This window comes from Paenibacillus sp. AK121 (assembly GCF_019042715.1).
In the GTDB taxonomy this organism is placed as follows: Bacteria; Bacillota; Bacilli; order Paenibacillales; family Paenibacillaceae; genus Paenibacillus; species Paenibacillus polymyxa_C.
In genome coordinates, this window is record NZ_JAHPJM010000006.1 from 57,672 (window position 1) to 173,014 (window position 115,343).

Annotated in this window: 107 protein-coding genes, 1 tRNA gene and 3 riboswitches (2 of these 111 cut by a window edge); of the genes, 47 read left to right on the forward strand and 61 right to left on the reverse strand. The window is 45.4% G+C overall.

Translation table 11 applies throughout. From position 1 onward, the window contains the following. The 4 genes from KSP24_RS12705 to KSP24_RS12720 all read left to right on the forward strand — a co-directional run. Positions 1–417: the end of a PTS transporter subunit EIIC gene (locus KSP24_RS12705; RefSeq protein ID WP_216975264.1), read on the forward strand. The gene continues 1,065 nt to the left of window position 1, outside the view; 417 of the gene's 1,482 nt are visible here — the last part of the coding sequence; the start codon falls outside the window, past its left edge; it ends in the stop codon at positions 415–417. Positions 418–615: 198 nt separating this feature from the next. Further along, complete coding sequence (locus KSP24_RS12710) at positions 616–1,899, forward strand: ABC transporter substrate-binding protein (RefSeq protein ID WP_216975265.1); 1,284 nt, start codon at positions 616–618, stop codon at positions 1,897–1,899. 32 nt (positions 1,900–1,931) lie between these two features. Next, complete coding sequence (locus KSP24_RS12715) at positions 1,932–2,807, forward strand: carbohydrate ABC transporter permease (RefSeq protein WP_216975266.1); 876 nt, start codon at positions 1,932–1,934, stop codon at positions 2,805–2,807. Between the two features lie 21 nt (positions 2,808–2,828). Further along, positions 2,829–3,656 carry a carbohydrate ABC transporter permease gene (locus KSP24_RS12720; protein WP_025678485.1) on the forward strand — a complete coding sequence of 276 codons (828 nt, stop codon included), beginning with the start codon at positions 2,829–2,831 and terminating at the stop codon, positions 3,654–3,656. A gap of 237 nt (positions 3,657–3,893) precedes the next feature. Here the strand turns inward: KSP24_RS12720 and KSP24_RS12725 are convergent, their stop codons facing one another. The 5 genes from KSP24_RS12725 to KSP24_RS12745 all read right to left on the reverse strand — a co-directional run bounded on the left by KSP24_RS12725 (position 3,894) and on the right by KSP24_RS12745 (position 9,510). Then, a complete protein-coding gene (locus KSP24_RS12725) occupies positions 3,894–4,088 on the reverse strand; it encodes a hypothetical protein (RefSeq protein WP_148266409.1) in 195 nt (64 codons plus the stop codon). 35 nt (positions 4,089–4,123) lie between these two features. Then, on the reverse strand, positions 4,124–5,656 hold the full coding sequence (locus KSP24_RS12730) for a radical SAM protein (protein ID WP_102163564.1): 1,533 nt from the start codon (positions 5,654–5,656) through the stop codon (positions 4,124–4,126). Further along, positions 5,622–7,295: an ATP-binding cassette domain-containing protein gene (locus KSP24_RS12735; protein ID WP_025678486.1), complete on the reverse strand. Its 1,674-nt coding sequence runs from the start codon at positions 7,293–7,295 to the stop codon at positions 5,622–5,624. Before KSP24_RS12735 ends, KSP24_RS12730 begins: the two co-directional genes overlap by 35 nt. 245 nt (positions 7,296–7,540) lie before the next feature. Next, positions 7,541–8,188 (reverse strand): hypothetical protein, encoded by a 648-nt coding sequence (locus KSP24_RS12740; protein WP_025678488.1) that lies wholly within the window; start codon positions 8,186–8,188, stop codon positions 7,541–7,543. Beyond that, positions 8,182–9,510, reverse strand: a complete 1,329-nt coding sequence (locus KSP24_RS12745; RefSeq protein ID WP_216975267.1) for a radical SAM/SPASM domain-containing protein — start codon at positions 9,508–9,510, stop codon at positions 8,182–8,184. The genes KSP24_RS12740 and KSP24_RS12745 overlap by 7 nt, the downstream gene beginning before the upstream one ends. A gap of 669 nt (positions 9,511–10,179) precedes the next feature. On the opposite strand from KSP24_RS12745, the gene KSP24_RS12750 reads away from it, so the two are divergent. Together KSP24_RS12750 and KSP24_RS12755 are read left to right on the forward strand one after the other, a co-directional pair. Continuing rightward, on the forward strand, positions 10,180–10,926 hold the full coding sequence (locus KSP24_RS12750) for a LytR/AlgR family response regulator transcription factor (RefSeq protein ID WP_254207786.1): 747 nt from the start codon (positions 10,180–10,182) through the stop codon (positions 10,924–10,926). 317 nt (positions 10,927–11,243) lie between these two features. Next, on the forward strand, positions 11,244–11,945 hold the full coding sequence (locus KSP24_RS12755) for a sensor histidine kinase (protein WP_254207787.1): 702 nt from the start codon (positions 11,244–11,246) through the stop codon (positions 11,943–11,945). Between the two features lie 125 nt (positions 11,946–12,070). On the opposite strand, the gene KSP24_RS12760 is transcribed toward KSP24_RS12755, so the two are convergent. Both KSP24_RS12760 and KSP24_RS12765 read right to left on the reverse strand, forming a co-directional pair. Then, complete coding sequence (locus tag KSP24_RS12760; protein WP_016324662.1) at positions 12,071–13,489, reverse strand: alanine/glycine:cation symporter family protein; 1,419 nt, start codon at positions 13,487–13,489, stop codon at positions 12,071–12,073. Between the two features lie 146 nt (positions 13,490–13,635). After that, positions 13,636–13,731: riboswitch (glycine riboswitch) on the reverse strand. An 11-nt stretch (positions 13,732–13,742) separates the two neighbouring features. Beyond that, positions 13,743–13,827: riboswitch (glycine riboswitch) on the reverse strand. 167 nt (positions 13,828–13,994) lie between these two features. Then, positions 13,995–15,452 (reverse strand): glycoside hydrolase family 1 protein, encoded by a 1,458-nt coding sequence (locus KSP24_RS12765; protein WP_216975268.1) that lies wholly within the window; start codon positions 15,450–15,452, stop codon positions 13,995–13,997. A gap of 209 nt (positions 15,453–15,661) precedes the next feature. Between KSP24_RS12765 and KSP24_RS12770 the strand changes: the two genes are divergently transcribed. The 4 genes from KSP24_RS12770 to KSP24_RS12785 all read left to right on the forward strand — a co-directional run bounded on the left by KSP24_RS12770 (position 15,662) and on the right by KSP24_RS12785 (position 20,450). Beyond that, positions 15,662–16,633: a LacI family DNA-binding transcriptional regulator gene (locus KSP24_RS12770; protein ID WP_216975269.1), complete on the forward strand. Its 972-nt coding sequence runs from the start codon at positions 15,662–15,664 to the stop codon at positions 16,631–16,633. Between the two features lie 235 nt (positions 16,634–16,868). After that, positions 16,869–17,717, forward strand: coding sequence for a BglG family transcription antiterminator LicT (gene licT / locus KSP24_RS12775; protein ID WP_016818607.1), 849 nt, complete (start codon positions 16,869–16,871; stop codon positions 17,715–17,717). 225 nt (positions 17,718–17,942) lie between these two features. Then, positions 17,943–19,799, forward strand: coding sequence for a beta-glucoside-specific PTS transporter subunit IIABC (locus tag KSP24_RS12780; RefSeq protein ID WP_216975270.1), 1,857 nt, complete (start codon positions 17,943–17,945; stop codon positions 19,797–19,799). Positions 19,800–19,934: 135 nt separating this feature from the next. Further along, positions 19,935–20,450 (forward strand): thioredoxin family protein, encoded by a 516-nt coding sequence (locus KSP24_RS12785; protein WP_216975271.1) that lies wholly within the window; start codon positions 19,935–19,937, stop codon positions 20,448–20,450. Positions 20,451–20,646: 196 nt separating this feature from the next. On the opposite strand, the gene KSP24_RS12790 is transcribed toward KSP24_RS12785, so the two are convergent. After that, complete coding sequence (locus tag KSP24_RS12790) at positions 20,647–22,002, reverse strand: sugar phosphate nucleotidyltransferase (protein WP_216975468.1); 1,356 nt, start codon at positions 22,000–22,002, stop codon at positions 20,647–20,649. Between the two features lie 161 nt (positions 22,003–22,163). Between KSP24_RS12790 and KSP24_RS12795 the strand changes: the two genes are divergently transcribed. Then, positions 22,164–22,859 (forward strand): response regulator transcription factor, encoded by a 696-nt coding sequence (locus KSP24_RS12795; protein WP_013372723.1) that lies wholly within the window; start codon positions 22,164–22,166, stop codon positions 22,857–22,859. 41 nt (positions 22,860–22,900) lie between these two features. Here the strand turns inward: KSP24_RS12795 and KSP24_RS12800 are convergent, their stop codons facing one another. The 3 genes from KSP24_RS12800 to KSP24_RS12810 are packed head-to-tail and all read right to left on the reverse strand — an operon-like array spanning position 22,901 to position 29,555. After that, the gene (locus KSP24_RS12800; protein ID WP_216975272.1) at positions 22,901–27,328 is read right to left on the reverse strand and encodes a hypothetical protein; all 4,428 of its coding nucleotides are present in this window, start codon (positions 27,326–27,328) and stop codon (positions 22,901–22,903) included. 50 nt (positions 27,329–27,378) lie between these two features. Next, entirely contained in the window at positions 27,379–29,112 is a 1,734-nt protein-coding gene (locus KSP24_RS12805) for an ATP-binding protein (RefSeq protein WP_216975273.1), read from the reverse strand. After that, positions 29,109–29,555, reverse strand: coding sequence for a hypothetical protein (locus KSP24_RS12810; RefSeq protein ID WP_013372726.1), 447 nt, complete (start codon positions 29,553–29,555; stop codon positions 29,109–29,111). The genes KSP24_RS12805 and KSP24_RS12810 overlap by 4 nt, the downstream gene beginning before the upstream one ends. Positions 29,556–29,600: 45 nt before the next feature. Here KSP24_RS12810 and KSP24_RS12815 point away from each other — a divergent pair, with 45 nt between their 5' ends. Next, entirely contained in the window at positions 29,601–30,305 is a 705-nt protein-coding gene (locus tag KSP24_RS12815; protein WP_216975274.1) for a response regulator, read from the forward strand. On the opposite strand, the gene KSP24_RS12820 is transcribed toward KSP24_RS12815, so the two are convergent. The 4 genes from KSP24_RS12820 to KSP24_RS12835 are packed head-to-tail and all read right to left on the reverse strand — an operon-like array spanning position 30,273 to position 34,745. Then, on the reverse strand, positions 30,273–31,184 hold the full coding sequence (locus KSP24_RS12820; protein ID WP_216975275.1) for a glycosyltransferase family A protein: 912 nt from the start codon (positions 31,182–31,184) through the stop codon (positions 30,273–30,275). The genes KSP24_RS12815 and KSP24_RS12820 overlap by 33 nt on opposite strands. Further along, a complete protein-coding gene (locus tag KSP24_RS12825) occupies positions 31,144–32,370 on the reverse strand; it encodes a glycosyltransferase family 4 protein (RefSeq protein ID WP_013372729.1) in 1,227 nt (408 codons plus the stop codon). The genes KSP24_RS12820 and KSP24_RS12825 overlap by 41 nt, the downstream gene beginning before the upstream one ends. Continuing rightward, the gene (locus KSP24_RS12830) at positions 32,354–33,619 is read right to left on the reverse strand and encodes a polysaccharide biosynthesis protein (protein WP_216975276.1); all 1,266 of its coding nucleotides are present in this window, start codon (positions 33,617–33,619) and stop codon (positions 32,354–32,356) included. The genes KSP24_RS12825 and KSP24_RS12830 overlap by 17 nt, the downstream gene beginning before the upstream one ends. 4 nt (positions 33,620–33,623) lie before the next feature. Further along, positions 33,624–34,745, reverse strand: a complete 1,122-nt coding sequence (locus tag KSP24_RS12835) for a glycosyltransferase (RefSeq protein WP_013372731.1) — start codon at positions 34,743–34,745, stop codon at positions 33,624–33,626. Between the two features lie 399 nt (positions 34,746–35,144). Between KSP24_RS12835 and KSP24_RS12840 the strand changes: the two genes are divergently transcribed. The 5 genes from KSP24_RS12840 (at position 35,145) to thiE (ending at position 40,245) form a co-directional block, all read left to right on the forward strand. Further along, positions 35,145–36,866 (forward strand): NAD-dependent malic enzyme, encoded by a 1,722-nt coding sequence (locus KSP24_RS12840; protein WP_216975277.1) that lies wholly within the window; start codon positions 35,145–35,147, stop codon positions 36,864–36,866. Between the two features lie 70 nt (positions 36,867–36,936). Continuing rightward, positions 36,937–37,039, forward strand: a riboswitch (TPP riboswitch). Positions 37,040–37,171: 132 nt separating this feature from the next. Then, on the forward strand, positions 37,172–37,861 hold the full coding sequence (tenA, locus tag KSP24_RS12845; protein WP_216975278.1) for a thiaminase II: 690 nt from the start codon (positions 37,172–37,174) through the stop codon (positions 37,859–37,861). Between the two features lie 25 nt (positions 37,862–37,886). Beyond that, on the forward strand, positions 37,887–38,732 hold the full coding sequence (gene thiM, locus KSP24_RS12850; protein ID WP_013372734.1) for a hydroxyethylthiazole kinase: 846 nt from the start codon (positions 37,887–37,889) through the stop codon (positions 38,730–38,732). Continuing rightward, positions 38,729–39,559: a bifunctional hydroxymethylpyrimidine kinase/phosphomethylpyrimidine kinase gene (gene thiD / locus KSP24_RS12855; RefSeq protein WP_058830493.1), complete on the forward strand. Its 831-nt coding sequence runs from the start codon at positions 38,729–38,731 to the stop codon at positions 39,557–39,559. Before thiM ends, thiD begins: the two co-directional genes overlap by 4 nt. Beyond that, positions 39,556–40,245 carry a thiamine phosphate synthase gene (thiE, locus tag KSP24_RS12860; protein WP_216975279.1) on the forward strand — a complete coding sequence of 230 codons (690 nt, stop codon included), beginning with the start codon at positions 39,556–39,558 and terminating at the stop codon, positions 40,243–40,245. The genes thiD and thiE overlap by 4 nt, the downstream gene beginning before the upstream one ends. 385 nt (positions 40,246–40,630) lie before the next feature. Here the strand turns inward: thiE and KSP24_RS12865 are convergent, their stop codons facing one another. After that, a complete protein-coding gene (locus KSP24_RS12865) occupies positions 40,631–40,972 on the reverse strand; it encodes a winged helix-turn-helix transcriptional regulator (protein ID WP_193191184.1) in 342 nt (113 codons plus the stop codon). A 104-nt stretch (positions 40,973–41,076) separates the two neighbouring features. Here KSP24_RS12865 and KSP24_RS12870 point away from each other — a divergent pair, with 104 nt between their 5' ends. After that, the gene (locus tag KSP24_RS12870; protein ID WP_216975280.1) at positions 41,077–41,988 is read left to right on the forward strand and encodes an arginase family protein; all 912 of its coding nucleotides are present in this window, start codon (positions 41,077–41,079) and stop codon (positions 41,986–41,988) included. A 186-nt stretch (positions 41,989–42,174) separates the two neighbouring features. Here the strand turns inward: KSP24_RS12870 and KSP24_RS12875 are convergent, their stop codons facing one another. Continuing rightward, positions 42,175–43,143, reverse strand: a complete 969-nt coding sequence (locus KSP24_RS12875; protein WP_216975281.1) for a LacI family DNA-binding transcriptional regulator — start codon at positions 43,141–43,143, stop codon at positions 42,175–42,177. A gap of 187 nt (positions 43,144–43,330) precedes the next feature. Between KSP24_RS12875 and KSP24_RS12880 the strand changes: the two genes are divergently transcribed. Then, entirely contained in the window at positions 43,331–44,674 is a 1,344-nt protein-coding gene (locus tag KSP24_RS12880) for a 6-phospho-beta-glucosidase (protein ID WP_058710324.1), read from the forward strand. 207 nt (positions 44,675–44,881) lie between these two features. Here KSP24_RS12880 and KSP24_RS12885 read toward each other — a convergent pair. Then, a tRNA-Arg gene (locus KSP24_RS12885) sits at positions 44,882–44,955 on the reverse strand. Between the two features lie 174 nt (positions 44,956–45,129). Between KSP24_RS12885 and KSP24_RS12890 the strand changes: the two genes are divergently transcribed. Continuing rightward, positions 45,130–45,423, forward strand: a complete 294-nt coding sequence (locus tag KSP24_RS12890; RefSeq protein ID WP_016324668.1) for a magnetosome magnetite crystal formation protein family — start codon at positions 45,130–45,132, stop codon at positions 45,421–45,423. A 309-nt stretch (positions 45,424–45,732) separates the two neighbouring features. Here KSP24_RS12890 and KSP24_RS12895 read toward each other — a convergent pair whose 3' ends face one another. Continuing rightward, the gene (locus KSP24_RS12895; protein ID WP_013372744.1) at positions 45,733–46,092 is read right to left on the reverse strand and encodes a hypothetical protein; all 360 of its coding nucleotides are present in this window, start codon (positions 46,090–46,092) and stop codon (positions 45,733–45,735) included. A 163-nt stretch (positions 46,093–46,255) separates the two neighbouring features. Between KSP24_RS12895 and asnB the strand changes: the two genes are divergently transcribed. Beyond that, the gene (asnB, locus tag KSP24_RS12900) at positions 46,256–48,100 is read left to right on the forward strand and encodes an asparagine synthase (glutamine-hydrolyzing) (protein WP_025678748.1); all 1,845 of its coding nucleotides are present in this window, start codon (positions 46,256–46,258) and stop codon (positions 48,098–48,100) included. 168 nt (positions 48,101–48,268) lie between these two features. Here asnB and KSP24_RS12905 read toward each other — a convergent pair whose 3' ends face one another. The 3 genes from KSP24_RS12905 to KSP24_RS12915 all read right to left on the reverse strand — a co-directional run bounded on the left by KSP24_RS12905 (position 48,269) and on the right by KSP24_RS12915 (position 50,814). Continuing rightward, positions 48,269–48,901 (reverse strand): XTP/dITP diphosphatase, encoded by a 633-nt coding sequence (locus KSP24_RS12905; RefSeq protein ID WP_216975282.1) that lies wholly within the window; start codon positions 48,899–48,901, stop codon positions 48,269–48,271. Continuing rightward, positions 48,901–49,662, reverse strand: coding sequence for a ribonuclease PH (gene rph / locus KSP24_RS12910; RefSeq protein WP_013372747.1), 762 nt, complete (start codon positions 49,660–49,662; stop codon positions 48,901–48,903). The genes KSP24_RS12905 and rph overlap by 1 nt, the downstream gene beginning before the upstream one ends. 93 nt (positions 49,663–49,755) lie before the next feature. After that, on the reverse strand, positions 49,756–50,814 hold the full coding sequence (locus tag KSP24_RS12915; protein WP_216975283.1) for a GerMN domain-containing protein: 1,059 nt from the start codon (positions 50,812–50,814) through the stop codon (positions 49,756–49,758). Between the two features lie 153 nt (positions 50,815–50,967). On the opposite strand from KSP24_RS12915, the gene KSP24_RS12920 reads away from it, so the two are divergent. Both KSP24_RS12920 and KSP24_RS12925 read left to right on the forward strand, forming a co-directional pair. After that, positions 50,968–51,525, forward strand: a complete 558-nt coding sequence (locus KSP24_RS12920; protein ID WP_025678754.1) for a phosphatidylglycerophosphatase A family protein — start codon at positions 50,968–50,970, stop codon at positions 51,523–51,525. 75 nt (positions 51,526–51,600) lie between these two features. After that, positions 51,601–52,038, forward strand: a complete 438-nt coding sequence (locus KSP24_RS12925) for a GNAT family N-acetyltransferase (RefSeq protein ID WP_019688451.1) — start codon at positions 51,601–51,603, stop codon at positions 52,036–52,038. Between the two features lie 156 nt (positions 52,039–52,194). Here KSP24_RS12925 and KSP24_RS12930 read toward each other — a convergent pair whose 3' ends face one another. The 5 genes from KSP24_RS12930 to KSP24_RS12950 form a co-directional block, all read right to left on the reverse strand. Next, positions 52,195–52,980, reverse strand: a complete 786-nt coding sequence (locus KSP24_RS12930) for an SDR family NAD(P)-dependent oxidoreductase (RefSeq protein WP_216975284.1) — start codon at positions 52,978–52,980, stop codon at positions 52,195–52,197. A gap of 103 nt (positions 52,981–53,083) precedes the next feature. Continuing rightward, positions 53,084–53,722 carry a TetR/AcrR family transcriptional regulator gene (locus KSP24_RS12935; RefSeq protein ID WP_043886140.1) on the reverse strand — a complete coding sequence of 213 codons (639 nt, stop codon included), beginning with the start codon at positions 53,720–53,722 and terminating at the stop codon, positions 53,084–53,086. Between the two features lie 167 nt (positions 53,723–53,889). Beyond that, entirely contained in the window at positions 53,890–54,525 is a 636-nt protein-coding gene (locus tag KSP24_RS12940) for an NAD(P)-dependent oxidoreductase (protein ID WP_216975285.1), read from the reverse strand. Positions 54,526–54,615: 90 nt separating this feature from the next. Beyond that, positions 54,616–55,626 (reverse strand): MBL fold metallo-hydrolase, encoded by a 1,011-nt coding sequence (locus KSP24_RS12945; protein WP_216975286.1) that lies wholly within the window; start codon positions 55,624–55,626, stop codon positions 54,616–54,618. A gap of 23 nt (positions 55,627–55,649) precedes the next feature. Beyond that, positions 55,650–56,435, reverse strand: a complete 786-nt coding sequence (locus KSP24_RS12950) for a class I SAM-dependent methyltransferase (RefSeq protein ID WP_058710318.1) — start codon at positions 56,433–56,435, stop codon at positions 55,650–55,652. Between the two features lie 264 nt (positions 56,436–56,699). On the opposite strand from KSP24_RS12950, the gene KSP24_RS12955 reads away from it, so the two are divergent. Further along, the gene (locus KSP24_RS12955; protein WP_216975287.1) at positions 56,700–57,578 is read left to right on the forward strand and encodes a DUF72 domain-containing protein; all 879 of its coding nucleotides are present in this window, start codon (positions 56,700–56,702) and stop codon (positions 57,576–57,578) included. On the opposite strand, the gene KSP24_RS12960 is transcribed toward KSP24_RS12955, so the two are convergent. Genes KSP24_RS12960 through KSP24_RS12980 form a run of 5 tightly spaced genes read right to left on the reverse strand, consistent with a single transcriptional unit; the run spans position 57,570 to position 62,609 of the window. Beyond that, a complete protein-coding gene (locus KSP24_RS12960) occupies positions 57,570–58,685 on the reverse strand; it encodes a glycosyltransferase family 2 protein (protein WP_216975288.1) in 1,116 nt (371 codons plus the stop codon). The two genes, KSP24_RS12955 and KSP24_RS12960, sit on opposite strands and share 9 nt — an antisense overlap. After that, on the reverse strand, positions 58,682–59,557 hold the full coding sequence (locus tag KSP24_RS12965) for a class I SAM-dependent methyltransferase (RefSeq protein ID WP_064963389.1): 876 nt from the start codon (positions 59,555–59,557) through the stop codon (positions 58,682–58,684). The genes KSP24_RS12960 and KSP24_RS12965 overlap by 4 nt, the downstream gene beginning before the upstream one ends. Next, positions 59,550–60,899, reverse strand: a complete 1,350-nt coding sequence (locus KSP24_RS12970; RefSeq protein WP_013372759.1) for a nucleotide sugar dehydrogenase — start codon at positions 60,897–60,899, stop codon at positions 59,550–59,552. The genes KSP24_RS12965 and KSP24_RS12970 overlap by 8 nt, the downstream gene beginning before the upstream one ends. A gap of 2 nt (positions 60,900–60,901) precedes the next feature. Further along, a complete protein-coding gene (locus tag KSP24_RS12975) occupies positions 60,902–61,882 on the reverse strand; it encodes a polysaccharide biosynthesis protein (RefSeq protein WP_064963390.1) in 981 nt (326 codons plus the stop codon). Positions 61,883–61,901: 19 nt separating this feature from the next. Then, the gene (locus KSP24_RS12980; RefSeq protein WP_216975289.1) at positions 61,902–62,609 is read right to left on the reverse strand and encodes a glycosyltransferase; all 708 of its coding nucleotides are present in this window, start codon (positions 62,607–62,609) and stop codon (positions 61,902–61,904) included. A 215-nt stretch (positions 62,610–62,824) separates the two neighbouring features. Here KSP24_RS12980 and KSP24_RS12985 point away from each other — a divergent pair, with 215 nt between their 5' ends. After that, positions 62,825–63,538, forward strand: a complete 714-nt coding sequence (locus KSP24_RS12985) for a GT-D fold domain-containing glycosyltransferase (RefSeq protein WP_025678775.1) — start codon at positions 62,825–62,827, stop codon at positions 63,536–63,538. Between the two features lie 253 nt (positions 63,539–63,791). Then, positions 63,792–64,919, forward strand: coding sequence for an SGNH/GDSL hydrolase family protein (locus tag KSP24_RS12990; RefSeq protein WP_216975290.1), 1,128 nt, complete (start codon positions 63,792–63,794; stop codon positions 64,917–64,919). 222 nt (positions 64,920–65,141) lie between these two features. Here the strand turns inward: KSP24_RS12990 and KSP24_RS12995 are convergent, their stop codons facing one another. After that, positions 65,142–65,558 (reverse strand): hypothetical protein, encoded by a 417-nt coding sequence (locus KSP24_RS12995; protein ID WP_025678777.1) that lies wholly within the window; start codon positions 65,556–65,558, stop codon positions 65,142–65,144. Between the two features lie 164 nt (positions 65,559–65,722). Here KSP24_RS12995 and KSP24_RS13000 point away from each other — a divergent pair, with 164 nt between their 5' ends. The 4 genes from KSP24_RS13000 to KSP24_RS13015 all read left to right on the forward strand — a co-directional run bounded on the left by KSP24_RS13000 (position 65,723) and on the right by KSP24_RS13015 (position 70,588). Further along, positions 65,723–67,702, forward strand: a complete 1,980-nt coding sequence (locus KSP24_RS13000; protein WP_216975291.1) for a methyl-accepting chemotaxis protein — start codon at positions 65,723–65,725, stop codon at positions 67,700–67,702. A gap of 57 nt (positions 67,703–67,759) precedes the next feature. Then, on the forward strand, positions 67,760–67,936 hold the full coding sequence (locus KSP24_RS13005) for a YjfB family protein (RefSeq protein WP_090738398.1): 177 nt from the start codon (positions 67,760–67,762) through the stop codon (positions 67,934–67,936). 188 nt (positions 67,937–68,124) lie between these two features. After that, entirely contained in the window at positions 68,125–69,480 is a 1,356-nt protein-coding gene (locus KSP24_RS13010) for a dipeptidase (protein WP_216975292.1), read from the forward strand. 220 nt (positions 69,481–69,700) lie between these two features. Continuing rightward, complete coding sequence (locus tag KSP24_RS13015; protein ID WP_040103000.1) at positions 69,701–70,588, forward strand: putative RNA methyltransferase; 888 nt, start codon at positions 69,701–69,703, stop codon at positions 70,586–70,588. Between the two features lie 70 nt (positions 70,589–70,658). Here the strand turns inward: KSP24_RS13015 and KSP24_RS13020 are convergent, their stop codons facing one another. The 4 genes from KSP24_RS13020 to KSP24_RS13035 form a co-directional block, all read right to left on the reverse strand. Further along, complete coding sequence (locus tag KSP24_RS13020) at positions 70,659–71,093, reverse strand: hypothetical protein (protein WP_216975293.1); 435 nt, start codon at positions 71,091–71,093, stop codon at positions 70,659–70,661. An 80-nt stretch (positions 71,094–71,173) separates the two neighbouring features. Then, positions 71,174–71,665 (reverse strand): hypothetical protein, encoded by a 492-nt coding sequence (locus KSP24_RS13025; RefSeq protein ID WP_013372771.1) that lies wholly within the window; start codon positions 71,663–71,665, stop codon positions 71,174–71,176. A 165-nt stretch (positions 71,666–71,830) separates the two neighbouring features. After that, positions 71,831–72,313 carry a hypothetical protein gene (locus KSP24_RS13030; protein WP_025678785.1) on the reverse strand — a complete coding sequence of 161 codons (483 nt, stop codon included), beginning with the start codon at positions 72,311–72,313 and terminating at the stop codon, positions 71,831–71,833. A gap of 419 nt (positions 72,314–72,732) precedes the next feature. Beyond that, entirely contained in the window at positions 72,733–72,960 is a 228-nt protein-coding gene (locus KSP24_RS13035) for a helix-turn-helix domain-containing protein (protein ID WP_013372773.1), read from the reverse strand. 307 nt (positions 72,961–73,267) lie between these two features. Between KSP24_RS13035 and efeO the strand changes: the two genes are divergently transcribed. Genes efeO through KSP24_RS13050 form a run of 3 tightly spaced genes read left to right on the forward strand, consistent with a single transcriptional unit; the run spans position 73,268 to position 77,369 of the window. Beyond that, positions 73,268–74,146 carry an iron uptake system protein EfeO gene (gene efeO / locus KSP24_RS13040; protein WP_025678786.1) on the forward strand — a complete coding sequence of 293 codons (879 nt, stop codon included), beginning with the start codon at positions 73,268–73,270 and terminating at the stop codon, positions 74,144–74,146. A 4-nt stretch (positions 74,147–74,150) separates the two neighbouring features. Further along, complete coding sequence (efeB, locus tag KSP24_RS13045) at positions 74,151–75,515, forward strand: iron uptake transporter deferrochelatase/peroxidase subunit (RefSeq protein ID WP_216975294.1); 1,365 nt, start codon at positions 74,151–74,153, stop codon at positions 75,513–75,515. A gap of 24 nt (positions 75,516–75,539) precedes the next feature. After that, positions 75,540–77,369: an FTR1 family iron permease gene (locus tag KSP24_RS13050; protein WP_216975310.1), complete on the forward strand. Its 1,830-nt coding sequence runs from the start codon at positions 75,540–75,542 to the stop codon at positions 77,367–77,369. A gap of 87 nt (positions 77,370–77,456) precedes the next feature. On the opposite strand, the gene KSP24_RS13055 is transcribed toward KSP24_RS13050, so the two are convergent. The 12 genes from KSP24_RS13055 to KSP24_RS13110 form a co-directional block, all read right to left on the reverse strand. After that, a complete protein-coding gene (locus KSP24_RS13055; protein ID WP_216975312.1) occupies positions 77,457–78,734 on the reverse strand; it encodes a type III PLP-dependent enzyme in 1,278 nt (425 codons plus the stop codon). A gap of 83 nt (positions 78,735–78,817) precedes the next feature. Next, the gene (locus KSP24_RS13060) at positions 78,818–79,906 is read right to left on the reverse strand and encodes a Gfo/Idh/MocA family protein (protein ID WP_216975314.1); all 1,089 of its coding nucleotides are present in this window, start codon (positions 79,904–79,906) and stop codon (positions 78,818–78,820) included. After that, positions 79,903–81,054 carry a UDP-glucuronosyltransferase gene (locus tag KSP24_RS13065; protein WP_216975316.1) on the reverse strand — a complete coding sequence of 384 codons (1,152 nt, stop codon included), beginning with the start codon at positions 81,052–81,054 and terminating at the stop codon, positions 79,903–79,905. The genes KSP24_RS13060 and KSP24_RS13065 overlap by 4 nt, the downstream gene beginning before the upstream one ends. A 17-nt stretch (positions 81,055–81,071) precedes the next feature. Further along, positions 81,072–82,604, reverse strand: a complete 1,533-nt coding sequence (locus tag KSP24_RS13070; RefSeq protein ID WP_058830474.1) for an ATP-grasp domain-containing protein — start codon at positions 82,602–82,604, stop codon at positions 81,072–81,074. A 52-nt stretch (positions 82,605–82,656) separates the two neighbouring features. Further along, positions 82,657–83,469 carry an ABC transporter permease gene (locus tag KSP24_RS13075; RefSeq protein ID WP_058830473.1) on the reverse strand — a complete coding sequence of 271 codons (813 nt, stop codon included), beginning with the start codon at positions 83,467–83,469 and terminating at the stop codon, positions 82,657–82,659. A 1-nt stretch (position 83,470) separates the two neighbouring features. Beyond that, entirely contained in the window at positions 83,471–84,277 is an 807-nt protein-coding gene (locus KSP24_RS13080) for an ABC transporter permease (RefSeq protein WP_216975318.1), read from the reverse strand. Next, positions 84,267–85,259 carry an ABC transporter ATP-binding protein gene (locus KSP24_RS13085; protein ID WP_064963402.1) on the reverse strand — a complete coding sequence of 331 codons (993 nt, stop codon included), beginning with the start codon at positions 85,257–85,259 and terminating at the stop codon, positions 84,267–84,269. Before KSP24_RS13085 ends, KSP24_RS13080 begins: the two co-directional genes overlap by 11 nt. A gap of 70 nt (positions 85,260–85,329) precedes the next feature. After that, entirely contained in the window at positions 85,330–86,406 is a 1,077-nt protein-coding gene (locus tag KSP24_RS13090; protein WP_216975319.1) for a BtrH N-terminal domain-containing protein, read from the reverse strand. Then, on the reverse strand, positions 86,399–86,644 hold the full coding sequence (locus tag KSP24_RS13095; RefSeq protein WP_016818498.1) for an acyl carrier protein: 246 nt from the start codon (positions 86,642–86,644) through the stop codon (positions 86,399–86,401). The genes KSP24_RS13090 and KSP24_RS13095 overlap by 8 nt, the downstream gene beginning before the upstream one ends. Before the next feature lie 17 nt (positions 86,645–86,661). After that, the gene (locus KSP24_RS13100) at positions 86,662–88,038 is read right to left on the reverse strand and encodes a preATP grasp domain-containing protein (RefSeq protein ID WP_040102988.1); all 1,377 of its coding nucleotides are present in this window, start codon (positions 88,036–88,038) and stop codon (positions 86,662–86,664) included. Between the two features lie 67 nt (positions 88,039–88,105). Further along, positions 88,106–89,299 (reverse strand): radical SAM/SPASM domain-containing protein, encoded by a 1,194-nt coding sequence (locus KSP24_RS13105; protein WP_013372787.1) that lies wholly within the window; start codon positions 89,297–89,299, stop codon positions 88,106–88,108. A 46-nt stretch (positions 89,300–89,345) separates the two neighbouring features. Then, positions 89,346–89,624: an acyl carrier protein gene (locus KSP24_RS13110; protein ID WP_216975321.1), complete on the reverse strand. Its 279-nt coding sequence runs from the start codon at positions 89,622–89,624 to the stop codon at positions 89,346–89,348. A 363-nt stretch (positions 89,625–89,987) separates the two neighbouring features. On the opposite strand from KSP24_RS13110, the gene KSP24_RS13115 reads away from it, so the two are divergent. Genes KSP24_RS13115 through nagA form a run of 3 tightly spaced genes read left to right on the forward strand, consistent with a single transcriptional unit; the run spans position 89,988 to position 92,808 of the window. After that, complete coding sequence (locus tag KSP24_RS13115; RefSeq protein ID WP_216975323.1) at positions 89,988–90,854, forward strand: MurR/RpiR family transcriptional regulator; 867 nt, start codon at positions 89,988–89,990, stop codon at positions 90,852–90,854. 2 nt (positions 90,855–90,856) lie between these two features. After that, a complete protein-coding gene (nagB, locus tag KSP24_RS13120) occupies positions 90,857–91,585 on the forward strand; it encodes a glucosamine-6-phosphate deaminase (RefSeq protein WP_058830470.1) in 729 nt (242 codons plus the stop codon). Then, complete coding sequence (nagA, locus tag KSP24_RS13125) at positions 91,582–92,808, forward strand: N-acetylglucosamine-6-phosphate deacetylase (RefSeq protein WP_216975325.1); 1,227 nt, start codon at positions 91,582–91,584, stop codon at positions 92,806–92,808. The genes nagB and nagA overlap by 4 nt, the downstream gene beginning before the upstream one ends. Positions 92,809–92,903: 95 nt before the next feature. Here the strand turns inward: nagA and KSP24_RS13130 are convergent, their stop codons facing one another. Continuing rightward, positions 92,904–93,887, reverse strand: coding sequence for a YhcN/YlaJ family sporulation lipoprotein (locus KSP24_RS13130; protein WP_013372792.1), 984 nt, complete (start codon positions 93,885–93,887; stop codon positions 92,904–92,906). Positions 93,888–94,081: 194 nt separating this feature from the next. Between KSP24_RS13130 and KSP24_RS13135 the strand changes: the two genes are divergently transcribed. Beyond that, on the forward strand, positions 94,082–95,662 hold the full coding sequence (locus tag KSP24_RS13135; protein WP_216975327.1) for an esterase/lipase family protein: 1,581 nt from the start codon (positions 94,082–94,084) through the stop codon (positions 95,660–95,662). A gap of 117 nt (positions 95,663–95,779) precedes the next feature. Here the strand turns inward: KSP24_RS13135 and KSP24_RS13140 are convergent, their stop codons facing one another. The 3 genes from KSP24_RS13140 to KSP24_RS13150 form a co-directional block, all read right to left on the reverse strand. Then, positions 95,780–96,463 carry a hypothetical protein gene (locus tag KSP24_RS13140; protein ID WP_216975330.1) on the reverse strand — a complete coding sequence of 228 codons (684 nt, stop codon included), beginning with the start codon at positions 96,461–96,463 and terminating at the stop codon, positions 95,780–95,782. A 71-nt stretch (positions 96,464–96,534) separates the two neighbouring features. After that, on the reverse strand, positions 96,535–96,675 hold the full coding sequence (locus KSP24_RS25250) for a hypothetical protein (protein ID WP_230493740.1): 141 nt from the start codon (positions 96,673–96,675) through the stop codon (positions 96,535–96,537). A 23-nt stretch (positions 96,676–96,698) separates the two neighbouring features. Beyond that, positions 96,699–97,061 carry a hypothetical protein gene (locus KSP24_RS13150; RefSeq protein WP_040102982.1) on the reverse strand — a complete coding sequence of 121 codons (363 nt, stop codon included), beginning with the start codon at positions 97,059–97,061 and terminating at the stop codon, positions 96,699–96,701. A 187-nt stretch (positions 97,062–97,248) separates the two neighbouring features. Between KSP24_RS13150 and KSP24_RS13155 the strand changes: the two genes are divergently transcribed. Continuing rightward, the gene (locus KSP24_RS13155; RefSeq protein ID WP_013372797.1) at positions 97,249–97,452 is read left to right on the forward strand and encodes a hypothetical protein; all 204 of its coding nucleotides are present in this window, start codon (positions 97,249–97,251) and stop codon (positions 97,450–97,452) included. Positions 97,453–97,526: 74 nt separating this feature from the next. Here the strand turns inward: KSP24_RS13155 and KSP24_RS13160 are convergent, their stop codons facing one another. The 4 genes from KSP24_RS13160 to KSP24_RS13175 are packed head-to-tail and all read right to left on the reverse strand — an operon-like array spanning position 97,527 to position 101,690. Further along, a complete protein-coding gene (locus KSP24_RS13160; protein ID WP_216975332.1) occupies positions 97,527–98,465 on the reverse strand; it encodes a DUF4340 domain-containing protein in 939 nt (312 codons plus the stop codon). Continuing rightward, positions 98,462–99,853 (reverse strand): GldG family protein, encoded by a 1,392-nt coding sequence (locus KSP24_RS13165; RefSeq protein ID WP_216975334.1) that lies wholly within the window; start codon positions 99,851–99,853, stop codon positions 98,462–98,464. Before KSP24_RS13165 ends, KSP24_RS13160 begins: the two co-directional genes overlap by 4 nt. Before the next feature lie 5 nt (positions 99,854–99,858). Then, positions 99,859–100,581 (reverse strand): ABC transporter permease, encoded by a 723-nt coding sequence (locus tag KSP24_RS13170; RefSeq protein ID WP_013372800.1) that lies wholly within the window; start codon positions 100,579–100,581, stop codon positions 99,859–99,861. Next, on the reverse strand, positions 100,578–101,690 hold the full coding sequence (locus KSP24_RS13175; protein WP_216975336.1) for an ABC transporter ATP-binding protein: 1,113 nt from the start codon (positions 101,688–101,690) through the stop codon (positions 100,578–100,580). The genes KSP24_RS13170 and KSP24_RS13175 overlap by 4 nt, the downstream gene beginning before the upstream one ends. 614 nt (positions 101,691–102,304) lie before the next feature. On the opposite strand from KSP24_RS13175, the gene KSP24_RS13180 reads away from it, so the two are divergent. Further along, positions 102,305–102,538: a hypothetical protein gene (locus tag KSP24_RS13180; protein WP_216975338.1), complete on the forward strand. Its 234-nt coding sequence runs from the start codon at positions 102,305–102,307 to the stop codon at positions 102,536–102,538. A 51-nt stretch (positions 102,539–102,589) separates the two neighbouring features. Continuing rightward, positions 102,590–103,684, forward strand: a complete 1,095-nt coding sequence (locus KSP24_RS13185; RefSeq protein WP_216975340.1) for a glycosyltransferase family 4 protein — start codon at positions 102,590–102,592, stop codon at positions 103,682–103,684. 122 nt (positions 103,685–103,806) lie between these two features. Here KSP24_RS13185 and KSP24_RS13190 read toward each other — a convergent pair whose 3' ends face one another. Both KSP24_RS13190 and KSP24_RS13195 read right to left on the reverse strand, forming a co-directional pair. Further along, on the reverse strand, positions 103,807–105,660 hold the full coding sequence (locus tag KSP24_RS13190; RefSeq protein ID WP_216975342.1) for a beta-glucoside-specific PTS transporter subunit IIABC: 1,854 nt from the start codon (positions 105,658–105,660) through the stop codon (positions 103,807–103,809). Between the two features lie 75 nt (positions 105,661–105,735). Next, positions 105,736–107,016 (reverse strand): glycoside hydrolase family 140 protein, encoded by a 1,281-nt coding sequence (locus tag KSP24_RS13195; RefSeq protein WP_216975344.1) that lies wholly within the window; start codon positions 107,014–107,016, stop codon positions 105,736–105,738. A gap of 215 nt (positions 107,017–107,231) precedes the next feature. Between KSP24_RS13195 and KSP24_RS13200 the strand changes: the two genes are divergently transcribed. Further along, positions 107,232–108,263 (forward strand): LacI family DNA-binding transcriptional regulator, encoded by a 1,032-nt coding sequence (locus KSP24_RS13200; RefSeq protein WP_064963514.1) that lies wholly within the window; start codon positions 107,232–107,234, stop codon positions 108,261–108,263. A gap of 74 nt (positions 108,264–108,337) precedes the next feature. On the opposite strand, the gene KSP24_RS13205 is transcribed toward KSP24_RS13200, so the two are convergent. Further along, positions 108,338–109,246, reverse strand: coding sequence for an NAD(P)/FAD-dependent oxidoreductase (locus KSP24_RS13205; protein ID WP_216975346.1), 909 nt, complete (start codon positions 109,244–109,246; stop codon positions 108,338–108,340). Positions 109,247–109,356: 110 nt separating this feature from the next. Next, on the reverse strand, positions 109,357–109,755 hold the full coding sequence (locus tag KSP24_RS13210; protein ID WP_013372810.1) for an Rrf2 family transcriptional regulator: 399 nt from the start codon (positions 109,753–109,755) through the stop codon (positions 109,357–109,359). A gap of 158 nt (positions 109,756–109,913) precedes the next feature. Here KSP24_RS13210 and KSP24_RS25255 point away from each other — a divergent pair, with 158 nt between their 5' ends. From KSP24_RS25255 to KSP24_RS13235, 6 genes are all read left to right on the forward strand, one after another. Beyond that, the gene (locus KSP24_RS25255) at positions 109,914–110,933 is read left to right on the forward strand and encodes a BglG family transcription antiterminator (RefSeq protein WP_254207790.1); all 1,020 of its coding nucleotides are present in this window, start codon (positions 109,914–109,916) and stop codon (positions 110,931–110,933) included. Beyond that, on the forward strand, positions 110,869–111,837 hold the full coding sequence (locus KSP24_RS25260; RefSeq protein WP_254207791.1) for a BglG family transcription antiterminator: 969 nt from the start codon (positions 110,869–110,871) through the stop codon (positions 111,835–111,837). Before KSP24_RS25255 ends, KSP24_RS25260 begins: the two co-directional genes overlap by 65 nt. 200 nt (positions 111,838–112,037) lie before the next feature. After that, a complete protein-coding gene (locus KSP24_RS13220; protein WP_013372812.1) occupies positions 112,038–112,406 on the forward strand; it encodes a PTS lactose/cellobiose transporter subunit IIA in 369 nt (122 codons plus the stop codon). 16 nt (positions 112,407–112,422) lie between these two features. Beyond that, entirely contained in the window at positions 112,423–113,718 is a 1,296-nt protein-coding gene (locus KSP24_RS13225) for a PTS sugar transporter subunit IIC (protein ID WP_216975347.1), read from the forward strand. 72 nt (positions 113,719–113,790) lie between these two features. Further along, positions 113,791–115,227: a glycoside hydrolase family 1 protein gene (locus tag KSP24_RS13230; RefSeq protein ID WP_137079167.1), complete on the forward strand. Its 1,437-nt coding sequence runs from the start codon at positions 113,791–113,793 to the stop codon at positions 115,225–115,227. A gap of 30 nt (positions 115,228–115,257) precedes the next feature. After that, positions 115,258–115,343 carry the 5' end (the start) of a PTS sugar transporter subunit IIB gene (locus KSP24_RS13235; protein ID WP_216975349.1) on the forward strand. Its footprint extends 241 nt past the window's final position, so only the first 86 of its 327 coding nucleotides appear in the window; the start codon lies at positions 115,258–115,260; its stop codon lies off the right edge, out of view.

Sequence of the window (115,343 nt, forward strand, 5' to 3'; positions counted from 1 at the left end):
TTGCGAATGATCCCGATCGGGCTTGTCTTCGCCTTCGTGTATTATTTTCTATTCCGCTTCATCATTCTCAAATTCAACCTAAAGACTCCCGGGCGTGAAGACGATGTAGATGACAATCCCCTATCTGAGGCTAACGAATCCATACCCCACGGAAAGGCAAGCACTCTATCCGACACTCAGTCCAGTCATGCAGACAAGGTCCTAACCTATCTCGGCGGTTCAGACAACATCCAAAGCATTGATGCCTGTATCACACGGCTACGCCTTGTCGTCAAAGACGACAAAGTGGTTAACGATCAAGCTCTTAAGCAGCTCGGAGCGTCAGGAATTATCAGGCTTGGGAACGGTACCCTGCAGGTTATTTTCGGTACTCGGTCCGAAACTCTGAAAGATGAGATACAACGATTGATGTCATGAAGCTAATCCCCTGACTTAAACACGTGCGATCTTCCTATAACAGACGCACGTGCTTTTTTTTATGGATAAACGTTTCAAATTTTTTGTTTTTGGTTAAGGCAATGCACATAAATGGGTAACAGCTTCATATGATGGAGCTAAACCATTTTACAACTTGTTCAGTAGGCAGATTATTCAGACAGCAAGGAGGGAAATGACGTGAAGACAGTACAATGGCTGATATTATGTCTTGCTTTTCTCACTATGATTAGTGGTTGTAGTGGGTCCCTGTCCTCTGAAGGCCAATCATCTGAAACTAATTTGTCAAACGGAAAAAAGATAACGCTTACATTATGGTATTGGAATCGTTCTATTGATGATGAATTGCTCGCCCAGGCGGAAAAACAGTTCCCCGACATTGAATTAAAAACTCAAAAAATAGGCGGTGACTTTAAAGCCAAACTGAAGACAACGCTCGCAGCTCGTTCCGATGAACCAGACATCGTAGCTCTGAACGACTGGATGGTGGAGCTGTTCCCCAGTGCAGATCATTTTTATGATTTAAGGGAACTCGGAGCAGATCGCCTGAAGGATCAATATTTGGAATGGAAATGGAATCAGGGGATCACTCCTGATGGTAAAATGATTGCATTTCCTATGGATACTGGACCCACCGCCCTCTTCTATCGTAGCGACCTGTTTGAACAGGCGGGCTTACCTAGTGATCCTGAACAGGTCAGTTCCTCTATCCGTACATGGGATGATTACATGGCAGCCGGAGAACAACTTCGTCAGAAATTCGGAAGTCGTTCGTTTTTGGCTGATAATATTGTAAACGTTTACAATCAAGTGCTTGCTCAGCATACGAACCTATACTTCAAGCCGGACGGAAGTTATGTCGGCAATCAATCTCCTGACATCCGCCTAGGCTGGAAAACCGCTGTGGATTTCCATAGGAAGCATCTGCTCGCCAATGCGGATGGCTGGACTCCCGAATGGAACGCTTCGGTCAATAACGGTAAAATCGCCTCGTTCGTAGGGGCAATCTGGATGAAGCAAGTTCTCACAGAGGCTGCACCGGATACAACAGGCAAATGGAGAGTCGCTCGGGCTCCTGGAGGAGACGGCAATCTGGGAGGTTCTTTCATCTCTATCCTCAAATCCAGCCAACACCCCAAAGAAGCCTTTGAAGTCCTGACCTGGCTGCAAAACCCGGAACACCAACTGGAAGCCTACCACAAAATCGGGCTGTTCCCATCCACTCCCGGCGTCTATGACGATCCAGTCATGGAGACACCCGAGCCTTTCTTTGGTGGTCAGGCCACTGGTCTCATTTTTGCCGCCTCCGCACGTCATGTGAAAAGCAGCTATTTCGGCGAGCGCTATCCTGTCATCCATGGCATAGTGACCCGCCGTCTTTCCAATGTGGCCAAACAAGATGCCGATCCCGACGCATTATGGTCGGAAACGATGCAACGAATTGAACGGGAATTACAGCGGTAAAAAACAAAATCCAAAAAAGGCGTGTGGACAATATGCTGAGAGAAATCTGGAAGCACCGGGCCGTATATGCTGCGATCTCGCCATTTTATCTGCTGTTTGCCATCTTTGGCTTGTTTCCGATTGGCTTTTCATTGTACCTGGCGTTTCACAAATGGGACGGGATCGGAGACATGACCTATAACGGTTGGGGTAACTTTCGTTACCTTGTGACAGACACCGAATTTTGGCAGGCTGTAGGCAATACGTTTGTGATCTGGGTGTATGCCACGATTCCAATGCTACTTCTAGCCCTTATTGTTGCCTTTCTGCTTTATGCCCCTTTTGTGAAATTGCGCACCTTATGGCGAGTTGGATTCTTCCTGCCCAATGTGACGTCTATTGTTGCTGTTGCCATCATCTTCGGCGCCTTATTTGCCAACAATTTTGGATTTCTCAACTATCTTCTGCAGCTTTTGGGGCTACCTATGATCCAATGGCTCAATGTGCCGTGGGGTATCCAAATCGCCATTTCTTCCATGGTCGTCTGGAGATGGATGGGCTACAACGCCATCATCTATCTGGCTGGACTCCAGAGTATTCCGCATGTGCTGTATGAGGCCGCCAAAATAGACGGCGCAACCGGAGCACAGGTTTTTTTCCGCATCACCATTCCCATGCTGCGCCCAGTTATTTTATTTACGGTCATTACGTCCACCATCGGCGGTATGCAGCTCTTCACTGAGCCACAGGTTCTGGTCGGTAATGACGGCGGTCCCGGGGCAAGTGGCATGACCATCGTTTTATACCTGTACCGCGAGTCGTTCATCAACAACTATTTTGGATATGGTGCTGCCGTCGGATGGGGCATGTTTCTCATCATAGCTGTATTCTCCATCATCAATTGGAAACTCGTTCAAGGTAAAAAATAACGATGGAAGGAGCGTCACAACATGATGCAGACACGTGCAAAATCCATTGTTCTATATGCCGGGCTGTTGGTGGGGATCATCCTGTCGATGTTTCCGTTTTACTGGCTGATCGTCATGGCGACCCGTACAACCTCAGACATCTATCGTTTTCCGCCACAATTGTGGTTCGGTAGCCACTTCCTGGATAACATAACGAGAGTATTGCAGCAGATTGATTTTGCTGGAGCTTTTTTTAATACCCTTTTTGTAGCCAGTTCTGTTACCCTATTGGTGCTGTTTTTTGATTCACTGGCTGGTTTTGCATTCGCCAAGTTTGATTTTCCGGGCAAAAAGGGGCTATTCGTCATACTGCTTGCAACAATGATGGTCCCTTCACAACTTTCGCTCGTCCCCTCCTTTGTCATGATGGCTTCCTTTGGATGGGTAGGTACGTTCAAAGCGCTCATCATCCCAGGTATGATAAATGCTTTCGGCATTTTCTGGATCCGCCAGTATGCAGAAGAATCCATTCCCAAAGAGTTGCTGGATGCGGGGCGTATGGACGGGTGCAGCTTTTTTCGGCTGTACTGGAATGTAGCACTGCCGATTTTAAGACCTGCGTTCGCTTTTCTCGGCGCATTTACCTTTATAGGAGCTTGGAATGATTACTTATGGCCGTTAATCGTTTTAACGGATGAGCGCAAATTTACGCTCCAGATTGCATTGTCCCAGTTGAACGGAATTTACAATACGGACTATGCGATGGTCATTGCTGGCACCCTGCTGGCTGTACTCCCTCTTATTATTTTGTTTCTTTTTATCAGCCGCCAGTTTATTTCCGATCTTGCCGCTGGAGCGATCAAAGATTAGCTTCACTTGATTCCCATCTGGAAATACTGCCCTAAATGGAACACTGCAAATGAGTTACTTCGAAGACTGAGCTTCGCATACGATTGAATATGCACCGTCTGCCTGTGATCCATATTCCCCTGCAAACTTGTTTCCATATTTTTGTAATGATTAATAAAAAATCGCTTCCACTCATCTAACTGAGTAGAAGCGATTTTTTCAAAATTGATATTCTACAAACGTTGATCCTTTAATAGATCAACTCAAAGCCATATCATAGTTTGCACTACTATTCATTTGTCTATCAGGGCGACATTTACATGCACAATTCGAGCCATGTCCAAAATCATGAAGTATGTTATTACTACCGGAAGAACATATGCAAGATAAAGGAACAATTCCAAGACTATTTGCCATTAAAGGCTTCTTTCCAAATGGATTTACAATTCTCATTTATAATCCTCCTTCAACTCTACTTTGTTTATAGATTACACCAAAGTAATATGATTTAATGCTTCTAATAAATGTGGTTTGTTTTCCAAGATAGTATGATAGCTTATCAATGCATGTTCTAGCATATCTAAAGAACGCCTACAAGCCATTCTCTTTTTTTCAATATTAAATTTGTCACTATCGTAACATTCGACGTAACATACCGAACATAGACGTATAGCCCAACATTCAGAACATTGTGGTAAGCTTTCCTTACAATAGTCCTCTATATAAAGATCAATTAACACAGTTTCATCTAAACCACTGTAAACATTCCCAACTGAAGGTGATTTTCCTATGCGTTCGCATAAATGAAAATCTCCATTTGCCGTTACATAGATTCTTCTTGTCGCAGGTGAACAGCAGCCATTTAAATTATAATTCGGGTAAGGAGTTTCAGTTAAAATCCTATCATGTATTATTGAGAATTGTTTGTGTAAAAAATCGATTGTGAATGGGTTACTTTGTGATGTATAAGTATTATTTAACATCAGATCAGTTGTCCAGTTCCCTACAGGGTTATCATAACAATGTATAGGGTTTTCTTTAGTAATCGTTTTCTCTATGTCAGACGAGTGTCTCACATAAGAAATATTTTTAGTAATATCCTTAGGTACCCACGAAAGAGAATTAAAGAAATTTTGAATTTTTTTCATTACCGCATCATTAGTTGGTCTGGGTGTTACCATGCTTAGCGATATAAGGGAATTACTTTTTTCTCCATAAGCATTAATTAGATATTTAAGACCATGAATTGCCTTGTCGTAAGTGCCCGCGCCATTTTTAAATACCCTTCTACAATCATGTATTTCCTTTGGACCATCAATACTACATACAACTCCAAAGTTAGGGATTGTAGATAGATATTCTGCGATTTCAGCAGTCATTAAGGTTAAATTTGTTGTCATTGAAAAAGTTAGATCTTTACCAGCGCCATTTTCCAGAGCATAGGCTACACAATGCTTTAATAATTTAAATTCTATTAATGGCTCCCCACCATAAAAAGTTACCGCGACTTTTTTACCTGAGTTTTTTAAAGTATAATCAATTGCTAACTCTGCTACTTGCCAGGACATGTGTCTACGTCCAAACTCTCTGAAGTCTATGTTTCCTGAATGATATATGCAATAGTGACATGCCATATTACATTGTTCGGTCAACTCCAGTGTAACCTGTTCTAGATGGCTTTTTGCATTTTTTAAAACCTCATCTTCTGATAGTGCAAAGGATAAAAGAGGAGGAGCTTGGAATAAATGCTGCTCATGCGCAACATGTATTAAGTCAATTAGAATAGTCAATGTATCATCATTAACTTTAATAGGATTTATTACCTTCGCTATATCTCCGTACAATTGTAAGTTATTTAGAAATGTATACTCTATTTCATTACATTCCATTACTTTGCCTGTGCCCACATCATATAAATAGGATTTATTCTTTGTCTGAAATAACTTAAATAGTCGAGAATAATTCCCATACTGTTTTTCGATGTTTCTAAAGAACTCCATAACTGTGGAATCCAATATCATCACGTTCCTTTTGGATTTCGATATTCAGGATATGGTCACATGCTGCTAATAGTCTCTGGTCATGTGATACCACGATTGTTATCTTTCTTGACTTTTGCTTAGTCAATATTTCTACAAGTCCACTTACACTCTTTGAATCTAGGGCTGATGTTGGCTCATCAAGAATCGTTAAGAATGAATCTTTACTTAATGCACGAATCAAAGATAATTTTTGCTTTTCACCACCAGAAAAGTTGCTCCCATTTTCATTTATTAATATATTTTCAAGGTTAGATTTTGTTATCATCCCTTCAAGACCAAAGGCATTTATAAGCTCATTTTGGTTACTAGCAGTCTCTTTCGAAAAATTAATTCCAAATTTTAAATATTCCTCTATTGGTAGATTTAAAAACTCCGGATTCTGTTCTACATAAGAAATTTTAAAACGCCTCATATTAAGCATATCCAAATCTTTTATGGAGCAATTATTAAAAGCTATCTCTCCTGTGTAAAGATCACTATATAGACCTATCATAGTATTAAGTAATGTTGTTTTGCCTGAACCATTATGGCCACATATCCCGTAAATTTCACCCTTAGAAAAATCATATGAAAAGTCTCTAAATACGCTTTCACCAGAATATTTAACACCTAATTTTTTAATACTTATTTTCTCTAATTCTACAAGTGTTGCACTACCATAAATATCATTTTCAGATTTCATAATGTCATTTAACCGTTCTATCGATACTTTCGTCTCTTGGTATGAGCTTGCTAAACTTAATAAATATGAGGTTGACGAGATGATCATTGAAAGGTAGGTGTTAATTATAGTGAACTGCCCTACACTCATTTGGCCAATTACAACTTTATGACCTCCAATTCCAATTACAAATATATAGCAGATGATCAATATAAATTGATTTAGATTTGAGAAAATATAATTAGTTTTCACTTGTGAAGTCGCAACTCTAAATAATGAATTAAATGCTTTATTTAACCGCTCATTCATTTCATTAAAGAGTACATTCTTCTTTATAAAAACCAATTTGTTAATTTGTTCGACTTTTTTAGAGTAGTATTCATTTGCTTCTTTTTTGTATTTCAAATTTGCTTTATACAATTTTTTTCTAAAAACCACATATGTAAATATATAAAATGGAATAAGCGAGAAAATTATAACGCATAGTAGTACATCAGCTTTTAAAACAATAATACCGCTGACAATTATTGTTATTACTTGCAATACTAAGTTAGAAATATTATTTGAAAAAAAGTCAACTACTGTGGATGAATCATTATTAATTTGGTCAACTAAGTATGCATTATCCTTATCTTTGAAGACCGACAGTTTGGTTTTAAATATCTTTTGATAGATATCATTGCAGATTTCGTATAATAATAAATTATTCAATTTGGTAGAGAAAAGAGCAGTTAAATATTGTATGAGAATGTTTGCTATATTTATAATCCCCAGTAACAGTACAAAATATAAAATGATACTTATATTACTTTTTGATACTAAATAATCAATATATATGCCTGTGATGTAAGGCACAATAATTCCTATAATCCACAATACTGAAGTAACTGCAATGTAAAAAAATACATACTTGCGCGTTTTTGAAAGGTATTTTTTCAAGTATTCTAGGACTATCATATTCATCACCTATATTTCATATTAGGTAAATCTTAGCGAGATGCTGAAACAGCATCTCGCTAAGTAATGTTACTTCTCTTAAGCTACATCTTGTAGGAACAAGAAAGAGTACAGCCACTTGAACCGTGGAAAGGACAATGTGCACTTACTTGTACAGCACTTTTTACCAATACGTCCATGGTTTTTCCCTCCTTAAATTTTAATTTATATAAATAACATACAGTTGAAAAACTATATGCTACTTATCACTTTTGAGCTGCAATAGAAAATGCACTGTTTTCAAGCGTGATATTTATTTTTGCTTTACCTGCCCCATTTATATAGTTATATGTTAAGTTTGGTCTAAACAATGGCCATCCCGCAGGAACACTTAATGCACTTGCAGTCGTCTTAACTGTAACCGTGTAATCGGAAGCTCCTTTACTAAAAGTTAAGGAACCTGAACCTTTTGTATTGTCATAATTAATGGCTTTTGAGTATCCTACAGGCACACGAACTGACATTGAGGAACCATCTACACCTGTGATATCAAGATTAGTATTTAGCTCTGGAAGTGAAACTCCAGCCTTTGTACTTTCCACCGTTATTTTTTCATAACTTTTTTCAGGAATTAAAATATTAACTCTGTCGGAAATGCCGTTAACTGAGCCTTTCCCCTTTACTGTGATGTAAATTGTAGATCCACTTAATGTAGAAGTGACAGTATACAAGGATTTGTTATACTCATAACTAAAATCACTTGCTGAAGTTTTTGTAACGGTGACATTACAATTTATAGCCGTTAGATTGATATTCTTAACATCATTTGAAGCTGCATTACTTGAAGAACCTAATGGCATCCCCATAAGTAAGAAACCACATAAAACAATACACATTTTTTTTAGCATTAACATGATTCAGAAACCTCCTTCTTATTTTCCGTTAATTGTCCAGCCAGTAATACTTTCGTGCACTCGGTAATATACTCCTGCAAATTATAACGATATTGCTCACATATGTTAAAGTCCGCCATTCTATTGTGAGGACATCCTCCTAAACACACAGGTAAGTACTTACAGTCTGAACATTTTTCATCTTCAGTAGGATCATATAATAAATAACAACCAAGAAGCTCAGTATTCCATTTCACTGATGTATCTTCATTTATAATTCCAACACACTGCTCAATAATTCCAATATCGCTCCAACATTTATATAAATGACCAAGAGGATCAATAACGAAACTATTATACTTGTCCGCAGAACAATAATTACCTTTAGGTGCAGGATAAATATAACTAATTGGGATATCATTTTCCGACATAAATTTTAAATTAAATTTTGAATACATCTCGTCTGTCAAGCACTTAGTTCCCTCATACTTTCCATTCGTCGGCGTAACTAATCCTAGATAAGGTATTACATTTTCCAATAAAGAATTTTCCTTTAAGAATCCTACGATTTCATGTAAATTCAACCAGTTGTCTTGGTCAGTATTTATTCTCATAAATATCTTAATCATCCCTTTAATTTGCTTGAGGTTATTCATTATGACATCAAATGTCCCTCTTCCACTTACTAAAGGGCGTCTAAGATCATGTACTTCTTTAGGACCGTCAACAGTGACTTGAATATCATTTACTCCACATGAGATTAACGTTTGAACTGTTTCTTTATTTAAAAGATAGCCGTTTGTAATGACACTGGCCGTATATTGTATATTGTTTTCTTTACATATTTCCAAAAAATCTTCCGATATCCTAACTATCTGCTTCATTGCAATCAAGGGCTCACCGCCATACCATGTAACATTAAGAGTGTCAAGTTTACTAGCATTTGTTTTAACAAAATTGACTATACTTTGAGCTGTTTCTTCACTCATAGTTTTGTTATGATATTGGTCTTTCTCAAAACAGTATACACATCGAAAATTGCAGGCCATTGTAGGGGCAATTGTTAGCATTAAATTAGAAGATTCAAACCGATTTTTTAAGAGGTTTACCTTTACATATGCTTTTTCATTCATATTATCTTCTACGATATAGCCACATTCGATAAGATTTTTAAGATAAGTATCATTATTTATTGCCAATCCATTGTTTGTAAGTTCGCAAAACTGTTTATAGTACTCCGGTTCAAGAACTGCCAATGCACCTGTTCGAGAATTATAAAGTACCGTTTTATCGGTATTTTCAATAATGTCATTAAAAATAAAGTTATATTGCGAAGCTTTCATTTTAGCCCTCCTTAGAATGGATACGGTCCCTATGTAATTATGAATCGATTATTAATTAGTGACAAAATTCACATAAGTTTTAAAAATAAAATGTACGCTCATTTTGAGTTGCAAATTTCATTCTTGCAGTGCATCCTAGATAGCTTTTACTTCTCGGCTTTTAATGTAGCATAAGGCAAAAAGAAAAAATAAGCTTGTATCCTGAAATGCAAAAAAATCCATCTCAACGACCAAACATGTCAGCTTCATGTGATATTAATATTTTTGTTGCCTATATTTCTTTAATGGCAAAGTACGTTACTTGTTAATTCTTTGTTTATATGTCCAAAGAAAATAAAGGATTAGACTGCTTGAGACAGCAGCAAAGATTAAAAGCACTAGGAGCGTGCAGCTGCTTGTTCCTGCCGTTGTCGTAACGCGAACTTAACCAGTAGAGCTTTAGCTGAATACTTTTATATAGGCTGAAAATAAGGTTTCTAAGCAATAAAAAAGAACGTATCCATTCCCTCGCCTGGGCTACGTCCTCTCCACAGTATAAGTATGCATTTAAACTTTTACCAACAAAAATTCCATAACCTGATGGTAATTGTTTTCATATGTAAAACATCACTTCGAATAGACTTTTTTTACAATATACTGGATTTATATAACATATTTGAGGTGGTCTATTTGTTTCAAGTTGCTGTTTGTGACGATGATCCCGCAATGCATAAAATTTTACAACACTTTTTCATGTGTATGTCAGTAAGTGAATCCTTAGATTTTAATCTACAATTCTTTTTATCGGGGGAAGATCTAATCAAATCTTATAGTTCACAAGAGCGATACTCCTTTCATATTATCTTGTTAGATATTGAAATGAGGGAATTATCGGGAATTGAAACTGCAAAACTTATTCGCCTTTTTCCTGACCGAGAAGTTCAAATCATATTTCTAACTAACTATCCAGAATACATGCTAGAAAGTTTTGAAGTACAAGCATTTCAATATTTACTTAAACCCCTTACTTATAAACTCTTTGTAGAAAAGATAAATAAACTATGTCATTATATGCGTTCTTCAGTATCCCACTTTCTATCTGTGAAAAATAAAACTGAGCATCTTGTATTGAGACACTCTGAAATCATAGCCATCTCAAAAGGTGAAAACAATTACATCCATAATGAACTTTGTATTGCAACGGATTCACACAACTATTTTATTTCCGGAACGTTGAAAGCGGTTTATGAACAATTAAAATATCCGTTTGTGTTTATACATAGGTCAATAATCGTGAATTTAGTTCATATACGTAAGTTTTCAACTACTTCTGTTATTATGTCAAACCAACAAGAATTTCCTGTAGGTCGTTCTCACGCTAAATCGCTTCGTGAGGCGTATGCTCGTTTTATAATTTCTCGTTTTCAGGAAGGGTGAGTTTTTTGAATCATTGCGTTTACATTAATGTCACCTCGTTTTCTAATTACTCTTTATTTTTGTTTAGCACAACAAAGCAAAGTGATTTTTCCAATCCAATAGTTAACCTTTTTTTACTTTTCGCCTCTTTATACTTCATACTTATTATAGTACTATTCGTTCATTATTTAAAAAAAGGAAGAAAATACAAGATAGGGATTATGTATTATTTTGTAATATTAATAGGAACATCGTTTAACTTATTCATACATTATAGTTTATTTTCTTTAATGAAATATAATTCATTCCTTATAATGTCAATAATATGTATTATTGGAATGAACGTAATTATTGTCTTTCTAATGGACAAGCTGATAGAAAAGTCAAACCTCTCACGCTTTTTTCAAAAGCAAATGCTGATGCAAGAAAAACATTATAAAGAAACAACTCGATCTCTTAGTGATATCAAACGAAGTATTCATGATTTCAAAAAACAGTTAATATTTGTCCGTGCTTGTCTACAAGAACAGAGGACGGAAGAGGGTGTTAATCACATTAACCAAACTCTAGAAAATATAGAATCACCACGACTTCATATAACAACAGGACATCTTGTTATTGATGCCTTGGTAAATCACACTTTCAGCATCGCTGATAAAAGTGGGATAGCTTTCTTTCATCAAATCCATATTAACCCTGCAAACATTAGTATTGGAAGTCATGATCTATGTATTGTCTTAGGTAATGTTTTCGATAATGCTATTGAAGCTGTAAGGCAGCTTCCTAGAAAGAAAGAGCATTCAATTCATTTGGAAATTTTAACCGATAATTCTGCCCTATGGATTTATGTTCGCAATTCAAAAAGTAATTGTCTCAATACAGCATTCTCAACCAAAACATACAATTCCCCTTCAAAAAAACATGGGTATGGATTACTTAACATCCATCAAGTAATAAAGAAGTACGGTGGTTATTTAAATACAACAATTACGGATTCAAATTTTCAAATTACGATTATGATTCCATGTAATAACCCTTAGATTTGTAAACATTATGAATTAATGGCTATTCAGAATAAATAAAATGTCGGTAAATACCAGTCTTATAACAATTAAAAGGGAGTGTCCTCAAGCCTGTGATGGCTGAGAGCACTCCCTTTTATTATTTATGAATTGATCGTTTGTCCTTTTTCTTCTACTTGGATAGCCGCCCCTACATTGGCACCTGCAAGAATGCCCTTTTTCTTATTAGGATACAAAGAGTTCATATAGGTGCGAGTTTCGGCAACGACAATTCCCGACAAGCCGAGCAATGCAATCAGGTTCGGAAAAGCCATCATTGCGTTAAAAATATCTGCCAGCAGCCAGATGGCATCGAGCTTGATGAACGCGCCTCCGGCAACCAGTATGATGAACAGATAACGGTATGGTTTAATCCACTTGACCCCAAGCAAATATTCAACACAGCGTTCCCCGTAGTAGTTCCAGCCAAGTATCGTTGTGAACGCAAATAAAATAAGGCTAATCGTCACGAGCTCTGCTCCAGCCGGAAAGGCACTGGAAAACGCATGCTGAGTCATCAGACCTCCATCATCATTTCCACTCCATATTCCCGTAACCAGCAATGTAAATCCTGTCAAATTACAAATAATCATCGTATCGATAAAAACGCCCGTCATGGATATTAGCCCTTGTTCTGCGGGCCATTTCGTCTTAGCTGCTGCTGCTGCGATTGGCGCACTTCCCAAACCAGCTTCATTTGCAAAGATCCCTCTGGCAACTCCGCTTCGCATTGCCAGCATAATCGTGGCTCCGGCAAATCCACCCGTCGCAGATGTTGTCGAGAAAGCCCCTTGTAATACTAGTGCGATCGCATGAGGAAGCTCTCCTGCAAACTTAATGAGTACGATTAAACAAACCACGATATAGAGCCCCGACATGAATGGAACAATCTTTGTGGATACCTTGGCGATACTTTTGAGTCCTCCAATCGTAACAACAGCCGTCAATACGGAAATAATGATTGCTGTAACTACTGTTGGCACGCCAAAGCTACTTTCCGTAGAAGAAACGATAGCCTTTACTTGCGGAAAAGTACCGATTCCAAATAGTGCTACAAGAATACCAGAAAAGGCAAACAACATCGCCAGCGGCTTGAAACGGCGGCCAAGCCCGTTTTCAATATAATACATCGGTCCACCCGAAAATTGTCCGTTCCGGTCTTTAACACGGTATTTAACGGATAATAACCCTTCCGCATATTTGGTTGCCATCCCGAAAAAAGCTGCAACCAGCATCCAGAATAATGAACCGGGCCCACCCAGTTTGATCGCTGTTGCGACACCGACGATACTTCCCGTACCTACAGTAGCTGCGAGTGCCGTACTCAATGCTCCAAAGCTACTGACATCCCCGCTGCCTTCGTCCGGCGCTTTACCAATTAGCTTGAGCGCTAAGGGCAATCGAATAATCTGAAGCATCTTCAGACGGATCGTTAGCCACAACCCAGTGCCCATGACGAGAATTAGAAGCGGCGCTCCCCACATCCAACTGTCAATTGTTTCTAATAAATGTACCAAATTCATTTCAACCCGCTCCTCCAGCATATTAAAAAACAAAAAAGAGTCAAATCCGTTGATTCGACTCCTGGAGAGGTTAAAGGCACGAAAAATAAACCAATTTGTACAGGATTTTATCTCTAAAAAGCCTAGAGTATTCCCTGTCACAGGTTATTCGCGTCTCTGTCCTTTTGCCTGAGAGTTTAAGCAGATGATAATCTGCGGTGCACCTTCGGCGCCCAATTAAGGGTCTCTCCAGAGTTCTGTCCGTTTACGGTCCCTGCTTGTTGCTGTAAATCAGCTTAAGCACCTGAGAGTTTTGCCCCTTCGGTCGGAACTTTCGTTCCATCTCCCGCAAACATCAACCAGACATATGAAATTTTTATTTATTATACAGAAAACTTTCAGCGTATTACAAGTGAAAAATTTGTGAAGCCCTCTGACAAATCAATAGGGTGTCTATACAAAAAGCGGGTACAGCAGATTGCATCCTAAGGATTTTCTCTGCTGTACCCGCCAAAACGATATAGAATTACAATTCTTCACCATTGGTTGCTATCACATTTTTATACCAGTTAAATGAGTCCTTTTTGGAGCGTTGGAGCGTTCCGTTACCGTCATCATCCAGATCAACGTAAATAAATCCGTAGCGCTTGGACATTTCGGAAGTAGACATGCTCACAAGGTCGATAGGACCCCAGCTGGTGTAACCAATCAGATCAATACCGTCAGCAATGGCTTCCTTCATTTGGGCAATATGCTGACGCAAGTAATCAATGCGATACGTGTCATGCACAGAGCCGTCCTCTTCTACCTTATCGTACGCACCCAGGCCATTTTCCACGATGAACAGCGGCTTTTGGTAACGGTCATAAAACGTATTTAGTGTAACACGCAGGCCGATCGGATCAATCTGCCATCCCCAATCGGAGGACTGCAAATACGGATTTTTCACACCGCCAATCAGGTTCCCTGCTGCCTTTTCTCCTTCTGGACCTGCCGATACGGCCAAGGTCATGTAGTAGCTAAATGAGATAAAATCAACCGTATTATTTTTCAAAATTTCAGCATCGCCGGGTTCTGTCTGGATCACAATATTATTTTCTTCAAAATAGCGGTTCATATAGTTGGGATACTCCCCACGAGCATGCACATCCGTAAAGAACAGATTCATTTGATTTTCATGCTGTGCTTTCAGAATATCCTCTGGGTTACACGTATGTGGGTAGCTTTCAATGCGAGCCAGCATACAGCCGATCTGAGCATCCGGAATGATCTCATGTCCCCGTTTGGTCGCCAGTGCACTTGCTACAAATTGATGGTGCAATGCTTGATATATCGCTTGTTGCTTGTTTTCTACACGGTCAATAACCACACCGCCGCCAGTAAACGGACTCATAGTCATGACATTGATTTCGTTAAAGGTCAGCCAGTATTTTACTTTATCCTTATAGCGTGTAAATACCGTTTCGGCATATTTTACGTAATGATCTACGACTTCGCGTCCCAACCAGCCATTATACTTCTGTGTCAGACCTAGCGGTGTTTCATAATGTGACAATGTTACCAACGGCTCAATACCATACTTGCGCAGCTCATCGAATACATTGTCGTAAAATTGCAATCCTGCTTCATTCGGCTCGGCATCATATCCATTCGGGAAAATCCGCGACCAGTGGATGGACATCCGGAATACTTTAAAGCCCATTTCTGCAAACAAAGCAATATCTTCTTTGTAGCGGTGGTAGAAGTCCACTCCTTCACGCTTTGGAAAACGGGCGTTTACCTTCCCTGCCAAGATGTCCTCCAGTCGTTCAGACGAAATTTCTATAGCATGATCGTTTTTACGTTCTGCCTTAGGTACATAGGCTATCATGTCTGCGCTGGACAGGCCTTTTCCATCTACGTCAAAAGCACCTTCCAATTGGTTGGCTGCAGTTGCCCCGCCCCATAGGAAGTTTTGCGGGAATCCTTTTAGCGTCTTCGTCATGGTATGAAAACCTCTTTTCTTATCTAATGTTTTCACTCTAGTCAATAACCCATCAGGTGCTGCAATGCGAATCAATAACTAACGGTGACCGTTATCCTTTGAAATGCACCGATAGATGCTTTAAAATAGACGTAATGCCCTCATAAGCATCCTAATTGTTGTAACGCGTTTCATGTCAAGTATTTTTTTCTTAGGTGAGGAGAAGCATCATGTCGAATCTTGATCAAATTGCAAAACTGGCGGGCTTTTCCAAAGCTACGGTATCCAGAGTGTTAAATCAGTCCCCCCATGTAAGCCACGAAACCAGAACTAAAATTTTAAAAATCATGCAGGAATTAGATTATGTTCCTAATCGGAATGCGATTTCTTTATCCAAGGGCCAAACGCTTCAGATTGGTATCATCACATCAACTATTAATGAAATTGTTCTGGCATTTCTGGACAGCTTTGTAGAAATCGCAGGACAATATGAATTTCAAACCATTATTTATACTTCGGGAGAAGACAAAAAGAAAGAGCTTCAAGCTTTCGAGGATTTAAAAAGAAAAAGAGTCGATGCGCTGGTCATCATTTCCTGCGTGAATGACACTGATTTTTTGAGTACTTATTGCAAATATGGACCGATCGTGGCATGGCAACGAATGGAGCATACCGATATTCGCTCCGTCGCAATGGATCAGTATGAAGGATATATGTTAGCGCTCAAACATTTGATACAAAAAGGTTATACACGTATAGCCAATGCTTTTGGTCGTCCGAGCAGCATCAATACTCACAGCAGACAACGTGCTTATGAGCAGATCATGAGTGAACACAATCTGCCAGTGTTGCAGCACTGGAACTATTCTTCTATTTATAACATTCGTGACGGCGAACAGGTTGTGCGCAATTTATTACAGCATCGTGAGGAATTTCCGGAGGCTATTTTGTGTGCTAACGATTATGTAGCAGTGGGCATTCTCTGCGAAGCGCGCAGACAATTGCTAAAGGTACCAGAAGATCTGGCGATTGTTGGGTTTGATAACACGGAGCTGGCGCACACGATGGGAATTACAACGGTTCAAAATCCCATAATGGCTCAGGCACAAAATGCTTTTTTCATGCTTTCTCCTCAGCTGATTGGACGCCAAGTGGAGCTTCATTCGCTGGAGTACAGCCTCATTGAGCGTACGACCACTTAAAGTTACTGTTGACTCGCAAACTAGGCAAATGGGCCTTAATATAAAATATTTTTTTGTCGAAAGAGAATAAAATATATTGAAATCGCTTTTTTTTGTGCTACAATAGCACTATATCGAAGGATTGTGACCGGTGATGCGGGCAATGCCTGAGTTCAATTGAGTGCTATTGTTAACAATAGTATTGAATTGTGCTTGGGCATTTTTTATTGGTAAAGGATGGGAGGGGGGAACTTCAATGATTATTGAGAAGGTGCTCAATAACAACGTCCTGTTGACTAAAAACGATAAAGGCAAAGAGGTTATCGTCATGGGAAGAGGTATTTCCTTCAAAAAGGTGGCTGGCGACCAAGTCGATGATCATAAAATAGATAAGATTTTCATGTTAAATGAAAACGAGTTCACGGCCAGACTAACTGAGCTGCTGAACGATATTCCCGTGTCTCATCTGGAGGTCGTGAATGAAATCGTGACCCATGCAGCAGAAGTGCTGGATACGGAGTTAAGTGATAACATTTATTTAACATTGACCGACCATATTCATTTTGCCATACAGCGGGAAGAAAAAGGATTAGCACTCAAAAACGCGATGCTGTATGAAATTAAACGCTTTTACAAAAAAGAATTTGCAGTTGGACTGGATGCTCTGCAAAAAATAGAAAATACGCTCGGTGTAAAATTGGGCGAAGACGAAGCGGGATTTATTGCATTGCATATGGTGAATGCACGGATAGACGGTAACGAGATGAAGGCTACACTGAAAATGACCGAGATTGTCCAACACATATTGAACATTATTACGTATCATTATGGGATTGTGCTGGATGAGTCTTCTTTTAGCTATTCGAGATTTTTGACCCATTTGCAATATTTTGCAATGCGAGTGATTCGCAAAGAGGTTATTCACAGTGGTGAAGAATTTTTGTACAACCAGGTAAAGCAAACATATACCGAAGCTTTCGCTTGTGCCCAAAAAATTAATGAATATCTAGAAAAAACATATGATCAATATTTAAGCAAAGATGAATATGTATATCTAACGATTCACATTCATCGGGTAACTGAGCGTAATAACATATCAGGCTAAAAATTTCATATCCTCATCGTTCATGGATTGTGACTGGTAAGGCAGGCAAAACCTAAACTGATGGTGAAATCAACGTTCCCTCATAGAAGGAGTGCGTCGTTTTCACCACGAGTTTAGGTTTTTCTTGTTTACAAGGTTATAAAGATGCACGCCGGCGCATCTTAGCAACAGCTGTAAACGGTAAATCCTATCAGTAGCAAGAATAACACTTAAGGAGTTCTGAACATGAGTGATAAAGAGCTATCCAAAAAAATAGTGACTCTCGTTGGCGGCGAAGAGAATGTCAATTCGGTATTTCATTGCGCTACACGCTTGAGATTTAAATTAAAGGATCGCACAAAAGCGGACAAAGCTGCACTGGAAGCTACGCCTGGTGTCATTACAGTGGTGGAAAGCAGCGGACAGTTCCAAGTGGTCATCGGTAACAATGTAGGCCAAGTCTTTGAGCATATGATGGCAGAAACAAATCTGCAGGATGCGGATAATCCAAATGCGAAAAAAGAAGAATCTTCCGAAAAAACGAATTTTCTCGGCAAAGCGGTCGATATCATTTCCAGCATTTTCTCTCCTCTCTTGGGTGCTCTTGCCGGAGCAGGTTTGCTCAAAGGGATTATGGCCTTAATTGCGTCGCTTCATTGGATTGATACTGCAAGCGGTACGTATCTCATTCTGAACGCCGCTTCGGACAGCGTATTTTATTTCTTGCCTATATTTCTAGCTATTACATCGTCCCGTAAATTTAAGACCAATGCCTTTGTATCAGTCGCAGTTGCTGGAGCACTCGTGTACCCGGATGTTATTGCAGCGGTGGACAATCCGGCAAAACTGGCTTTTCTCGGGATTCCAATCATTCTGATAAAATACAGTTCCAGTGTAATCCCAATTATTCTCGCGGTATGGGTACAATCCTATGTGGAACGCTGGTTTAATTCCTTTGTTCATCAATCAGTTAAAAACATTATCGTACCTATGCTATCACTGCTGGTCGTTGTTCCATTGACGTTTTTGGCCTTTGGTCCAGTCGGTAACCTGATTAGTCAAGGCTTGGCGAACGGTTTTACATGGGTATACAATTTAAGCCCATTGATCGCCGGGGCTGTTGCTGGGGCATTCTGGCAAGTATTTGTTATTTTCGGCGTACACTGGGGCTTCGTTCCTATTATGCTGTCCAATATTCAAACATTGGGTTATGACACGATGCTTCCAATGCTTACAGCAGCCGTACTTTCTCAAGCTGGTGCAACACTGGGGGTATTCCTGAAATCACAAAATACTCAAATGAAGGCTTTGGCTGGTTCCTCTACACTGGCAGCTGTATTCGGGATTACTGAACCTACGATTTATGGTGTAACTTTGAAATTGAAAAAGCCGTTCATTTATGCTTGTATTTCTGGTGGTATTGGGGGCGCGATTATCGCTTCCGGTGGAGCGACTGCAAAATCCTTCTCCCTGCCTAGTTTACTGGCGCTTCCAACATATTTTGGAGCTGGATTCTTGTGGGTTGTCCTCGGCTTACTTGTTGCCTTTGTACTCGCAGTTGTATTGGTTATGATTTTGGGCTTTGATGATCCAAAAGAAGAAGCTGCAAAAACAGAAACAGCACCCGTAAAAAAAGAAGTAACAATCGAAAAGGAAATCCTCGTAAGTCCGTTGCAAGGTAAAGTGCTGCCATTGGAACAATCTTCTGATGTTGCTTTTGCTTCAGGCGCTATGGGGAAAGGAATCTTGATCGATCCTACAGAGGGTGTGCTGACATCTCCGGTTAACGGAACGATTACGACCGTATTCCCGACCGGACATGCCATCGGTATTACTTCCAATGATGGAGCAGAAATTCTGATTCACGTTGGTGTTAATACGGTGAAGCTGAAAGGACAATTCTTTGACAAGCGCGTCAAAGAGGGTGATGTGGTGAAGCAAGGGCAATTGTTGCTTGAATTTGATATCGAACAAATTAAGGCGGCAGGCTATACAACGACTACGCCGATCATCGTAACCAATTCCGCTCAATACCTGGATGTACTGAACACAATAGAAACGGAAGTGAAGCGTGAGGATTACTTATTGACTGTTGTAGTCTAACATTTAACTTTCAGACAAAAAAGAAGCTCTCCTAATGGAAAGCTTCTTTTTTATACATCATGAGACAAGTGTTACAGCGAAAAATGGAAATATCATATATTGTAAGTTTGAGATTGTAAAAAAAGGAGGATTTCTGTGAAGAAAGGATATATCGCCGGGTTAAGTGTCATTGTGTTGCTTATCATTGGTATCGCTATTTCAGCTGTAGTTAAATTTCAAGACCTAGAGCAGGTAGTTCAGCAGAAAGATAAAGAGATCCAAGCGAGCAAAAGCAATTACCCCGAAATATATGACCACTTGAATGCGGTTACAATTGATGGTTTTAAACAATTAATTCAGCAGGATCAAAGTGTATTTGTTTATGTTGGCAGACCCAGTTGTGGCGACTGCAACCGATTTGAGCCTAACTTTAACAAGATGATCGAACAGTATGATCTGGGCTCCAAAATTACGTTTTTGAACGTTCACAAAATTCATAAGGACAAAGCCCAATGGAATAAATTCAAAGCAGATTACAACATAAAATACACCCCCACGATTGCAGAATTCAGAAACGGCAAGCTGGTGGATAAAATAGAATGGACGCCGAAAAGAGACCTCAGTACAGATGCCGTAAAAGAGTGGCTAACCTCCAAAAAACTCATTTTATAAGCCTCTTTCCTATCCAATTCATTAAGAACAATACGAGTTGTTCATGCAAAAAAGGTATTCAAGCGAACAACGCATGAATACCTTTTTATTGAGCATTTCCAGCCATCAAGCTTGATTAAAAAATAGTTCCTAGCGCTCTTCACTGGCTTCAGATGAACCTCGTTCTTACCCGTTCGTTCCTATATTACAGGCACCTTTATACAGTACGAGCATCAATCCAATCGGGAAATTCATATCGGATAATATCCGTTTCGGATACGATATGTCCGATTTGTGACTCAATGAATTCCAAATCTCCCTCTACGGCTCCTATAAAATGCTTGGTACCAGGTTCTACAACGATGACCATACCGGGGCTGACGGTCTGTGTCATCCCATTGATACAGACGCTTCCGGTTCCTGAAACGATGGTCCAAACCTCTTTTCGAAACTGATGCTCATGATAGCTGATAAATCTCCCCTTCGAAATGACAACCCGTTTGGTGACCGTTTGTAACCCGCTTGCTGCTTGTTGATGGGATAAGACCGTTTGCTTACCCCAAAAGCGCTCCTCAAAACGCGGTCCAATTTCAATTTCTGCCACCATATCCTTAATCCCCGTTGATGATTGTCGATCCGTAACCAACACGCCATCCGGTCCAGCAACGACAATAATGTCTGGGACATTCCAGATGCTGACCGGAATCTCCAGTTCATTGATGATATGCGAGTCATGTGATGCTTCTGAAATATATCCGGGACCGCTCAGCTTTGAACTCACTTCCCGCACCAACGAATCCCATGTTCCTAAATCTCTCCATTCTCCATGATATGGGAGCACGGAGAGCTTACGAGTGTGTTCTACTACCGCAATATCAAAGCTGGTTTTAGGCAAGTCTGCGTAATTTGTCGAAAGTGTTTCATAATCGGCTGGTAAACCCATTTGCGTCAGCACATCCAATAAAAAGCCGATTCTAAAAGCAAACACTCCGCAATTCCATAACGCTCCTTCACGGATCAATACTTCGGAGCGAATCAGATCAGGCTTTTCTACAAATGAACTCACTCTATAGTATTCCTGGTCAGACAAAGGAGATGAAGGCACAATATATCCATATTTGTCCGAGGGCTCAGTTGGAACAGCCCCCATCAATGCGATATGGCTTCCTGATTGCTCTAATATCGAAGGAAGCCTGCGCAGATGCTCGAAAAATTCATCCCCCGCATAGCCATCCACCGGCATGACCCCTACGATTTCGTTGCGTGATGCGCCTGCAACATCATGCAAGTAAGCCGTAGCCAGGGAAATAGCCGGAAAGGTATCCCGCTGAGTCGGCTCCTCAATCACCACAGCGTCTCCGCCAATTTGCCCCTGAATCAGTTCGATCTGAGTTCCACTCGTAGAAAAATAAGCTTGATCTGCCAAATCAGCTTCATCTAACTGTCTCCATATCCGTTGCAGCATACTTTCCGGTCGCTCGTCATGACGTAGGATGGAAAGAAACTGCTTGGGGCGGTTCACATTGGATAAGGGCCATAGTCGTTTACCCGAACCTCCGGATAATAAAATCATTCGCAAAGATGCAACCTTCTTCCTTTAAATTCATATTTTCCTTACATTATAGGACTGTTTGCTTTTCGTGCTTTTGCCGAATACATAAGTATGTAACATCGTAGAACATACATAGTTATGCAATGTTAATTGTATCTTTGTCCGTACAGGAGATGTCTGTCATGCCTACAAAAATACTCATCATTGAAGGTCAAAAAAGTTTGGCTGATATGATTGCTCTTCATCTTCAAGAGGAAGGCTATCATACCGAACTAATCTATGATTGTAAACTCGCAATTCCTACATTAATGCACTTTAAGCCGGACATTATTGTGACCGCGCTAATGTTTTCCGGTAAAGTCGAATGTGAGCTGATCAGCCACATCCGCCAATTTACTACGGTTCCTGTGCTCGTCATCTCTAATAACACCCTGCTGAACACAAGAATAAAGGCTCTAGACGACGGAGCGGATGACTTTTTATGCAAGCCCTTCAGTCTGAGAGAGTTAAACGCCCGCATCAAAGCCTTGCTGCGCCGCAGTGGCAGCAACATGCTCACTGAGACACCAACGATAACCCAAAAGCTTAAAAAGGTAAGAGTCTGGGTGAATGATTACCGTCATAGCCTGTTGGTCGATGACCAGGAAATCGAAGTTACTCACATCGAATTTTCTATTATAAAAGAGATGTCCTGCAATCCAGGGAAAGTTTTTACCCGTAGCGAATTGATGGATCGGGTCAAAGGCGGCGATGGCGCTTATCTGGATCGTACCATCGACGTACATATCTCCAGCCTCCGCAAAAAAATTGAACGTGACCCTAAAAATCCTCAGCATATCCGTACCGTTTGGGGCAGAGGCTACAAATACGAGATGTAGCCGTATAGTAACGGTCTGGTTCCCTCTGGGCAGCTTGCTTCTTATGGAAGCTTCCGCTTTGTCCATCGCCGATAAGGAAGAAAACAAGCTGCTCCACCCAATATCCCTATGACAAACAATACCCAGCCAAAACGGTAGGCTGAAGCCAGAATAATGACAACCTTACCGTTTCCGCTGCCATTCGTTATGAATCCGGTCGTTACTCCATTCACAGACAGACGTGCTCGCTGATTTTCGCTACCCAGCCTGAACTCCCATAATGGATTGGGTGATTCTGTCTCCCGGATCAGCACCTGCTGATGTATTGGATTATATAGTGTAAAGCTGCGTTCCATGGAATTTTCACGAGTAGCCTGAATGCTTTCCGAAGCGTGTGGTGCCATAAAAAAGGTTTCCATATCCGTTCCCTCAAACAGCGTAAATTGATCCACTGTAATCATCGCTTGATAAGGGATGATGGAATATTGCCTCATTTGAAATAAGCCTGATTGCTTCTTGTGCGCATGCGCCAATATCTGAAACTGCATCAAGGCGGTTCCTGCTGGAGCCTTCACTATTTGATCATAATGATTCCATTGCTCCTTATCTCTCTCCTCTACCTCATCAATATAGGAGGTTTGAAGAATCTGGGACGCTTTATTTAAGAAAATGACCTTCATGTGCCGACTTCCAATTTGTTCTGATCGCGCATCCAACTGCACCACGTACTCTTGCAGCGGCTCTGCCTTCATTTTTTTGGACGCATAAATATTCCAGTCACAGGAATAGCTGGGTGCGTAACGGATAGACAGTTCTTTATCCTGGATGGACAGATTCGTCTGTCCAGGCCGAATATCTGCTACACATCCAACATCCGTGCTCAATGATTCCTTCGTGTCCTGCCCAGGCATTACCGTCACTTCCTGCCCGTCCATTCGATGAATATCTGTAAAATGGCTCAATGACGGCACCTGACTGTCCAGGGCAAGGGTTAAGCGATATTTTCCCTTGGTTAAGAATAAATTTTTGAACTCTACTCGGCCATAGTCGTTCAGCAGACCGGGAATTTGTATAATTTTCTTGGCAAAACCATCCTGATTGGGCACCGTTTCAATAACCTGCTTTTCGGATAATGAGGTAGCGGGTAACCGCTTATATGACTCACCCGTACGAATTGTTCTGGTCAGCACCTCTCCAGTCTCTTCATTCTTCCATTTCATTGTTAATGATCCTTCGTATCCGGCAGGTAGATTAGCCGAAATTGCTGTGGCATAGGTTCCCGTTTTGGCGACTTCCACCTCTCTGCTTAACGTCCCTTTTTGGTAACTGATTCCCCGTCCCATACTAAGTCTTGGTAACGCACGTTCCGTCTGCACATTCCCTTGGGCATTAAAATCGCTCTCTGCCTCCAAGGTGAAAAAGAGCTTGCCCCGCTTTAATGCCTGCTCCACCGGAAAGGATAACCGATCTAGTTGATCCACAGGAACAATCGCAAATTGATTGACCGCATTAAAGCCTTGCAGGTTATTAACCGTGACTGGGTTATCTCCTTTTGCAAAAACATGTTCTCCCAGATCGACCCATTGGAATTGGTTTAATCCCTCATCATGGGTCTTGATGTTAGTCACTCCATCCGGCAGTGTGACTTGCAATTTCCCGCCTGCCTTATTCATGAACACTCTAGCATATACATGCGAGGTTTGAGGCTGGTCCATCTTTTTATGCATCGTAAACGTGTTAGGCTTACTGTATTGCCCCAAATCACGCAGCTGAATATCGTGAATCCACCAGTAATTTTTTTGCTGCGGACGCTGGAGGGTTAACAAATCCATTCGCATCCAATAGCTACCAGGTGGTGAAACGTATTCCCCGTAAAATTTTACACTGTCAAAATTATAGCCCTCTGAAGGTGCCACAACATAGCTGACCCCCAGCTCACGCATTTGCTTATCATAAAACCTCATTTTTACATGCATTTTGTTCGTCCCACGGCCAGAAACGGTGATGTGGAACTGATATGGATTATTTTCCTTGGCTTCTAGCAATCCAGATCTGGCGACCTGCCATATATTACTCGGATCTCCCTTCATAATCTCGCCATGCAGAGTCGGCACATCGTTTGATTCCTCTCGGGGGTTAGCCTGCACACTGAACAACTGCGGATTATCAGGCTTGAAAAAGGTTTCCGTTCTCAGCATAGAGTCAAAATCCAGCACCGTATTCCCTTCAATGCTGCTCATCTGATACGGTGCTACATCCAGCTTCTTACTGGCAAAGGTGACTGCAATCCCTGCATCCATCTCCATATCAAACGGGAAGTTCCGTATATTTTGGGAGGATAAATACCACAACCAATCGTTGGTTGATGCAAAAGTTTTGGACCATTTCAAAAAAGCATTGCCATCCTCAATCGCATCAAAAGGCCGCAAGTAATTCTCTGCCGGGAGCTGTGACAACAGCAAGTCATTGAAGGAGACTGCCTCCACATAATCCCCTTTGTTGACCGTCTGAATGGTGTTTAGCTCAGGCTTCAACGCGCTGAACAGCACTCCAAAACGGCTGAAATCAAAACCAGGCAAATGACTATAGCTCTCCAGCCGGCTAAATCCGTAAGGTGTCACAATTTTACTTGCAAGGATATTCATATAGGGCGGTGCCTGATCAAGATTGAATATGGAAAATAAGTCGTTCTTATACGTACGTTTCAACCCGGTCTGACCTTCCAGCTGAGACAGGTGGAAATCCTGCCGCTTCTCCTGTCCCTCATATTCGTCATGGTAGACCAACTGGTTGACCCCAAAAGTAGAGAATAGCCAGCCTAATCGCGAGCTTAATCCGTTGTCCATAACATACTGCAGAAAATTCATATAGTATGTAATACCGGGATCATTGCCTTCATGATGAAAGATCGTATTTTTAGGAGAAGAGTATACCTGAAAATCTCCAGTCGCCTTCTCGGTTGCCGTCTTTCCTTTATTCCATTTGGGCGTCGCTACTCCGTTATAGCTTTGAATCATATTATCAGCAATTGGAAAATACAGTGCCTTGCTGTCAAAACGATCTGAGTCAGTCAGCTTTTCAGCCATTTGACTATAATCCTCCGGCACTTGTACCGGCTTGTAATACCCCTCAATGAACTGCGTACGCAAGGGAGCCAAATACACGCCCAGGCACAAAACGACGATAACAACCGCCAGCTTTTTATACCCACGCTGTAGCGGTGATGATCCAAACCATTCCATACATTGAATGACGCCAAAGGTCAGCAACACTCCGAAATTAAGGGAGAGCAGTCCAATAAATTTGTTAGGATCACGGAAAACCGAACCAATCACAGGGGTTTTCGTAACCAGAATGACAAACCACTTGGCAATGGACGGAAATGTCGTTCCAGTCGCTGCAACCATAAATAACAGCGTAAGGAGCGAGAAGATCAGAATGATCGGATTTTTATGTGAACGTGTCACCATCGCGTACCCGATCAATAGCAACAAGAATCCCCCACCTACATAAAACATCGCAGGCAGCGAGGAAAACGAGAACATGGGCCACCAATAGCTCAGTAAATAACCCACATTATATAAACTGCTGTTACGGCTGAATAGAGACAACGTATCCACGACGTTGATATTATGCTGAGACGCTTGAGCGTCCATCAACATGCTGCCTACATACAGGGACAACCAATAAAAACTGAGCAGACCGAAAAACACGCCAAAAATCATACCTTTACGCAAAAAATTACCGTATAAGGGCTGTAAATAGGCGCGCCCTGCCTTACGATGGGTCCAGGTCAGTTTGAGCAGGAGCAACATGGTGAACAATCCCAAATAAATCATCCCAAAGAAAAAATAATGAATGGCCGCAGCACTCACGGTGAATACTGCAGCCAGCAGGAACAGGTCAATCCAGTTCCGCTGATACAATTTATGGGGATGATAGTTTTTAATTTGTTGAATTTGAAACTTGGGGTCCACCGCACTGAAAAAAAATCGCAGCATTAACGGAAACAAACTATAGCCACAAAGCAAATAAATATGCTGGATGCGAAAAATAACCCACGGATTCAGTGCATAAAACAACGAACCCACCACAATGGCAAAAATACGGGTTTTCGTAAAGCTTGGTGAATAATACACGCTGACCAGTCGCTTGGCAAAGGCATACATCGAAAAAGCCGAAACAAATAACAAGCCTGTGATAAACGACTTGAGCAAGACCGGACCGCTTTCGTCAAATAATAATGAAAGTCCATAGAAAGGCAAGATGTACAGAATGCGTGGAGCGTTAAACAGGGTCGAGGTAGACCATCGTTCGTTCCATACCCCGGTTATTTCCTCCAGATACCGATGAGAGGTGGCTCCAAAGGCAATGTCACTGAACACGATTTGTCCAGGTCCATAGATGGGGGCAAGATACGCAACGATCGAAACCAGCATCCATATGATTGCCGCCATATCGTAGCGATAGCGAAATATCCACTTTTTCATGCTTGTCCCCCTCTCTTGAACTTCTTGTGTATCTGTTGGTTATCTAGGACCTATCTTCTCAAATGAACGATGGCCTGCAATCCCTGATCGGTATTACGCAGCTTTAAGCGACCACCTATAGTCTTCAGATATGCATCCATATGATACAGACTGAACGTATGCTCCTGCGCATTTTGGGAATAATCCGGCTGGAAATAGCTCCAACGCATCTTATCATCAATCCCGCCGCCTGTGTCTTCAATGATAATCATAATTTCAGCTTCCTCCAAGCGTGAGCTAACCTTAAGCATAAGAGATTGCCGCTTGGACCGCAGACCCGTTCGGCCCCGTTCCTGACCCTCTAGCTGCTCTCCATCTCGGTTCATGGCCTCTACTGCATTTTCCAGCAACCCCTGAATCGTTTTGTACAGCATAGGTGCTTGTGCTGCAATGGATGGAACTGGCTCTTGCCGCGTGATCACTTGAATGTGCTTCATATTCAGCGAACGGTTCGCCCATTTCAGTGATTCGGACAATACCTCGTTCATATCCGTGAAGCTAATTCCACTATTATCATGCATTTTCTCTTCCAGCTCATCACGTAAGCTACGGACACCTGTCAGTAACTCTCCAAGTGAGGATTCCTGTCTGAGACGGCCCTGGATGAAATTTTCATTCAGCTCGCGGAAATACTCCAGTTCCTCATGAGATGCTCCTTTTCCCTGACTGGAAGCCACTTCAAAGCGGTTGGCTAGATCTTGGTAAAATCCCAACAGCTTTAAATCATCGCCGCCCGTGAGACGGCTAGTCTGTTCTTGCAGCTCTTGCAGCTGCTGCTCAATCGTCTGCATTAACGGCAAATAATACGTGTCCTGCTGCTGTCGCATATCTTCATCCCGCCGCTGGTCACGCACTTGATTGTTCACGATGGCATCTTTCACAATCCGTTTGCGGAACTGGATGAGCATGGCCCACAGAATCATGAGTATTAGAGCCATCACCATCCACAACTGTTTGCGAAAGGAGCTAATTCGCTGGGCAGTGTCCTGACTAATATCCTTAACTGATATGTAAAGGGCCTCTTCCCCAATGCGGCTGAATCCTATTCCGTATTTCTCTCCACGATCTTCAACGATACCCGTATTGCCCTCCAGCAGCTTACGGGTTACACCCGTGATGTCCGTCCGGTTGATATCCGGAGTATTTCGGGAAGCTACGATCTTGAATTGACCGTTATAAAATAAAGTATCATGCTGATTCACCGGCTTACTTTTAATAATTCCACTAAGCATCTCAGCGTCAACCGTACGCACCATAAAACCGCCCGTCTGCGCCCCTTGAATCCTGCACGCTATGTACTGGGCAGGCTGATGATCCTCAGTCACAAAAGAGCTTATCGCACAACCATTTTGCAGCCACTTAATCTGCTGGACTGCACTCTTCATCTCACGATTGTCACGTCCGGCCATCACATGATACTGTTCATCCAGCACATAAAAAGACCCGCTTTCACGCTTAAACCCCTCAGCATACTGGCGTGTTCCCTGATTCAGTATCTCTCTGCCCAGACTGGACGACAGCTCTTTCAGTTCAGCCTGCCATGCGGCATAACGCTCCGTTATGCTGCCAGACAGTTCCTGTACCTCGTACTGGAGCTGCTCATTCTGAATCTCCGCCAACTGACCGCTGAATTGCCGCATGACAAACCATTGTAGCACAGCGGCCAAGAACACGGTCACACACAGGACGATCAGGTACAGGATCAGCTTTTGCCAGCTTGGTCTCAACAAAGCCCATTGCTTCATGCCCTGTCCCCTCCATTTTGTTCAAGACGGCTCAAAATTGCTTGCATCAGGCATTCCAGCTCGTAGCTGACCAGCGGTAGACGCGCGCATAGCAACCGGGGAGTGCGACGCTGGAGTGCGGCAAACCTCGCAGCGGTTTCCGTTGCCCCGTCCGTCAGCAGAATCAACTCGCATGTTTTTGCGATATACAGGCGATCCAAATCTTCCTCGCTGTATGCTCGCAAATCAACAACGTAAATATCATGACGGTCGTCCATATGCTGAAGTGCGCTGGAGACAGCCAAGGTCACCCCTGTATGTCGCGCAGCATGATATTCGTGAAGAAGACGCATCCCTTTTTCCCAGAGCGCATGTTCAGCCGAATCAAATCGTTCACAAAAAAGACGCAACGCCCGTTCTGTACTGACATCTTTCAAAAATGCCAAAACGCTGATATTATACATGTAGTTCCTCATTTCTTACTTCCTGATTGGAGTTGCGCAGTCCTTATGACATCCCAAAACATTCTATTTGTTGACGACAGTCCAATGGTTCTGTCCCTGCTTGAACGGACATTGATGCAAGAAACATTCACCTTACATACCGCTCACACGCCTAAAGAAGCCCTGCAAGTGCTAGAAAAGTATCCGATTGATGTAGTCGTTTCTGATCTGCTTATGCCTGGTTTGGACGGAATTACGTTCCTTCGTATGATTAAGAAGGATTATCCGCATATCGTACGCATCATTTTATCTGGTCACCTGCATACGCAGTCTATTTTATCGGCAATTAATCAAGTCGGCGTGTTCCGTTTTCTAACGAAACCGCTCGAGCTGGATGATGATACGCTAAAAAAGATACTGTATGAGGCGCTTGATCAGGCTAGGCTCAATCGAAATAACCTGTATGCAAACCAGAACGTCGCATCTGACCTATCGGTATTTATAAACAGCATTTTGAATGCTCCGTACCGACCGTATGTACTGCTGAATGATCAAGATATCGTAACTGCCGTACACATTGCACTTGCTGAGCTGTATCCTGTCGGCTGCTCACTGCGTCATCCTGACGGTGAAGGTATTCAGTTAACTCCGCATTCATTATATATACCGTATGAGGAGCCGGAATCTTCCGATCCCGACTTGTACTCGCTGGATACGCTGACCCTCGGTCATTCATCGTTACGCCTTATCCGCCTTAGCGAGATCGCCTGAGTGACGGGTGCCGCCCTTTAACATGGCGGCTACCCCAATCACAGTCAGGCAGGTATACATCCACAACATCCCCGCCGTCAGCAGCGGATGGCGGATGTAGTTTTTCACATTCCCCCATGTATACAACACCGGACGGAAGAAGTACCAACGTTCCAGCGTCTTTCGCAATCCGCCCTCTTCAGATGACATTGTACGATCCATTACCGAGAAGTAGTAGGCTTTTTTACGTAATACATCCTGCAGATATACCTGTTTTTCGTCATGATATACCCGTGTAAAAACCGCCCGGCGAATGACTCCGCCAGACTCTATATAGCGCAAGGTCGGCTGTATTTCTTCAAAAGCAATCTGCTCCGCATTGAATCCGCCTGTCGATTCGTAAGCGCTCATTCGCCAGAAGCGTGCTGCTTCAATGGAGCGTTTTCCCAAGGTCTCTCCCGCGTTGTTAATGACATTCCGCTCGAAAACTTTCACTTTGGAAAAAAAATTATTTGCTTCCGAATATGCCTCCTCTGGAACAACCAAGGCGCCAATATCTTGATGATTGTCAAAAAAGTCGATGCTCTGCTGAATCAGATGTTCGGCTAAAATCATATCGGAATCCAATACAAATATGTATTCAGCCCCCAAGTGTTTCGCTTCTTCAACCGCCCTGACCCTCGCAACTCCCCGCTCTCCATGAGGAAGCTCTAGTATCGTTACGGGTACCGAACTTCCTGCTGACAGCATACGAATCGTCTCAACCGTCCGGTCATTGGAGCCATCATCAGCAACTACAATATGCAGATCCTTGTAATTTTGCCCTAAACAGCTTCGCAAACAAGGCTCTATCGTACGTTCATTGTTGTACGTGGAGAAGAGAATGACCACTTTGTCCACTCTGTTCCGCCTCCTCTGCCCAATTCTCCATCAACTGCTCAAACGCGGCAGCTGTATGATCAAAATGGAATCTTAGCGCATATTGATACGCTCGCTCACGGATGGCCATGTAATCTTCGCCACCCTTTGCTGCTCTTTCCATTTGTTCAGATAATCCCCGAATATCGCCGTGAAAGCATAAATATCCGCTTTTTCCGAAATCCGTCGCATCCACCAGACCGGGTGAATTGCTGACAATACTGGGTGTTCCAACGGCTGCCGCTTCCGTAATCGTTAACCCCCAGCCTTCACGCAGGGAGGGAAACACAAGCGCATGGGCACGACTCATCAGCTCCAGCTTATGCTCTGCTGAAACAAATCCGTAAAAGGTAATATCGGCTTGGGATTGTCCTTGTTCATCCGGTTCTCCGTATGTCAATTCATACCGCTCTATAATCGGTAATAATTGTTCTGTCACATAGGTTTTATCGGTTTTTCCAGCAATCCATAACATAGCCTGGGGGAACTTTTCCTTGAGCTGCCCAAAGGCTTCAACGACCAGATCAATGCCTTTATATTTAACGAAGCGTCCGGCATACATAAAGGTCGGGTTAGACTCCTTCATTAAAAATTGTTCACGCGGCCAATGATCAAACTCAATGCCTTCCGGTAAAAGGTGAACACGATCCGGGTGAAAGCCCAGCTTTAGCAGATCATACCGGGTAGACGGGGATACGGTGAGCGTCCGATCCTTCCGAGCCAGCTTAAGCATCAGGGGCTCCATATGAAATCCAATCATATTTAGCGGAAATCGAGCATTTTCATACCATATTTCCCTTGTTAGCTGGTGTATGAAAAAGATCCGCTTGGATGCCTCCACCCAAAATCGGGTAAAGAACTGATGCGTATTCGCCTGATTAATTACATAGTCAATCTGCTGCCGATGAAGACGGTAATAGCGCATCGCATAATAAATAACACTGTATATGTTTCCTTTTCGAATATACGTAATACCGTCAATGACTTCATGCTCAGGCATCCCCTCAAATTGGGGTGAGAAATGAATGAACTGAAAACGGCCTTGCTGTGTGCGTTTTAGCATTTCATGGGTGAAAATTTCTGCTCCCCCGCTTTTCGGAGAACGAATGTCACGCCAGGAAAGCAATAGAACGACGGTTTTACCGTTCTGTTCAAGTATGGTATTCATGGGGTGAATCCCCCCTTATCTTTATTTTGAATAAATATATATAGGCATCTATCACAAAATAGAGAGACATTGCCCCATAAACAATGAACTCTGACAGCAAAAAATCTACTGGGTCTGTGTGAGACATATGAAAGGCTGCTACTAAAACAGCTGCTCCTGCTACCAGACTAAATATAAATTTGCGTCTGCCCACTAATACGTGCACATGCACAAAAAACATCACGATGGAAAATAGCCAGTACACCCACCCCCCCCATGGAATATAGACCTCAGCTGACTGGTAAGAAGCTCCGAATAATATGGGAATAGACGTTGGGAACACAAAGGTCGTGCCCACATATACACACAGCGCAGCAACAGCCATTAACCCAGCATAGATGGCAATTAACTTGCCCAAAGCCTGGTGGTCATGCCCCTGCGCACCGATCTTGGGAATAAAGGCCGCGATCAGGCTGTAGGAAACGTAATAGACCAATTGGCTGTACTTCAGCGCAATGGCATAGCTGCTGGCTTGCTCGGGAAAGTAATGCTGTACATACAACATGTCGATGGAGATACAAAATAGAATGAATAAATTCGTCATAAGGCTATCGGTAAAATCCTGACCTAGCGACTTCCATAACCCAGAAGGGATACGTTCTCCACTGTGTGTAGATAAGGATAAGCCACGAGCCGAAACGATCCAGCCGTGAAGCAGCGACAGCAACATTCCTCCGCAACTTGCCAACAGTAGCGCTTCCAGCTTTAAACCTAGTGCGGCCAGGACAAAAAACAGGCTCAGTTTCCCTAATACCTCAGTGTAATAATTCACATTGAGCGCTAGCATGCGTTCCCTACCCTGTAAATCTCCGCGACATGAACTCACGAGAATATGCAATCCGATCAAGGCATACAGCATGAACAGCGGGCCAGACTCAACACCCAATAGCGAGCGCAGCAACGGATAAACGGAAAGTAAAATGATCATGGCAAGCACAGTTAGCACTAGAGGTGCTTTTAGTAATAGAGAACCGAGCGGTAAGCTGCGTAGCGGAAGCTTCTTGTCACCCTTGGATACCAGCTTGGCGGTTAATAGCTGGATGGATAAGCCCAAAACGGACAGCAGTGCAAAGAGGGCCAGCAGCGCGTTCGCCTGACCATAGGCTTGTCCGGTAAGATACCAGCTCGCTGCAATGTGGAAGAAAAAATTAAATCCGTTAAGCAGCACATTAAAGAGGGGAAACATCAACGAACGCAGTCGGTTGTTCACGTGGTTATCTCACCCGCCGATCCAGTCGCCAAATCTCAATGATAGAGCGCAAAAAACGAATGGAATCTTTCCAGACATGAATGTGCGAGCCATCTCGGTCAATGCATTTGACGGGTAATTGCAGCACACGGAGCTGAAGTCGCTTGGCAATAAACATCATCTCCAGATCCAGCGCCAGTCCGAGTTGTTCCTTCAAATGTGGAAACATCCGCTTCACGGCAACCGAACTCATCACTTTAAGACCCGTCTGGGAATCTACCACACCTGTTGGTAAAAAGGGGCGAGAAACGACCCTTTTGCCAAAGCTGACGATAGATCGCAATAAAGAGCGATTCTCGGCGGTCATATCTTTGGTTCCAATCACAACATCATAGTAGCCCTGCTGAACAACATTAATCATTCTGGCAATGTCCTCAATAAAAAAGGAATCGTCCGCGTCCACAAATACGTAGTAATCCGCACCGATGGTCCGCATTCCTTCGAGATACGTCCCTGCCTTGCGCGTATTGCGTCCCAATTCCCTCGTTTGAAGCAGCGGACTCAGGTTCTGGTTAATCCGGTTTACGGACAAGTCCGTTGCCGCCTCCAGCGCTTTAATCAAGGCATTCGTGCCATCGTGACTACCATCATCAATGAGATAAATCGAACCCTCTATAATATGGCTGCGGATAAAGGTTTGCAGTCGCTCAGCAAAGGTTTTGACATGAACAAAACGTTTCTCTTCGTTATATACAGATAAGATGAATGCAACATGTTGGCTTTTGGTCGAATACTCGGGATAGAGCAAGCTTTGTATTTCAGAAATGATTTCTTCGGTATCATTGGCTTGCCAAAATAGCAGACGCAATCGGCCTACTCCGATAATTTGCACCATATGCTGATCACTGAACGGAAAGGTTACATCCGTCACCAATAGCAATGGCATTTGCGGAAATTGGCTACGGATCTGATTAGCTTTCCGCACGGCTTGCCCCGGCTCCCTATAATCAATCAGGCAGCAACATGCATCCTCGTAGACTGAAGCGGTCTCCGTGTCCTCGCACTGTATATATTGGTAAAAACAAATCACATTGGGATAATCAATAGCCCTGTTGTTATCGCTAAAAATGGCTATAGGTCCCTGCACACAAACCTCTCCTTTTCCTCCGAATAATTCTATTTTGTTGAAAAAGAATTAAAAATGTTTGCTTAGCAAGATTAAATTAATGTCCAAATACTTCATATTTTCTTAACAAAATAGCTCACATCCCTTGATATATAAACATTTAAGAGAAGAAAAATCTATTTTCATATTTGATAAAAACAGAGTATTTGGACCTGATTCATTAGGACTATAAACATGCGAATTACAAGATGAATCCGAAATTAAAATTAGTTCTATAGGATTAATAAGAAGATATATATATAAGGTCTTTTTGTCATAGATAAATAGAAGAATAAAACCAATTTGCATGTCCATACTATGGACAACATGTCATCTTTCATCATGAATAATTATCAAAATACAGGGAAAGAAGGTCTTTTTATGGAAGCATTCCATGTCAATCGTGATGGGTCATTATCTACTCCCTTACGAGGAAAGGACGTGCTAGCAAACCCTCTTTTGAACATAGGAGTGGCATTTACAGAAGAAGAACGCAAAGAACTGGGCCTGGAAGGAATTCTTCCTCCCACTGTCCTTTCATTGGAGAAACAGAGCGTTCGGGCATATCAGCAATTCTTGGCACAACCCACCATGCTGCGTAAAAATGCCTCACTTAACGACCTTCACAATCGAAATATCGTACTCTACTATCGACTGCTAACCGACCATTTGAGTGAAATGCTGCCCGTAGTCTACACACCGACTGTAGGAACCGCCATTCAAGAATACAGCCATGAGTACAACCGCCCTGGGGGCGTATATTTATCGATAGATAATCCGAACGGTATTGGACAGGCGTTTTATAATACCGGTTTGAGTAGTGAGGATGTTGACCTGATCGTCGTGACGGATTCGGAAAGTATTTTGGGGATTGGTGACTGGGGTGTCGGGGGAATTAACATTGCTATTGGCAAACTCGCTGTATATACAGCTGCGGCAGGCATTCACCCCGGGCGGGTGCTGCCCATTGTACTGGATGTCGGCACGAATAACGAGAAGCTGCTGAATGATCCCCTGTACATCGGAAACCGCCATAAACGAGTTCGCGGGGAAGCCTATAATCAATTTATTGATACCTTTATCAGCAAAACGTTAACACAATTCCCGAAGGCGCTTTTGCATTGGGAGGATGTGGGTAGCGTGAACGCACGACACATTATAGGGAAGTACGGTCAAAACATTCTCACCTTCAATGATGATATCCAGGGCACAGGAGCAGTGACATTAGCTGCGATTGTTTCGGCGGTAGGTGTCACCAAAACTCCGCTACGTGAACAAAAAATACTTGTCTTTGGTCCAGGGGCAGCAGGAATCGGTAACGCCGACCAAATACGGGGTGCAATGATCGAGGACGGGCTTCCTGAAGAAGATTCATTCAAGGCATTTTGGGCCTATGATTATCGTGGACTATTAACAGACGATATGGAAGATGTACTGGATTATCAGAAACCATATGTGCGTAAAAAGGAAGAAATCAGCTCATGGGCCCGATCGGAAGATGATAAAATACCGTTGCTGGAGGTCATTCGTCAGGTAAAACCCACAATCTTGATTGGAACTTCCGGTGTAGCGGGTGCCTTTTCTGAGGAGATTATCAAGGAAATGGCAAAGCATGTGGAACGGCCGATCATTATGCCCATGTCTAATCCTACCAACCTTGCTGAAGCGGTACCTGAAGATTTGATACGGTGGACTGATGGCAAAGCATTGATTGCTACTGGAAGTCCCTTCGACCCCGTCACCTATAACGGTACGAAGTTTGAAATTGGACAGGCGAATAATGCCTTTGTCTTCCCGGGGCTAGGTCTGGGCGCAATTGTGGTCAAGGCCAAAAGAATTACCCCTTCTATGTTTACCGCAGCAGCTGATGCCGTTGCCAACGCCGTAGATTCGAATGAACTTGGCGGTGCACTGCTGCCCCATATCCGAAAATTACGTGATGTTTCGTTCGCGGTTGCGGTTGCGGTAGCGAAAGCTGCAATTCAGGATCAGGTAGCTCAGGCACACATTTCAGATATTGAACAAGCCATTCGGGATGCGATGTGGAAACCGGAATATGTAAGGGTCAAAGCCGTGGAAAGTGTAATCCAGCACCCTCATTAATCCTTGACCGGAATCAAAGCAGTTTGACATAACCTAGGAACGAATGTACAGTATTAGTCAAAAGAATAGGAAAGTCCACTAGGGGAGCCACTATGGCTGAGACAAGAATGAATCTTGGACCCTTTGAACCTGATCTAGTTCGTACTAGCGTAGGAAAGTGGAGCCTTCGTATATAAGGTTTCAGGTGTTTTGCGCATTGAACCTATGTTGAAGTCGCTCCAGTTTTCGGGGCGGCTTTTTGGTGTTGTTCCGAGAATTGTATCTTACGGGACTTCTTGTTCTCCATTTTTATTGGAGGTGGGGAAATGAGTTTTTCGCAAGAACTTCGTCGGCAGGCGGATGGCATTTTTCAAGCCATTTATGAGCATCCCTTTGTGAGAGGTATTGCTGAAGGAAATTTAACAAGGGAGCAGCTGATTCACTATGTAAAACAAGACTTTGAATATTTGAACGCCTACATGCGGATTTACGGCATCGCGATCTCCAAAAGCACAAGCCGGGAGGATATGGCTGTATTTAACGAACAGATCTCTTTTATTCTCAACAGCGAGGTTCATCCGCATCAAAACTTTTGTGCTATCGCAGGTGTCACCTATGAAGAGATGCAGGGATATCCACTCGCTCCGTCCGCTCATCATTATATCCGCCATATGCTGACAGTCGCACATGAAGGTAGTCTTGGAGAAATCATGGCCGTGCTGCTGCCATGTCCATGGACATATCTTGAGATTGGGCGCAGGCTAATGGATGAGGTAAGACCGGACGAGTCTCATCCATTCTATGAATGGATTTGTTTCTATGGAAACCAGATTGAAGATGTAACATCCAAATATCGCGAGCGTGTGGATGCTTGGGCGAATGTCGCCACGGCTGCCGAGCAAGCTCGGATGATTGAGCATTTTATGCTAAGCTGCCAGCTGGAATATATGTTCTGGGATATGGCTTATAAGCAGGAACAATGGCCCGTCCAGATGCGCGCTACGGTCTTGGAATAATCAGTAGAGATGAGAGAGGATAAACATGATGAGTATATGGGAACAAAGTTATTCGGATCTCCTGACAAAGGTACAAAATAGCAACCCCCTCGTTCATAATATAACCAATGTGGTGGTCACCAACTTTACAGCCAACGGCCTGTATGCGCTGGGCGCTTCCCCGGTGATGGCTTATGCACCCGAGGAAGTAGCAGATATGGCAAAAATAGCGGGCGCCGTCGTGTTAAATATCGGTACGCTGAACCGCGAGCTGGTAGATGCCATGATCATTGCTGGACAATCAGCGAATGCTCATGGTGTTCCAGTTCTGCTGGATCCGGTTGGTGCGGGAGCGACGAGCTTTAGAACCGAGTCAGCACTGCGGATCCTAAAAGAAGTAAAAATCTCACTAGTGCGAGGCAATGCAGCCGAAGTCGCCCATCTAATCGGAGAAGTCCGAGAGATTAAAGGGGTAGATGCAGGCAACAGTGCTGACAGCAGTAATGTCGATCTGGCAGTTCGGGCTGCACAAACGCTCCATACCATGGTTGTCATCACTGGAAAAGAGGACGTCATCACCGATGGGGTCGAAGTACGATTGATTAGTGGCGGAGACGCGCTGCTTACGAAGGTAACCGGAACAGGCTGCCTGCTGACCTCTGTGTTGGGTGCGTTTGCAGCAATTGAACCCAACCTGCTGCTCGCAGGTACAGCAGGTTTGGCATTTTACGGTGCAGCAGCTTCCCGAGCCGCAGCACATACCGCAAAACTGGGGCCAGGCAGCTTCCAGATAGCCTTTCTCGACGAGCTTGCCAAACTACATACTGGTTCCCTGGAGGGGCATGTCACGATCCGTGAAGCTGGAACAAGTACAACAGGTGGTGCGCGATGAGAGACGTGCATGTACCGAGAGCGCTGACGATTGCCGGTTCAGACAGCGGCGGCGGAGCTGGAATTCAAGCCGATCTCAAAACCTTTCAGGAGCTTGGCGTATACGGCATGTCGGCTATTACAGCCATTACGGTACAAAATACCTTGGGAGTTCACGGTGTATATCCGTTGCCACAGGAAGCAACAGCGCAGCAAATCGAAGCTGTAGGATCAGATCTTGGAGTCGATGCCCTGAAGACTGGCATGCTGTTTGACGCGGGCATCATTCGCCTTGTGGCCGAGCAGATTCGAAAGTTCGGCTGGGAAAAGGTTGTCGTCGATCCTGTAATGATTGCCAAAGGGGGCGCAAAGCTGTTGCAACCGGAAGCGGTGCAGGCTTTGAACGACGACCTGCTCCCCTTGGCCCTGGTCGTCACACCAAATATCCCGGAAGCGGAAGCCTTAACCGGGATAAGCATTCGTACGATGAAGGATCGCCGCGAAGCTGCGAGACATATTAGCAGCCTAGGACCCAAGTTCGTTGTGATCAAAGGTGGCCATGATGAGGAGAGCGAAAACAGCGGTCAAGTTGTTGACCTGCTCTTTGACGGAACAGCCTTCACCGAGCTGGGCGGCAAGCGGGTGCGAACTGTCCACACACACGGAACAGGATGTACGTTCTCAGCAGCGATTACCGCTGAATTAGGGAAAGGCGTGTCTGTACCGGAAGCTATTTTGAATGGAAGAGCCTTCATTCAGGCGGCGATTGAAGATACGTTGTATCTGGGCCAGGGACACGGTCCAACCAATCATTGGGCCTACCGCCGTCGTCAGGAGATACTCCAATGAGCGGCCGAATATTACCTGAGATCATGCGGCGGCATTTACAGATGTATCTGGTTGTTGGAAGCGTGAACTGCCTCGCGGAACCAAGTCGGGTCGTGCAGGAGGCTCTTGCTGGCGGTACCACCATGATCCAGTTCCGGGAAAAGGGCCGTAGCGCGTTAACAGGGGTTCCTATGCTCGAACTTGCGCGTCAGCTACAAGATCTGTGCCACCATGCTGGTATCCCCTTTATCGTCAATGACGATGTGGAGCTGGCTCTTGAGCTCAATGCCGACGGCGTCCATATCGGTCAGGACGATGAATCGGCTGATTCTGTGCGTACGCGGATCGGAAACCGAATCCTTGGCGTCTCCGCCCATACGATTGAGGAAGCTCGTCGAGCCATTCTGCAAGGTGCGGACTACCTCGGCGTCGGCCCCATCTATCCCACCATCTCAAAGGATGATGCTCATGCGGTGCAGGGTCCAGCCATTTTGCATGAGATGCGCAAAGCGGGAATTGATCTGCCCATCGTCGGGATCGGTGGCATTACGATAGACCGTGTGGAGGAAGTGGTAAGTGCGGGTGCCGATGGTGTAGCGGTGATTTCGGCTGTGACGCAGGCAAAACAGATTCGAGCTGCTGCAGAGGAACTAAAGAAAAAGGTAGTGCTAAGCATCAACCATCCGGGGATGTCTCCAAAACTATAAAGTGCCTTTAATAGTTCACGCAAGAGCCTCATTTACACTAATAAAGTAGAGATGAGGCTCTGTATTGTCATAAATTTAATCTTTTACAGCTTGAATTCTTGTGTTCTTTTTCTCAGCAATAAGTAATCCTAGCAAAATGTACCCCCTGTACAATATCCCCATGAACAGAACAATACCAACGATTGAAACAAGAATAAGTAGAATATTCGCTACAAATAAAATAATTGCCATAGTCAAAATATCACATCCCCCAAATGATACTGATTTTTAAGCGTTCCTACCCCCAGTGCACTTGAGCTCGTTGAATACATGATTAACTATAAATATATGTCAATCGTCTTTTCTAATATTCGTATAACATTCTAAAGCAATTAAAAAACGAAACTTAATTATATTGATTTTTGGTTCCCCATTCACATAACCCTTCCAAAACAGGCAATAGTGTTTCCGCTTTTTCTGTAAGACTGTACTCAACTTTAGGTGGAACTTGGGGGTACTCTTTCCGATTCACCAGACCATCCGCTTCCAATTCTTTTAGCTGTGAACTCAATGTTTTATAAGTAATAGCTCCGATTTGTCTTTTCATATCATTAAAGCGAACCACTTGGTTTTCGGCCAGAAGATAAATAATAACCATTTTCCATTTACCACCAATAACTGACACTGTATAACCAAAAGGTGTATCTTGAATGTTTTTAACTTTACCTTTAAATTCAGCCATACTCATATTCACACTATCCTTTCGGGTAGTACCTATCAAATTAGTGCGTACTACGTTTTTATTTGCGTTCAGTTTATACTAACCGTAATTTGAAGTAAAGGAGAGAAAATATGACTAAAACAATACGCCTGTTAATGCCGCAGTGGCAAGGAGGAAACAATCCTAACTACTCTTTTGGCGCCGAACTGCTGGCCTGGCTAGCCCCAGACAATGCTCAACCCCTTATTCAAGTTCCAGTTCAAGCTTATGATGGAACTCCACTTGTCAACGAGAACGGTATGTATGGGAGAAAACAGCTACTTGAACAATTAGAGGCTGCTCAACATATCATTGACGCTCATAAGCCAGATCGCATAGTAATGTTTGGTGGTGACTGCTTAGTCGAGCAAGCCCCATTTGCCTATTTAAACGAACGATACGGCGGAGAATTAGGATTAATTTGGATTGATGCTCACAGTGATTTAGTTAGATATGTAGGCTATGATAACGGACATACATTACCGCTTGGTAACCTTTTGGGAGAAGGAGATGAGGAGTTCGCAAAACATGTGAAAATTCCTCTTAAACCTGAAAATGTCTTTATCGCTGGATTATCAGCTCCTACAGAAGAAGAAACAAAAGCATTTTCAGAGACATTTCAAAGGTTAGGTGTTACCACTACAGAAACAGATACTGAAGTAATTCAAAGATTAGGGATTCGAACTGCTGGGACCCAAGAGTTAACGACCAGTACCGAATCAATAAAAGAGTGGATTAAAGAAAGCGGTATCAAGCACCTGGCGATTCACCTTGATTTAGATGTACTTGATCCAAAAGCATTTCGTTCTTTATTATTCGCCAACCCTGAAGCTCCCTATAATCTTTCTCCTGCGGGAACCATGCAAATACCTCAACTACTTCATCTGATTAAAGAACTATCTGAAGAAACTGATGTAGTTGGGTTAGGTATAACCGAACATATGCCGTGGGATTCCATTAACTTGAAAAATCTGCTTGAGGAAATACCTATTTTAAATAATTAATTCTACTTACGAACTGTGCATTTATTCTGACGTTAATTTCGTAATGGAATTATGAGAGACCGATGAATTAGAGTACGTGCAAAGAAGGACTCCTCTGGAATTTATTCTATTATGGAGTCCCTTTTTTTATTTACTAATCCCTGAATAGCACACCGATAACCACAACGAAAAAGAATAACCAGGATATTAGGTGGTCGCTCGCTCTACTAATTTGAATTCCAAAGGATGTAATTCTTCATGAACCCCCTCAAGGGCATTTCGAATCATGATGAATGCATTTTCCGCTTGTTTGTCAATCGGGTAATGAATGGTGGTTAAATCAAGCAAATGCGAAATTTCGATGTTATCAAAGCCCACCACTGCAACATCATTTGGTACAGAAACACCGAGCCTACGTGCTTCAGTCAAAAGCCCTGCAGCCAAATAATCGGTAGAACAAGCGAAGGCATCAGGCTTATTGGGCTGTTCGCTCCACCAGTGAGCAATTTGTTCACCCGCTTCCATTGAATTTAAATCATAAAAATGCGGGAAGGCATCAGCGTTCAAATCATATTTTTTGCAAAAATCATGATAAGCCCGTATGCGCTCCTTCGTATTCAGTCCCCTCATATTCCCGTATACATTCACAATGCTGCGGTAGCCTCTGGCATACAGATGCTCCAGCGCAAGCATGTACCCCTGATACTGATCCATAAATACAGACGGGATTGCATCAATGTTTACACGCTGCCACGTCACAATTGGACCATATTTGGTATAGTGTTCAATCACGCTCCATTCATTGACGCGAATCATACAGACCAAGGCGTCCAGTTGCTTTCTCCGCAGCATTTCCAGTGCTTCAAGCTCCCGCTCCTTCTCTCCATTCGTAATAAATAGTGCCATATTAAAACCATGCTCCTGAGCATAGGTTGTAAATCCACGCACAAATGAACCCAATGAATCATTAAAAGAAATTGAAATAATTCCTATGAGCTTGGTCATGCCCTTTTTTAATGAAACCGCATTCAAATTAGGTACATAATCCAGTCGGTCTATGACCTCCTGTACACGCTGCCTTGTCGGTTCACTTACGTACGGATGGTTATTAATGACACGGGACACCGTTGCCGAGGATACGCCCGCCAGCTTTGCAATTTCATGAATATTTGCCACATTTCTCACCTCGTTCTTTCTATTTTAGCATGTTCGTGTTTAGCATGTTCGTGGTCCCGTCCCTACAATTGTCACCTTCCCCAAATAAGTTTTTTAAAAGCGCTTGACCTGTAATGCATTACAGGGATTACAGTGAATTTGAGCTTAAGAAAGCGGTTTTAAAAAACATACTCAGGAGGCACTAACCATGAAAAAAGGCATAAAGATCGCAACCATTGGCGGAGGCTCCAGCTATACACCAGAATTAGTAGAAGGCTTTATCAAACGCTATGCAGAGCTTCCCATTCGGGAATTATGGCTGGTAGATATTGAGGCAGGACGCGAAAAGCTGGAGATCGTGGGGGCCATGGCCCAACGGATGGTGAAGGCCGCAGGCATTGATTGTGAAGTACATTTGACACTGGATCGTCGGGAAGCCTTGAAGGGTGCCGATTTTGTCACAACACAATTTCGGGTAGGCTTGCTGGAAGCCCGGATTAAGGACGAAAGTATTCCGTTAAAACACGGCATGATCGGTCAAGAAACTAATGGGGCTGGCGGGATGTTCAAAGCTTTTCGTACCATCCCCGTTATCCTCAGTATCGTTGAAGATATGAAAGAACTGTGTCCGAATGCATGGTTGATTAACTTCACCAACCCTGCGGGTATGGTCACCGAAGCGGTACTTCGTTATGGTAAGTGGGATAAAGTCATCGGATTATGTAATGTTCCAATCGGCGCGATCAAGAGTGCATCGGCTGTACTGGACAAATCGGAAGAAGAGCTGTTCTTTAAATTTGCAGGAATTAACCACCTTCATTGGCACAAAGTTTATGACAAAACCGGAGAAGAATTAACAGAGCAAGTCATCGAAGGATTGTACGCACCTGGTGCAAAACCGGAGAAGGTTGTTGAAAATATTAAGAACATGCGCTTCCTGTATGATCAGGTTCGTCAATTGAAAATGCTGCCTTGTCCTTACCATCGGTATTACTACATGACCGACAACATGCTCAAGGAAGAATTAGAGGAGGCCAAAAACGAAGGAACTCGGGGCCAAGTCGTCAAACGTCTGGAAGAAAGTTTGTTTGAATTGTACAAAGACCCGAATCTGGATTACAAACCAGAGGAATTATCCAAACGCGGCGGTGCACATTACAGCGATGCTGCCTGTGAAATCATTAATTCCATTTATAACAACAAAGGCACTTTGATGGTGGTTAGTACACGTAACAATGGTGCGATTGATGATGTCCCTTATGATAGCGCCATCGAAGTAACCAGTGTCATTCGCGCGCATGGTGCAGAGCCTGTAAACTTTGGCAAATTCCCACCAGCACAGCGGGGACTGCTGCAAGTCATGAAGGCGATGGAAGAGCTGACCATTGAAGCGGCGGTCACTGGTGACTATGCGACAGCACTGCAAGCCTTCACCCTGAATCCGCTCGTTCCAAGCGGGGATATCGCCCAAACCGTACTGGATGAATTGCTGGAAGCACACAAAGAACATTTGCCGCAATTCTTTGCTCATAAGGAGAAGGCGACAGTATAAAAACAGAATCAATCATACTGCCGGGATACAAAAAAGCTTCCTACATGTAGGAAGCTTTTGCTATACGTCCCAGGAGGGATACTCTCCCTACGGTCGAGACTGCGAAGTTTATGCTAACGATGCTTAGCTCCGACGTCCCCCCAAGGGGTTCTCATCCCACTGGAACACAAAAAATCTTCCTAATATTGAATTAGGAAGATTTTGCTACGTCCCAGGAGGGATTCGAACCCCCGACCGACGGCTTAGAAGGCCGTTGCTCTATCCAGCTGAGCTACTGGGACAAGATGACAATCAATAAAACCTTATGTATTCAGTGCATTAATTATTATATCACATTTTGACCAACTGTCAAAAGCATTTTTTCATTATACAGGAAAGCAGGCTGCAAAAGGAATCATTTGGACGCTAACGGGGTATTATGTACAAAGAACGATGCCAAAAAGGAGGGGTGATCCGTGAGAGGCCTTTTGTCTTCACTTTGTTATTTCAGCATTTTTTTCGCACCTTTTCTGGTGCCGGTCATTGTGTGGATCGCAGTCCGGGATGAATATGTTCAGGGACACGCGAAAAAAGCCATTTTATCGCACATTTTCCCCATTATTGCGGCGATTCCGCTAGTGTATTTTATTATCACTGCCAATCATGCAGGTTCAGTTATCGGGTTTGTACTGCTATTTGTAGTGGTCTATCTCGGCGTTTTTGTTTATAACATCTACAAAGGGATCATGACGCTGCGTGAAGCGGCCTAATTCTAAAAGAAGCCTCCCATATTCGCAAATCTGACGAATACGGAGGCTTCTTTGGGATCAACTTTGATGAGTTGCTTTAGTTCACTGGTAGCTTATTTATTCCCAAAGCGTTTAGGACTTCTGCGTACTTCATGTCTTACGTTTTTCTCCAGCACTTCTTCCGCGAACTCATTGTTATGAATATAACTGCTGCCTTTGTTTTTCTTATACTTCGCTTTGCCGTCTATGATTTCCCCCTCCTTTCACGCTGATCCGGTGATGGCGCCGGTGCCCAAATCAACAAAAGCCGAGGTATAGTACACCATATTCTCATGTCCCGAACTCCTTGGCAAACTCTGTACTAAGCTGCCCATAGGAAAGCAATTCCCTTTTGAATTTTTCCCGTTCCTCACCAGCGGTAATGTGCGTAGAGTCAGTAAAAGCCTTGTCGGTCACTTCCTCAAATGCCGAATGCAGATTATTGTCGTACCAATCCAGCTCCAGATCGGCATCATTGCGGATGATCCTTACCATGTCATAGTCAGGCTGACCATCCTTCTGATTCGTGGCTGTGATATAAACCAGCAGCTCCGGGTCATCTGCGGCACCGGGACGCACTTCTACCTCAGCGCAGCGCACTCCGTCAAGTTCAGTGAAGCGGCGTATTTTGGCATCCTTGATGTAGTACATTGTCTCCCTCCTTCCTCACGAGTAAACGGGTTGCCCCATCTGTAGTTTTCGGAACGGACAGACATTTTATGCTTCTTTTCGGCATATATACTGATGAACTGGGGATTTAGTTTTTGATTCATTCCAACACTGGATGAACACGACAAAGAGAGGATGAATAGACATGTGCGGAATTACAGGTTTCATACAGTGGAACGGAGACTTGATGCATCAATCTGAGTTACTGCTAAATATGACGCAAACGCTCTCCGATCGCGGACCGGATGCTGCGGGTACCTGGATATCCAACCCGTGTGCCTTCGGACACCGAAGACTAAGCGTAATGGACCCGGAAAACGGCGCTCAGCCCATGATCCGGCAGCTTGAGGATATCACTTATACGATTGTATATAACGGGGAAATATATAACGCGCCTGAGCTGAAAAAAGAGCTGCAACAGCGCGGGCATTTTTTCCGTACACAATGTGACACAGAGGTACTGCTCGAATCCTATATCGAATGGGGCCCGGATTGTGTAGATCGGTTGAACGGCATCTTTGCGTTTGCGGTCTGGGATAGTGAGCGGGAGCAGGTATTTCTGGCACGAGATCGACTGGGAGTGAAGCCGCTATTTTATAGCCAAACCGAAGATGTATTCGTATTTGGCTCCGAACCCAAAGCACTGCTCCAGCATCCAGCCGTTGAGGCCGCCGTAGACGCCGAGGGACTGGCAGAAATTTTTATCATTGGGCCTGCACGCACTCCCGGACACGGCGTCTATTCATCGATGAAGGAATTGCGTCCCGGACATACCCTAACCTACAGCCGTGACGGCGTACGCATTCAAGCCTACTGGAAGCTCGAAAGCATTGCGCATGAGGATAACACCGAAGAAACGGCACTCAAGGTACGAGAGCTGTTGATGGATACTGTGGAGCGGCAGCTTATTTCGGATGTACCGGTATGTACCTTATTGTCTGGTGGGCTGGATTCAAGCGCTCTGTCCGCATTAGCTGTCGATTATTACAAACGTACCGGGCAAGGACAAGTTCATACGTATTCGGTCGATTATGTGGACAACGACAAGCATTTTAAAGCCCATGCGTTTCAGCCCGGAGCTGATGCCCCCTGGATACAGCGAATGGTCGATGAATTAGGGACAAATCATCACTGGATTGAATTCGATACACCAGAAGTTGTAGCAGCTCTGAACAACTCCACGCTAACGCGGGATTTACCCGGAATGGCGGACGTGGATTCGTCACTGTATCTCTTTTGCCGGGAGATTAAAAAGGGCGCTACGGTTGCTATTTCTGGTGAAGCAGCAGATGAAGTGTTTGGCGGATATCCATGGTTCCATCGGGAGGATATGCTGAACTCAGGCACATTTCCGTGGGCAGTTGCTCCCGATATGAGAGCGAGTCTGCTATCCCCAGAAGTGCGGGACTGGATCAAACCGCTGGAGTATTTGAACGACCGCTACTCAGAAGCAGTCGGAGAAGTACCAAAGCTACCGGGTGAAACAGGAAAAGCTGCGCAAATGCGCGTCATGTCTTATTTGAACATCACCCGCTTTATGCCTACCCTACTGGATCGCAAGGATCGGATGAGTATGGGGGTGGGACTCGAAGTACGGGTGCCGTATTGCGATCATCGGCTGGTGCAATATGTATGGAACATTCCGTGGAGCATCAAAATGACAGGCGGACGTGAAAAAGGTATTTTACGCAAGGCGCTGGAGGGTGTATTGCCGGATGATGTGCTGTATCGCAAAAAAAGCCCGTATCCCAAAACGCATAATCCCTCCTATCTTGCCGCTGTGAAAAAGCAGGCGCTGCAACTGCTGGACGATTCCTCTTCCCCACTGCTCAAGCTGATCGATGCGCAAAAGGTACGGGATATTGCCGCCTCACCGGAGGCATCCACCAATCTACCTTGGTTTGGCCAGCTGATGTCGGGTCCGCAGTTATTTGCTTACTTGACGCAAGTGGATAATTGGCTGCGCACCTACAAGGTGGCAATTCGATAAAATGTGCTAACTGCTTAAGTCGTAAAGTACGAGGTGGCAACCGCCCATCTTTCTTGATGCATACGATACGTGGAACAGAAAGTACCAAAAAAGGCTATCCGCAGCCTATGACTGACGGATAGCCTTTTTTTCGTATATGACAGGTATATTATTCGCCCTGCTACCAAACTATGCCTGCGGATTCCCTAGCTTTGTTGCTAAATTACGCAGGGCTATGCCCCGATGACTGATAGCTTGCTTTTGTTCCAACGTCAGCTCTGCCATTGTCTTTTCAAACTCTGGCAAATAGAACAGCGGATCATACCCAAACCCACCGCTGCCCGCGGTTTCAGTCGTAATCCAGCCCTCCACGGAGCCCGTCGATTCCAACGTCTCCCCAGTCTGTGGATTATACAGAATCAAGGTACAGACAAATTGAGCCGGGCTTAGCAAAGGCTGTCCGGTATCATCACCAAGCTGCTTCGATTCCAGAACGTCGAGTAGCTTGATATTGTTTTCGTGATCGCTGGCACCTTCTCCAGCATAACGAGCCGAATATACGCCCGGCGCACCATCCAGCAAGTCCACGCACAGACCGGAATCATCGGCCAGCACAGGCAATCCGAGCACATCTCCCACCGCTTTGGCTTTTTTTAACGCATTTTCGGCAAAGGTTGTGCCATCCTCAATGACATCAGGAATGTCGGGATAATCGTACATACTTCTGACTTCCTTGCCAAACGGCGCAAAAGCATGTGCAAATTCCCGTACCTTCCCTTTATTCTTCGTAGCGACAATGACAACCGGACCATCCAGTCGCATTAGGCCCCAGCTCCTGTACGTCCAGCACCAATCTTATCAGCAATCGGTCCGAGCACTTCTTTTTGGCGCTCAATCATTTGCAGAATCCCTTGTTCGCCCAAGCTAAGCAGCTGATCCAATTCCTGACGGTCGAATGGGCTTTCTTCCCCTGTACCTTGCAGCTCAACGTACTTTCCACTGCCAGTCATGACGAGATTCATGTCCACCTTGGCCTTGGAATCCTCTTCATAATTCAGATCCAGCAGCGCCTTGTCACCAACAACCCCTACGCTGACAGAAGCCAGGAAATCCGTAATAGGGAAAACGGGCAACTTGTGCTGGATCGCAATTTTATTTACTGCAATCGCCAACGCTACGAAAGAACCGGTAATGGAGGTGGTGCGTGTTCCGCCATCCGCCTGAATGACGTCACAGTCCAACGTAATCGTCCGTTCACCAAGCGCCTGCAAATTAACAACCGAACGCAACGCTCTTCCGATCAGACGCTGAATTTCCATAGTACGACCTGTCAGCTTGCCGCGTGCAGCTTCACGCTGATTACGGCTATGTGTCGCGCGTGGAAGCATGGAATATTCTGCGGTCACCCATCCTTTTCCTTGGCCCTTCATAAAGGGAGGAACGCGTTCTTCCACTGTAGCCGTACAGATGACTTTCGTCTCGCCAACCTCTATAAAAACAGAGCCCTCCGCGTATTTATTTACTCCTGCTGTCAATTTCATCGGGCGCAGCTCATCACCGTTTCGTCCGTTAGATCTACTCATGCTTTTTCCTCCTACGTCGTATGCAACCTGTTCTTATATGTTTATTTTACCAAAGTGTGCAGGCAAAAGCACCCCAAGGACGATTCCCTGTCCTTAAAGAGGAATTTCGTTAATGTGCTGCGGCTTGGCTACAGGCTCTCCATAATTTTGATTATTTTGTCCAATCACGCTTTTCTCACCATTCAGTTCAATCCGAATCTTCGTTTTGACCGCATCATCCGAATTGTCCGCCGCTGTCAGTACGACCGATTCCAAAAATTCAGCAGGTACGGCCTCTCCTTTGGCAAACATATCATCCGAGAGTGATACCGTAATGACGTTATCTTTGGAGCGTTCTACCGATTTCAGCGCCGTCTCCCCTGTCATCACTTCCTGCAATCCATCCTTGGTCTGTGGCCCTTGAATTAATTGATGCAGAGCTGACTGGACACGATCTTTTTCCGGACTGACCAGTCGTGTTACAGGTACATAATATTGTACCCCAGCAGGAGAAGATGAAGAGAAATACACGGTGACTGGACTGGAATCCAGGGGGGTCACGCCATGACCGACCTCCAAATTAATCCCTACTGCGCGCGTCAGCGGATGGTCGAGCGGTGTGCCGCCAACAGGCATTTCGTTCAGCTTTTTACCATCCACCCAAATCTGTACGCTCTTAATATCGGGACGATCGGTCAGGGTCCAGGTCAAGCTTTCCATTAATTTGCGTTCTTCCTGTGGCTTATAGTTGGCGAAAGATTTGTTAAATTCGACAACTGCCAGCTTGTTATTCTTGTCCACTGTCACACTTTTCACTTCTGTACCCTGAGGCAGTACACCTTTAAATCCTTCTGGTAATAATCCGGCATAAGGCCCGCCCTCAACCAGTGTTTCCAGCGCCGACTTGGCATCTGCCTGTACATCGCCTAAAGCAATCGGTAAAGATACAGGGGCCAGCAAGCCGTTATGATCTTGCAAAAAGACAGCCCTCAACTGCCCGGTCGTGGCAGGTGCTTTTCCAGTTACAGCCTTAATCATGGACTGCTCTGTCGTGGACGGCGGAGGGTCAATGGACGCGGCTTCGTTGCCGAAAAGGCTGCATCCGGACAACAACAGGGGCAGGGATAACAGCCCGGCTACAGAGGTCATACGCCATGGGTGTTTTAGGTTCATAAATGAAGTTCCTCCCTAACAATTTTGTACAGATTGTACTAATATGTATACGAGCCCCGCGTAAAAAATAACTATTTTTTTAGCAGACTGGACACACTGGTCATAATTGCAGTAGAAAATTAGGATCTACACGAGGAGGGTAACTTCAACTTTATGGACAAGAAAAAAGTACCTTACAGCTTGAATAGTAAAAAGGTAGCCGATGCCACCCGTGAGTGGCTGCACAAGCGTGGTGTAAGTATGACTGAAATTGCAGAACTGGTTATGCTTCTACAGAAAAAATATTACCCGAACCTAACGATGGAAGAATGTATAGAGAATGTGGACAAGGTGTTGATGAAGCGCGAGGTTCAAAATGCCGTGCTTACGGGCATCCAGCTAGATATTCTTGCGGAACAGGGTGCTCTTCTTCCCCCATTGCAGGATATGATTGAGCATGACGAGGGATTATACGGAGTGGATGAAATTCTAGCCTTCTCCATCGTTAATGTGTACGGCAGTATTGGATTTACCAATTACGGTTATGTCGATAAGCTCAAACCGGGTGTGCTGGAACGCCTGAACGATAAAAGCCTTGGACCGATTAATACGTTTTTGGACGATATTGTGGGTGCAATCGCAGCCTCGGCCAGCAGTCGTATCGCCCATCGCAAGCAGGCAGAGCGCGAACAGGAGCTTGGAGAAGAAAGCGCACCGAATACAACACGGTAAACAATGACACGCTAATTGCAAACAATGCGTTGGCGTACAATAGATATATACAAGGGTAAGAGGAGAACTAGAGACATGGCAAGCGTAACTGATGGATATACATTCCGTACGATGCAGGCTGACGATTATGATCAAGCTATTGCACTATGGAATGGCTTAGACGGGTTAGGATTGAGTGAGGCCGACTCACCGGAGCGGATTGCACGATTTTTGCAGCGAAATGAAGGCCTTAGCTTTGTCTGTGAGTACGCTGGAAACATCATAGGCACGATTTTAGCAGGCCATGATAGTCGCAGAGGATTTCTGTATCATCTGGGTGTAGCCACAGAACATCGTGGTCATGGGATTGCGCCCAGACTGGTAGATAAAGCGTTATCCGCTTTACTCAAGGAAGGCATTGATAAATGTCATCTGTTTGTGATGGAGCATAATATAGGAGGTCAACGCTTCTGGTCAGCTAACGGCTGGGAGAAGCGAGATGGGATTTTATTATATTCGCGAGATCTGGGATAGCATCTGAACGCTTGATCTATGTAAATAGGAACGCCGGGCCTGATTGCTTCTAGTTCAATTGAGCTGGAAGCAATCAGACCCGGCGTATAAAATTTCAGCTTATTGAGTGATAATCGTGACGATTAAGGATAGGCTATCTTGATTCATGAATTGCAATCAATTTTGAGGTCGTAGCGTACGTTCTACAATGTTAAGTGTGGATTGACGAGAGAAAAATCGGGATACTTGAGCTACCCAATAGTTTTGTCGACCAGATATCATATGACTGCGCCCTTTTTCAAATGCTTTCAAGGCATTATGGACGACAGTCTGGGGTGTTTCTCTGGAACCCACAGAGGCTTCACTGGAGCCTACTACATCAAAAAATGAGGTTTCGGTTGCACCTGGACAGAGGGCGAGCACTTTGAGTCCCCGTTTTCGATTTTCGGCCCACAGCGCTTCGCTAAACGAAAGTACGAATGCTTTGGTTGCTCCATATACGGCCATATAGGGATCAGGCTGAAATGCAGCGGTGGATGAAACATTGATGAGTCCACCATCCCGGTTACGCAATAAATCAGGCATAAATGCATGTGTGATATCGACTAAAGCAGCCACATTGAGCATCACTTCCTCATGCTGTCTTTCTCCTGAAACCTGCTCAAAGTACCCGTAGGTGGCAAAACCGGCGTTGTTAATCAGAAGATCTACCTTGAGTTGTTGGTACTGAACCTCTTGATGCAATGTTTGAGGAGCTCCTGGTGAGGATAAATCCAGCGCAATCACCGTAGCTTTTACGTTATATTTAGCGGAGAGTTCTTTCGCCAGTGTTTTTAATTTGGTTTCATTGCGCGCTACCAAAATGAGATTACATTTCTTAGCCGCGAGCGAATAGGCAAACGCCTCACCAATTCCGGATGAAGCCCCTGTGATGAGTGCTGTTTTGTTTGCATACATAAACATGATGATGACCTCCATAGTATCGTCGTTTTATTTCGGAAACATTGTTACCACTACTATATAATGAACTGAAGCCATCACGAAGACGACCTCAGCCACTTCATATTTACGCTGGAGATGACGAGGGTTTACATACATCGAGCGTATTCCTCAGTGTAAATGCATATACCTCTTGTGCCATGTCCACAGTCAAAAAATGACCTGCAAATTGTAGATGTATCACCCCGTGTAAAGCTGACCATAGCATTCGGACAACCAGTAGCGGGTCCTGCTCTTTCAGTGCTCCCAGCTCCATAGCGTGTATGACGGTTTGCAGGATTCGCGATAATGCCGTTGTGGTGCCCTCCAAACTCTGTTCATCTGGCTTAAAATCAGATAATGCCCCGCCAAACATCATTTTGTAATAGGCTGAATGAAGCCGCGCAAATTCCCAATATGCCCAGCATAATGCTTCCAGATCAGCGAGTACATTTTGGGTAACAGGTACTTGTTGAAAGGTTTCGGCCAATAGCCGGCATCCATCCAGATACATCTCATTGGCAAGACCATCCTTACTGCCAAAAATACTGTAAATGATCTTGGTGGAACAGCTTAATTTCTGTGCAACTCGCCGTACAGTCACAGCCTCAGGCCCTTCTTCTACAAGAAGGATGCATGCGGCATCAATCACATTTTTACGGAGCAATTGCTGTTGCTGTAACTTCACCTCAGAATAGGTTCTATAAGGTTGCGATGGCTCAGACATCATTCAATGCACTTCCTTTGCTTATCTCAGAAACACTGTTTCCTTATAGAACCATAGTATTCAATCCCGGAATGTTTGTCAAACAAAAAAGAGCGCAACATAAGTAGATACACTTACTGCGCTCTGGTTGGATGCTTATCAATAAAGCTATGTTTTGCGTTCCACGATCAATAGGCAATGCCCACCCTTGTACGGATAAAACCGCAACTCTTCCATTGACGATAGGTAAAATCAGCTGTATCCGCAGTGGTAATTTGTGAGCCGTCTTCGGGTAGAAAGTCTTTTTCCACGCGATATACACCTGTACGTCCGCCATCTGGCAGATAGGTCGGACATACGATTGTCCAGTCTAGTGCCGATTCACGCAGCAATTCGTACACCCGCCGATGCTCCTCGGCCGCACGGGTGCTGCGTCGCCGGGTATCGGAGGACTCGTATCGATACAGGCTCGGTTCGGTCCGGCTTTGCAAAATCCCTGCCGTTCCTACCGTTATGAGCCGGTGAATGGACTGCTCCTGCATCAGTCGAATCAGCAGACCTGTGCTAACGGATAAGGTGGTGGTTCCATCTGTATTCAGCGCACTGATCACAACTGCTGGCCCGCCCTTCAGCGCTTGTGCTATATCCTTCGCGTTGGTGGCATCACCCTGTACGATTTGCAGCTGTGTCCCGCATTGGGATGCGAAATCCTCCAACTTGTCCGGTGAACGAACTAGGGCAGTTACGGTATGACCATCCGTTAACGCATAATCTAATATAAAACGGCCCACACGTCCGGTAGCTCCCAGCAGCAGCAAATTCATAAAAGCCTCTTCCCCGGCATGCATGCCGCTTTGTCATGTTGTTCTGTCATGTTGCTTTGTCATATCGCTATATTCATTAACTTTCCGCCATTATGGACGGCAAAAGGAATGAAAGCTCGCGATGGGATTCTCCTCGCTCATAGAGGCCCGTTCACGGCGCACCAGCTCCACCAGATGGGCCAGCGTCTCGGACATGGCAAACCTTAGCTGGTGAATCCCCAGCTTGTCGCCGAACACGGCAATGCACAGCTCATAGGCTGTGCTGCCTTCCGGTTGGATCAGCTGCCAGAATTTCTCCAGCCGTTCTTCATGATGCGCCAGCAATGTTTGTGTCCGTTCGCGAAAATACCCAAACGGATTGCGATGCCCGGGATATGCCCAGGCGACCTCTAGCTCACCTAGGCGCTGCAAGCCGTCTATATAAGACTTCAGCGGCTGGGCATCGCTGCCCGGCAGCAGACTGATATTAGGAGAAATCTGCGGCAACACCGCGTCACCGCACAGAATAACGCCGCTATTCGGCTCATATAAGGACACATGCCCAGGCGCATGCCCTCCTGTCTCAACGGGCAGCCAGAACTGTCCGCCTAATTCCAGACGAGCGTCTATTCCGGTAGAGATGAAGGTAATCTCAGGCTGCGGATTCACTTGCAAATAAGCCTGCTGCATATGTGATTCCAAGGCTGATACCTGTTCCAAAGGAAAGCCATGCTGGACAAAAAAGCTAGGCAGTCGTTTCTCCATAGCGGTCGTCAATTCTGGAGCGTCCCACATCATCATCGCTTCCTTATGGCTGCGAGCTGACATATGTACGCGAGCCCGACCTTGCTGCTGCATCCACCCCGCCAATCCATAATGATCGGGGTGATGATGCGTCACCACAATGTCCGAAATATCCCCAAAGGACATACCCAGCTGTTGAAACACAAATGCCCATTCTGCCTCTGTATCCAGATTGCGCGGACCTGGGTCTACAATTGTAAAACCATGCTGTCCCTTGATCACATAGCTATTCACCCAGCGCAGCGGAAAAGACATGGATATTTTGACCTGAAAGCCTCCGTCTATTCGCTCACACGGCGTAAGCTCTGGCAATTTCATGGCTTCCCATCCGCCCTTCTGTTTCAAGCCCGCACACCGACAAAAATCATTCGGGGCGAAGCATCTTCGATATATTGATCTTCATCATAACTTCCGTGCACCTGCTCTACGGATAGCCCGGCTTGTTCTAGCAAATCACGGAACTTTTCATACGGATATAGCTTTACTCGCTCATAGTACACACGCACGGGTTCTGCGTCAGCGTGAGTGGTACCCAGCTCTGAGGCTGCTTCTGTAGTCGTCACAGATGCGGCTGACCGAATGGCAATTTGCTTTTTCACAAATCCATCTTCAATGACCCGGTGCTCCTCAATCCAATTTCCTTCATCCTCCCGGGACGAATGCGGTACCAAATGAGCAGCTACGTAGGAAGGGTTCAAATAATCTATAATAAAACGGCCTCCCGGTTTCAATAGACGATAAATTTCCTTTAATACTTTAAGCTGCTCCTCATCCTTTTCAAAATAACCGAAGGAGGTGAACAAATTCATCACTGCGTCATAACTTTCATCCAGCGGCACCTCTCTCATATCCCCTTGATGCCAACTTACCCGCCCTTCGGAATCAGCTGCACGAGCCTCTCTCAGTAGCACATTGGAAAGGTCCACACCTGTCACCTTATAACCTGCATCTGCGAGCGCAAGCGAATGACGTCCCATCCCACAGCATAAATCCAATACGCTGGAGCCTTGCGGTAATTTGAGCCAGGAGATCATTTTTTGCACTTCCTGATAGGCTCCCTGAAAGTCGCGATGCTTGTATACCAATAAATAATCTTCCCCAAAGCTTTGCTCGTACCATTCTGCCATATCGTTTCTCCTCCATGAACTCATTTCGCTCTATTACATACTATATTAGCTTTTTCAAACTGGAAACTCAAAAACATTACGAATAAGCATTTTTTTAAAGCACAAGGCTTCCTGTCATGAGAGCATGTTACAATAAACGTATTTGAGCTTAAATAATCATAGGAACTTCATACCAACTTCATGTGATTTACCCCATTTTATCATTAAAATGAATCATGGGAACGCCTTTACAGAGGTTTCATGCAGGAAAGGAGCGGCAAAGTTATGATTCAAATTGGACTGACGGGTTGGGGCGATCACGATGACTTATATCCAACGGGCACTAAAGCTAACCAAAAACTAAGTGTCTATGCAAGCCATTTTCCGATAGTAGAGATGGATAGTTCTTTTTATGCAGTACAGCCTACGGATCGTATGGCGCGCTGGGCGGCGGAAACTCCAGATTCCTTTTCATTTCTCGTCAAGGCCTATCAAGGCATGACCGGACACACCCGCGGCAAACAGCCTTACTTCAAAACGATAGATGCCATGTACGAAGCACTGCATGCATCCATACTACCTCTTCGCGAAGCGGGCAAGCTGAAAGCCGTGCTGTTTCAGTACCCGCCCTGGTTTGACTGCACACGTGAGAATGTCGCCATACTGCGAGACACGAAAAATAGGATGGGAGAGATCCCATCCGTACTTGAGTTTAGACATCAAAGCTGGTTCACACCAGATTTTCGGAAGCAAACGCTGGCATTTATGCTTGAGGAAGGCTGGATACATAGCGTATGCGACGAGCCGCAGGCAGGACCCGGGTCAGTTCCCATTGTGCCGCAGGCTACAGACAGCAACCTGACCATCGTACGTCTTCACGGACGGAACATATCAGGCTGGAATCAAAGCTCCGCGCCTAATTGGCGGGAGGTTCGTTATCTGTATCGGTACAATGAACAGGAATTGGCCGAATGGAAAGACAGATTGCTGGAACTGGAGCAGCAAAGCCGTGAGGTATGCGTGATATTCAACAACAACTCAGGTGGAGACGCCGCTGCCAATGCCAAGCAACTCATGACCATGCTGGGCATGGAGCCTAAGCCTTTTCCACCTCGCAAGCCGCCTGATGCGGATCACGGGCCAGAACAGCTTGAATTATTTTGAGGACCGGGCTGTGGATGAATGATTGGGGATTACCTTCCTGAGCTTGCGTTCGTTATCCAGCAAATGCGGATCATCAGGCAAATAACGTAAAGCGGCTTGGTTGTGCTCATACGAAGCTTCCAGCTTACCCATATGTGCATAGCAATAACTGAGCCGCACATGAGGTAACCAAGAGTAGCATGGCAGTGGGACAGGTCGCATACCAGGAAGGTGATGCTGTTGCTCCGTTGCTCTTTCATACCAATATGCGGCAGTATTCCATTCGTTTCTTGTGAAAAACCAGTCCCCGATCATGCAGCACAAGTCTGCTTGCGGCACCCCGTATCGAAAAGAACGTAGCAGACGATCCAGCTGTTGCTCGGGCTTCCCGAGATGGAGATAGCATTCAGCCGATCGCGCACAAGCAGTAATCCGATCCTCCCGGTAGCCGCTCGGCTCCTCCAGCAGATGGTCGAAGGCTTCTGCTGCCTCGGTATATTCCTTGCGGTCAAAGCATTCATTGGCGTGAAAATACAGTAAACGCCCTTCCAGCTTGCCGCTTTCGCTGATCCACCGGGCGAGAATACGTTGGTTACGGAGCGTATGGTCTTGCATTCGGCGATGTGTCACTGCCACATCCGAATGTACGATTTGCCCCTGAGGTATCACCAGATCCTCATGCAGGCGCCCTTCCCAGCGGTATTGTTGATCCCGCTTCACAAGGCGTATACGGCGTGAGGTGAACAACAGTTCACCCTGCTCACCCTCTGCCAAGTGAAGTGGCATCACCACCGCGTCGATATGCTTAGACAATCGCTGCTTTAAGGAACGCAGACGTTCACGATCGGGTTCCAATAGCACATCATCCGCATCCAGCCACATGATATAGGAACACGTTGCCTTGTCAAACGATTCATTACGAGCGGCGGCAAAATCATCCATCCATTCAAACGTATATATCCGATCCGTATAGCGCGCTGCTATCGTCTTTGTCTGATCCGTCGATCCCGTGTCCACGATGATAATTTCATCCATCAGGTCTGCGACCGAATCCAGACACCGGGCCAGTGTCTGCTCCTCATTTTTTACAATCATACACAAGCTGATGGTCATTAGATGCTCAGTCATGACTTCACGTCATCCCCTTTACCGTTGGCTGATTCTTCCGTTGTTTTTCCGGTAGACTTGCCATCAGTATATGCACCTCTCCTTTCAGTCTGCGTCTTGTCTATCTGTTCGGGACGCATAACCCTCTCCAATGGAAATAGTTGTTGCTCCATATACCGGATTCGCTGTACCGCCTTGTCGAGTGCAGCCTTTCGCTGATTCATTTTGCGAACATGCTGCTGCTCTACCCGTCGAAACTGCTCCTCATCCAGTTTCATCCACTCATTCAGTTGCTCTGCTCCTGGCATAGCCTCACGCAGCTCTTTTGGCTTCTTGTGACCTGCAAAGCACAAATATTTATGATGTACCTCCAGCGCTTGCTCTTTAAAGTAAGGATACAGCACACGGGAGAGACTTCCGGCATAGTAAGTCCGTTTGTGATCGTGAAATGGATGATATCCATAAGGTACAGACAGGACGAGCGTCCCCTTTTTATTCAACAAGCGGTAAGCATGGGCCAGCAGGGTGTCGGGATGCGCAAAATGTTCCAAAATCTCTCCTAAAATAATAGTGTCAAAACCACCGGGAGGACGTTCAAATTGTGAAATGTCCTTTAACTGAAAATGGACTCGTCCCCTGACGGGTGCAGATTCCTGACGAAGTTCTTTTTTTGCATAAGAAATACTGTCTTCTTCCAAATCAATGGCCGTTACCTCAAAGCCTTCCCGCGCAAGCAAAATGGACGTTATCCCCTGACTGCATCCAACATCCAGCACGGTACGACCCTGTACATGGCGACAAATCCAGTGAATTCTATTGCGGGTGGCTTCATGAGATTCCTCTGAATTAATCTGTCCGTAATAACGTTCGTTTACCTGATCACGGTTAGCCAACAGCGGCGCCCCCTCCGTCACCAGGATGCCCCAAAATCACGACATGTCCACCTGTGCAATGTGCAGTCGCATTACGTGTATCGAAGACCAGCCGAGCATGGTCAACCAACTGTTGGTAGTTCACCACAGAATGGTCTGTCGTGATGACCACAATATCTGCACTTTCCCACAGCTGGGCATTTGCCGTCCGAGATGGGATTTCTTCACCATTCAGCTTAAAACTCGATACATACGGGTCGGTGAAGCTAACCGAAGCACCCATTTTTGTTAGATGCTCGAACAGGACAAGAGCCGGGGATTCCCGAACATCATCAATGTCCTTTTTGTAGGCTACACCCGCCAGAATGATGTTGGCCTTGTTTATGGCTTTCCCTTCCTGAGCTAGCATGGATTCGATTCGCTCCGCGATATACAGTGGCATACGCCGATTCATGCGGTCTGCCAGATCCACGAATTCCAGCGGAAAACCGTGCTGCTCCGATTTCCACGACAGGTATAGAGGATCAACCGGGATACAGTGTCCCCCAATGCCTGGTCCCGGATAAAAAGGCATGTAGCCGAACGGCTTGGTTGCCGCTGCATCCAGTACCTCCCATATATTGATGCCAATTTTCTCACAGGCCGCTGTCAGCTCATTGACCATTCCAATGTTGACACTGCGAAACGTATTCTCAAACAGCTTGGCGGCTTCAGCCACGGTTGTTGAGCTAACCGGAACAATCTGATCCAAAAAAGACCCGTAAAAACCTGCTCCCGCTGCCAGACAATCCGGTGTGCAACCGCCGATCACCTTAGGGGTGTTGCGAATGTTAAAATGGACGCTGCCCGGATCGACACGTTCCGGTGAAAAGCACACATAAAAATCCTTACCCACTGTCCATCCCCTGCGCTGCTCTATCACTGGCCGAATCAGTTCTTCGGTCGTTCCAGGATAGGTGGTGCTTTCCAGGATCAACAGCGTTTGTCTACGCAAATGAGGTATGGCCTGATCAATAGCCGTCTCAATATAGGACGTATCCGGTTGATGTCCATCCGTCAGCGGCGTAGGCACACAAATCACGACGATATCCGCATGCTCTAGCACCTTGATATCCGTAACTGGATGCAATTGCTGTCCGATCAGACCTTCCAATGCATCATCGCCAATGTCTATGATGTACGACTTTCCTTGAAGCAGCTTGGCTACTTTGACAGGATCGGAATCCACACCATATACGTCATAACCAGCCTGTGCCATTTCCACTGCCATGGGCAGCCCTACATAACCGAGGCCGATCACAGCCACCTTTACAGTTCCTTTTGTGATTTTTCCCATAAGCTGCAAAATACCCACCTCTTTCATCGTTACTCCATACCTTGCAGTAACTCAGCAATTCCAGCGCGATCCATTAACTCATCGTCCGAACGATATTGTTCGAAGCTCACCCGCTCCAATCCACCATATTGACTCAACAAACGCTTGTCTGCTTGCTGGGGAAGAATAACAAAATAACGATCATCATAGCGATACGTGTGCGGCACCTCATAGGGCGAAATCAGCACCTCATGCAGCTTTTCCCCACCACGTATACCAATTTCTTTCACTTTTAACTTAGGCTGTCCTGCCTGTTCTTTCATCACCTCTGCCAAATCCGCAATATTGCAACCCTTCATTTTCATGACTAGCGTCTCTCCACCAATCGCCGTAACAGAAGCCTTTAGCAGCAAGCCAATTGCCTCTCCGAGCGTGAGGAAGAAACGTGTCATATCTGGGCTCGTCAGCGTTAAATTCTGACCTTCCGCGATCTGGCGTTTGAACAGGGGCACGACACTTCCACTTGTCCCTAGCACATTGCCGCCGCGAATACACACAAAGCGAGTACGCTCACTTAAGGCGTTGGCGCGGATCATCAATCTTTCGCCAATCGCCTTCGTCATCCCATAAACATTCACCGGGTCTACCGCCTTGTCTGTAGAAACATCAATGACCTTGGCGACTCCCTGCTCTATGCTGGCCCGAATCACATTTTCCGTACCATGTACGTTCGTCTTGAAAGCCTCTTCCGGCTGTTTCTCACACACAGGGACATGCTTTAATGCCGCCAAATGGAACACATAATCTACCCCGTGACAAGCCTCCTGCAATGCCTGAAGGTCCCGAATATCTCCAATCATGAAATTCAGCCGGGGATCAGACTGGAATTGCCGCTGCATGGCAATCTGCGCAAATTCGCCGCGTGAGAAAATACGAATTTCCGTCGGTCCCTCCTTCAGCAATTCAGCTGTTAGGCGTTGCCCCCAAGATCCCGTTCCTCCGGTCACCAGCAGTTTTTTTCCTTTGAACAATATAATCTCCTCCTGACCGTTACGAATTGGCAATGCCTGTGCCCAAAAATTCAGCCAGCACCGCGTTCATTTCATTTTCTGAGAGTCGATCCTTTGCCGGCACCTTTTTCACCGAAGTATTGGCGGCATGAATGACATTCACATAGTTGCGAAGCGGAATCACCTCATGTGGCAGCTCCGTTACATATCCGTGTGTGCCTTTCCCAGGAATAACGACACGGTAATCATTCAGAAATCCCTCTACTTGATAGCGAAACACATAAAAGGAAGGCGAGCGGTGAAACACCGGTGCCATCTGTCCCTCAACCGCATCCCATAAGTACCCCATTTGATTTACCAGTGCAACTGTATCCGGTTGAAACTTGTAATCATGCAACTGCTGTACAAATGACTGGTGGTACAAATCGTCGGAATCAATTCTAGCAATGAGCAGTTCGTCCGCGCCTTCGATATACGCATTGATACGACGTTTACTTTCAATGCTCGTACCAAAACGGATGTGCTCGGGAATTGGTTCACGTTGGGCCAGTTCCTCTTCCACAATGTTGCTGCATCCACCCGCCAACTTGACGACAGATAAAAAATCCGCATTCGTCTGATTGAGCAGACTCCGCAGTGTAAAGGTTCTGAATATATCCAATCGCTCGCTAATCCACTCACGTGTCAGGCGGTTGGGATTCATCCCATAGTTATTAAAGTTAATTTCAATCACAATCTTGCGATTCATTGAACTTCCTCCCTTTCATCCGTCTTCTCTCAAGTTATGAAGACGCTCCTGAAACGGCACGTACAGATGCAACAACTCTTGCAAAAATAGGTAGAATCGAAAAAGAATAGCCGTTCATACAAAAACCTTTTTACTTTCGACATATGATAGAATACGAAGTTTTTGGCTCTATTTGAAAAGTCGAACAAGCAGGACTGACAGGGAGGAAACAAGATATGACATATCCAAAATATCTGGAGATTGACGAGGTATTGAAACGTTTGAAGCTAGCACTCGATCAGCACCAGCCCTTCTCACTCATACGTATTGGAGATGGCGAAAATTTGGTATTGGCTCAAGACACCGTCTGGCCGATGGAAAAGGTGTTACAGGAACGCTGGGCAATCAAAGCCAATCTCGGCCAAAAGGGACTATTTCTGCCGAATACGGAACTACGAGACGCAGTGGCAGAGGCAGTGAGCAAAGCCAGCATAGCTGGCATTTTGCCTTATGATGACGAATCTATTAAAGCACCATCCTATATGAAGCGGGAGCTGACCGATCAGGTCTTTGCTCACTATGATCTTTCTCCCGCGCTGACTTGCCATGCCTGCCTGAATCGATATTTGGCGGAGACACCCGCTTTCTGGAACATCCTGAAAAATCGACGCATTCTACTGGTGACCCGGACAGCTGCTGAAGTAAAGCCTGTTCTTGAAGCCGATCCGTATGGGCTGCATATCGCGCACACGATCGCATTTCATCAATATGAACAGATGCCGGAAACACTCGGGTGGATCGCAGCACACAAAGATGACTTTGATATTGCGCTGTTCTCTTGTGGTGTCAATGCAGTGGTATTGGCGCAAAAAACAGCAGAATTAACTAGCAAAGTAGGTATAGACTTCGGCAAGGCGATTAATATCGTCATGTTCGGCAAAGCTAATTAAAGAATGAAAGTAATATCTGAAAAAAAATCAAATTCGGTAACTGTGCTCTGAATATCAAAAAAGCATCAGCAAAATGAAACCTGCTGGTGCTTTTTGCTATCCATTGCTGCCATAAAGTTCGTATTTGCTCAAAATCATTCATATAAAGCCTTGAACCCTGACTTCTTAAAATAGAATTTGAGATTCCCTGTTACTTCTTTTACAATATTACAGAAACTAGCATTCATTCGAGATCATGAGGAGGATGTTGAGTATGTCGCATAACAAGAGATTGAAGACATACCCACTTGCAAAAGCAAAGCATGTAAAGGTTCATGGCCGAACTACGCCAATACTTACACCTCTCACTCTATTTTGGACAGGCAGCGGCATTGAATTGAATATGAAAGGCTCAGAGCTATGGATTGAAATCGAAGCCGATTATCAGATCTATGAGTCTTGGATCAGTATTGTCGTCAATGGTGTCCCGATGAGTCGCCTGATGGTGACCGCTGGTCGGCATTGGATCTGTCTTTTGAGAGGTTTGAACTCTGACACGGTCAAAAATGTTCGTATCGTCAAGGATGTCCAGCCTATGAGTTCGGACTCACGCTGCTTGTTGCAAATCCATGCCCTGAAGGTTGACGGAGAATTGCTGCCGGTCCCTGATAAACCTCTTAAGATAGAATTTATCGGTGACAGCATTACTTCAGGAGAAGGAACAATTGGAGCAAAGGAAGAGACAGACTGGGTTCCTATGCTGTTCACGGCCCTACGCAATTATACAGCCATAACAGCCGAGGCACTGAATGCGGATTACCGAGTGTTCTCACAAAGCGGATGGGGTGTGCTAACAAGCTGGGATAACAATCCACATGGGAATATACCGGCATATTATGAGCAGATATGTGGTGTACTCACCGGCGAGAGAAATGAAGCATTAGGGGCCTTTGCCGATCATGATTTTACCTCTTGGCAGCCGGACGTGGTCGTAGTGAATTTGGCGACTAATGACGGTGGGGCCTTTTATTCTCCAGCATGGACAGACCCGGTAAGTGGGAAAGTGTATAAGCAACGTTTGAATGAGGATGGCACGTTCAATGAAGAAGATTTACAAGCTTTTGAAAACGCTACCAAACATTTCCTTGTCAAGCTTCGGAGCTGCAATCCTACTGCCCATATTGTGTGGGCTTATGGAATGCTTGGTACTCCAATGATGCCAGCGATCTACCGGGCGGTAGACGCATACAAGAAAAGAACGAAGGATCGGAAGGTGTCGGTATTCCAACTGCCTAACACGACAGAAGAAACGATAGGGTCTCGCAGCCATCCCGGACTTTCCGCCCATACTAAAGCAGCAGAAGAGTTGGCTAGGTATTTGCAAGAAATTTTAAAGAATTAAAAGCCGGGAAATACAATCAAACTTTATAGAATACACTCCGAGGGAAATCACAACAACCAGATCATTTGGGTTCTGAGTGTTGTGGTTAAAGATCATAGCCACAGCCTGCGGCAAATATCTGCCCCAGGCTGTGGCTGGTAGGCTTGAAGCGCAGCCGCCTAATCCCAGGAAAACCATGAATAGGTAGCAAGCCTGAACCAGGGAATACTTGTCTGATATATTTTACAAAAACGGAGTTGAAGCGATGCCCGTGAATACCTCAGGACCATTACGAACAGTGGTCGATACACCCGAAATATAAGAAGAATATACCGTTTGTATTGCCCAAGGAGCGGACAAATCCTGTGCATTAAAAGCTTGCGTTTCATTTGATCCTGTCACGCCCAGCACCCCCTCGGCGCGGTAGACTACCTCGCTCGGATCATAGTCGGCTCCACGCACGATTTCAACCGCATACGTATCACCAAGCTCACCGATCAGACCAATCGAACCACTAAAAGACACAATCGGATTCGGCACAAGAAAGGTTCGCAGCGTAATCATACCGAATCGCTCTGGTACAGGACCCAATTGAATATCGGGACCCTCCCCTGTTTTTGATGAATTGGTGGAGCTTCTCATATCTAGAAAAAAACCCATACCTTATCCCTCCAATTGCAAGATACTCCATGCTATGCAAGCAATTTCTTAGACGTATTGGACAAATTAGCAATAAATCTATCAATTCAGCTCGAAAAAACCGATAGTAAATACATATGGTGTAAGCTTTTGAAATGAATATATAGATAGAAAGCAGGGGTTTGATGAAACAACTGAAACGACTGAAAACTTTAACACTACGCAAGAAATTGACAGCAGCATTCCTGCTGGTCATGCTTGTTCCTAGTATTATTGTGGGCTCTTTCTCTTATCAGGCAGCATATAACCAGACTGATCGCCAATTACAGGACAGTGCGACATCTAGCGTTACCGCATCTGATCGTGCAGTTACTCAAACGATTCAAGCCAAACTCGCCGATCTGGAATATTACTCTACAACGTTGACGGCTAGTGATGACAGCGCTGAGGCAGATGATGCCATTCTAAAAAGATTACAAGTGTATTTGAAAATGCATGCGGAAGTTGTTGATATGTTTGTAGGAACTCCCGAAGGTAAACTTATCATTGGCAAAGCCGTAGGCTCCACAAACGATCCTCGAGAGCGTCCGTGGTATAAACAGGCCATGGAGAAACCCGGTCAAACCGTAATCAGCCCTGTCGGGCTCAATACGGCCAAGGTCCCCGTTGTGTACATTTCACGTACACTTCCCGACAACAGTGGTGTTCTCGGTCTTTCTCTGAATTTGAATAATTTAAAAGAAATCACAAAGCTAAGAATCGGACAAAATGGATATATTGTGATATTTGATAGTACCAAACGTATCGTTACCCACCCGACAGAAGTCAGTGGGAGTACCGAAATGGGAGAAAAAACGCCTGAATTGTTTGCCTCCAAGGAAGGCAGCTTCGATCACAATGATGCTGGCGTAGCTAAACATCTGATCTTCAAAACCAATGAGCTGACAGGCTGGAAAATTGCCGGAACGATGGACAAATCCGAAACCCGTGCCTCCGCCCAACCGATTCTTCTCACGACAATCGTAGTGTTGGTCATTGCAGCCATCATCATTGGTGTGCTCGCAATGTGGCTAATCAGCAGCATCCTTAAACCTATCCATAGATTGCGTAACTCTATGGATGCCATCAGCCAAGGTAATCTATCGATTAACGTGGCTACGAACAGCACAGATGAAATTGGTGAACTATCGAGATACTTCCAGCAAATGGTGGATAATTTGCGTAACATCATTAGAGAAATTCAGGCAATGACAGGCAATTTGTCAGCATCCTCGCAAGAGCTTGCCGCAGGTGCAGAACAAACGACCCGTGCCATCGAGCATGTGACCATAGCCATTCAGGATGTCGCTGCCGGCAGCGAACGTCAGGTGGACAGTGCTAAAGATAATCAGGAACGAGTTAGCGGCATGTCTGCTGACATTACAGCTATGACCAACACCATGGCAGAAATGACCACTTATTCCGCACAAGCTATTCAGGCGTCGGATGCAGGCAGTGAGCATATCGGCAATAGTGTCATCTCCATCGATGGTATTCGCACTACCGTGGAAGAGCTCGATACGATTATCAGCGCTTTGAGTGACCGGTCCGGACGAATCGGAACGATTGTCACCGTCATTACGGAAATTGCTAGCCAGACTAATCTGCTCGCACTGAACGCTTCTATTGAAGCAGCACGCGCAGGAGAGCACGGCAAAGGTTTTGCTGTCGTAGCAACAGAGGTTCGCAAACTGGCTGAAAACTCAGCTTATTCCGCACAGCAAATTCGTGAACAAATTCAAGGGATACAGAGCGGTGTATCTGAAGCTCTAATCGCTATGGAATCTGCCAAGGAACGTGTAACTGAAGGCATCAATTCCATTGATCTATCGGGTCGCTCCTTCTCGCGCATCCGTAGAGCGGTAGCTAAATCAGCGAAGCAGCTCGATAACGTGGCCGCTTCTACCGCCGGAGTTGCTAATGGAACGAATGCAGTCGTTAGCAGCATGGAGGAAATTACACGCATCGCTGAAGAAGCAGCCTCTCATACAGAGACTGTGTCCGCAGCCGCAGAGGAACAGCTCGCCTCCATGGAAGAGATCGGCTCGTCTGCCGAAGATTTGACCCGTCTGGCAGAGCAACTTCAAGATTTGCTGACACAATTCCAATTGGATGAAACAAAATAACCATTCCTACCGATAAATACAGAGAAAGCGAATTATCAAAATGAAGGAGGATGGAACATGGATATCGCAGCATTATCCACAGGTATGAGTCAGGCCAGCTTGGCTCAAGCCGTAAGTGTGAAGGTATTGGGTATGGCTAAGGATCAGGGTAGTGAACAAGGACAGGCTTTGGTACAGATGATGGAAAAAAGCGTACAACCACATCTTGGGGGTCAACTGGACATCCGGGCATAAGTACATCCTATTCATGATGAAAGGCGATTCTACTCAGGTCTGTACAGACCCGGGCAGAATCGTTTTTTTATCTCCCTATTTTTCGTTCAGCATAAAACGTAGTAAACTAGACATATCGTCCACGACCTCGGTTCGGAGGATAGCGCAATATAAACACAATTTACATTTAAAAGGAGGATACATAGTTTATGAGTTATACTGAATATTTTGAAAAAGCCAGAGAACAACAACTGGGCGAACTACAGGAATGGCTATCCATTCCGAGTATCTCCGCATTATCGGAGCACAAAAAAGACATTAACCAAGCAGCCGAATGGCTAGCAGCCAAACTGACTGCTGCAGGCTTGGAAAACGTTGAAATTATTCCGACCAAAGGCCACCCGCTGGTGTACGCCGACCATTTGCATGCACCTGGCAAGCCAACCATCCTCGTGTATGGACACTATGATGTACAACCTGTAGACCCGCTTCACCTGTGGGAAACGCCACCGTTTGAGCCATCCATTCGCGATGGAAAATTGTATGCGCGCGGAGCGACAGACGATAAGGGGCAAGTTTTCTTGCACATTAAGGCAGTTGAGGCCATTTTGAAGCAGGAAGGCAAATTGCCGCTGAACATCAAATTCTGCATTGAAGGCGAGGAGGAAGTGTCCAGTCCGAACCTGCTTGAGTTTTTGCACACTGGCGCTGAACGCCTGGCAGCCGATGCTGTACTGGTGTCTGACACCTCTCTGATCGAAAAAGGGAAGCCTGCGATTTGCACAGGTTTGCGTGGACTATGCTCACTGGAAGTCGCCATTCACACGGCGAACACGGATCTGCATTCCGGCTCCTTCGGTGGCGGTGTGCCGAATGCCCTGCATGCTCTGGTGTCCCTGCTGGCAACCCTGCATGACGATAAAGGCCGCGTTAGCGTCGAAGGATTCTACGACGATGTTGCTCCATTATCGGCAGACATGAAAGAAGAATTCGTGAAGCAAGGCTTCAATGAGAGCAAACTGCAACAAGATCTTGCACTTGATTCCCTCTATGGCGAAGAAGGATTCAGCTTCGTCGAGCGTGTTGGGGCTCGTCCTACACTGGAGCTGAACGGCGTATATGGCGGCTTCCAGGGTGAAGGTACAAAAACCGTCATTCCGAAGGAAGCTCATGCTAAGATCACCTGTCGCCTGGTAGCTAACCAGAATCCACAAGATATTCTGGACAAAATCGAGCGCCATTTACGCGCCCACGTTCAGACAGGAGCTACCCTGGATATTCAACAAGGTGAGAAAGCGAACGCCTTTAACATCGACCCGTCACATGCGTTTTTACAAGCAGCAGCGGATGCCTTTGAGAAGGTATACGGTGTACGTGCCCTATTTACCAAGGATGGAGGCTCCATTCCGATCGTGGAAACCTTCTCCCGTGTACTGAGTGCTCCAGTTGTATTGATGGGCTTCGGCTTGCCGGATGAAAACCTGCATGCACCAAACGAGCATTTTAATTTGGAGAATTTCGATAAGGGTATGCTGACGATTGTGGAGTTTTTGAAATCTGTGTAAGCATATGACAACTTCTAATAGCTAAGTTACAATAGAGAGGGCGAAAGCCCTTTCTATTTTTTTAGAGGAGCGCTGCACAATATGATTATTCAGTTCATTCGTTTACGGTAATGTGAGGTACAGTTCATGAAAACTCAACCATTTTTTTCGAGGATGGGTTGGGTTTATTTGGCTGTGCCTTTTTTCATTCACCCAATACGAATGAACGAGGTGCTTTTCTATGTCCAAATGGAATAAACACGAGATGAAGGCCAGCCTGATCGGGAAGCATCAACATCTTTTTAGTTGTCCTGTATGCTCTCAACCCATGTGTATGGTGGAAGGCAAAAGCCTCCTATGTACGAATCAGCATTGCTATGATCTTTCAAAACACGGGTATTTACATTTATCCGCCCGATCCCATAAAACCAAGTATGATAAACAACTATTTAACTCCAGAAGAATGATGTGCAATAACGGATTTTTCGATCCTTTAAATGAAGCCATAAGCTGCACGATGATGAAGTTGATGAAGCCACTGTTCGATCAAAAATCACATCTGTACTTGCTGGATGCAGGTTGCGGGGAAGGCTCCCATTCAACCCACATTCAGGACAAGCTTATCGGGAAGGGAATCACCGAGCTTACAAGCGTAGGTATGGATTTGTCTAAAGAAGGTATTGTGGCCGCAGCCAAAGCATATCCTCATACTCTTTGGTGTGTTGCCGATCTGGCTCATTGCCCATTTGCAAATCAACAATTTGACAGTATACTCAATATTCTGTCCCCTTCTAATTATGCTGAATTTAAAAGGATTCTTTCGGAGGATGGCTGCATCCTAAAGGTCATTCCCGAACAATATTACCTTCAGGAATTGAGATGCTTGTATGAACAGAAAAAGCCAGCTTATTCAAATGACAATATAGTAAGCCGATTTAAAGATCAATTTAATCTTCTATCCGCCGAACGAGTAACCTATCGCTTTATGCTAAATGCCGACCTCGTGGAGCCTTTGCTCCATATGACTCCCTTATCGTGGAGAGCTACGGAAGCAGACTGGCAGCGAATGCAGGCAATAGATTTACCGTATGTCACAGCAGATTTGCTCATCTTATGCGGTAAAAAATAACATACTAAAAAGCATTCACGGCATGTGATTATACATGCTTCGTGAATGCTTTTTTCGTTAATGCCGTCGCTTAAGAAAAACGAGTGTAGCGCAACAGGTGAACCAGCCGATTCAGCCGTTCTATCTCCCGATCCAACTCATGCAGCGGCTGTCCGGCCAAAGCAGCGTTCGCTCTCTGATCACGTAGCGGGTTTATTTTTCGACCCATGAGTTTTAGCACCGTGGCCTTTCCCATGTTATTGACCACCACATATTGCGTTAGCGGATCAAGCTCAAGCCACAATACATGATGCTCTTGAAAAAATGACAGTAATTGCCTTTTTAACTTCTCCAGCTCAAGAGGCTCACCTACAATATGTGGATGATGATGAAAAGCCACATAGCCCATCACACGCAGGTCACTTATGATTTGTTCCAAATGAAGCGTTTCGTTTATGTACACATGGTTCGTGCTCACGCGATTTCTTGCACCATTCGTATGATGTTCCCGGATGACGTTCACCACCTGACTATCATTTATTTTAAGGTTTATCTTTCCCCTTGTTCACTATAGCGCAATCGGCTTTGCACAAAAAAACAACCGGCTTATACGCCAGTTGTTTCCCGTTCCACAAAATACTTATTGGTCATATAATGAGCCTTGCCTCTGGAAGTATCAACCATTCCCTTTTTGTTGTCGAGAAAAACAATCTCCCGGCATTTGGTACAGTACCACTTGGTCCGCTTAAAGGGGGATTCTGTTACATACGATGTACCACATTTGCAATCTACTTTAATTAAGGTTTCTGTTGATTTGTAAGCTTGAGACAGCTCTCTTAAGCCAGTATCCGGCTGTTGAATCGGGATAATGACCTCCTGATAGCTTGAATACTGATTGTGCACTTTAAAGTCAGCCACCAGTTCCGCATGCAGTCCAAAGTACTCTTTGCCAATCTCGGTTACAAATTTCTTGCCGATTCTGTAACACTCAAGCCATTCCTGTATCTGTTGATTAGACAAAGGCACCGTGCCCTTGATACCACTATTTAATGTGTAAGTCATGATGTATAAAGTATCATCTTGTCTATGTCCGTACATGAGAAGCCTCCTTATAATACACTTGATAATGTACTACAAAGCGTACAAAACATCAATTTTATTATTTGGCAAAAGATATAGTAGAATTTCCAGGTATGGATTTAATATATCGTGAAATGCACCAAAGACACGTGCGAGTCTGTTAGAAAAGCAACTGACAATCCGTCAGTTGCTTTGTCTTTCTACATAGTATTTGTTGGTCATGTACCAGGCCTTGCCTGTATTCGTATCCACCATGCCCTTTTTACGATCCAGGAACACAATATTGTTGCATTCCTTGCATGACCACTTGGTTCTCTTATGAGGTGATTCTTCTATATAGGAAGCACCACATTTACATTCTACCTGAATTAATGTTTTATACTGACTATACGCTTCTACCAGTGGGTCCAGATCTACAGCTTTGTGTTCCATTACAGGCTGTATCATGGATATGTGCTCTCTCTGCTCCGAGTATTCATTATGTACCTTGAAATCTGCTACCAACTCAGGGTTTAAACCAAAATATTGTTTGCCCACAACCGTTACAAATTTGCTGCCAATTCGATATGCTTTAATCCATTCCTGCACCTGTTTACTGGTCAGGTCGACAGTCCCCTTTATACCGCTGTTCAGCGTATAAGTCATCAAGTGTTGGTTGGGTGTCATGTGTCTTATTGTTCACCTCCGATCAAGAATATACCACAGGTAGGCTCTAGGCAAAAACCTGATTCATCTTCCATCCTGTCGCCATGCTGAGTACTGCTTTTGTAGGGATTTATATTCTTAGACTATCACTAGATGCATTTCTATCTAAACATAACTTTGTGGTACAGCTTTCCACCTCAATTATTCATATAATTTATTGGCAAACACATGGTATTTTCTTCCTTATCTATATAGTACACCACTTACACACAAATTCCCATATATTTCAGCGGTTTAATCGCTTTTTTCGTTATATATTCACCTTTGCTAGTTTAGATATATTGTGTCAGCTAACTTATCACAAAACAAAAGCCTTCCCGACCATCCTTCATTGTTGAAGGATCATTGAGAAGACTTTGTACCCCGCAAGGAACGAGAGGTCAGATTTTTAATTCGCCAAGCCTGATTAATTCTACGACCGCCTGTGAACGACCTTTTACGTTCAGTTTCTGCATTACGTTGGAAATATGGTTACGCACCGTCTTCTCACTAATAAATAGTTGTCCGGCGATGTCACGCGTCGTTTTGTCCTGCACGAGCAGTTCAAATACTTCACGTTCACGGTGAGTTAACAAAAACTTGTTTTTCTGGTCGTTACCCTTCGTCAATTTCACCCCTCCTTGCTCGGGTTTTGTGTGGTGTAACAAGGTTAAGGGATACAGTCAACACATTTTATGTCATGTGCTCAGGTATGGTTCAATGTGCGGATAAAAATGGGCATAGGCACCTTACTTGCAGCTTTAATGACGAGTTGGACTTTGTGTCTAAAATATGTATTGACAGGCATATAGGGCAGCCTTATGATAAGAAAAAATGCGACTGATAATCATTATCAAAAAATGATAATTCGATATAGAGATCGCGCTATAGACTATGGTTCAGGGCCAGTTTGGCCAGAAAGGGTGTTCATTAATTATGAAACTACGTTATGCCGTGCCGGCCGGAGTGCTGGTCTCTTCTATTCTGTTTGCAGGTTGCGGACAAGCCGGAACTGCGGATCAGCAGCCCGTCGCAACACCCAAAGATACAGGAGCAACAACACAGACCACGACTCCTGCGGCGACTGCTCCCAATTTTGATCAAGCGGTTGCGGCTTATCGTACCTATGCAACTGAGCAGTGCGATACGTTTGTGAAAAAGACAGAAGAATTCACGAACGCAGTCAAAGCTGGCGAGCTGGACAAAGCCAAGGCTTTGTATGCTCCAGCACGTATGTACTATGAACGAATTGAACCGATTGCGGAAGCACTAGGCGATCTGGATCCGAATATTGACGCTCGTGACGGTGATGTGGAGGCAGCGGATTGGCGCGGTTTTCACCGTATTGAGAAAACATTATGGGAAGAAAACACCACCAAAGGGTTGAACGAGTTTTCCGACCGCCTGCTGAGTGATGCCAAGCTGCTGCGTGCCAAAGTAGAAACAGTTAACATTGATGCCAGCTTAATGGTAACAGGTGCAGTCGAGTTGCTGAATGAAGTATCTACCTCAAAGGTAACGGGTGAAGAGGAACGTTATTCTCATACAGACTTGTACGACTTTGCGGCCAATGTAGAAGGTGCTCAAAAGATTTATGACATTTTGAAAACAGATCTGAACCAAAAAGACGCGGCGTTGGAAAAACAAATTGGTGAGCGCTTTACAGCCTTACAGCAGGAGCTGGCTCCTTTCAAAGACGGCGAAGGCTATGTATCGTATACCAAACTGAAACCGGAAGAAATTAAAAAACTGAGCCAGAACCTCGATGCTTTGGCAGAACCGTTGTCCCAAATGGGGAAATTGTTAGGAGTGTAATGATATGAAAGGCTTTAAGCGGCAAAAAGGACAAGAAAAGCCGCAGTATGCGGAATCCCGTAATGAAGAGTCTGATCTGACAGAAAAGGATGCTCAGTCCGCAGATGATGAGCGATCAGGAAAAAGTAAATCCGTATCCCGTCGTGATCTATTGAAGCTGGCCGGGGTAGGTGGATTAGGTCTACTGCTTGGCGGCGGTAGCGTGGGCGCTGTGCTGTCAGCCAGTCAACGCCTCGAAAGCATGATGACGGAGGCAGATACCAAGGATGTGGTTCCTTTTTACGGCAAACATCAGGCGGGTATTGTAACTCCAGCACAGGATTTTATCTGTTTCGCTGCTTTCGATCTAACGACCCGCGACAAGGAACAGGTGCGAAATCTCTTCAAGGCCTGGACGGAAGCAAGCGCTACAATGACTTCTGGTGTGCTGCTTGGCACTGATAATGAAAATCTCAACCTCCCTCCTTCCGATACGGGCGAGGCAGCAGGATTGTCTCCGTCCCGGACGACGATCACCTTTGGTGTGGGTCCATCCTTTTTTGATGGACGGTACGGCCTGGCAAGTCTCAAGCCTGCCGGGTTCCGTGAGCTGCCTCGTTTTCAAGGAGACGCCTTGGATGAACAATGGTGCGGCGGTGATATCGGAGTGCAGGTATGTGCCAATGACTTGCAGGTAGCTTTCCATGCCCTGCGTAATTTGGCGCGTATCGCCAGAGGAACGGCGGTACTTCGTTGGACACAGGAAGGCTTCCAGCGGACGGCACAAGCTGATCCTGCGGGAAGCACCCCGCGCAATTTGCTTGGCTTCAAGGACGGCACGGGAAACCCGGACACGTCCAAGGCAGACGAAATGAACCGGTTGGTGTGGACACAGACCAATGACGGACCGGCATGGATGGGCAACGGTAGCTATATGGCTGTACGCCGTATTCGTATGCGGGTAGAGGTATGGGATCGTTCAACATTAGGTGACCAGGAGGATACCTTTGGACGCCATCGCAGCAGCGGTGCCCCACTGGGCAAAAGCAAAGAGTTTGACAAGCTGGATCTGGCGGCTACAAGTCCGGAAGGCAAGCCGCTTACGCCCCCTACCTCTCATGTGGCATTGGCTCATGGGAACGGGAGTATTAATATTTTGCGGAGGTCTTATTCCTATTCAAGCGGATTAGACAAGCAAACAGGACAGCTCGATGCCGGACTGCTGTTCATCAGCTACCAGCGTGATCTGTTCAAGCAGTTCGTCCACATTCAGGAGAAGCTTGCACGCAATGACAAGCTGAACGAATATATTGTTCACAAAGGCAGTGCGGTGTTCGCCTGCTTCCCAGGTGTATCGCAAGGCGGATATATCGGGGATACGTTATTTTAGCAGCAGGCAAGGAAGGGGATTTATATGAATCGGCGCAATAAAAGCTTGGGGTGGATGTTTGTACTGGTAGCAGCTCTGCTGCTGACAGTAACTCCCTTCATATCCGGCTCCGGGTCGGCCGCTTTCGCACAATCAAATGCTAAAGCTGTCTCTAATGATCAGCTAATGCCTGTGGTCGGCGGAGCACTGGTGGAGGCGGGACAAGACCAATGGACGGAAGCCTCCAAGGACCTAAAGGAATTCCGTAGTTTGTGGGAAGCCGCCAAAGCAAATGGCGGAGATTCAGCCCATATCGCGGCCGTAGATCAAGCTCTGACCGATGCGGAAAAGGCTCTTTCCCATGGCGGCGGGGATTCAGCGAAAGCTGCGTTATCTGTACTGGCGCGCTCGGTCAATGAGTTCGTGACTGCTGCCGAAGGAGATAAACCGGCTCCAGCCGGAGCCAAAGCAGCAGAAAAGCTGCTTCCTATGGCGAAGGGCAGTCTGACTGCCATGCAAAAAGGCGATTGGGCTGCTGCGCGGGTGGATTACGACCGAATCGTTAAAGCCTGGTATCAGGTGGAGACACCGATTCGTCTGGATCATTTTTCAGTATACAGTTCGCTTGAAACGAAAATCAGCCTCATTCGCATCTCTATGCAAGCAGAGCCCATACGTCAAGCACAGGCTCTCAAGGAAATGCAGGAGTTAACGACACTGCTGTCTGATTATAGTCAGGGCAAACTTAAGAACACAGATCAAGGAGCAGATGCAGGCAAAGCCGCTGCCGGAGCGGCGAATGGTTCAACAGCTTCCCTGGGCGATGCAGTCACCCTGCTTGAATCCGCACGCCAAGATGTTGTAGCTAATCAGCCAGAGCAGGCCGCAGACAAGGTAGGGCAGTTTATCGCTCTATGGCCTTCCGTCGAAGGACATGTACAAATTTCCGATCCGGCGTCTTACACTGCAATTGAAAATCAAATGACCGAGACATCCGGATATCTGCTGTCTTCTCCACCGAATACGGATAAAGCCTTGCAGACTCTTGATCAGATGCTGGACAGGCTCCGTCCGTTGACCGAGGAACGTTCTTATACTGCATGGGATGCCGCACTGATTTTGCTGCGCGAGGGCCTGGAGGCCATTCTCGTGCTCGCAGCTCTGCTGGCGTATGCCAAAAAAAGCGGCGAAGCCGTGGCTGGACGCTGGATATGGGCAGGAGCTGGTACAGGACTGGTGCTAAGCGGAATACTGGCGGTGCTGTTCACCTCGCTGGTGGCAGCTGCTGCATCGGGCAGCATGCGTGAGCTGCTGGAAGGTGTCACCGGGCTGGTAGCTGTTGTGCTGATGCTAACTGTCGGTAACTGGCTGCATAGCAAATCCAATGCTGCTGCGTGGAACCGCTTTGTGGAAAACAGCGTAGGCAATGCGCTGGCACGGGGTAGCCTATGGTCGCTCTTTGCGGTTTCTGCGCTCGCGATTCTACGTGAAGGGGCCGAGACAGCTATCTTTTATATCGGTATGGCTCCAGCCATCGAAACCTCGCAATTGCTGATCGGCATTGGCTCGGCAACGGTTATACTGGTCGTTCTTGCATTTGCAATCATCAAGTTCAGTGTACGGTTACCAATTCGCGCCTTTTTCCTGACCGCCACTGTACTGATTTACTATCTCGTATTTCGTTTTCTGGGTGAAAGTATTCATTCGCTTCAGGTGGCTGGCAAGCTTCCGGGACACACCGCGTCCTCGCTTCCATCCATTAGCTGGTTGGGAATGTATCCAACCTGGGAAACATTTACCCCACAAGCCCTTGTGCTGATCTTTATGGTATGGCAGCTTGTTCGTCAGGAGATACGCAGTTCCAAATCACGTTAAATCGATACTACAATACTGAAAATGAAAAAACGCCAAATCACAGATCCATTTGATACCGGATTCCATGATTTTGGCGTTTTTACATACTTACATTACATCCTCAGGCAACGCAATCATGCGCTGATGATGCAGAAGGTCCGTGCGATCACCGTGTTCACGAATGATATGCACTTTCCCGCGATAATCGAGCAGTTCCGCCGGAGTAGCATGTCCCAAAAAATATAATGGGCTGTAGCTCAATCCATAGGCTCCTGCATTCGGAAAAGCAATATAATCGCCCTCTTGAATCGGGGGCAGCTCCGCTTTTTTCACTATACAATCCTCGGGTGTACACAGCGGACCAACAATGCTTACCGTCTCCAGCTCCGTAGAAACCTCTGCTGATTGTCTGCGCATAATTTGCACAGGGTAATTGTCCCTTAAACGGCGTCCCCGAAAGGTAGCTGCGACGTAGTGGTTCATGCCGCCATCAGCTACGACAAACTTCTCTCCCTTGGATTCCTTGGTATACAACGCCCGGCAGACATACATGCCTGATTGAGCGACCAGATACCTACCGCTTTCGATGATCAGCCTAACCCCCGGCATGCGGGATCGGGTCTGTTCCGCGAGTGCATTAAGTCCATCAATGACGTGATCCATATCGAGCGGCTGCTCATGGGCAAAATAAGGTACACCAAACCCGCCGCCCAAATTGACCGTATGCATCGCCACGCCATACTGAGCCTGTACCCGTTCTGCCAACTGCAAGGTATTCGCAAATGAAGCTAAAATCTGATCCGCTTTCAGCATTTGCGTACCTGTATATACTTGAATGCCTTGAAAATATACGTGCGGGCAATCTTCCAGCACCTTAAAAAAGTGATCCAGCTGCCCTTCATCGACTCCAAAAGGGCGCGGAGCACCGCCCATTTTAATGGTTGCGCCCGACAGGTCATTATCGGGATTGATTCGAACCGCAGCCCTGACAAACACGCCCGTTTGGGCGGCAATGTCCTCCAGTAGACGCAGCTCTCTCACCGATTCGACATGAATGCAGCCGATCCCACAGGTTATCGCCTCACGCAGCTCAGCTATTGTTTTCCCCGGTCCAGCGTACAGTACGTCCTCCGCAGCATACCCGGCCTCCATGGCGACGAACATTTCTCCAGCCGAAGCAATCTCGACACCGCAACCTAACGAGCGCAGCAACCCAGCCAAGGCCACGTTACCATTAGCCTTGAGCGCGTAATGTACACGCACGGCCGGGTGTAGCCGGGCCAGCAACGAGCTGACGTGAGCATGCAGCGCGTCTCCATCATAATAATAAAAGGGTGTCGGATGCTCGCCGAATCGCTCCAGTAAAACTTCGTCCTTTTGATCCATCTGCTGAATCCCCTCCTCTCTTTGCTTGGATATTCCGTATTTTGCATTATTCAAATCTCACCGATTGAAAACCACGACCATACTTATACTGCATAGATCGCCTCGCCTGAACGCGCTGCTTTATGAATAGCTGCCAGCAGTCTGACGCGTTCAGCAGCCTCATGAAATGGAATAGGCTCCGTTTCACCCCGGATGATGCTGCAGAAGGCATCCAACTGATTGACATAATAGTTCATAGGCTCAAAAACTGTTTTAGTAGGCAAGGATGACTGTGATAACGCAGACCGTGCTTCCACATCCGATATATTCACCGCGATATCCTTCTTTATTTTCGTCTTGAGTGTCATTTTATAGAAACCCAAATTCGCTCGAAAGCAATCCTTTAAGGTGACTACTGCCGAATCAAAGGTCAGTACATGAGCACAGCGATAAGGACGCTCAAATGAGAAGAGGGCAGATGCCTCTAGTCCGCTCGGGTAACGGGCTTGCGCATGAAATGTCCAGTCACAACCATGAGGGCCAGCGAAATCCGATTGACTGTGGAATTCCGCCTGCTCCAATCCAACAACGGCCTGAAGAAACTGGAGCCAGTACACACCCAAATCCCAAAAGCATCCCCCACCCTGCTCCGGACGGGATCGGTAATTGTCCGCATGCCCTTCTTTTGCCGGAATGCATAGACTCGTTTCTATGGAGCATAAGCGACCATAACGACCTGATTCTATGATTCTTCGCAGTTCACGCTGCCAAGGGTGATGCTGCACCATGACTCCCTCCAGCAGATAAGCGTTGCTCTGTTCGACGATAGCCGCCAAGGGAGCCAGATCAGCAGTATTCAGGCATAACGGTTTTTCCACCAGCACGTGCTTGTGAGCTTGTAAGGCTCTGCCGATCCACTCAGCATGTAAGTCGTTGCTGAGCGCAATATATACAGCGTCGATGTCCGGGTCTTTAAGCATATCCTCAGCATGACCATAAACGACATTGACTTCATAACGCTCTGCCATTTCTTGGGCCTTGGCAACCGTACGATTCGCAAGCGCGGTCACGCGTGCTCCTGCAACATGTCGGATCGGTTCCAGCAACGCACGAGGGGCAATGGCAGAACAACCAATGATCCCGAAGCGAATATCTTGCATCGCAGGTTCTTGCGCAGCCGCGGCAGCGTTCATGATCCCTGCTCCATTCCTGATGACACTTGAATGCTCTTCACATAGGATTTTATATAACGTGGCGTCCGACTGCGCAGCTCTACGATTCTCCGATGCATTTCCTCCAGGATCTGGGCACTGCCGCCATAGGTTTCTATCCATGTCTCGTAGCGCATGCCTAACCCCAGACGTTCCCATAGATCCGCATTATGCTTCTCATGCGCACCAAACGGCTCCAGCATAATCAGCGGAGTAGCTGTAGCGAACGAATCGGTCAGGCTGCCGCCACCGGGCTTGCTGACAATGGCCTGGGCATGACATGCTCGGTCCAGCATGCAATGGTAATCCGGTCCGACCTGATACACCGTTTCATCACCTATTTTCACCTCTCCGAAAGGTGGAAATGTATGCTCCCCGGCTTCATTTCGCTGCCATGTTCTCCACTGCGGGTCCATCCGAAAATAGCGTATACTGTCCCGCTCTTCATCTGGTTGATCCTGATCATACAACAACAGATCCAGTTCCCAGCCCGCTTCTTCTAACCGTCCAACCTTCTCACGGTAGGTGCCCATCCCCCAACCGCCGCCATGTACGAATAAACGGGCTTGCCGTGCTTCAAAAGGGATATGCTCCACTGCCGGGATGTCAATATAGTGGTTGACTCTATTTTTATCTTTTTCAAAAAGGGTCGTTTCTCCACAACCATCAGCAAAATGCGGGTTATGCTTGGCTAGATTTTTCCAGGAAGGAGAAGGTGTCGAATCCATATACACAATGTCCACATGCACCGACTCCGACTCTCTGCACTTGCGATACTCCTCCAGTACATACATCCAATGACCGGATAAGCATATAAAATACCGCCGATCCTCTTCTATCCATTGGTTCAGCAGTACTTCCATCGCTGCAGGGTCCAGTGAATTACGCATATCCTGCGGAACCTTCTGCGACATTAAGGCCACTGCAAAATTGTCATGGTAAGCTTTCCGGCTTTTGTCGACCTTGAGTCGGGCCGATTCCGGCAGTACATTTTCAAATACATGGATCGCCGTATCCATGCCCAGCCTGCGAAGACCCGCTTGCAGCAGCAAGCCAGGGGTATAAAAGCCCAATCCGAAACCGGAACACAAAATCGTTACCTTCATAAGCTTCTCCGTACTCTTACGCATGCTTATACGCCTCCCGTTTAATTCAGCACTGTAAAATGTCGCTCTGCCAAAAAACGCTCCAGCTTGGTTGTCAATCGCATTTTTTCTTCATCGCTCGCAGCCACCAATTCCAAATAAAGCCGGCCTTTGCCTCGCGCCCGTTCGCTTCCAGCAGCTTCTTTTGTACCACTCAAGTCAGGCTGACTCATACCGTTCTCTTCTGCTCCGCCAATGCTGGCCCCAATTCCACTCACGCGAACCTGCTTGCCAGATGGCCTGCCCCCACGCCCAGTTGCATGTCTGCTTGGCGCAGTGGCGTGGCCTGCAATCCTGTTCTCACCGTCTCGTCCACCCGTGTTTACATATAATGTATTGGCTCCCAGGGGCATGACACCTTCCTCACGTTCACCTGTAAACAGCAATCCCTCGCCTTCCAGCCCTTCCAGCAGTTCTTCATAGGATAGACTGCCGTCATGGGACAGCGAATAATTCGTCAGCGTGCCACGCATATTTTTCCTGGCCAGATAGGTATCGAGCTGATGCTTGATCAAACTCATCGACTTTCTGGCATTTATTTCGATAATGGGCTCCAGCTTTCCACCACGAAGTGTCATGGAGTCTATGCATACATCGCCGTAATATCCATCCCGGTACAATTGCTGTCCCACATCCTGCATCAAGCTAAAATAACCCTCGTGCTCCAGGCGCTCCATAAAAGCCCTGTCCGGCGATAGGGATTCCCGATAGGCGAATTGAGTATTAGCCAGCCATTGCACAGATATGATGTCGACACGTCCATCATCACTAACCGTAAATTGGCATGAAAAATCCTGCTCTTTCTCCAAAAAAGGCTCCAGCAGGAACAGTACTCGTTTGCCTTTGCGCTCCTGTCCACGCAAATACGATACGACCCGGTCCAGCATTTGTGTCGAAGTGATGTGCAGATTGCCTTTGCCCGATACGCCAAAATCATCCTTGATTAAAAAGCTTCCATCCCGCAGCAGTTTACGCCCTGCTTCAGCGACATCCGCAAACGAAGTCACAATATGACCAGGGTTGCGCAGACCAAGACTGCGTTTCAACTCAGAGGAATAAGTTTTGGCATTTACCTTGCGAATCGTTTCCAGCGGTGGCTGATGCAATGTAATTCCCCAAGCACGCGCGGCCTCCTCCACATGCGGCAACCCCGCAAACGGGCTAAGTACACAGCCTTCCAGTTGAGGAAAACCTTCTCCGGCATCACTCTTGCGGCTACTCAGCAGCTCAAAAACGGAAGCGGCCGACACATTGCCCGCCTGTTCCATTCCGTCGGTCAAATCCCGTTCGTTTACAGCCGGATGAAAGCCCAACTGCGCAATATACTGACGATGTACGGGCGAAATGGCAAAACGTGTCAACAAGGCGTCTCCCGGCTGACAAAAGCTAAACAGCAATTCATCCATAGCCGCTACAATGGCAGAAGAAGCCCGATCAGGCAGGGCGGGCAGGGAAGCTAGCTCGGTATCTCGCCAGTAAGCCTCCGCTTCGAACGTTCCCATATATAAATGACGCTGGTTCGGTATCGCATTCATATGATTCGCTTCCTTTCCTGCTTCATTATGAACCTACTACTACACGGTAGCGCTACTGGCTCGCGCTCGTATAATCACGTAGAGCAAACTGCCATATCAGGCGAATAATCGCCAGCAGCCAGAGAGGTGCGAGAAATGCCCATAGCATCAAGCCGGGTTCCATTTTGCCGAGAATGAACATGGGCGGAAAATTACAGATGACAAACACCGGAAGCACAAACAAGCCAATACGCTGAATCAGGCTACTGTACACGGCCATTGGCACATAGTTCGTCTCGAAAATGCTGTTGGATAGCTCTGTAACACCATTCGTGCGGATAATCCAGAAGGCCAGCAGTTGGGGGAGCAAAAATACGGAGTATGCCGTAAGCACTCCGCATCCGAGCAGCACAGCGAATCCTCCTACAGTTTCCACATCAAATGGCAGTCCAAGACGATACCAGCCAATGCCTGTCATGATTCCACCGCCCACGACATTTGGTACAGTATAGCCCAGCTCAAATTGACGCAGTGTCACCATAAATTGCAGCGATACCGGCTTAGTCATGAGCACGTCCAGTGAGCCAGTTCGGATTTTGTCAGGCAGGCTTGTAAAATTACTGTAAAATAATCCACTGTAAAATCCGCTCATCATCGTAAACACGCCAATATATAAGAGTATGGCGTCAGGAGACCAGCCGTTAATGTCCGTCCCTGCCCGGTATGGAACCGAGGCGTACAACAGTTTGATCAGCAAATAAGCCGTTTCAACTAGAAAGGCTGTTATAAAATTAATGCGATATTCCATCTGCGACATGACGGAAAACTGGACGAACTTCCAGTACAATCTGAGGTAACGTCCAACGTTTCGAAAAACATTTTTCATGTTAACCTCCCACCGAGACAAAGCGTTTGACTCCGGCTTGCCACACCCAGCGTGATACGGCCGCCAGCACTGCAATCCAGATCCATTGCACGCCAATGCCTTCGGCGGCTTCCAGTACAGTCAGTTTGCCCGTCAACGCATTCACCGGAAAAAATACGGTGTAGCTGAACGGCAGCAAACTGAACAGACGGGCCAAAGCATCTCCAAAAATCGTCAGCGGAAACACGGTACCGCTAGCTACATAAATGACCAGCGACAGCGTGTAAAATAGTCCTGCCGATTCCGTCACCCAAAAGGCTATGCCGCTGAGCGCGTAATAGACCACAAAATTAAGCACAAGCGCTCCCGGCAACGCCAATATGTAAAGCAGGATATGCGACAGCCCGAAGCTGATTTGTCCTTCCAGACTAAGACATAACAGCAAAATAGCAGCCGCCAGCAGCACAACTGCGGACTGTATGACTTTACCTCCAATAAACCGGCAAAAACGGTAAGCAAAATAATGCACAGGCTGTACCATGAATTTTGCCAGTCCGCCTTCCTTGATATCTGTAGCAATTTCGTATTCAAAGCCCGTGGCAATCAGTTTTCCAGTTACACCTGCCATAACTACATACACCAGCATTTCCGGCAGAGAGTAACCCAGCACACTTGCTTGTCCCGAAGAACCGAATACCGCAAGCCAGAGAAATATTTGTGTCATGATCGGCAACATAAATCCAGCCATTTGAAGCCAATAATTGGCCCGATACTCCATTTCGTTTTGCATGCCAAGCTGGAGTACCTTTACATATTTGTTATTTCGCATCGGCCAGCCTGCCCCCATCGTACAAATTGGCTATCCCCTCTTCCAGCGGGACGTCCTCAATCGTAAAATCAACGACAGGCAGTGCATCTAAAATCTTTTTGGACCAAGTTAACGTATCGTCTGCATCCAGCTCAAATACCGCCTCCAGCTCCGAGTTGGAGCGAAGCTTGCCGAGCCCCGCCAACGCCAGACTGGATACAGGTGTCTCCAATCGAACCTTGAGCAATTTACGAGCACCGATGACCTCGTTCACCTTGTGCAAGTCTCCGTCATACACCAATCTGCCTCCACTGATAATGATGGATCTGGTGCATAAATCCTCAATATCCTTCATGTAGTGGCTTGTCAGCAAAATGGTCGTCTGGTGTGTGCGGTTATAGGCTTTGAAAAACTCTCGAATTCGCCGCTGAGAAACAAGGTCCAGTCCGATGGTCGGCTCATCCAGTAAAATGACCCGTGGACGATGCAGCAGCGCGGCGATCAGTTCCATTTTCATACGCTCGCCGAGCGATAGCCGCCGAACCTGCACATGAAGCTGCTCCTCCACCCCAAGCAAAGTGACCAGTTCATCCAGCGCTTCTTTATAACGATTATCATCGATTTCGTAGATAAGCTTGTTCAGCTCGAACGACTCGCTTGCGGGCAAATCCCACCAAAGCTGGTTTTTCTGTCCCATCACGATCGAAAACTGACGTTTAAACTCTTTTTGTCGCTTCCAGGGAGTAAAGCCGAGTACCGATGCCTCCCCTTCCGTGGGATGGAGAATGCCGGACAGCATTTTGAGCGTTGTTGTTTTGCCCGCCCCGTTGGGACCAAGAAATCCGACAATTTCTCCTTCCTCAATGCTAAAGCTAACGTTTTGCACAGCCTTCTTGGTCAGCTGTTCACGCTTAAACAAATTTTGTAGTGATTTGCGCACGCCCGGCTCCTTTTTGTAGTACGTAAACGTTTTCGACAATTGGTTTAATGTAATGGACGGCAATGAATTCCCCTCCTCTTTCCTCTATGCGTGATACCTGGATGAACGCGCCTGATATTACCGAGTGCTTTGGCTACTCAGCTGCTTGCTCTGTCAAAATCATCAGTTCTTCCAGCATATGACGCTGTCTTTCAATCAAATGCAGAGCCCGTTCTGTAATCTCAGGCATCCGATGCTTGCGCAATTGAAGTCCTGTTTTGTAAATATGCAGATTAAGCTTGTGCCAATCCACGTACAAAGCCTGTGCCAATTCAATGATATGCTGTGCTTGCGGCCCCAGCGTAGCTTGATGCAGCAGGCAATAATCAGCTGTATAATCTGCCAAATGAAGAGCGCTGCCCAAGCGCAGATTGTAATAAATTTCATGGCAGAACGTCCGAAACTCCTGATCCTCCATGTCTTCTAACAGATGGAAGTCACCGACAAATGCCCGGTAACCCGCATCTCCCCGCTTGACATGCTGGTCTGTTGTAACTTTTTCACCCGTCACATACTGACGAATATGGTAAGCACACGCAGCATGCATCTCCCTTGGCGAAAGCGGGACAGGCTGCTCCACCAGCCATGCATACTCAATAATGCCCTGCATGAGGTCGTCGAGCCGGGCTGAGCCCACATAAGTCATCGCATGTCCCGAGGAATCGAGCAGGAAGCTATCATTCACCTGTGCCATCCGTTCTTGCAAGTCCAGTCCGTACAACTCAATCACATGACCCCTTGGGTAATTTTTCACATATACATCGTGATAGGTTAAAGCGGTGCTCGATGTGTGCAGCATCGTACCATAACCAGATGTGAGCACCCGCAACAGATCGGTTTCATTGCTGACTCCTTCGACCCACGGTTCTACTCGAATAACCGGTCCGCCACTGGCGGCCATTTCTTGAAGCTGCTCCGGATATTTCTCCGGTCCGAAGCGCTTCAAATCTCCACCATACTCCGCGCACATACTCCCACACAGCATGAACAGCTCGGCTTCGGCCATGTTCACCCCATACCTCTGCAATGAAGTACGCAGGGAAGAATATACACAATGCTTCCCTGGGAGAGCATTTGCGATTTCTTCTGCACTATGATCAACCATGGAATTATGACGTGCCCCCATATCGGACTGCAGCATAGGTCTTGTCTGTTCAGCGCCCTTATGCATATTTGCCCAGCAGACGCTCAATGCCTTGCAGTGTAGATAGATGCTCCAGCACCAAATCGTCGTCCTCCATCGTAATATCAAGCTCATTTTCCAATTCTACAATTAATTCAACAGCGGATAAGGAATTCAGGCCCAAGGTTCGCAGGTCCTGATCCGGAGTCAACTGTTCCAACTCGCCGGGAGCCAGCTTCAAAACCTTTTCCAGCAAAGGTACTACATGGTATACGTCTGTTTTCATTCTCAATTTCCTCCTATTTATGAGCATCCTAATCCAGCAATGATACCTTCCAATTTGTGTGCATAAGCATCCGCTTCCTGCCAACTGTCTGCCAAAATAAGTGTGAAAATCCGGTTCACATAGCCCCGCTTTACAGGAATGCCAGACAAGGTACCCGCCGTATAAACAAATACCCCTTCAGGCCGTTCGGGTGTATAGAGCAAGCCTTCCTCCGCCAGCAACCCGCACAAACGGCTGTAGGTGAGAGGTGTAGCGGTCACGTTGCGGTAATAACGGGACAAGGTCTTATGCCGTTCTCCCAAGACAGAGGACAGGAACGAGATGTAAGTAGACAGGGTAAATCTGCCATTAATCTCGATCACCGGAATCAGCAAACCATCTTCGTCAACAAAACCGTCAATGGAAGCCATTCCCGTATACCCGATGGAATAGAGATACGTTCCCAACTGATAAGCACATCGTCTCACTTCTTCCTCCAGCGTCTCGCCAATATCAGCGGGAACCTGGGAGCCGATATAGACTGTACCGTCTACGTTTTGCCTTTTTAGCGAAAACATCGTCACACCGCCGCCCTCGTCAATGCAGAGCTGGTAGTTCAGATCCATTTGCTTATTGTGCCAGCGCTCCACCAGCCAGCCGCCAGAAGACGATGACGAACCGCCAAAGCGTCTCATCACACTCAGCAGCGTGTCCAGCTTGGACAGCTCGTCCAGCATATACATACCTTGTCCCGAGGCCCCGTGTGGCTGCTTGATAATCAGCTTCACAGGCTCGTCCGATAAGCCAGCCAGTCTCTCACATTCTCTGCGAATTGCCGCTTCGTCTGCACATACAGCGCCCTCGCTGACAGCAAAACCAAGCTTTTGTGCGGTCAGACGGCTAAATATTTTATCATTCACCTGGGCGCATACCGCAGATGGAGCACCGATCAACTCCAGCCCACAACGCTCCGCAATCGCTTCCTCCTGCGGTGTGACCGCATAGGGTACGAGCCACGCTTTGGCTCCGCCGCTGCTATGGCCTGCATCCGCAACCGCACGTAGTCGTGCCAAAAGTGCGTCATCCGCCAGTACTAACTCTGAAATCGGCGTTAGCGGATCAGAAGGCTCTGGCACCTCAATACGCGGCAGGCTGAAACCTAACCGCTGAAGCATGTCCAGAAATGCCTCATCCGGCTGTTCACGGAGTACAATGACATCCTGACTTCGGCATAGCAGGAGATTCATTTCCTCCATCCGGTTTACGACCTGCTGTTCATCCCGGTCTACCATGCCCCCCTTCCGGGGGGATGGATGCCACACTTGCTCTGCGCCGATATTAAACAGCCAAATCAGGACCCCATGATCCCGTTCATGAGCAAGTGCTTCCACAAGGTTAATCGTTTTAGTCGTCACGTCTTGTCATCATCCCTCTCTCTTCCATCTAGTAGCAAACAATATTCCATAGGAGATTCATAGGAAACTAAATGTATTTCAGAGAGCCTGCCCCATGCAGATACAGCACACTGCATTTGGAGCACACCGGCGTCAATCCTTCATGATTAATCTTTTGACGGGTTTTTTCATACGCATCCGAATTCCATATTTCCTTCAGACTGTGCTCACGCAAACTTCCAATCGTGAACTCACTGAAAAATTTGCAAGGCATAACCTTTCCGTCTGGTAAAATATCTGTTCTGGAGGTGAGCGCCAAACAATGATTGGAACAACGGCTGACCATTTCCTCGCCATGTATAAATTTATCAATTTCCTCATAATCCAAGCCGGGCTGATAACGCACGCGAATGTTCCATACCCGCTCATTGATCCGCTGTAATTCCTGCATCAGAGGGTCGATGTTAGCCGGGTTGATTTTATATTTAAAAGCATGCCAGCTACTAATATTTTTTTCTTCAAGTTGTCGGAGCCAGGAGAAATTACGTGTAAAATATTCATCCATTTTAAAGGAGGTTTCTTTGGAAATGTACCAGGGGAACGTTAGCAGCACCAGATCCAGCCTCTTATCCTCCAGCATTTGCAGAAATTCGTACATCCGTCCGATCATGTTATCGTTAATGACCGCATGGACAGTTACCCGTCCCTTGTACAATCCCTGATCGCGAAGTTCAATCAGCTTATCCATCTGCCGCATTGTTTTTTGAAAGGTGCCTTTACCGCGTATTAAATCGTGTTCTTTTTCAAAACCCTCAATCGCTATTAACAACTCCAGATTTTCGGACAAATCCAAAATACGATCCAAATATTTATCAATGAGTAGTCCATTTGTACAAAAGGTCATTTCACGCCGATCTTCCGCCAGCACGTCCAAAATTTCATCAAAGCGCCGGTGAAACATCGGTTCACCACCCCACATGTACAGTCTGGACTTCACTTCCTTCGTTTCGCTCAAAATCTGCCGAAGCATATCCGGGGCAAGATCCATATTCTGTTCTTCTTTATCCATTTGGTGATGATAGCCTTCCTCGTTCCATTCAAAGCAATGCGTACATCTTAAGTTGCAACGGTTAGTCAGCTTAATACCAATCGTCTGGGGCATGTCCGTTTTGAAAGCCGGATCCTGTGTTGCGTTACGATAAGACACGGAAGCGTTTTTCAGGTTACGCTTGATGAGCTTGAAAGCCTTCTCATCAATCAGCACATTGCTTTTGGGCTGCATGCTAACACCTCGTTTAATGGATTTTCAGGCAAAGTCTACCCTGCGTTCAGACTGTCTCCATACCTTCCGGGTGCGACACTTGCTCCGCATCGCTAACTCCTTGAATGTAACTGCAAAACGCATCTACTGAACGGAGATGTTCCAACTCAAAGGAATCAAAATCAATCTCCACATCAAATGCATCCTCCACTTGCAGCATGAAATGAACCAACTGCAATGAATCCAGTCCCGCATCATGAATAATGTCCGAATGTCCATTCAGCTTAGCGACCAATTCAGGATCTTCCTTGACCGCGCTGATCATTTCAATCACTTGGCTTTGCATAGCAAACTCCTCCTTGTGAATGAGATCCTACTCTTCCGTCCAACGATGCCCTTTGAAAAGCTCCTAGTAAAATTCCTTGATTGGAACTATATTCAATTATACTCCTCCATTGAAGAGACAAGTCAATAGGTTGTTTTGTAAGTAAAAGTCGCAAAATGTAAATTAATGTATGATAACTTCTACAAATTTTTCTGCATTTATTATTCATTTATAGAAGCTACACTTGAAAGTGATCAGCCTCTCCCCTCTTGTATGAAGTGCGTAATTATTTTACAATATACACGAAAATATTTTTCTTAATTTCATTTAATTAAATGATACTTTTTTTCATAAAAGCATTATATAGCTAAAGGAGCACAGCTCATGTCCCCCATTCTTCATACATTATCCCATCGACTGGAGCAGTTGCCTGTACAAGAGCGTAAGCTGGCGGAATCTATCCTGCAAGCCCCGGAGGATGTGCTGCATCTGGGTATTCGGGAACTGTCAGAGCGTTGCGGTGTGAGTGCCGCAACCGTTACACGGTTTTGCAAATCACTACATTTTAAAGGGTATCCCGATTTCAAAATGAAGCTGGCCGCCGAGTTGTCCCATTCCAACCTTACAGGTGAAGAATCCTATCAGGACATTGTGGCTGGAAATTCACTTTCCCGTATCGTGCAGGCTATTCAGGCAAACCATACGGCCTCCATTGCAGACACGACCCGGTTGCTGGATTTGGGCAAGCTAGAGCAGGCCATTGCATGGCTGTCAGCCACAAGCCGTATTGATCTCTATGGGATGGCAACATCCTCGATTGTGGCACAGGATTTTTACCAGAAGCTGATCCGTATTGGCAAGAATAGCACTGCCTTCGCAGATTCTCACATGCAGATTACCTCTGCCTCCTCGCTCGGAGCGGAGGATGTGGCCTTTGCCGTCTCTTATTCAGGAGAAACCCAGGAGACCATTGCGGCTCTAGGCTGTGCAAAGGAACAGGGTGCCAAAACATTATCCCTGACCTCCTTCGGAAACAATACGCTGGCAAGCCTTGCGGATATTGCGCTATTTTCCTCCTCATTGGAGGAAGGAATGCGACGTGGAGACATGGCCTCCCGCATCGCCCAGCTTCATATTATAGATATCCTGTTTACAGGTATGGTGAGCGCGAATTTTGACAAATATATTCCGAGATTGGAAGGTTCATATCAACAAGTGAGTAAGCTTAAAAAACAACCAGGGGGGCACTAAAGATGAACATTCGCATTTTGAACAGCCGTGAAAACCTGAACGCTACTGCTGCCACTGTGATCGCCAGCTTGCTGCTGTCCAAACCACAAGCTATGCTGGGCTTGGCCACCGGTAGTACGCCGATTGGCATTTACCGACATCTTGCGGATATGTACTGCAAGGGACAGGTGAGCTTTGCTCGCGCCTACTCCGTGAATCTTGATGAATATGTTGGTCTCTCCCCAGAACATCCGCAGAGCTACCGAAGCTTTATGAATGAGCACTTGTTTCAGCATATCGACATTCCCATATCTCATACACGCGTCCCTAACGGGAATGCCCTAAATCTCACAGCAGAATGTGCAGCGCACGAGCAGGCCATTCTGGATCATGGACCTGTGGATCTCCAATTGCTTGGCATTGGTCATAACGGCCATATCGGCTTTAACGAACCCGGTCACAGCTTGACCGGAGCCACACATGTTGTAGATTTGAAAGAAAGAACGCGCTCAGCGAACGCCCGATTTTTTGGCGATATCAATGCAGTGCCCAGACAAGCAGTGACGATGGGGGTTGGCACCATTCTTAAGGCGAAGCAAATTATGCTGGTGGCCTTTGGCGCAGAGAAGGCCGACATTATAAGGCAGGCTTTAACTGGACCCGTCACAACAGAGTGTCCGGCTTCCCTGCTGCAATGCCACCCCAACGTGCTTATTTTACTGGATCAGGAAGCAGGAGGATGGTTCAAATGAAGTCAGATGAAATGAACGGTAACATACCGCAGCTATTGTATGGTCAAGTCGTCGTTGGGAATGACATCATTCCCAACGGAGTTGTCATCATTGAGGGGCAATCCATTGTATACGCTGGTTCAGAGGAGGATATGCCCGTGGACTGGACCTCATTGGTCTTAGGCAATCCTGAAGAAGTTGCCACACAAGCGGCGAATGTTGTTCGTCAGGAGGGGGGGTACCTGCTGCCAGGCTTTATTGATATTCATATTCACGGCGGTAACGGTGAGGACTTTATGGACTCTGATCCGAGGGTGCTGGATGCAATCACCTCTTTTCACAGTTCGCAAGGAACGACGGCTATGCTGGCTACTACTATGACCGCGCCCAAGGAACGAATTGAACGGGTATTAAAAGAAGTTCACACATACATGGCATATCCCATGCCCCATGCGCAGTTGGAGGGGGTGCATCTGGAAGGACCTTTCATTAGTCCGAACTGGGCAGGAGCACAAAACCCGGAACATATCGTGCCTCCGAACCTCGCTTGGATGGCAGAATGGGAGCAGCGCTATCCGGGCCTTGTTCGCCAGGTCACACTTGCGCCTGAACAAAATGGCGCCCTTGAACTCATCGCATGGCTGCGTAGCCACGGCATTACCGCGGCGCTCGGTCATACGGATGCTACGTATGAAGAGGTTGAACAGGCAGCATCGGCGGGCCTGAACCATGCCGTGCACACCTTTAATGCCATGACTCCACTGCATCACCGCAAGCCAGGAGCTGCGGGAGCCGTACTCGCTGATCCGCGCATTGAAGCAGAAATCATCGCAGATGGCATTCATGTGCATCCTGCTGCTATTTCCCTGCTTGCCAAGTTAAAGCAGGACCATAATCTCATCCTCATCACCGATGCCATGTCAGCCACCGGGCTGGAAGATGGTCATTATACACTCGGCGATTTGCCAGTGATTGTACAGGATGGTGTTGCACGACTGGAGGATGGCGTCACTTTGGCAGGAAGCACACTAACGATGATTGAGGGCTTCCGTTATCTAGTTCAACATGTAGGCTTGAGTATCCCCGAGGCATCACAAATGGCTAGCCTGAATCCGGCTCGATCCCTGAACATAGCTGATCGAACAGGCTCACTTGAAGCAGGTAAACAAGCAGACGTCTTGTTACTGGATGCCGACTTAAATCTGCAAGGTGTATGGATTAAAGGAGTGCGCAAATCGTCATAGTTATATAATCCCCGCAAAAGAAAGAGCTATTCCATCAGCGTAACTCGCCGAGATGGGATAGCTCTTTTTGGGATATTCACAATTAAGGGTTTGAATTAGCGATGATTCATCGGTGCGGGCGTATTATTTTGTGGACGTGTTGGTGTTGTATTTTCCATTGGACGGTTTGTATCAGCCGCCGAAGTCGGGAATACACGTTCAATCACATCCACCATTTCATTGCTCAAGCCTCTGATCGGATGACCATTTTGTACACTGCGTGTAAAGTCAGAGGTTTGTCTAACAAAGTCCGGGTTAGCCGATACATGCACCTGTTCAATGGAAGGTGCAAATTGCTTAATCTTGTTAGCAATACGGCTCTTGACTGCATCAGTTGGTTCATATGCAGTTCTTGCTCCCTCGATGGTGTTGTTGCCGTTATCTGTGCGATTGTTGTTGTCCGTCAAGCCACGCAACATACCGTACGAGCCTGTACCCATCGTACCGAACAAACCGTCATCACGACGTGCAGGTGTTCCATTCCCGGTAACTCCATTGTCTGTCATTCCAGGCGTTGTAGTACCTGTAGTTCGATTTCCTCTGGTGCCATTAACGCCATTCACACTCGGTACATTCCCGTTACGCCCAATATTATTAGCACTCGGAGTACCGTCAATGCTTGGAGCACCGACACCCGTTCCGTTAGCTTGGTCTTTCAAGGAAACGGCTACATAGGCATGTCGTTCACCAACCAATACTGTCGCAGACTTTACATCCGGCATCTCGGATATACGTTTAGACAAGTTGCGATCGACTTGCAGATTACGGATTGGATGTCCGGTTCTGTTGCCATTTTCATTCAATGACATCCCGTCCATACCGTTGGATTTAACCCCATAACGATTCACACCATCCATACGGTTTACACCATCTAAACCATAACGATTCACACCATCCATATGCTGTGTGCTTTGCGCGTTATAGCGTGTACTGTTCGTACGAACGTTATGATCAGCATTTCCACACCCGGTTAAAGCAGCCATGCTGGCGAGTAAAGCAGCTGAAATCGTAAAACTGATGACTTTCTTAGTTCCTGGCATGAACTCATCCTCCATACATATAAAATGTGTGACGAGATTAGCATGCGCCATCAATCTTAGGGATATCCTGACTAAAAAATGACTGAAAAAATAAAATTTTAATGTAAATATGAAATACAATTGATGATTTACCACAAGATGGCATGTATAATAAGTTTGAAATACTTAATTTTACAAAAAGGAGGATTTACAGTTTGAAGAAGCTCACCGTTTTGATGCTCATTTTTTTGTTATCCGTCACTCTTATCCCCGCCGGTGCTTTTGCAGGCTCCACTACACCTGAAGCACCGAAAGCTCCCGCCGGAAGCTGGACAGAAGGCCCACCACCTAATCGCGTTGATCCTACCAAACCCGCACTATTGTTTGTACATGGTTTGAACAGTAGCGCCGAAGTGTGGACCAAGAATAATAATGATATGCTTCAGCAAGCACGTGACGCTGGGTACCAGACGGCCACCATTAATTTGTACGATGCGAATGGCACATCCCAGGATATGTGGGACAATGGCAAGCTTCTAGCCGACAAAATCAAAGTCATTAGTAATCATTTTGGAAAAAAACTCATCATCATCGCCCACAGCAAAGGTGGAGTGGATACTCAAACCGCTCTCGTGTATAACGGAGCAGCTCCTTATGTACAACGTGTCATCACCCTCAGCAGTCCCCATCATGGTTCACAACTTGCAGATCTCGCCTACAGCAGCTGGGCCGGATGGCTGGCAGATATCGTCGGCTCACAAAATCCCGGCACCTCTACGTTACAAACATCTTATATGAAGTATTTCCGAACCAAAACGGATGCACTCAGTAACGCGACTACAATTCCATTCTTCACGTTTGCTGGTGATAACTGGTCTGGCGGCACTGCTTCCTACATACTGGGTGGAATGTATCTCTCATCCTTCGGCAAAAATGATGGAGTGGTCACAGTCGACAATGCTAAGCTTCCCGGCGGACGTGTAGTTAAAATCGGTTCCTGGGATCATGCCAAGGTTCGTACCGGTTCTTACGTCTTCTCCCTGATCCTACCTTACCTCCAAGCGAACACTCCAGCATTGAATCAGGAAACTGAGGCATTTTCAGCAGCGTCTTCCCTGACTGCTTCTGCTGTACAATCCACCTATAACGAGATCGATAATTCATATTTTATTCGAGGCGGCGATTATAATGGAAAAGCCTCTAAAACCCTCACGGTTGAAAATGGTGTCCAATCCATTGATCTGGACTGGATCAGCGATAAACGTGTAAGTCAGCTTGAGCTGACCAAACCTGACGGTACTAGCGAATTGCTTAATGTGAAAGCAGGTCGTGATGAAGAAATCTTTGCTGGTGCCTGGCATCATAGTGCTGTAGTTACCAATCCCCAACCAGGCATCTATAAGTTGAACGCCGTAATTCCTGATCATGGTGCATATCTCCTGATTGCACGCTATCATGCCGCTCAGGTCCCTGAGCTCAAATACAATCTAAATGCAGTGGGCCCGAGACTAAATCTGAAGTCCCAGGATTCCCCAACCAGCGTTACACAAGTCACTTACCAAGTTCAATACTATGGTGATCCGCAACAAGGAATGACTACAGCGTTCAAAGGTCTGACATTGCAGCAAAAAACCGTTACTCCTACTGGGCAAATTGAGCTTTCCAAAGCGGACAAGCCAGGCATCTATTCCGTAACCTATGAAATTAACGGCACCACAGCAGCAGGATATCCTTACCGCCGTACAGCAGTTCAATCCATTTATATTGACGCTGACGGCAACAAGTATGTTGACTAAATAAATCTACAACCTAAAAAGCCTGCAAACACCTATCATAGTGTAGGCGTTCGCAGGCTTATTTATTATTCCAAACATCCTTTATAGAGAAATTACAGTGTAATCCATGTATTGTGTTCAATCCGTTGTCTGATTTCTCAGTTTATGAAGCCAATAATAGCGGTGCAGCTCCATAATAAAATGAAAAAGAACAAATGCAAGCATGGAGTATACACACATCAATACTGTAGCAACGAATTGTTGTGTAGCAAATCCGAGGGAAAGATTGGCTATCAAATAACCAGCCCCGGTAAATGTGGTCATTGTTACTACAGCTTCTCGCTTGTGTTTTTTCTTCACTTTTGGTTCTTTCTTCACTTTTGGTTCTTTCTTATAATTTGAAGGATTTTTGAATTTCGCCAGATGATATTTGATATAGCAGTACAAGGCGATTCCATAAGCGGCAAAAGAACTTATAAAATACCATGGAGTACCCAGACCCAACATACCATAAGCAAACTTTTGTGTCATAATCATGAAGCCAATAGAGCATACCAAACCAAATACACCACGGAATAAAACATAATTCAACTGCAATTTGCCTGGCATTATGACCAGTACAAGCGCCCAAATATTAATCAGAACAATCGGTGGCATCAGCACATAAACATAAACTGCAATGTAGGGATTTCCTATTAAGGGAATAGTCAAAAACAGATCTAACAGCAATAAAACAAGAATGATAACATTGGAGCGAATACTGTTAACTGGATACAACTTCATATTTTTTTCGAATAAAGCCCTGCTATCACTCATAAACATATAAGCCCTCCGTCACATAAGTTAAACCTACCGATAAGGATAGACAAGGCTACATCCATTGTCCACTTTTTCTATATCTCTGTCTTCAGCTCTTGACGTAGTTCTTCAATAAAATCAACCACGATACTTTGAACAGCATCTTCACGGGACATACGTATATACCGACTCGTCCTCTGAATGTCTTCCTCGAACAAATAAAGTATCCTGCTCATGGCCTCCTGATCCCCACTTTGTGCTAATTTGAGCCATTGGACGAACTCAGCATCCGAAATAACTCTTTGAGCATTTTCTTTTTCCATTTATTCACCGCCTGTTGGGATAGCTTTAACTCTTTTGCAATCTGTGCTTCGGTTTTGTCTAGTATGTAAAGGTCAAAGATGATCATTTTTCCGATCTCAGAAGATAGAGAGTTGATAAGCTGTAGTGTGTACATATTAGAGTTTGCAGATTCTGTAAAAGATGGAGCGATGACAGTTTCGTTCTTTTCCATTACAAATTCATGATTGGTTTGTACCCGAGCACGATACTGGATTCTCCAAGCAATGCGGTACAACTTCTTTCGGTATTGTTCGACCAATGTTAGCTGAGATTTTTCCAATATAAATCACCCTTTCTCTTTGGATTTGACTTTTTCTAAATCCTCATATTATAGGGTAATTTGCAATTCTATTTTACAACCAAAACAGAACACTTGTTCTTATTTATTATACTATTTTTACAATCAGTTGTATATGGTTCTTTTAATTTACCTTCCTTTATATATGGCTAAAAAGGAGGGAAATACATTGCAGATGGATGATGCTCTTTCTTTGGTTACCAACGTAGGCTTTCCGGCTGGACTTTGTTTTATTTTATTGCGGCACATCCTGCACACGATGGAGGAAAAGTTGGATAAGCTGGATCTCTCACTTCATGAGCTGATTCAGGTCATCCAAGATTTAAACGACAATAACAGCCCTTCTTCCAAAAGCAGCAAGCCTGATGAATAACGAACACAAAGAAGCTCCACACGACGATTATTCGCCGTTGGAGCCTCTTTGTTCAGCTATTATAAATGTAATGATTATTGGCTAGCCTTAGCCTGGTCATGACCACTCTGTTCAGCACGGTTCACATCAGAAGCGGACAGGCCATAAGCCCAGTTGCTTTGTGGCGGTACAACCCACACGGTTTCTGGATCATCGTTAAGTGTCCAGCCCTGATAGACCAGCGGGGAATCTTCCTTGCCCAGCGATATGCTCAGCGTAAAGCGGTGAACAGGCTTGTTCAGCTCGGAGGCTTTGCGCAAGGCCTGACTGCTAGCCAGGTTCTTGATTTGCTGTGAGAGGGAAGTTGCCGTATCACCGGCTACTGACTTGCCATTTAGCGTCCAAGATGCGGAAGCACTATCTCCAGTTCCACTGTTACCGGAGGATCGGAGCATCCATGAGGCATTCTGGCCTTCCCACTCTATTCCGCTCAGCTTGGTATCATCCCAATCAAACGGCGTTGTATCTGTAAAATCATCAGCACCCAGCAGCAAACCCGAAAGTGTATCTATAGGTACGGAAGCTATCTCTTTTTGGTCTGATAGTACATAGACAGCATCTCCGGAAGGCAGCGTTTCACCGAAGGCAAAGGTGCGAACGTCACCCTTCTTGGTCTTAATCTCAATCTGGTCATTGGTAGCGCTAATTCCATATTTGGCTACGTCTGTGGGGGATGATTCCACGACATCACCCAACTTTACATTTTGAATCGCAGCTAGCCAATTGTCTATTGTATATTGATTTAACGGGTAAGATCGTGGCTTACTCATGCTCCATTTGCCATCACGTTGATTAAGTTCCACTGACTTGCCGTCCTTTCCAGTGATCGCAAAAGACGTAATATCTCCTTGCGTAAGCTGAATGAGCTGGCGAGCCGCCGGGGCTTGTTCACGAAAGAAGTTTTGGCTCTTGGCATAGATTATACCCGCTCCCAATACAACTAGCAGCAGCACTGTGGGTATCCATTTTCTCATGCACTTTTTCGCCTCCACCATAATAAGATTCCGATCACCGCGAACAGCAGCGGCAATCCGACGACAGATATGGCCAATACCGTTTTCGCTTGTGCAGCAGTTAAATAAGCTACCTTAAAATCCTGCTCCTGACGAGGACGAATAGTGAGTCCATCAGAGTGTTCCTGCACATAATTCAAGCTATTCAGCACAAAGTCTCGATTCCCTCCTGTGCTGATCTCCGTGTCGCTTAGAAGGGCTGACGTTCCGAGAATAACCGCTTTGGGCTTGCCGTCTTTCCCTTCTACCGCGTAACCGAGATCAAGCGGCCCCTGTGGGTCCTTGTCGTCCTTCTGCGTTTCGTTGTTCAGCAGTCCCTGGATATTCGTTTCGCCATAGCTAGCTGCAGAAGATTTCATCAATAGTGTCGTCTTCCAATCCTTCTGCTCTCCTGCCTGCAAAGCAATAGACAGCGAAAGAACAGGATATAGATTAGAAGCCGCCAGTTTATCAGTAATCGCATGACTGCCAAAGGTAGGAACCGTCCATAGAGGGCCCAGCGTATTCGTCTGTTCCTGATCCACCACGATAGCATGAGTATCTTTCACTCCATAATCAGCCGCTAATGCGTCAAGATTTTTCCAGTTGGCCCCCATGTTCGGGTGAAATCCTAACGCCATAAAAAGCTTTCCACCATCATTCAGATACGTACGAATACTTTTCAATTCCGTCGCGCTAATATCCCGCTCTGGTCCAACAATAGCCAGTACAGACGCATCTTTGGGCACACTACCCGCTTGATTAAGCTGAACTTCCTCTGTTTTCACATTATCTTGCGCCAATGAGCTGCTTAATTCGGTCATTTGGGACAAAGGAATTTCCTCATGCCCTGTCAGAAAAACCACTTTTCCTTGACGGGTAGATGACAATGCCAGCAGTCCACTAGTCAGCTTTTCTTCCCCTGTAAATTGGTATGCCCCTTCACCACTCCCCTGGGCTTGCGTAAATAGGCTTCCAATATCTATAACCCGCTTTTTCTCTCCCTGCACCAGCACAATGGAGGCTGCAGTAACACTATACTGCTTAGCCAGTATCGGTTCCTGATTCAAATCGTATTGCTCGACTTTGAGCTTCTTGTTACGCTTGGCATATTCATTCAGCATATCGGTAACATCCCGGTTCAGCTTCTGATTCTGCGAAGTAGATACGGTAAAGGCAATTAATCGTATGTCTTCCTTTACACCCTGAATGGTCGTCAACGTCTGATCAGACAGCGTATACTGCTTGCCTGCCGTCAGATCCAGTTGAAAGCCTCCCAGCGAGCGCAGAAATAACGTCAATAGAATAAAAATACCTACAGCAGCAATTGATAGTACCATACTATTGGTATGACCCAGCCATTTTTTCATATTCATTACCTCCACCGTTTCCGTTCAACCACTTGGATGCTAAATAGCAAAAAGAGCGCCGCCACCGTCACGTAGTACAATACATCGGCTCCATTCAGCAATCCTTTGGTGAAACTATCAAACCGTGCAGTTAGTGAAAAAGGTTCCAGCCACTGCTGCAGCGCCGCAGATGCGCCCGTTTGTCCACCAAACGAATCCAGCATCCAGAAAACGAGTAAAAGAATAAAACTGACGACCGCTGACATCATCTGATGCTGTGAAAGCGTTGATGCGAATAAGCCGATTGCCATCATGGCTGCGCCAAGCATAAACAGGCCGATCACGGATGTAAATACCAGCGTCCAATCCAGCGTCCCATAAAAGGACATCACGACCGGATACGCCAGGCTGCACAATACTAATATGAGCAACATGCCTAACGATGCCAAAAATTTACCCATCATGATTTCCGTTACACTCACAGGTGAGGTAAGCAGCAGTTCATCCGTACCCTGCCTGAATTCCTCTGCAACCAGCCGCATCGTGAGTAATGGGACAACAAACACCAGCATGGACAATGTATCACCGAGTACCAGCCGATAGTCCAAAATACTAGGCTGATACATCACAAAGTTCGTGTAAAATAGTAACCCCGTCAGCAGCATGTACACCGCAAGCGCAAAATACGTCGTTGGGGTCCATAGATAGGCTTGCAGCTCCTTTTGACAGACTGCGAACAAACGCCTCATGACCGATTACCTCCTGTATCCTTGTCTTCTTCAACCTTGTTATCGCTGGCCGAGGCTTCTCCATGATCCGCCGTGATGACCGTTGCTTCATTCTTAGAGGTATGTAGATCATGAACCGCTGGATCGCCGCCCTGACCTTCTTCCGTCTCGCGAGTCGTTAACTGCTGGAAGATATTTTCCAAGCTTAGGTTTTCTTTTTTCATTTCCAAAATCGGAAGCTTCGCATCCGACAGCACAAAAAACAGCTCTTCGCGAAAATCCTCATCGGAAGCTCCTGTAAGCAACAATTCGGTCAAATCCTGCTCTGTGGCAGTCAGCTTCGTATTCACTGATGGCAGAGTAGGCGCCAAAGATTCAACTTGTACTTTTCCCCAAGCTCGTATAACATCCATTACCTGCTCACGCTTGCCTTTGACCTCCAGTTTCACCTTGAATCCATCTTCCATCGAACCGCCGAGCGCGTCAGGACGCCCGTCCATGACCAGTTTCCCTTCGTGAATGATCAGCACCCGATTGCACAAAGCATCCACCTCGGGCAAAATATGCGTGCTGAGCAATACTGTATGATTTTCACCAATCTCCTGAATGAGCTGACGAATCTCTAAAATCTGATTGGGGTCTAAACCCGAGGTCGGTTCATCCAACACTAATAAATCCGGATTATGAATAATTGCACCTGCCAGCCCCAGGCGCTGTTTGTACCCTTTGGACAAGCTACGGACCAATTGTTTTTCACGTCCATTCAGGCCCAGCCGGGAAATCTTCTCCGAAATACGCAGCTTCTGCTCTCTCACAGGCACGTCCCGAATACTAGCTACAAACTTTAAGTAGGATCTTACAGACATATCCCCATACAAAGGGGGCGTCTCCGGCAGATAACCGATTTTGGAACGAGCCTGTCTGCCTTTATCCTGAATCGGGATACCATCAATCGTAATTACTCCCTCGTTTGGTTGAAGATATCCTGTAATCATGCGCATCGTGGTCGTTTTACCCGCACCATTTGGCCCCAAGAAACCAACAATTTCACCGCGCTGCATTTCAAAATCCAACTTATGTACGCCCCGGTTGCCCTCATACCACTTGCTCACCTGCTGCACTTTGAGCACATGTTTCACCCTTTCTTTGTTCGTAATCTTCTCCCTGCTGTTCCTCTCCCCCAAAATGTTGCATGAGAAGCAGTCAGTAGCGAAGCGAGAGATTTGAAGCTGGAGAAGCGATAGCGTTCGCCTTTGCTGTAGGATTCTTACCTTTAAATATCTCATCTAATCCAAGAAGAATCCTACAGCAACAGCGATCGGAAGCTCAAACCCTTCGCGAAGCGGTCTCATTCCCGCTGCTCCCCTCCCCCAAAATGTTGCATGGGAAGCAAGTAGCAGCGAAGCGGAGGATTTGAAGCTGGAGAAGCGTCAGCGTTCGCCTTTGCTGTAGGATTCTTACCTTTACATATCTTAACTAATCAAAAAAGAATCCTACAGCAACAGCGATCGGAAGCTCAAAGCCTTCGCGGAGCGGTCTCCTCGCACTTCATGCTACACTTTTAAATTCTAATGATAATCCCCCACATATAGCTTCAGCTTAACATCACTTAAATAGAAGCTTAAAATAATGTGTCTAAAATGTGAACATAAAATACCACATCTACTATCATTACGTCTACCGTTGGGTACGCTGCGTGAATTTCCCAAAGAGATCGCAATATGAACTACTTGGGGCGGGATATATGTATCATGCCCGTTGGGACGAGTGCATCGCTACGCTGCAACAGCATCTTGCCATGCCGCAGGCGCGCTGGGCCGATAAACGCAGTGCACTATATGATCTTGGAGCCCTCGTTTGCTACGAGTTGGGTCTAATGCACAAAGCATGTGAGTTTGCGAAAGAAGCAACAGAGCGCTCCCCGGAAGATTCTCGCCTCAGCCATAATTATTCGCTGATTCGAGCCAGGCTTCCGTAGAAACCCACACCCCGTCCTGTAGGTTGAATAACTTGGTATAAGAGCTTGTGGTTGGCAAAGGAGGTTTTTGATATCAAAGTTCTATTTACTTTTTATATACCGAGCGGTGGCGTGGAAACCTTGAACCGTCAACGCTGTAGAGCGCTCATTCAGGACGGGATTGAATGTCATCTTCTCTATTATCGGCAGGGTACAGGGATGCAAAACCTGCACGGCGATATTCCGGTGTTCATGACTTCCTCTGAAGAAGAAATTCGAAATCTGGTGGAATCTCATCGGTACGATGCAATTATTGTCTCTTCGGACTATCCTATGCTCCCCAGACTGCGAATGTTGGGCTACCAAGGGATACTAATCTATGAATCACAGGGCTTTGGCACTCACGAAGAAGCAGCAAGGGTTGTCGCAGATGCCGTTCCGTATCTTCATAACCATGCCAATGCGGTACTTTTACCGGAAACAACTCACCTCGTACAGCTATTTTCCAGCATATGTCCATGGCTTAATCGTTTTGTATTCCCAAATGTTCTGGATACTAACGTATTTAATTATGTACCTAACACTCCCCCGGCTAATCCGGTCATTGCATGGGTTGGGCGATTGGAGCCCAATAAAAATTGGAGGCATTTTGTCGACATCTCTTACTGGATGCTAAAAAATCGTGCCGATCTTCGGATTTGGATGTTCTATGATGACACCTTGTCGCAGCCGGAGGATAAAATACAATTCGAGGACATGCTTGCTCAGCTTGGTATGTCCTCGATTATCGAGCGTCTTAAAAGCGTACCTCATGCTAAAATGCCTTTGTATTATTCCATGATTGGCGACTCAGGCGGGTATCTGCTCTCGACTTCGCTGGTGGAAGGATTCGGCTATGCGGTAGCTGAGGCGATGGCCTGTCGTTGTCCGGTGTTAAGCTCTGATTCAGACGGGGTACGAGCATTCATTGATCACAATGAAACCGGTAAATTTTATCAGCAGGGAGACATTTTACAGGCGGTACTGCAAGGACTGGAACTGATGAACAACGTACCTCATCGCGAATCTATCCGCCAGAAGGGGCGTACACGGATCGTTAACCTGTTGGCGCCGGATAAATATGTGCGCTCCTTCCGACAGATGATGAACTCGTTGGGGGTATGGTAACCTGTTATTGTAGTACATGCTGCAAAATCTGTTTCCATATTCAAAAAAGCTGACGACAACCCTATTTTTACACAGGGTTATCGTCAGCTTGATGAGTTATCTCTCTATTATTGTATTGGGAACTATCTGATCTTCAATAAGCGATCTCCTGCATGAATATCCTTAGATTCTTCAGCTAAGATATCTGTGTACACCGCAGTATTGGTCACTATAACAGAGGTGGTGAGATCATACCCTTCATCCACTATAGCTTTTGGATCAAATTCAACCAGCTTGTCCCCTTTTTGAATCGTATCTCCTTCAGACACAAAAGAAGTGAAATGTTTTCCTTTCAAGCTGACCGTATTAATTCCAATGTGAATGAGCAGTTCAACTCCATCCTCAGAGATCAGTCCAATCGCATGTTTTGTTTTGAAAACGGTAACAACAGTTCCGTTAAAAGGTGCGTAAGCTACTCCTTCTCGGGGGATAATCGCGACTCCCTGACCCATCGAACCACTGGAGAAAGCCTCATCTTTCACTGCGGTCAAAGGAATCAATTCACCGTTTAAAGGACTGAATACCGTTTTTTCTTCCTCTTTGCTTTCATTTGCAATTTTAATATCAGGCGAAGGTTTTGCATTTTTATAGCCGAAAAGATAGGTCAGTATAAATCCGACTACAAAAGCTACAACCAAAGATATGATAAAGCCTATGAAGCCTGTATCTATCCCCTTTGGATTAATGAATAAAGGTATACCAAAAATCCCGCCTGAAGCAAATCCATATGCTGTTGAGCCGAGTAAGCCCGCTACAGCTCCTCCTATACCCCCAGCGATCGAGGCTAAAATAAACGGTTTTTTGGTAGGTAGCGTAACTCCGTAAATAGCTGGTTCCGTAACCCCCATCAAACCCGCGATTGTGGCAGAAGTGGCAATGGGTTTTAATTTGGGGTCCCGTGATTTCAAAGCAATGGCAAAAGCCGCACCTGTTTGCGCAAACGTAGTACAGAACAGCATACCGTTAATCGGATCAAATCCGTTCGTAACTACATTATTCAGGAGAATCGGAATGAACGCCCAATGCAAGCCGAAGATAATAATGCCCTGCCAGAACCCGGCCAGAATGAGACCAGCTATAGCCGGACTTAACTGGTAAATCCACATGGAGCCTTTGGCTAACCCATCGCTGATTATAGTTGCTATCGGCCCGACAACCAGAAAAACAATCGGTGATATAATGACCAAGGTCAGAAAAGGCACAATGAACATTTTAATGGAAGCAGCTGCATACTTACTTATAAATTTTTCAACCTTAGCTGCCAAGAACGCCCCAATAATGATAGGTATAACAGAAGAAGTATAATTAATCAGAACGACAGGTATGGTCAAAAAGGACAGTGCCGTTTTATCCGTAAAGGCGGAAGTCATGGTTGGGTACACCAAGGCGGCCCCTAAAACAGCAGACAGATACGGGTTTCCTCCGAATTTTTTACCAGCTGAAAACCCTAGAATAACCGGAAAGAAATAAAACATAGCGTCTGCTGTTGCATATAAAATTTTATACGTACCCATCTGATCAGTCATCCAGCCCAGTGATGTGCATAAGGCCAACAGTCCCTTTAAAATCCCGACAGCGGCGAGCACACCAACAACGGGCATAAACACACCTGAGATTACATCGACAAATCGGCTGAACAGGCTCCCTTTTTCATTCTTTTGATCGTCTTCAGCAGCCTGGTCCCCAGGCTTTACTCCCATCGTATCCAAAAGAGCCTCGTATACTTTGGGAACCTCATTCCCGATCACCACCTGGAATTGGCCGCCACTTTCCACGACGGTAATAACACCGTCAATCTGTTTAATTTTCTCTTTATCTGGCAATTGATTATCCTTCAGTTTGAATCTCAAACGAGTGACACAGTGAATGACACTGTTCACATTTTCGTTTCCCCCCACCGATCTAAGCACTTCTTTGGCTGTCTTTTGGTAATCCATCATGATCACTCCTACTTGGATGCGTTATCTACTTTTCTACTCCACCTGTTGCCTTACTCCTATTCTTTTCCTGTTTTATTTCGTTCCGATGATCACAACATCACTTTCAAAACCATGCATATCAATGACAGATTGATTAGCCTGGACATCTACCTCCGTTTGGGCAAATCGTCTCTCCGCTAAATCAATGGTTGTAAACTTGTAGTCCTGCACATTCATACTTAGCCGCACCTTCGTGTTAACCGGGATATACAAGACGATGGTATTCTCGTTCCCCGCAGCTCTGATCTCCTCTGTCTTGTTTAAAACAATATCCAGTGGCTTTATGCCGATCAGATTGTACATTTCAAATAAATATTTAATAAAGGAATAATCCCATGCGCCCTCAAAACGCAGTGCCGTTCTCCAATCATAGGGACTATCAAAGCCCTCTCCTTCTACAATTCCGAACTTCTTGCCTTTTTTATGCCAGCTCCAAATGCCATGCGCTCCATAGGTAATTCCCGCTCCCCCGCCTGCGAGTAGACTCTGCCATGCTGCTTTTCTGGCATCCAGTGCGGTGTATCTACCATACACATTGCGGCTGTAACTGATCTGTTCATAGCAAGGTTCTCCATTGATGACGGGACGGATCTCCGGCTTGTGGTAAAAATGCTGGGCAATCTCGTGGGCGACATGCTGAAACTGAGAATTATGTCCTGATTGATACATATAAAATCCAAGACCCTTGTGTTGCTCAAAAGCTTCAGGAATTTCCCTCAATCTTCCTTGGATATGCAGTGCAGTTAGGCTTGCCGGGCTTAATTGCTGTACCGTTTCCAGCGCCTTCAAATAGTATGCATTAGCACGTTCTGTAGGAAAATCAGTATCCCCGCTGATCAAATAAACAGGCTTGAAGCGGGAATAGCGGTTTACAACATAAGTTACATAGCTTTCAACGCAATCCATCGGCATTTTATTGCCCTTCTGGAACATTTCAGCCCATGTATCCGGTACATAATTACACCACAGAAGTACCAAGGCTGGAATAAAGCCGCGCTCTACAGCCATCTGGATCATGACTTCTGCCCGGTCAAAATAGGCCGCGTTTAATGTGTGATAGTCGAAATCTCCATTTTCCAGTAATGCAAACGGTTGTAGATTCAGGTCTGATTCGCTGGCATCCCATTGCCGGAGCATGTTGATTTGCAAAACGTTGAATCCCTGCATCTTTCGATAGTCCAGGTAATCGCTCCACTCTTCAATCGTGGCGTTGGTAAATACGCTCCAGACGGTATCTGCCAAGTAAAAGAAAGGCTTGTCCTTTTCCACAAAACTTCTTTGATTTTTAGCAATACTTAAACTCAAACAAATCACCCTCTCACTCATAAACAAAACTAAACTAATGTATAATTTTATACGATATTGAATAAAATAAACTAAATAAAGCGTTCACAATTGAATATTAACATTATGTATCTGAAAAGGTCAACTCATTTTATGCGGCATTTGTTTAGTTTAATTTATAAACTAAACTTTATTATATAATCATGATATAATTTATATAGTTTAGTCCAATGGGAGGTTCCATGTTGAAAATAGATGATATTGCAAAGCTTGCCGGTGTTTCAAAATCAGCCGTCTCTTTAGCATTTAATAACAAACCCGGTGTTAGCGAAGAAACCAAAGAGCATATTTTAAGAATTGCCCACGAGCATGGATATAGACCACGTACCATGAAGTCAAATAAGGAATTTACGAAGAGTCACCATGTCATTCGTTTTGTTGCATGCAAAAATACAGGCATCGTGACCGAGCAATACGAATCACTTCCATTTTTCAATGAATTGATCCATCATATTACCAATCAAGTGAGAGAACATGGCAATACTTTGATTTTTTCATCATTTGATAGCCATAGCCTGGAGGCAGAGTTGTCTGCTCTGGAAAAGGACCAGCCTTCTTCAGGTATACTTCTGCTGGGCACCAATCTAACTGCCGAGATTATTCATTCCTTACAATCTATTCATTCCAATATCGTAGTTTTAGATACTTGCTTTGAACACGTTGATGCCAGCTTTGTATCTATTAATAACTATCTTGGAGGGTACCAGGCAGGCCAATATTTAATCCAGTCCGGTCACAGAAATATAGGATACGTACAATCCAGTACCAGAATTCTTAACTTTACAAAACGAAAAGAGGGGTTCATGGCTGCTTTAGAGGAGCACAATCTTGCCATAGGTCACGGGCTTACCTTTGATATGCATCCGATGCTTGTAATGTCACAGGAATCATTTAAAACAGCTATTCATGAACTGAATGAGCTGCCTTCAGCCCTATTTTGTGAGAATGATTATATGGCAATCAGTGCTATTAAAACGTTTCAGGAAATGAACATTCGAGTGCCTGAACAAATTTCTGTCATGGGGTTTGATAATATTCATGAAGCCAAGGTCATTAGCCCGGAACTCACAACCATTCATGTGAAAAAGGATATTTTGGCCCGAACGGCTGTAAATTTGCTGATGGAAAGACTTAATCACAATCAGGAGCATCATACTCAGGTTCTCGTGAATACAGAGGTTATTGAAAGAAGGTCTTGTATAGACGCAGAATTATAATCAAGTGAATAGAAAAAGGCCGCCTATATGGCGGCCTTTTCCAGCATCCGATTCACATCGAACATTTCAAATGCTCAACACTCGTTGAAATCTTCCTCTGTCAAATCCAGATTTACGCTCGCAGCAGTTCGACTGCCGTCGGCCGCAGCAAAAATCAACTGAGAAGGCATGAAGTACGAAGAATCCCCGGCAGCATATACACCAGGTATGGAGGTTCTCCCCGCTCCATCCGTTTGGATCCCGCCCGACTCTGTCCTTTCACAGCCCAAATCTCCTCCAAACGGTGTACTTTGTACAAATCGGGGGGTCACAAAGCCGCCGACTCTCGGGACTTGAGTACCGTCCGTAAAGGACGCATACTCCAGCTGCCCGTGGTGACCAATGAACGCTGCAACAGGCTGCTCCATGACCACGACTCCTTTAGATTGAAGTCGTTCTTTTTGCTCGTCCGACAAGAATGCCTGACCGTTCGTGCAGACAAGCAAATCCTTACTCCAGTTCAGGAGCAGTTTGGCTGTATGATATATAGCTGGCGACTCAGAGACGAGGACAAGCGGTTGATCCCGTAGCTCCCAGCCATCGCAATAAGGGCAATTAAACAAACTTTTCCCGTAGAACGTATAAAAACCTTCGATCTCAGGGAATACCTCCTTTACGCCCGTCGCCAGTATCAATTTTCGCGCTTGAACACGAAGGCCTGAAGAATCAAACACCTCGAATATGGATTCTTTTTTCGTAACCGAAATAACCTCGGTTGGCAGATGATGGACAGACGGATAACGTAGTACTTCCTCATAAGCTACACGGCGGAACTCGGTCGGCGTTACGCCGTCTCTCGTAATGAAACCGTGCGACGCATGCGTAACCGCATTTCTGGGTCGGTTATTATCGATCAAAGCCACACTTCTCCTTGCCCTGCCAAGCACAAGGGCTGCATTCAATCCGGCGGGCCCTCCGCCAATAATAGCGCAATCGTACAACATACATTCAGCTCCTTTTCAAGGATATTAAAGACTCTTTATATCTATAATAAAAACAAAAAAACACTTCACATCACTGACAACCACCCTCTTTCTATATCTAGCCGTTACCTTTATATTTGCGCTTGCTTTTGCGCCAAATCGACCAATTTTGTATTTTTAAGATGGCTCTCCATTTTCTCCTCCGCTTCCCTCATTACAGCTTGAATCAGACATTCTGATCCATGGACAAAATCACATTCAAACAAAGAATTCGTCCCTTCAATCGCATGAATGATATCCAAAAAGGTAATATCGTCTTTATTGCGGGATAAGCGATAGCCTCCATTGGCTCCAGAGACCGATTCGATCATCCCCGCCTTCACAAGCCTCGTCAAAATTTTTGAAAGATACGTAGGTGAGACTTGTTGCGCTTCGGCCAATTGCTGAACACCTATAGGCTTCACCGACGAATCCGTAACAAGCATAAGCATGGTATGCAGAGCATAATTGGTTGCTTTGGTAAATTTCATAACTACACCTCAATCACAGACTTATTGTATCTATAATATCTTTGAATATACTGGGGTGTCAAGATCATAGGTGATTTGTGCTGTGGTTAGTTCTTCTTTTGGTTACGCTCTAAGCATTGTATACTGTTCATCAGAACAGCTCAGAAAGGGGGTTCGTTTTGCGTATTTTTGATATTCTACATATATTGGTTGCTGAACAGATGATCAAGGGTGAACATTTGGCGAATGCATTGAAGGTATCTTCTCGAACCATACGAACAGATGTAAAGGAATTGAATGCACTGTTGTCACGGCATGGAGCGGCTGTCAAACCCCTTAAAGGAACAGGCTACAAGCTAGAGATTCAGGACGAACAAGCATTTCATCATCTGCTGAAGCAATTAAAGGACTATGAAAACAATGTGTCCCATCTATTAGCGAGTTCTTCTGAAGCCAGACATCGTTTTTTAATAAAAAAACTGCTGCTTACTCATGCATACGTCAAACTTGATGATTTAGCTGAGATGCTGTATGTTAGCCGATCTACTTTACAGAATGACCTCAAAGAAGTGCGCAAATTACTGTCAACTTATGGACTATCTCTGGAGAACAGGCCGTATCATGGTATTCGAATTAAGGGGAATGAGGCCAAGCTGCGTTATTGCATTTCCGACTATATATTTAACAGGACAGATCAAATAGGCGGGCAACAGATGCCCCACCCTTCTTTGATCTCTAACGATGAGCTGGAATTCATAAGAGAAGTGATTCTGGATCGGATTGAGTATCATGATATTCAGTTGTCAGACATTGCCCTGAACAATCTGGTCATTCATATCGCTATAGCATGTAAGCGTATTCGTGAAGAGAGGTATGTCTCGTATTATCCTCAAGAGATGAAAAAAATCGAAGCGCAAAAAGAGTTTAGGGTCGCGACTGAGATCGTATCTGCTCTGGAACAGAACATGAAACACTCCTTTCCACTTGTTGAAATTGCGTACATTGCTGTGCACTTGCTGGGTGTAAGGACCGTTGTCAGGGCCCATATGGATGAAGTAGAGATTAAAAAAATTATTGATAAAAATATTTACGAACTGACTCGAAATATTAGACCGAATCGATCAGCAGTTGAGCATGAACATTCAAAACGATCAAGAATTACTGATTGCATTTTGCCTTCATCTCAAACCAGTCATTAATCGCTATCAATACGGAATGAATTTGCGCAACCCCATGCTGGATGAAATCAAAGCCCATTACCCGCTTGCTTTTGAAGCAGGCATCATTGCTGCGGAAGTTATCAAACAGCGACTTCATATACACATCGAGGACAATGAAATTGGGTATTTAGCCATTCATATCGGAGTCGCAATGGAGAGAAAGAAAATGGAGGGCACACCCAAAAGATGTATGATCGTATGTGCTTCCGGACTCGGCAGCGCAAAGCTGCTGTACTACAAGCTTCAATCGGTTTTCGGTTCCAGGCTGGAGATCGTAGGAACCACTGAATTTTATAAGCTGAGGCAAATGCCGTTGGATGCATTGGACTTTATTATTAGCACGATCCCCATATCAGAACCGCTTTCTATCCCCATGATCCATGTGAATACATTTTTGGGCAGTTCGGATATTACTAAAATTGAACAAGCCATCTCAGAGTCAAAACTTCCTGCTGTACAGTATATTCGAAAAAAATTGATCTTTCTTCAGCAGAAGTTGGATAACAAACTGCAGGCACTTGAATTCATAGCCGAAAAGATACAAGAAGCAGGTCTTGTAAAAGGTCCTTTGTTGCAATCTGTGATAGAGCGTGAAGCTGTTTCCCCCACTTCATTTGGCAACTTTGTCGCGATTCCGCATCCGCTGGAACCTTTTGCTGATTCCACGTTTTGGGCCATTTGTACATTACAAAAAGCTATCGACTGGGATGGCAAGCCCGTACAGTTTATTTGCATGCTCTGCATACAGCGCACCAAATCAGAAGATTTACAAAGTATGTATCATATTTTGCTTAACATTTTAAATCATGAAAAGCTAGTCCAGCAGCTTATTCGCTGCAAAACATACACGGAATTCGTAGAGGTGCTGCATAAAAATAGTTGAAAATTAGCAGGATGCAAGTAAAGGAGAAATCAGAAGCCTATATGGCAGGGATTTCTCTCTTTTTATGTTTAGTAATAGAGATATCAACTAGAAAGACCGATTGATTTCCGTTAAGAAGAGGAAATAATATGCGTTATGTTGAAAGCGATTCCAAATTATAATGACGATACGAGCAAATGAATGAAAGGAGTCAAGAACATATGAATAATGATGAATCAGTAGAACACGCTGTGAACATGGAGGACATGGATGATACAGAGATCGTATTCCAAATTATATTATACGCTGGGAATGCGCGCAGCTCGGCGATGGAAGCGATTGAGCTTGCAAAGGCGGGCAAATTTCGGGAATCCAAAGAAGAACTGGCCTCAGCTAAAAAAGAACTGGTGTCTTCCCACAAAATTCAAACCAGAATCATTCGTAAGGAAGCAGCCGGTGAAAAAACAGAGATGTCCGTCATGATGGTGCATGCCCAAGATCATTTGATGAATGCCATCACCATTCACGATATGGCCTCAGAATTTATAGACCTGTATGAACGCATTGATCAGCTCGGATTAAAATCGTAGAGGGAGGGCGCTAGCCATGGCTTTCAAAGACAAACTGATCGATGGTCTCACCTCGGTGGCAAATGCAATTAACAATTTTAAATATATAATAGCAATCAAATCGGCTTTTATCACCTTAATGCCTGTTATTATTGTGGGTGCCTTTGCTGTACTGATCTCCAATATGGTCATGGACCCAGTCAATGGTCTAGCCCATTTTAAGTCATTCTCATTCCTGGCAGAGTACAAACCGATTTTCTCAAGCATTAACTATGCCAGCTTGAATATCCTCACCATTCTAGCTATTTTTATGATTGGTCTGGAGCTAGGAAAAATTAATGGAGAGAAAAATCTTTTTCCTGGTTTACTTGCCCTCATCTGTTTTATCTCTGTGACACCAACCACAATCGAGCTGATGGTTAACGGAGAAATGCAAAAAGTAACGGACGTCATCGCCCGTCAATTCACAGACACCAAAAGCTTGTTTTTGGGTATTTTCATAAGTATCCTATCCGTTGAGCTATACAACAAACTGGGCAAGTCCGATAAGCTAAAGATTAAAATGCCTGAAAGTGTTCCCAGCAATGTAGCCGTTTCTTTCTCCGCACTCATCCCTTCCATTATTACGGTAACTGTTTTCTCGATGCTTGGATTCTTTTTTCATAAATTTACGGGGCTCTACCTGTACGATGCTGTCTATAATGTGGTGCAACAACCTCTGGAGACCATAGTCCAAGGGCTGCCAGGTATACTGGTACTCATGCTGGTTGCGCAAACCTTCTGGGTGATCGGTATCCACGGAAACCAAATGGTAAAGCCCATCCGTGAACCTCTGCTGCTTGGAGCGATTACGGTCAACATGACTGCATATGATCAAGGGCTCCCCATTCCGAACATTATTACGATGCCTTTCTGGGATGTATACATGAGTATTGGAGGTTCAGGAGTTACGCTGGCCCTTTTGATCAGTATTATGATCGCTTCCAAGCGTGAGGATATGAAGGAAATTACCAAGCTTTCACTTGGGCCAGGTCTGTTTAATATTAATGAGCCTGTCATTTTCGGACTTCCGATTATGCTGAATCCATTGATGGCGATTCCTTTCATTATAACTCCACTCATCACAGGAACAATTGGTTACTTCTCGACGTTGCTTGGATTCGCAGGTAAAGCTGTCGTTATGGTTCCGTGGACTACACCGCCTATTATTAATGCCTACCTGTCTACAGGTGGAAGCATTGGCGCCGTTGTAACGCAGATTATTTGTATTATGGTAGCCATTATCATCTATTTTCCGTTCGTCAAAATTGCCAACAAGCGAACGACTGAATAATGCGCTACTGTAGAGTTACACCCGCAGAGGATCGCCTTGGGGAATCTATAGAATGAAAAGGAGAAGCATGTCATGGCTAAACACACAATACAAATTCCGCCGAATTTTATTATGGGGGCAGCGGCTTCCGCCTGGCAGACAGAGGGCTGGAGCGGTAAACAGGAAGGTCAAGACTCGTATCTGGACTTATGGTACAAAAATGACCGCTATGTCTGGCACAATGGATATGGACCCGCAGGTGCAACCGATTTTTATAATCGTTATGCCGAGGATATTGCCCTGATGAAGCAGATTGGGCTAACTCATTATCGCACTTCTATTAATTGGTCCCGCTTCTTAACGGATTATGAGAATATTGTGGTGGATGAAACCTATGCGGATTATATGGGCAGGGTCATTGACGAGTTGATTGCAAGCGGAGTCGAGCCGATGATTTGTCTGGAACACTATGAATTACCTGCTTATTTGCTCGACAAATATGAGGGCTGGTCTTCCAAGCATGTGGTAGAGCTGTTTGTGAAATATGCGGAAAAGGTGTTTGAACGGTACGGGGATCGAGTCAAGCACTGGTTTACGTTTAATGAGCCCATTGTTGTACAGACTCGCGTCTATCTGGATGCCCTTCGCTATCCCTATGAACAAAATACGCGGAAGTGGATGCAATGGAACTATAACAAAACGCTGGCTACCGCGAAGTGTGTACAGCTTTTCAAAGTCAAAAATTATAGTGAGAACGGGGCTAAAATAGGGGTAATTCTAAATCCCGAAGTGACTTATGCCCGCTCCAGCGCCCCTCATGACCAGTATGCAGCACATGTGTATGATTTATTTTACAATCGAGTATTTCTGGACCCGCTTATTAAAGGCGAATACCCGCAAGAATTGTTCGAGCTCATGAGCAAGCATGATATTGCCTTTGAAGCTACGGCGGAGGAACTGGCCTTGATTAAGGAAAACACCGTTGACCACGTTGGAATCAATCTCTATTATCCCCACCGGGTCAAAGCGCAGAGTAAAGCGTGGAACGAAAACATTCCTTTTCACCCCTCTTACTACTACGAGCATTTCGACCTTCCGGGTAAAAGAATGAACAAGTCACGGGGCTGGGAAATTTATCCTAAAATTATTTACGATATGGGAATGCGTATCAAGAACGAATATAACAATATCGAGTGGTTTGTTGCGGAAAATGGCATGGGGATTGAAAATGAAGCTGCTTTTAAAAATGAGGAACACATCATTCAGGACGACTATCGCATTGACTTTATAACTGAGCATTTATACTACACGTTACAAGCCGTAGCAGCAGGTTCCAACTGTACAGGTTATATGCTGTGGGCCTTCACAGACAACGTTTCTCCTATGAATGCTTTTAAAAATCGCTATGGACTGGTGGAAATTAACCTGGAAAATGATCGAAGTCGCCATTTGAAGAAATCCGGCTACTGGTATCAAGCTGTTATCAAGGAACGCTTGTTTGTTGCTAATCTGGATGAAGAGTATAAGTAGTTAAAATAAATTTCTGGAGGCGCTTTTGATATGAAAAAAATCATTCTGGCATGCTCTGCGGGTATGTCCACATCCATTCTGGTTTCCAAGATGAAAAAAGAAGCCGCAGCGAGATC

Excerpts from the sequence above, each read along its gene's own strand:
- KSP24_RS12715 (WP_216975266.1), top strand. The coding sequence starts at position 1,932 with ATGCTGAGAGAAATCTGGAAGCACCGGGCCGTATATGCTGCGATCTCG.
- KSP24_RS12720 (WP_025678485.1), top strand. The coding sequence starts at position 2,829 with ATGATGCAGACACGTGCAAAATCCATTGTTCTATATGCCGGGCTGTTG.
- KSP24_RS12725 (WP_148266409.1), bottom strand. The coding sequence starts at position 4,088 with ATGAGAATTGTAAATCCATTTGGAAAGAAGCCTTTAATGGCAAATAGT.
- KSP24_RS12730 (WP_102163564.1), bottom strand. The coding sequence starts at position 5,656 with ATGATATTGGATTCCACAGTTATGGAGTTCTTTAGAAACATCGAAAAA.
- KSP24_RS12735 (WP_025678486.1), bottom strand. The coding sequence starts at position 7,295 with ATGATAGTCCTAGAATACTTGAAAAAATACCTTTCAAAAACGCGCAAG.
- KSP24_RS12740 (WP_025678488.1), bottom strand. The coding sequence starts at position 8,188 with ATGTTAATGCTAAAAAAAATGTGTATTGTTTTATGTGGTTTCTTACTT.
- KSP24_RS12745 (WP_216975267.1), bottom strand. The coding sequence starts at position 9,510 with ATGAAAGCTTCGCAATATAACTTTATTTTTAATGACATTATTGAAAAT.
- KSP24_RS12755 (WP_254207787.1), top strand. The coding sequence starts at position 11,244 with ATGAACGTAATTATTGTCTTTCTAATGGACAAGCTGATAGAAAAGTCA.
- KSP24_RS12760 (WP_016324662.1), bottom strand. The coding sequence starts at position 13,489 with ATGAATTTGGTACATTTATTAGAAACAATTGACAGTTGGATGTGGGGA.
- KSP24_RS12765 (WP_216975268.1), bottom strand. The coding sequence starts at position 15,452 with ATGACGAAGACGCTAAAAGGATTCCCGCAAAACTTCCTATGGGGCGGG.
- KSP24_RS12770 (WP_216975269.1), top strand. The coding sequence starts at position 15,662 with ATGTCGAATCTTGATCAAATTGCAAAACTGGCGGGCTTTTCCAAAGCT.
- licT (WP_016818607.1), top strand. The coding sequence starts at position 16,869 with ATGATTATTGAGAAGGTGCTCAATAACAACGTCCTGTTGACTAAAAAC.
- KSP24_RS12780 (WP_216975270.1), top strand. The coding sequence starts at position 17,943 with ATGAGTGATAAAGAGCTATCCAAAAAAATAGTGACTCTCGTTGGCGGC.
- KSP24_RS12790 (WP_216975468.1), bottom strand. The coding sequence starts at position 22,002 with ATGATTTTATTATCCGGAGGTTCGGGTAAACGACTATGGCCCTTATCC.
- KSP24_RS12795 (WP_013372723.1), top strand. The coding sequence starts at position 22,164 with ATGCCTACAAAAATACTCATCATTGAAGGTCAAAAAAGTTTGGCTGAT.
- KSP24_RS12800 (WP_216975272.1), bottom strand. The coding sequence starts at position 27,328 with ATGAAAAAGTGGATATTTCGCTATCGCTACGATATGGCGGCAATCATA.
- KSP24_RS12805 (WP_216975273.1), bottom strand. The coding sequence starts at position 29,112 with ATGAAGCAATGGGCTTTGTTGAGACCAAGCTGGCAAAAGCTGATCCTG.
- KSP24_RS12810 (WP_013372726.1), bottom strand. The coding sequence starts at position 29,555 with ATGTATAATATCAGCGTTTTGGCATTTTTGAAAGATGTCAGTACAGAA.
- KSP24_RS12815 (WP_216975274.1), top strand. The coding sequence starts at position 29,601 with ATGACATCCCAAAACATTCTATTTGTTGACGACAGTCCAATGGTTCTG.
- KSP24_RS12825 (WP_013372729.1), bottom strand. The coding sequence starts at position 32,370 with ATGAATACCATACTTGAACAGAACGGTAAAACCGTCGTTCTATTGCTT.
- KSP24_RS12840 (WP_216975277.1), top strand. The coding sequence starts at position 35,145 with ATGGAAGCATTCCATGTCAATCGTGATGGGTCATTATCTACTCCCTTA.
- tenA (WP_216975278.1), top strand. The coding sequence starts at position 37,172 with ATGAGTTTTTCGCAAGAACTTCGTCGGCAGGCGGATGGCATTTTTCAA.
- thiM (WP_013372734.1), top strand. The coding sequence starts at position 37,887 with ATGATGAGTATATGGGAACAAAGTTATTCGGATCTCCTGACAAAGGTA.
- thiD (WP_058830493.1), top strand. The coding sequence starts at position 38,729 with ATGAGAGACGTGCATGTACCGAGAGCGCTGACGATTGCCGGTTCAGAC.
- thiE (WP_216975279.1), top strand. The coding sequence starts at position 39,556 with ATGAGCGGCCGAATATTACCTGAGATCATGCGGCGGCATTTACAGATG.
- KSP24_RS12865 (WP_193191184.1), bottom strand. The coding sequence starts at position 40,972 with ATGAGTATGGCTGAATTTAAAGGTAAAGTTAAAAACATTCAAGATACA.
- KSP24_RS12870 (WP_216975280.1), top strand. The coding sequence starts at position 41,077 with ATGACTAAAACAATACGCCTGTTAATGCCGCAGTGGCAAGGAGGAAAC.
- KSP24_RS12880 (WP_058710324.1), top strand. The coding sequence starts at position 43,331 with ATGAAAAAAGGCATAAAGATCGCAACCATTGGCGGAGGCTCCAGCTAT.
- KSP24_RS12895 (WP_013372744.1), bottom strand. The coding sequence starts at position 46,092 with ATGTACTACATCAAGGATGCCAAAATACGCCGCTTCACTGAACTTGAC.
- asnB (WP_025678748.1), top strand. The coding sequence starts at position 46,256 with ATGTGCGGAATTACAGGTTTCATACAGTGGAACGGAGACTTGATGCAT.
- KSP24_RS12905 (WP_216975282.1), bottom strand. The coding sequence starts at position 48,901 with ATGCGACTGGATGGTCCGGTTGTCATTGTCGCTACGAAGAATAAAGGG.
- rph (WP_013372747.1), bottom strand. The coding sequence starts at position 49,662 with ATGAGTAGATCTAACGGACGAAACGGTGATGAGCTGCGCCCGATGAAA.
- KSP24_RS12915 (WP_216975283.1), bottom strand. The coding sequence starts at position 50,814 with ATGAACCTAAAACACCCATGGCGTATGACCTCTGTAGCCGGGCTGTTA.
- KSP24_RS12920 (WP_025678754.1), top strand. The coding sequence starts at position 50,968 with ATGGACAAGAAAAAAGTACCTTACAGCTTGAATAGTAAAAAGGTAGCC.
- KSP24_RS12925 (WP_019688451.1), top strand. The coding sequence starts at position 51,601 with ATGGCAAGCGTAACTGATGGATATACATTCCGTACGATGCAGGCTGAC.
- KSP24_RS12930 (WP_216975284.1), bottom strand. The coding sequence starts at position 52,980 with ATGTTTATGTATGCAAACAAAACAGCACTCATCACAGGGGCTTCATCC.
- KSP24_RS12935 (WP_043886140.1), bottom strand. The coding sequence starts at position 53,722 with ATGTCTGAGCCATCGCAACCTTATAGAACCTATTCTGAGGTGAAGTTA.
- KSP24_RS12940 (WP_216975285.1), bottom strand. The coding sequence starts at position 54,525 with ATGAATTTGCTGCTGCTGGGAGCTACCGGACGTGTGGGCCGTTTTATA.
- KSP24_RS12945 (WP_216975286.1), bottom strand. The coding sequence starts at position 55,626 with ATGAAATTGCCAGAGCTTACGCCGTGTGAGCGAATAGACGGAGGCTTT.
- KSP24_RS12950 (WP_058710318.1), bottom strand. The coding sequence starts at position 56,435 with ATGGCAGAATGGTACGAGCAAAGCTTTGGGGAAGATTATTTATTGGTA.
- KSP24_RS12955 (WP_216975287.1), top strand. The coding sequence starts at position 56,700 with ATGATTCAAATTGGACTGACGGGTTGGGGCGATCACGATGACTTATAT.
- KSP24_RS12960 (WP_216975288.1), bottom strand. The coding sequence starts at position 58,685 with ATGACTGAGCATCTAATGACCATCAGCTTGTGTATGATTGTAAAAAAT.
- KSP24_RS12970 (WP_013372759.1), bottom strand. The coding sequence starts at position 60,899 with ATGAAAGAGGTGGGTATTTTGCAGCTTATGGGAAAAATCACAAAAGGA.
- KSP24_RS12980 (WP_216975289.1), bottom strand. The coding sequence starts at position 62,609 with ATGAATCGCAAGATTGTGATTGAAATTAACTTTAATAACTATGGGATG.
- KSP24_RS12985 (WP_025678775.1), top strand. The coding sequence starts at position 62,825 with ATGACATATCCAAAATATCTGGAGATTGACGAGGTATTGAAACGTTTG.
- KSP24_RS12990 (WP_216975290.1), top strand. The coding sequence starts at position 63,792 with ATGTCGCATAACAAGAGATTGAAGACATACCCACTTGCAAAAGCAAAG.
- KSP24_RS12995 (WP_025678777.1), bottom strand. The coding sequence starts at position 65,558 with ATGGGTTTTTTTCTAGATATGAGAAGCTCCACCAATTCATCAAAAACA.
- KSP24_RS13000 (WP_216975291.1), top strand. The coding sequence starts at position 65,723 with ATGAAACAACTGAAACGACTGAAAACTTTAACACTACGCAAGAAATTG.
- KSP24_RS13005 (WP_090738398.1), top strand. The coding sequence starts at position 67,760 with ATGGATATCGCAGCATTATCCACAGGTATGAGTCAGGCCAGCTTGGCT.
- KSP24_RS13010 (WP_216975292.1), top strand. The coding sequence starts at position 68,125 with ATGAGTTATACTGAATATTTTGAAAAAGCCAGAGAACAACAACTGGGC.
- KSP24_RS13015 (WP_040103000.1), top strand. The coding sequence starts at position 69,701 with ATGTCCAAATGGAATAAACACGAGATGAAGGCCAGCCTGATCGGGAAG.
- KSP24_RS13025 (WP_013372771.1), bottom strand. The coding sequence starts at position 71,665 with ATGTACGGACATAGACAAGATGATACTTTATACATCATGACTTACACA.
- KSP24_RS13030 (WP_025678785.1), bottom strand. The coding sequence starts at position 72,313 with ATGACACCCAACCAACACTTGATGACTTATACGCTGAACAGCGGTATA.
- efeO (WP_025678786.1), top strand. The coding sequence starts at position 73,268 with ATGAAACTACGTTATGCCGTGCCGGCCGGAGTGCTGGTCTCTTCTATT.
- efeB (WP_216975294.1), top strand. The coding sequence starts at position 74,151 with ATGAAAGGCTTTAAGCGGCAAAAAGGACAAGAAAAGCCGCAGTATGCG.
- KSP24_RS13050 (WP_216975310.1), top strand. The coding sequence starts at position 75,540 with ATGAATCGGCGCAATAAAAGCTTGGGGTGGATGTTTGTACTGGTAGCA.
- KSP24_RS13055 (WP_216975312.1), bottom strand. The coding sequence starts at position 78,734 with ATGGATCAAAAGGACGAAGTTTTACTGGAGCGATTCGGCGAGCATCCG.
- KSP24_RS13060 (WP_216975314.1), bottom strand. The coding sequence starts at position 79,906 with ATGAACGCTGCCGCGGCTGCGCAAGAACCTGCGATGCAAGATATTCGC.
- KSP24_RS13065 (WP_216975316.1), bottom strand. The coding sequence starts at position 81,054 with ATGCGTAAGAGTACGGAGAAGCTTATGAAGGTAACGATTTTGTGTTCC.
- KSP24_RS13070 (WP_058830474.1), bottom strand. The coding sequence starts at position 82,604 with ATGAATGCGATACCGAACCAGCGTCATTTATATATGGGAACGTTCGAA.
- KSP24_RS13075 (WP_058830473.1), bottom strand. The coding sequence starts at position 83,469 with ATGAAAAATGTTTTTCGAAACGTTGGACGTTACCTCAGATTGTACTGG.
- KSP24_RS13080 (WP_216975318.1), bottom strand. The coding sequence starts at position 84,277 with ATGCGAAATAACAAATATGTAAAGGTACTCCAGCTTGGCATGCAAAAC.
- KSP24_RS13090 (WP_216975319.1), bottom strand. The coding sequence starts at position 86,406 with ATGCATAAGGGCGCTGAACAGACAAGACCTATGCTGCAGTCCGATATG.
- KSP24_RS13095 (WP_016818498.1), bottom strand. The coding sequence starts at position 86,644 with ATGAAAACAGACGTATACCATGTAGTACCTTTGCTGGAAAAGGTTTTG.
- KSP24_RS13105 (WP_013372787.1), bottom strand. The coding sequence starts at position 89,299 with ATGCAGCCCAAAAGCAATGTGCTGATTGATGAGAAGGCTTTCAAGCTC.
- KSP24_RS13110 (WP_216975321.1), bottom strand. The coding sequence starts at position 89,624 with ATGCAAAGCCAAGTGATTGAAATGATCAGCGCGGTCAAGGAAGATCCT.
- KSP24_RS13115 (WP_216975323.1), top strand. The coding sequence starts at position 89,988 with ATGTCCCCCATTCTTCATACATTATCCCATCGACTGGAGCAGTTGCCT.
- nagB (WP_058830470.1), top strand. The coding sequence starts at position 90,857 with ATGAACATTCGCATTTTGAACAGCCGTGAAAACCTGAACGCTACTGCT.
- nagA (WP_216975325.1), top strand. The coding sequence starts at position 91,582 with ATGAAGTCAGATGAAATGAACGGTAACATACCGCAGCTATTGTATGGT.
- KSP24_RS13130 (WP_013372792.1), bottom strand. The coding sequence starts at position 93,887 with ATGCCAGGAACTAAGAAAGTCATCAGTTTTACGATTTCAGCTGCTTTA.
- KSP24_RS13140 (WP_216975330.1), bottom strand. The coding sequence starts at position 96,463 with ATGTTTATGAGTGATAGCAGGGCTTTATTCGAAAAAAATATGAAGTTG.
- KSP24_RS25250 (WP_230493740.1), bottom strand. The coding sequence starts at position 96,675 with ATGAGCAGGATACTTTATTTGTTCGAGGAAGACATTCAGAGGACGAGT.
- KSP24_RS13160 (WP_216975332.1), bottom strand. The coding sequence starts at position 98,465 with ATGAGAAAATGGATACCCACAGTGCTGCTGCTAGTTGTATTGGGAGCG.
- KSP24_RS13165 (WP_216975334.1), bottom strand. The coding sequence starts at position 99,853 with ATGAAAAAATGGCTGGGTCATACCAATAGTATGGTACTATCAATTGCT.
- KSP24_RS13170 (WP_013372800.1), bottom strand. The coding sequence starts at position 100,581 with ATGAGGCGTTTGTTCGCAGTCTGTCAAAAGGAGCTGCAAGCCTATCTA.
- KSP24_RS13180 (WP_216975338.1), top strand. The coding sequence starts at position 102,305 with ATGTATCATGCCCGTTGGGACGAGTGCATCGCTACGCTGCAACAGCAT.
- KSP24_RS13190 (WP_216975342.1), bottom strand. The coding sequence starts at position 105,660 with ATGGATTACCAAAAGACAGCCAAAGAAGTGCTTAGATCGGTGGGGGGA.
- KSP24_RS13205 (WP_216975346.1), bottom strand. The coding sequence starts at position 109,246 with ATGTTGTACGATTGCGCTATTATTGGCGGAGGGCCCGCCGGATTGAAT.
- KSP24_RS13210 (WP_013372810.1), bottom strand. The coding sequence starts at position 109,755 with ATGAAATTTACCAAAGCAACCAATTATGCTCTGCATACCATGCTTATG.
- KSP24_RS25260 (WP_254207791.1), top strand. The coding sequence starts at position 110,869 with ATGAACATTCAAAACGATCAAGAATTACTGATTGCATTTTGCCTTCAT.
- KSP24_RS13220 (WP_013372812.1), top strand. The coding sequence starts at position 112,038 with ATGAATAATGATGAATCAGTAGAACACGCTGTGAACATGGAGGACATG.
- KSP24_RS13225 (WP_216975347.1), top strand. The coding sequence starts at position 112,423 with ATGGCTTTCAAAGACAAACTGATCGATGGTCTCACCTCGGTGGCAAAT.
- KSP24_RS13230 (WP_137079167.1), top strand. The coding sequence starts at position 113,791 with ATGGCTAAACACACAATACAAATTCCGCCGAATTTTATTATGGGGGCA.